Annotated in this window: 103 protein-coding genes and 1 riboswitch (2 of these 104 cut by a window edge); of the genes, 64 read left to right on the top strand and 39 right to left on the bottom strand. The window is 72.2% G+C overall.

The window, feature by feature from the left end; genetic code table 11:
* Together BSL84_RS20290 and BSL84_RS20295 are read right to left on the bottom strand one after the other, a co-directional pair.
* Positions 1-17, bottom strand: partial view of a hypothetical protein gene (locus BSL84_RS20290; RefSeq protein WP_030027730.1) — the beginning only. It extends 451 nt beyond the left edge of the window; the window shows 17 of its 468 coding nt (coding positions 1-17); the start codon lies at positions 15-17; its stop codon lies beyond the left edge, outside the window.
* A 132-nt stretch (positions 18-149) separates the two neighbouring features.
* The gene (locus BSL84_RS20295) at positions 150-1379 is read right to left on the bottom strand and encodes a nucleotide sugar dehydrogenase (RefSeq protein ID WP_030027731.1); all 1230 of its coding nucleotides are present in this window, start codon (positions 1377-1379) and stop codon (positions 150-152) included.
* 227 nt (positions 1380-1606) lie between these two features.
* Between BSL84_RS20295 and BSL84_RS20300 the strand changes: the two genes are divergently transcribed.
* The 7 genes from BSL84_RS20300 to BSL84_RS20330 all read left to right on the top strand — a co-directional run bounded on the left by BSL84_RS20300 (position 1607) and on the right by BSL84_RS20330 (position 15842).
* Positions 1607-3313 carry a glycerol-3-phosphate dehydrogenase/oxidase gene (locus BSL84_RS20300; protein WP_045323143.1) on the top strand — a complete coding sequence of 569 codons (1707 nt, stop codon included), beginning with the start codon at positions 1607-1609 and terminating at the stop codon, positions 3311-3313.
* Between the two features lie 806 nt (positions 3314-4119).
* Positions 4120-6084: a serine/threonine-protein kinase gene (locus BSL84_RS20305; protein WP_045323149.1), complete on the top strand. Its 1965-nt coding sequence runs from the start codon at positions 4120-4122 to the stop codon at positions 6082-6084.
* A gap of 78 nt (positions 6085-6162) precedes the next feature.
* On the top strand, positions 6163-8655 hold the full coding sequence (locus BSL84_RS20310) for a protein kinase (protein WP_075970857.1): 2493 nt from the start codon (positions 6163-6165) through the stop codon (positions 8653-8655).
* 125 nt (positions 8656-8780) lie between these two features.
* Complete coding sequence (locus BSL84_RS20315) at positions 8781-10436, top strand: serine/threonine-protein kinase (RefSeq protein WP_075970858.1); 1656 nt, start codon at positions 8781-8783, stop codon at positions 10434-10436.
* Positions 10437-10539: 103 nt separating this feature from the next.
* A complete protein-coding gene (locus BSL84_RS20320; protein WP_075970859.1) occupies positions 10540-12171 on the top strand; it encodes a succinic semialdehyde dehydrogenase in 1632 nt (543 codons plus the stop codon).
* 10 nt (positions 12172-12181) lie between these two features.
* Complete coding sequence (locus BSL84_RS20325; RefSeq protein ID WP_030029573.1) at positions 12182-14023, top strand: GMC oxidoreductase; 1842 nt, start codon at positions 12182-12184, stop codon at positions 14021-14023.
* A 166-nt stretch (positions 14024-14189) separates the two neighbouring features.
* Complete coding sequence (locus BSL84_RS20330; protein WP_045323147.1) at positions 14190-15842, top strand: LPXTG cell wall anchor domain-containing protein; 1653 nt, start codon at positions 14190-14192, stop codon at positions 15840-15842.
* A 372-nt stretch (positions 15843-16214) separates the two neighbouring features.
* On the opposite strand, the gene BSL84_RS20335 is transcribed toward BSL84_RS20330, so the two are convergent.
* Positions 16215-16475 carry a chorismate mutase gene (locus BSL84_RS20335; RefSeq protein WP_030029430.1) on the bottom strand — a complete coding sequence of 87 codons (261 nt, stop codon included), beginning with the start codon at positions 16473-16475 and terminating at the stop codon, positions 16215-16217.
* A 292-nt stretch (positions 16476-16767) separates the two neighbouring features.
* Here BSL84_RS20335 and guaA point away from each other — a divergent pair, with 292 nt between their 5' ends.
* The 4 genes from guaA (at position 16768) to BSL84_RS20355 (ending at position 21164) form a co-directional block, all read left to right on the top strand.
* A complete protein-coding gene (gene guaA / locus BSL84_RS20340) occupies positions 16768-18354 on the top strand; it encodes a glutamine-hydrolyzing GMP synthase (RefSeq protein WP_075970860.1) in 1587 nt (528 codons plus the stop codon).
* Positions 18355-18485: 131 nt separating this feature from the next.
* Positions 18486-19277 (top strand): class II aldolase/adducin family protein, encoded by a 792-nt coding sequence (locus tag BSL84_RS20345; protein ID WP_075970861.1) that lies wholly within the window; start codon positions 18486-18488, stop codon positions 19275-19277.
* A gap of 102 nt (positions 19278-19379) precedes the next feature.
* Complete coding sequence (locus BSL84_RS20350) at positions 19380-20636, top strand: hypothetical protein (protein ID WP_075970862.1); 1257 nt, start codon at positions 19380-19382, stop codon at positions 20634-20636.
* Positions 20637-20654: 18 nt separating this feature from the next.
* Positions 20655-21164, top strand: coding sequence for a DoxX family membrane protein (locus BSL84_RS20355; protein ID WP_030029422.1), 510 nt, complete (start codon positions 20655-20657; stop codon positions 21162-21164).
* Here BSL84_RS20355 and BSL84_RS20360 read toward each other — a convergent pair.
* Entirely contained in the window at positions 21110-21334 is a 225-nt protein-coding gene (locus tag BSL84_RS20360; protein ID WP_030029420.1) for a hypothetical protein, read from the bottom strand. The genes BSL84_RS20355 and BSL84_RS20360 overlap by 55 nt on opposite strands.
* Positions 21321-22670, bottom strand: coding sequence for a PspC domain-containing protein (locus tag BSL84_RS20365; RefSeq protein WP_045323151.1), 1350 nt, complete (start codon positions 22668-22670; stop codon positions 21321-21323). The genes BSL84_RS20360 and BSL84_RS20365 overlap by 14 nt, the downstream gene beginning before the upstream one ends.
* Positions 22671-22801: 131 nt before the next feature.
* Between BSL84_RS20365 and BSL84_RS20370 the strand changes: the two genes are divergently transcribed.
* From BSL84_RS20370 to BSL84_RS20380, 3 genes are all read left to right on the top strand, one after another.
* Entirely contained in the window at positions 22802-24097 is a 1296-nt protein-coding gene (locus tag BSL84_RS20370) for an ATP-binding protein (RefSeq protein ID WP_030026674.1), read from the top strand.
* Entirely contained in the window at positions 24094-24792 is a 699-nt protein-coding gene (locus BSL84_RS20375; protein ID WP_030026673.1) for a LuxR C-terminal-related transcriptional regulator, read from the top strand. The genes BSL84_RS20370 and BSL84_RS20375 overlap by 4 nt, the downstream gene beginning before the upstream one ends.
* A gap of 138 nt (positions 24793-24930) precedes the next feature.
* Entirely contained in the window at positions 24931-26034 is a 1104-nt protein-coding gene (locus tag BSL84_RS20380) for an alpha/beta hydrolase (protein ID WP_045323152.1), read from the top strand.
* Between the two features lie 48 nt (positions 26035-26082).
* Here BSL84_RS20380 and BSL84_RS20385 read toward each other — a convergent pair whose 3' ends face one another.
* Together BSL84_RS20385 and BSL84_RS20390 are read right to left on the bottom strand one after the other, a co-directional pair.
* Positions 26083-27132, bottom strand: a complete 1050-nt coding sequence (locus BSL84_RS20385) for an NlpC/P60 family protein (RefSeq protein WP_045323153.1) — start codon at positions 27130-27132, stop codon at positions 26083-26085.
* Positions 27133-27278: 146 nt separating this feature from the next.
* Positions 27279-27632 (bottom strand): hypothetical protein, encoded by a 354-nt coding sequence (locus BSL84_RS20390; RefSeq protein WP_075970863.1) that lies wholly within the window; start codon positions 27630-27632, stop codon positions 27279-27281.
* 78 nt (positions 27633-27710) lie between these two features.
* Between BSL84_RS20390 and BSL84_RS20395 the strand changes: the two genes are divergently transcribed.
* Both BSL84_RS20395 and pcrA read left to right on the top strand, forming a co-directional pair.
* Positions 27711-28061 carry an ArsR/SmtB family transcription factor gene (locus BSL84_RS20395; RefSeq protein ID WP_037662107.1) on the top strand — a complete coding sequence of 117 codons (351 nt, stop codon included), beginning with the start codon at positions 27711-27713 and terminating at the stop codon, positions 28059-28061.
* A complete protein-coding gene (gene pcrA, locus BSL84_RS20400) occupies positions 28045-30561 on the top strand; it encodes a DNA helicase PcrA (protein WP_030028771.1) in 2517 nt (838 codons plus the stop codon). The genes BSL84_RS20395 and pcrA overlap by 17 nt, the downstream gene beginning before the upstream one ends.
* A 98-nt stretch (positions 30562-30659) precedes the next feature.
* Here the strand turns inward: pcrA and BSL84_RS20405 are convergent, their stop codons facing one another.
* Positions 30660-32294, bottom strand: coding sequence for a M23 family metallopeptidase (locus BSL84_RS20405; protein ID WP_420718786.1), 1635 nt, complete (start codon positions 32292-32294; stop codon positions 30660-30662).
* A 164-nt stretch (positions 32295-32458) separates the two neighbouring features.
* Positions 32459-33241: an esterase/lipase family protein gene (locus tag BSL84_RS20410; RefSeq protein ID WP_075970864.1), complete on the bottom strand. Its 783-nt coding sequence runs from the start codon at positions 33239-33241 to the stop codon at positions 32459-32461.
* A 173-nt stretch (positions 33242-33414) separates the two neighbouring features.
* On the opposite strand from BSL84_RS20410, the gene BSL84_RS20415 reads away from it, so the two are divergent.
* The gene (locus BSL84_RS20415; protein ID WP_030764263.1) at positions 33415-33816 is read left to right on the top strand and encodes a cobalamin B12-binding domain-containing protein; all 402 of its coding nucleotides are present in this window, start codon (positions 33415-33417) and stop codon (positions 33814-33816) included.
* 139 nt (positions 33817-33955) lie between these two features.
* On the opposite strand, the gene BSL84_RS20420 is transcribed toward BSL84_RS20415, so the two are convergent.
* Positions 33956-35536, bottom strand: a complete 1581-nt coding sequence (locus BSL84_RS20420; protein ID WP_107069677.1) for a DUF5691 domain-containing protein — start codon at positions 35534-35536, stop codon at positions 33956-33958.
* A 240-nt stretch (positions 35537-35776) separates the two neighbouring features.
* Positions 35777-37120, bottom strand: coding sequence for an SWIM zinc finger family protein (locus BSL84_RS20425; protein ID WP_075970865.1), 1344 nt, complete (start codon positions 37118-37120; stop codon positions 35777-35779).
* 134 nt (positions 37121-37254) lie between these two features.
* Between BSL84_RS20425 and BSL84_RS20430 the strand changes: the two genes are divergently transcribed.
* From BSL84_RS20430 to sucD, 5 genes are all read left to right on the top strand, one after another.
* Positions 37255-38361 carry an ATP-binding protein gene (locus tag BSL84_RS20430; protein ID WP_030031274.1) on the top strand — a complete coding sequence of 369 codons (1107 nt, stop codon included), beginning with the start codon at positions 37255-37257 and terminating at the stop codon, positions 38359-38361.
* Positions 38358-40643 carry a DUF5682 family protein gene (locus tag BSL84_RS20435; protein ID WP_075970866.1) on the top strand — a complete coding sequence of 762 codons (2286 nt, stop codon included), beginning with the start codon at positions 38358-38360 and terminating at the stop codon, positions 40641-40643. Before BSL84_RS20430 ends, BSL84_RS20435 begins: the two co-directional genes overlap by 4 nt.
* A gap of 76 nt (positions 40644-40719) precedes the next feature.
* Positions 40720-41925 carry a VWA domain-containing protein gene (locus BSL84_RS20440; protein ID WP_075970867.1) on the top strand — a complete coding sequence of 402 codons (1206 nt, stop codon included), beginning with the start codon at positions 40720-40722 and terminating at the stop codon, positions 41923-41925.
* A 293-nt stretch (positions 41926-42218) separates the two neighbouring features.
* On the top strand, positions 42219-43397 hold the full coding sequence (gene sucC, locus BSL84_RS20445) for an ADP-forming succinate--CoA ligase subunit beta (RefSeq protein ID WP_030031033.1): 1179 nt from the start codon (positions 42219-42221) through the stop codon (positions 43395-43397).
* A 21-nt stretch (positions 43398-43418) separates the two neighbouring features.
* Positions 43419-44303, top strand: a complete 885-nt coding sequence (sucD, locus tag BSL84_RS20450; RefSeq protein ID WP_030031032.1) for a succinate--CoA ligase subunit alpha — start codon at positions 43419-43421, stop codon at positions 44301-44303.
* Between the two features lie 81 nt (positions 44304-44384).
* Here sucD and BSL84_RS20455 read toward each other — a convergent pair whose 3' ends face one another.
* The gene (locus BSL84_RS20455; RefSeq protein ID WP_075970868.1) at positions 44385-45608 is read right to left on the bottom strand and encodes a helix-turn-helix domain-containing protein; all 1224 of its coding nucleotides are present in this window, start codon (positions 45606-45608) and stop codon (positions 44385-44387) included.
* 119 nt (positions 45609-45727) lie between these two features.
* On the opposite strand from BSL84_RS20455, the gene BSL84_RS20460 reads away from it, so the two are divergent.
* Positions 45728-47323, top strand: a complete 1596-nt coding sequence (locus tag BSL84_RS20460; protein WP_159393535.1) for a DUF6350 family protein — start codon at positions 45728-45730, stop codon at positions 47321-47323.
* A 103-nt stretch (positions 47324-47426) separates the two neighbouring features.
* Here the strand turns inward: BSL84_RS20460 and BSL84_RS20465 are convergent, their stop codons facing one another.
* Positions 47427-48011: a hypothetical protein gene (locus tag BSL84_RS20465; protein ID WP_045323162.1), complete on the bottom strand. Its 585-nt coding sequence runs from the start codon at positions 48009-48011 to the stop codon at positions 47427-47429.
* Positions 48012-48253: 242 nt separating this feature from the next.
* Here BSL84_RS20465 and purN point away from each other — a divergent pair, with 242 nt between their 5' ends.
* Both purN and purH read left to right on the top strand, forming a co-directional pair.
* Complete coding sequence (purN, locus tag BSL84_RS20470) at positions 48254-48877, top strand: phosphoribosylglycinamide formyltransferase (RefSeq protein WP_030030336.1); 624 nt, start codon at positions 48254-48256, stop codon at positions 48875-48877.
* Complete coding sequence (purH, locus tag BSL84_RS20475; protein WP_030030338.1) at positions 48874-50469, top strand: bifunctional phosphoribosylaminoimidazolecarboxamide formyltransferase/IMP cyclohydrolase; 1596 nt, start codon at positions 48874-48876, stop codon at positions 50467-50469. Before purN ends, purH begins: the two co-directional genes overlap by 4 nt.
* Positions 50470-50546: 77 nt before the next feature.
* On the opposite strand, the gene BSL84_RS20480 is transcribed toward purH, so the two are convergent.
* Positions 50547-51218, bottom strand: coding sequence for a hypothetical protein (locus BSL84_RS20480; RefSeq protein ID WP_030030340.1), 672 nt, complete (start codon positions 51216-51218; stop codon positions 50547-50549).
* Between the two features lie 245 nt (positions 51219-51463).
* On the opposite strand from BSL84_RS20480, the gene BSL84_RS20485 reads away from it, so the two are divergent.
* The 6 genes from BSL84_RS20485 to BSL84_RS20510 all read left to right on the top strand — a co-directional run bounded on the left by BSL84_RS20485 (position 51464) and on the right by BSL84_RS20510 (position 57157).
* Positions 51464-52324 carry a bifunctional methylenetetrahydrofolate dehydrogenase/methenyltetrahydrofolate cyclohydrolase gene (locus BSL84_RS20485; RefSeq protein WP_030030342.1) on the top strand — a complete coding sequence of 287 codons (861 nt, stop codon included), beginning with the start codon at positions 51464-51466 and terminating at the stop codon, positions 52322-52324.
* Positions 52314-52745, top strand: a complete 432-nt coding sequence (locus BSL84_RS20490) for a DUF3017 domain-containing protein (RefSeq protein ID WP_045323164.1) — start codon at positions 52314-52316, stop codon at positions 52743-52745. Before BSL84_RS20485 ends, BSL84_RS20490 begins: the two co-directional genes overlap by 11 nt.
* A 233-nt stretch (positions 52746-52978) precedes the next feature.
* Entirely contained in the window at positions 52979-53968 is a 990-nt protein-coding gene (locus tag BSL84_RS20495; protein ID WP_030031011.1) for a malate dehydrogenase, read from the top strand.
* Between the two features lie 143 nt (positions 53969-54111).
* Positions 54112-55824 (top strand): hypothetical protein, encoded by a 1713-nt coding sequence (locus BSL84_RS20500; RefSeq protein WP_030031010.1) that lies wholly within the window; start codon positions 54112-54114, stop codon positions 55822-55824.
* A complete protein-coding gene (locus tag BSL84_RS20505; protein ID WP_159393536.1) occupies positions 55811-56194 on the top strand; it encodes a hypothetical protein in 384 nt (127 codons plus the stop codon). Before BSL84_RS20500 ends, BSL84_RS20505 begins: the two co-directional genes overlap by 14 nt.
* Before the next feature lie 195 nt (positions 56195-56389).
* Positions 56390-57157, top strand: coding sequence for a serine/arginine repetitive matrix protein 2 (locus BSL84_RS20510; RefSeq protein WP_159393537.1), 768 nt, complete (start codon positions 56390-56392; stop codon positions 57155-57157).
* A 66-nt stretch (positions 57158-57223) separates the two neighbouring features.
* On the opposite strand, the gene BSL84_RS20515 is transcribed toward BSL84_RS20510, so the two are convergent.
* The gene (locus BSL84_RS20515; RefSeq protein WP_030034642.1) at positions 57224-57748 is read right to left on the bottom strand and encodes a carboxymuconolactone decarboxylase family protein; all 525 of its coding nucleotides are present in this window, start codon (positions 57746-57748) and stop codon (positions 57224-57226) included.
* A 47-nt stretch (positions 57749-57795) separates the two neighbouring features.
* Here BSL84_RS20515 and BSL84_RS20520 point away from each other — a divergent pair, with 47 nt between their 5' ends.
* Positions 57796-59193 (top strand): PLP-dependent aminotransferase family protein, encoded by a 1398-nt coding sequence (locus tag BSL84_RS20520; RefSeq protein ID WP_045323167.1) that lies wholly within the window; start codon positions 57796-57798, stop codon positions 59191-59193.
* Positions 59194-59528: 335 nt separating this feature from the next.
* Here BSL84_RS20520 and BSL84_RS20525 read toward each other — a convergent pair whose 3' ends face one another.
* Positions 59529-60377, bottom strand: a complete 849-nt coding sequence (locus BSL84_RS20525; RefSeq protein WP_234363487.1) for a hypothetical protein — start codon at positions 60375-60377, stop codon at positions 59529-59531.
* Between the two features lie 104 nt (positions 60378-60481).
* Here BSL84_RS20525 and BSL84_RS20530 point away from each other — a divergent pair, with 104 nt between their 5' ends.
* On the top strand, positions 60482-60778 hold the full coding sequence (locus tag BSL84_RS20530; protein ID WP_030028157.1) for a hypothetical protein: 297 nt from the start codon (positions 60482-60484) through the stop codon (positions 60776-60778).
* Between the two features lie 7 nt (positions 60779-60785).
* Positions 60786-61988, top strand: coding sequence for a glutathionylspermidine synthase family protein (locus BSL84_RS20535; RefSeq protein WP_030028155.1), 1203 nt, complete (start codon positions 60786-60788; stop codon positions 61986-61988).
* Between the two features lie 18 nt (positions 61989-62006).
* Here BSL84_RS20535 and rocD read toward each other — a convergent pair whose 3' ends face one another.
* Complete coding sequence (gene rocD, locus BSL84_RS20540; protein ID WP_045321900.1) at positions 62007-63212, bottom strand: ornithine--oxo-acid transaminase; 1206 nt, start codon at positions 63210-63212, stop codon at positions 62007-62009.
* A 171-nt stretch (positions 63213-63383) separates the two neighbouring features.
* Positions 63384-63474, top strand: a riboswitch (ZMP/ZTP riboswitch).
* Between the two features lie 34 nt (positions 63475-63508).
* Here rocD and glyA point away from each other — a divergent pair.
* The 4 genes from glyA (at position 63509) to BSL84_RS20560 (ending at position 67887) form a co-directional block, all read left to right on the top strand.
* Complete coding sequence (glyA, locus tag BSL84_RS20545; RefSeq protein ID WP_045321901.1) at positions 63509-64777, top strand: serine hydroxymethyltransferase; 1269 nt, start codon at positions 63509-63511, stop codon at positions 64775-64777.
* 291 nt (positions 64778-65068) lie between these two features.
* Positions 65069-66082 (top strand): tryptophan--tRNA ligase, encoded by a 1014-nt coding sequence (trpS, locus tag BSL84_RS20550; protein ID WP_030028150.1) that lies wholly within the window; start codon positions 65069-65071, stop codon positions 66080-66082.
* A 97-nt stretch (positions 66083-66179) separates the two neighbouring features.
* Positions 66180-66782 (top strand): 2'-5' RNA ligase family protein, encoded by a 603-nt coding sequence (locus BSL84_RS20555; RefSeq protein ID WP_079273254.1) that lies wholly within the window; start codon positions 66180-66182, stop codon positions 66780-66782.
* Positions 66783-66960: 178 nt separating this feature from the next.
* On the top strand, positions 66961-67887 hold the full coding sequence (locus BSL84_RS20560; RefSeq protein WP_075970873.1) for a YihY/virulence factor BrkB family protein: 927 nt from the start codon (positions 66961-66963) through the stop codon (positions 67885-67887).
* A gap of 13 nt (positions 67888-67900) precedes the next feature.
* On the opposite strand, the gene BSL84_RS20565 is transcribed toward BSL84_RS20560, so the two are convergent.
* Positions 67901-69148 (bottom strand): D-alanyl-D-alanine carboxypeptidase family protein, encoded by a 1248-nt coding sequence (locus tag BSL84_RS20565; protein WP_045321904.1) that lies wholly within the window; start codon positions 69146-69148, stop codon positions 67901-67903.
* A gap of 121 nt (positions 69149-69269) precedes the next feature.
* Here BSL84_RS20565 and BSL84_RS20570 point away from each other — a divergent pair, with 121 nt between their 5' ends.
* The 3 genes from BSL84_RS20570 to BSL84_RS20580 all read left to right on the top strand — a co-directional run bounded on the left by BSL84_RS20570 (position 69270) and on the right by BSL84_RS20580 (position 72553).
* Complete coding sequence (locus tag BSL84_RS20570) at positions 69270-69539, top strand: SCO4848 family membrane protein (protein WP_030032609.1); 270 nt, start codon at positions 69270-69272, stop codon at positions 69537-69539.
* Positions 69536-70870 (top strand): metallophosphoesterase, encoded by a 1335-nt coding sequence (locus BSL84_RS20575; protein ID WP_420718787.1) that lies wholly within the window; start codon positions 69536-69538, stop codon positions 70868-70870. Before BSL84_RS20570 ends, BSL84_RS20575 begins: the two co-directional genes overlap by 4 nt.
* Positions 70871-70996: 126 nt before the next feature.
* Positions 70997-72553: an ABC transporter substrate-binding protein gene (locus BSL84_RS20580; RefSeq protein WP_075970875.1), complete on the top strand. Its 1557-nt coding sequence runs from the start codon at positions 70997-70999 to the stop codon at positions 72551-72553.
* 19 nt (positions 72554-72572) lie between these two features.
* Here BSL84_RS20580 and BSL84_RS20585 read toward each other — a convergent pair whose 3' ends face one another.
* The 9 genes from BSL84_RS20585 to BSL84_RS20625 all read right to left on the bottom strand — a co-directional run bounded on the left by BSL84_RS20585 (position 72573) and on the right by BSL84_RS20625 (position 79250).
* Entirely contained in the window at positions 72573-73307 is a 735-nt protein-coding gene (locus BSL84_RS20585) for a TetR family transcriptional regulator (protein ID WP_030027679.1), read from the bottom strand.
* An 11-nt stretch (positions 73308-73318) separates the two neighbouring features.
* Positions 73319-73765 carry a thiol-disulfide oxidoreductase DCC family protein gene (locus tag BSL84_RS20590; RefSeq protein WP_075970876.1) on the bottom strand — a complete coding sequence of 149 codons (447 nt, stop codon included), beginning with the start codon at positions 73763-73765 and terminating at the stop codon, positions 73319-73321.
* A gap of 3 nt (positions 73766-73768) precedes the next feature.
* Positions 73769-74173 (bottom strand): hypothetical protein, encoded by a 405-nt coding sequence (locus BSL84_RS20595; RefSeq protein ID WP_030027681.1) that lies wholly within the window; start codon positions 74171-74173, stop codon positions 73769-73771.
* Between the two features lie 157 nt (positions 74174-74330).
* Positions 74331-74882 carry a hypothetical protein gene (locus tag BSL84_RS36160; protein ID WP_045323134.1) on the bottom strand — a complete coding sequence of 184 codons (552 nt, stop codon included), beginning with the start codon at positions 74880-74882 and terminating at the stop codon, positions 74331-74333.
* A 244-nt stretch (positions 74883-75126) separates the two neighbouring features.
* Positions 75127-75885: a succinate dehydrogenase iron-sulfur subunit gene (locus BSL84_RS20605; RefSeq protein WP_030027684.1), complete on the bottom strand. Its 759-nt coding sequence runs from the start codon at positions 75883-75885 to the stop codon at positions 75127-75129.
* Positions 75885-77639 (bottom strand): succinate dehydrogenase flavoprotein subunit, encoded by a 1755-nt coding sequence (sdhA, locus tag BSL84_RS20610; protein WP_075970877.1) that lies wholly within the window; start codon positions 77637-77639, stop codon positions 75885-75887. The genes BSL84_RS20605 and sdhA overlap by 1 nt, the downstream gene beginning before the upstream one ends.
* Before the next feature lie 23 nt (positions 77640-77662).
* Positions 77663-78145: a succinate dehydrogenase hydrophobic membrane anchor subunit gene (locus tag BSL84_RS20615; protein ID WP_030027687.1), complete on the bottom strand. Its 483-nt coding sequence runs from the start codon at positions 78143-78145 to the stop codon at positions 77663-77665.
* 5 nt (positions 78146-78150) lie between these two features.
* Positions 78151-78531, bottom strand: a complete 381-nt coding sequence (gene sdhC, locus BSL84_RS20620; RefSeq protein ID WP_075970878.1) for a succinate dehydrogenase, cytochrome b556 subunit — start codon at positions 78529-78531, stop codon at positions 78151-78153.
* Between the two features lie 152 nt (positions 78532-78683).
* Entirely contained in the window at positions 78684-79250 is a 567-nt protein-coding gene (locus BSL84_RS20625; RefSeq protein ID WP_420711206.1) for a 2-oxo-4-hydroxy-4-carboxy-5-ureidoimidazoline decarboxylase, read from the bottom strand.
* A gap of 371 nt (positions 79251-79621) precedes the next feature.
* Between BSL84_RS20625 and BSL84_RS20630 the strand changes: the two genes are divergently transcribed.
* Both BSL84_RS20630 and BSL84_RS20635 read left to right on the top strand, forming a co-directional pair.
* Positions 79622-80374, top strand: coding sequence for an RNA polymerase sigma factor (locus BSL84_RS20630; RefSeq protein WP_030027690.1), 753 nt, complete (start codon positions 79622-79624; stop codon positions 80372-80374).
* Positions 80374-81396 (top strand): hypothetical protein, encoded by a 1023-nt coding sequence (locus BSL84_RS20635; protein WP_052680652.1) that lies wholly within the window; start codon positions 80374-80376, stop codon positions 81394-81396. The genes BSL84_RS20630 and BSL84_RS20635 overlap by 1 nt, the downstream gene beginning before the upstream one ends.
* 418 nt (positions 81397-81814) lie before the next feature.
* On the opposite strand, the gene BSL84_RS20640 is transcribed toward BSL84_RS20635, so the two are convergent.
* Positions 81815-82693, bottom strand: coding sequence for a L,D-transpeptidase family protein (locus BSL84_RS20640; protein WP_075970879.1), 879 nt, complete (start codon positions 82691-82693; stop codon positions 81815-81817).
* Positions 82694-82872: 179 nt separating this feature from the next.
* On the opposite strand from BSL84_RS20640, the gene BSL84_RS20645 reads away from it, so the two are divergent.
* The 3 genes from BSL84_RS20645 (at position 82873) to BSL84_RS20655 (ending at position 86531) form a co-directional block, all read left to right on the top strand.
* Entirely contained in the window at positions 82873-84453 is a 1581-nt protein-coding gene (locus tag BSL84_RS20645; protein WP_075970880.1) for an acyl-CoA mutase large subunit family protein, read from the top strand.
* 45 nt (positions 84454-84498) lie between these two features.
* Positions 84499-85149, top strand: coding sequence for a leucine efflux protein LeuE (gene leuE, locus BSL84_RS20650; RefSeq protein WP_030027193.1), 651 nt, complete (start codon positions 84499-84501; stop codon positions 85147-85149).
* Positions 85150-85289: 140 nt separating this feature from the next.
* Positions 85290-86531: an amidohydrolase gene (locus tag BSL84_RS20655; RefSeq protein ID WP_075970881.1), complete on the top strand. Its 1242-nt coding sequence runs from the start codon at positions 85290-85292 to the stop codon at positions 86529-86531.
* A 122-nt stretch (positions 86532-86653) separates the two neighbouring features.
* Here the strand turns inward: BSL84_RS20655 and BSL84_RS20660 are convergent, their stop codons facing one another.
* Together BSL84_RS20660 and BSL84_RS36165 are read right to left on the bottom strand one after the other, a co-directional pair.
* Positions 86654-86983, bottom strand: coding sequence for a hypothetical protein (locus BSL84_RS20660; RefSeq protein ID WP_075970882.1), 330 nt, complete (start codon positions 86981-86983; stop codon positions 86654-86656).
* A gap of 33 nt (positions 86984-87016) precedes the next feature.
* A complete protein-coding gene (locus BSL84_RS36165) occupies positions 87017-87388 on the bottom strand; it encodes a hypothetical protein (RefSeq protein ID WP_159393538.1) in 372 nt (123 codons plus the stop codon).
* A 556-nt stretch (positions 87389-87944) separates the two neighbouring features.
* On the opposite strand from BSL84_RS36165, the gene BSL84_RS20665 reads away from it, so the two are divergent.
* From BSL84_RS20665 to BSL84_RS20700, 8 genes are all read left to right on the top strand, one after another.
* The gene (locus tag BSL84_RS20665; RefSeq protein WP_075970883.1) at positions 87945-89003 is read left to right on the top strand and encodes a BMP family lipoprotein; all 1059 of its coding nucleotides are present in this window, start codon (positions 87945-87947) and stop codon (positions 89001-89003) included.
* Positions 89004-89236: 233 nt separating this feature from the next.
* Entirely contained in the window at positions 89237-90895 is a 1659-nt protein-coding gene (locus BSL84_RS20670; RefSeq protein WP_075972165.1) for an ABC transporter ATP-binding protein, read from the top strand.
* The gene (locus BSL84_RS20675) at positions 90892-92007 is read left to right on the top strand and encodes an ABC transporter permease (protein ID WP_030027198.1); all 1116 of its coding nucleotides are present in this window, start codon (positions 90892-90894) and stop codon (positions 92005-92007) included. The genes BSL84_RS20670 and BSL84_RS20675 overlap by 4 nt, the downstream gene beginning before the upstream one ends.
* Positions 92004-93266: an ABC transporter permease gene (locus BSL84_RS20680; RefSeq protein WP_075970884.1), complete on the top strand. Its 1263-nt coding sequence runs from the start codon at positions 92004-92006 to the stop codon at positions 93264-93266. The genes BSL84_RS20675 and BSL84_RS20680 overlap by 4 nt, the downstream gene beginning before the upstream one ends.
* Positions 93263-93661, top strand: coding sequence for a cytidine deaminase (locus tag BSL84_RS20685; protein WP_075970885.1), 399 nt, complete (start codon positions 93263-93265; stop codon positions 93659-93661). Before BSL84_RS20680 ends, BSL84_RS20685 begins: the two co-directional genes overlap by 4 nt.
* Positions 93662-93773: 112 nt before the next feature.
* Positions 93774-95051 (top strand): thymidine phosphorylase, encoded by a 1278-nt coding sequence (locus BSL84_RS20690; protein WP_030027201.1) that lies wholly within the window; start codon positions 93774-93776, stop codon positions 95049-95051.
* A gap of 96 nt (positions 95052-95147) precedes the next feature.
* Positions 95148-95738, top strand: a complete 591-nt coding sequence (locus tag BSL84_RS20695) for a Uma2 family endonuclease (RefSeq protein WP_030027202.1) — start codon at positions 95148-95150, stop codon at positions 95736-95738.
* 76 nt (positions 95739-95814) lie between these two features.
* The gene (locus BSL84_RS20700) at positions 95815-96150 is read left to right on the top strand and encodes an STAS domain-containing protein (RefSeq protein WP_075970886.1); all 336 of its coding nucleotides are present in this window, start codon (positions 95815-95817) and stop codon (positions 96148-96150) included.
* Here BSL84_RS20700 and BSL84_RS20705 read toward each other — a convergent pair.
* Positions 96037-97047, bottom strand: a complete 1011-nt coding sequence (locus tag BSL84_RS20705; RefSeq protein WP_030027203.1) for a sigma-70 family RNA polymerase sigma factor — start codon at positions 97045-97047, stop codon at positions 96037-96039. The two genes, BSL84_RS20700 and BSL84_RS20705, sit on opposite strands and share 114 nt — an antisense overlap.
* A gap of 189 nt (positions 97048-97236) precedes the next feature.
* Here BSL84_RS20705 and BSL84_RS20710 point away from each other — a divergent pair, with 189 nt between their 5' ends.
* Entirely contained in the window at positions 97237-98604 is a 1368-nt protein-coding gene (locus tag BSL84_RS20710) for an MFS transporter (protein ID WP_234363488.1), read from the top strand.
* A gap of 76 nt (positions 98605-98680) precedes the next feature.
* Here BSL84_RS20710 and BSL84_RS20715 read toward each other — a convergent pair whose 3' ends face one another.
* Together BSL84_RS20715 and BSL84_RS20720 are read right to left on the bottom strand one after the other, a co-directional pair.
* Entirely contained in the window at positions 98681-99394 is a 714-nt protein-coding gene (locus BSL84_RS20715) for a L,D-transpeptidase family protein (protein WP_045323125.1), read from the bottom strand.
* An 89-nt stretch (positions 99395-99483) separates the two neighbouring features.
* Entirely contained in the window at positions 99484-100779 is a 1296-nt protein-coding gene (locus BSL84_RS20720; RefSeq protein ID WP_075970887.1) for an MFS transporter, read from the bottom strand.
* Between the two features lie 120 nt (positions 100780-100899).
* Here BSL84_RS20720 and BSL84_RS20725 point away from each other — a divergent pair, with 120 nt between their 5' ends.
* Positions 100900-101844 carry a LysR family transcriptional regulator gene (locus tag BSL84_RS20725; protein WP_030030888.1) on the top strand — a complete coding sequence of 315 codons (945 nt, stop codon included), beginning with the start codon at positions 100900-100902 and terminating at the stop codon, positions 101842-101844.
* Positions 101845-102797: 953 nt separating this feature from the next.
* The gene (locus BSL84_RS37650; RefSeq protein ID WP_324616542.1) at positions 102798-103031 is read left to right on the top strand and encodes a hypothetical protein; all 234 of its coding nucleotides are present in this window, start codon (positions 102798-102800) and stop codon (positions 103029-103031) included.
* A gap of 104 nt (positions 103032-103135) precedes the next feature.
* On the opposite strand, the gene BSL84_RS20735 is transcribed toward BSL84_RS37650, so the two are convergent.
* Both BSL84_RS20735 and BSL84_RS20740 read right to left on the bottom strand, forming a co-directional pair.
* Positions 103136-103504, bottom strand: a complete 369-nt coding sequence (locus BSL84_RS20735; RefSeq protein WP_030027606.1) for a cupin domain-containing protein — start codon at positions 103502-103504, stop codon at positions 103136-103138.
* A 94-nt stretch (positions 103505-103598) separates the two neighbouring features.
* Positions 103599-104333 (bottom strand): hypothetical protein, encoded by a 735-nt coding sequence (locus BSL84_RS20740; protein ID WP_030027607.1) that lies wholly within the window; start codon positions 104331-104333, stop codon positions 103599-103601.
* A 113-nt stretch (positions 104334-104446) separates the two neighbouring features.
* On the opposite strand from BSL84_RS20740, the gene BSL84_RS20745 reads away from it, so the two are divergent.
* The 3 genes from BSL84_RS20745 to BSL84_RS20755 all read left to right on the top strand — a co-directional run bounded on the left by BSL84_RS20745 (position 104447) and on the right by BSL84_RS20755 (position 106879).
* Complete coding sequence (locus tag BSL84_RS20745) at positions 104447-105595, top strand: adenosine deaminase (protein WP_030027608.1); 1149 nt, start codon at positions 104447-104449, stop codon at positions 105593-105595.
* A gap of 139 nt (positions 105596-105734) precedes the next feature.
* Positions 105735-105983: a hypothetical protein gene (locus BSL84_RS20750; RefSeq protein ID WP_030027609.1), complete on the top strand. Its 249-nt coding sequence runs from the start codon at positions 105735-105737 to the stop codon at positions 105981-105983.
* Positions 105984-106114: 131 nt separating this feature from the next.
* Positions 106115-106879 (top strand): hypothetical protein, encoded by a 765-nt coding sequence (locus BSL84_RS20755; protein WP_234363489.1) that lies wholly within the window; start codon positions 106115-106117, stop codon positions 106877-106879.
* Between the two features lie 5 nt (positions 106880-106884).
* Here the strand turns inward: BSL84_RS20755 and BSL84_RS20760 are convergent, their stop codons facing one another.
* The 3 genes from BSL84_RS20760 to BSL84_RS20770 form a co-directional block, all read right to left on the bottom strand.
* Entirely contained in the window at positions 106885-107085 is a 201-nt protein-coding gene (locus tag BSL84_RS20760; RefSeq protein WP_030027611.1) for a PspC domain-containing protein, read from the bottom strand.
* 38 nt (positions 107086-107123) lie between these two features.
* Positions 107124-107693, bottom strand: coding sequence for a VanZ family protein (locus BSL84_RS20765; RefSeq protein WP_037661345.1), 570 nt, complete (start codon positions 107691-107693; stop codon positions 107124-107126).
* Between the two features lie 85 nt (positions 107694-107778).
* Complete coding sequence (locus BSL84_RS20770; protein WP_075970888.1) at positions 107779-108438, bottom strand: PH domain-containing protein; 660 nt, start codon at positions 108436-108438, stop codon at positions 107779-107781.
* 258 nt (positions 108439-108696) lie between these two features.
* On the opposite strand from BSL84_RS20770, the gene deoC reads away from it, so the two are divergent.
* Genes deoC through BSL84_RS20790 form a run of 3 tightly spaced genes read left to right on the top strand, consistent with a single transcriptional unit; the run spans position 108697 to position 111990 of the window.
* Positions 108697-109659, top strand: coding sequence for a deoxyribose-phosphate aldolase (gene deoC, locus BSL84_RS20780; protein ID WP_030027615.1), 963 nt, complete (start codon positions 108697-108699; stop codon positions 109657-109659).
* 5 nt (positions 109660-109664) lie between these two features.
* Positions 109665-111101, top strand: coding sequence for an aldehyde dehydrogenase family protein (locus tag BSL84_RS20785; RefSeq protein ID WP_030027616.1), 1437 nt, complete (start codon positions 109665-109667; stop codon positions 111099-111101).
* Positions 111094-111990 carry an aldehyde dehydrogenase family protein gene (locus BSL84_RS20790; RefSeq protein WP_045323118.1) on the top strand — a complete coding sequence of 299 codons (897 nt, stop codon included), beginning with the start codon at positions 111094-111096 and terminating at the stop codon, positions 111988-111990. Before BSL84_RS20785 ends, BSL84_RS20790 begins: the two co-directional genes overlap by 8 nt.
* Before the next feature lie 305 nt (positions 111991-112295).
* On the opposite strand, the gene BSL84_RS20795 is transcribed toward BSL84_RS20790, so the two are convergent.
* Entirely contained in the window at positions 112296-112643 is a 348-nt protein-coding gene (locus tag BSL84_RS20795; RefSeq protein WP_030027620.1) for a hypothetical protein, read from the bottom strand.
* Positions 112644-112693: 50 nt separating this feature from the next.
* On the opposite strand from BSL84_RS20795, the gene BSL84_RS20800 reads away from it, so the two are divergent.
* Positions 112694-112696, top strand: partial view of a uridine kinase family protein gene (locus BSL84_RS20800; protein WP_075970889.1) — the 5' portion only. 699 nt of this gene lie beyond the right edge of the window; only the first 3 of its 702 coding nucleotides appear in the window; it begins with the start codon at positions 112694-112696; its stop codon lies beyond the right edge, outside the window.

Consider the following 112696-nt stretch of genomic DNA (forward strand, 5'->3'; position numbering starts at 1 on the left):
GTGAAGTTCTGGCTCATCGGACGGGATCCCCCCAGGGATGTGGACGCACGTGCGGCCCTAGGGCGTAAGTGCGAGATAAGTGATGCCGCAGGCTAGCAGGCCGGTCGGACACCGGCGGGGGGATGTCCCGGTGCTTCGGAGGCGGTGCTTCAGAGGCGGTGGGCCGCGCCCACCGGGCCGGCGCCGCGGGTGTCCAGGAGCAGCTGGGCCTTCACGGCCAGGGCCTGCATGTCGTAGGTGCGGTGGTGCTGGAGCAGGATCGTCAGGTCGGCGTTGGCCGCGGCCTCGTACAGCGACTCGGCGCGGGGGACCGGCCGGTCCCGTACGCGCCAGCCCGTGATGTACGGGTCGTGGTAGCTGATCAGCGCCCCGAGGTCGATGAGGCGGCTGGCGATCTCGCCGGCCGGGGAGCCCTCCTGGTCGGCGAGGTCGGGCTTGTAGGTGACCCCGAGCAGCAGGACGCGGGCGCCGCGGGCGGACTTGCCGTGCTCGTTCAGCAGGGTGGCGGAGCGCTGGATGACGTACTGCGGCATCCGGTCGTTGATCTCCTGCGCCAGGCCGACCATGCGCAGCGGGTGGCCGGGGGTGCGGGTGGTGTGGGGGAGGTAGTTCGGGTCGAGGGGGACGCCGTGGCCGCCGACGCCGGGGCCGGGGCGGAAGGCCTGGAACCCGTACGGCTTGGTCTCGGCGCAGCGGATGACGTCCCACAGGTCGACGCCGAGGTCGTGGCAGAGCACGGCCATCTCGTTCATCAGGGCGATGTTGACGTGGCGGTAGTTGGTTTCGAGGAGTTGCACGGTCTCGGCCTCGCGCAGGCCGCGGGCGCGGACGACCTTCTCGGTGAGGCGGGCGTAGAAGGCGTGCGCGGACTCGGTGCACGCGGGGGTGAGGCCGCCGATCACCTTGGGGGTGTTGGAGACGCCGTGCGTGCGGTTGCCGGGGTCGAGGCGGGTGGGGGAGTAGGCCAGGTGGAAGTCCCGGCCGGCGCGCAGGCCGGATCCCTCCTCCAGGATCGGCCGCAGGTAGTCCTCGGTGACGCCGGGGTGGACGGCGGATTCGAGGATCACCGTGGTGTGCGGGCGCAGCCGTGCGGCGAGCGCGCGTCCCGCCCCGCCCACGGCGGAGAGGTCCAGCGCGCGGTCGGCTCCGAGCCGGGTGGGGGCGCAGATGACGGCCGTGCGGACCCGGCCGAGCTCGGCGGGGTCGGTGGCGACCCGGAAGCCGGCCGCCGACATGCGGCGGATCTCGGCAGCGGAGAGAGTGGAGTCCGTGACGGGACCGCTGTCGTAGCCGACCGTCTCGATTCCGGCGGCGACGGCCGCCTGTGCGAGCGGGAGGCCGAGGTGGCCCAGTCCGATGACGGCGAGGTCTGCGGGCATGGGGATGCCGTCCCTTCCCTGGCGTGAGGTGGTGCCGCGCGAGCCCTCCGAGGACAGCGGAGCTGGCGCAATGTCAGACTAGGCTTATATATGACAGATATGTCGCATTCCGGGGTGAATGCACCGTTGTGTTGTCCACAGGCGGTGGCTGATGTGGATGCGGGACGTCAGAATCGGGAAACGGGGGCATGTGAGCGGGATCTCACCCGCACCAACGGGAGGCAGCCGTGAGGACAGCGACACTGGGGCCGGCGCAGCGGGCCGTGGCCTTCACCCGGATGGCCGAGCGGGAACTGGACGTGCTGGTCGTCGGCGCGGGCGTGGTCGGCGCCGGTACCGCGCTCGACGCCGTGACCCGAGGCCTGTCGACGGGGCTGGTGGAGGCGCGCGACTGGGCCTCGGGCACCTCCAGCCGCTCCAGCAAGCTCGTCCACGGCGGCCTGCGGTACCTGGAGATGCTCGACTTCGCCCTCGTGCGGGAGGCGCTGAAGGAGCGCGGCCTGCTGCTGGAGCGCCTCGCCCCGCACCTGGTCAAGCCCGTGCCCTTCCTTTACCCCTTGCAGCACAAGGGCTGGGAGCGGATCTACGCCGGAGCGGGCGTCGCGATGTACGACGCCATGTCGGTCTCCAGCGGCCACGGACGGGGACTGCCGGTGCATCGGCACCTGTCGCGCTCGCGGGCCCTGCGGGTGGCTCCGGCGCTGCGCAAGGACGCCCTGGTGGGCGCCCTGCAGTACTACGACGCCCAGATGGACGACGCGCGGTACGTCACCACACTCGTGCGGACGGCCGCGGCGTACGGGGCGCACTGCGCCAACCGCGCGAGGGTCGTCGGCTTCCTGCGTGAGGGTGAGCGGGTGGTCGGCGCGCGCGTGCGGGACGTCGAGGGCGGCGTCGAGTACGAGATCCGCGCGAAGCAGGTCGTCAACGCGACGGGGGTCTGGACGGACGACACCCAGGCCCTGATCGGGGAGCGCGGGCAGTTCCACGTACGGGCCTCCAAGGGCATCCACCTGGTCGTGCCGAAGGACCGCATCCACTCGACGACCGGGCTGATCCTGCGGACCGAGAAGTCCGTGCTGTTCGTCATCCCCTGGGGCCGGCACTGGATCGTGGGGACCACCGACACCGACTGGGACCTGGACAAGGCGCACCCGGCGGCCTCCAGCGCGGACATCGACTACCTGCTGGAACACGTGAACTCGGTGCTGTCGGTGCCGCTCACCCGGGACGACGTCCAGGGCGTGTACGCGGGCCTGCGGCCGCTGCTGGCCGGCGAGTCGGACGCGACGAGCAAGCTGTCCCGCGAGCACACGGTGGCGCATCCGGTGCCGGGCCTGGTGGTGGTCGCGGGCGGCAAGTACACGACGTACCGGGTCATGGCGAAGGACGCCGTCGACGAGGCGGTGCACGGTCTGGACCAGCGGGTGGCGCCGTGCGTGACGGAGGACGTGCCGCTGGTGGGCGCCGAGGGGTACCGGGCCCTGTGGAACGCGCGGGCGAGGATCGCGGCCCGGACGGGGCTTCACGTGGTGCGGGTGGAGCACCTGTTGAACCGGTACGGGACGCTGACCGAGGAACTGCTTGAGCTGGTCGCCGCCGATGCCGAACTGGGCAAGGCGCTGACCGGAGCGGACGACTACCTGCGGGCGGAGGTGGTGTACGCCGCCTCCCACGAGGGGGCGCGGCACCTGGACGACGTGCTGACGCGGCGGACGCGCATCTCGATCGAGACCTTTGACCGCGGGACGCGGTCGGCGCGGGAGTGCGCGGAGTTGATGGCACCGGTGCTGGGGTGGGACAAGCAGCAGATCGAGAAGGAAGTGGAGCACTACGAGAAGCGGGTCCAGGCGGAACGGGAATCGCAGCGGCAGCCTGACGACCAGACGGCGGACGCGGCACGGCTGGGGGCGCCCGACATCGTTCCGTTGTAAGTCCGGGATGCGGAAGGCGGAACCGCAGACCCGGGGGGTCCGTCCGTTGCGGAGTGAGGAACAATGATGGCTCTGCCGGGGCGGGTTACCGTGGGCTCCGGCCGCCGGGTCGCTCAGCCGCTGGGGCGGGCGGAGCAGCGGCACGATCGCAGAGGGGACGCATGTCGAAGCCGGAGCACACCGAGTCACCTGCCGGGGCGCCTGCGGCGAAGCTTGACGATGGCGCCCCCGCCGGAGCGCCCGCGGCGAAGCCCGCCGATGTTTCCGTGCCCGCGGCAAGGGCCGCCGCCGACACGGAGCCTGACGGTGACGCGAAGCCCGCGGCTTCGAAGCCGCGCTTGAGCAAGGGCGCGGCCGCGGCAAAGCCGTCCGCGGACACCGAGCCTGACGGGCCGAAGGCCGCTGCGGCGGCGTCGCCCGCGGCGGAGCCTGACGCAGACGCGAAGCCCGCGGCCGCCAAGCCGAGCGAGGGCAAGGGCGCGGCAGCGGCGGACGACGACGCGAAGTCCGAAGACGCTCCGGTTTCCGCCGAGGCGGAGTCCGACGAGCCGAAGCCCGCCCCCGCGGCTGCGAAGGCGCGCCTGGGCAAGACCGCGCCGGAGAAGGCCTCCGCGCCCGCCGCGGAGCCTGCGGACACCAAGCCCGCGGACACTGCGGTGGCGAAGCCCGCCGCCGCGAAGCCTGAGGACGCCAAGCCTGAGGACGCCAAGCCCGCCGATGCCAAGCCCGCGGCGGCGAAGCCGGCTGCTTCCAAGGCGGCCCTGGGAGCGACCGGCGGGAATCCCGTCGTCGAGAAGGCCGACGCCATGGCCGCCGCCGTGAAGGCCGCCGCCGCCAAGGCGGCCGGGGGTGCGCAGGACGAAGGCCGGCTGCTGGCCGGCCGGTACCGGCTGAACTCGGTGCTCGGCAAGGGCGGTATGGGCACCGTCTGGCGGGCCCAGGACGAGACCCTGGGCCGCACCGTCGCCGTCAAGGAACTCCGCTTCAGCAGCGGCGTCGACGAGGACGAGAAGCGCCGCCTCATCACCCGCACCCTCCGCGAGGCGAAGGCCATCGCCCGGATCCGCAGCGGCGGCGCCGTCACCGTCTACGACGTCGTCGACGAGGACGCCCGCCCGTGGATCGTCATGGAGCTCATCGAGGGACCCTCGCTCGCCGAGTTCATCCGGGAGAACGGCCCCCTCACCCCGCACCGCGCCGCCGAGGTCGGCCTCGCCGTGCTCGACGTCCTGCGCGCCGCGCACGGCCAGGGCATCCTGCACCGCGACGTCAAGCCCTCCAACGTGCTCATCGCCGGCAGCGGCCGTGTCGTCCTCACCGACTTCGGCATCGCACAGGTCGAGGGAGACCCCTCCGTCACCTCCACCGGCATGCTCGTCGGCGCCCCCTCCTACATCTCGCCCGAGCGGGCCCGCGGCCAGAAGCCCGGCCCGCCCGCCGACATGTGGTCCCTCGGCGGCCTCCTGTACGCCTCCGTCGAGGGCGTCCCCCCGTACGACAAGGGATCCGCGCTCGCCACGCTCACCGCGGTGATGACCGAGCCGGTGGACCCGCCGAAGAACGCCGGCCCGCTCACCGAGGTCATCTACGGCCTGCTCGCCAAGGATCCGGCCCGACGCCTCGACGAGGAGCGCGCCCGGGCGATGCTCACCGCCGTCCTCGCCGCGCCCGAACCGCCGCCGGCCCCGGTGCCCGCCGTCGCCGAGGAGACCCGGCAGATCTCGCTGGCGGACGCCCGGCAGGCCGCGGAGAAGGCCACCGCGGAGAAGGCCGCCGAGAAGGCGGCCAAGAAGGAACGGGAGCGCCAGGAGCGGGAGCAGCGCGAGCGCGCCCGCGCCGCGCTGAAGGCCGCACGCAAGGCACAGGCGGCCGCTGCGGCCACGACGGCGGCCTCGGCCGCGGAAGCCCCCAAGGGCCGCCCCGCGTCCGTCGTCGCGCCGCTCACGGACGTCATGCCGCGTCGCACCATCGCGCTGGCCCTCGTCGCCGTGGTCGCCGTGCTGGCGGTGGTCGGCTCGCTGATCGCCTGGGCGGTCAGCGGCGACGACAAGGACAAGCAGGACCAGGGCAAGGGCGGGACGCCCACCCCGGCCGCGTCCGCCCCGCAGACCGCCGGCGGCGGCACCGACCAGGGCTCCCCGAAGCCGTCGGGGAACACCGGCGAGACGGGCGGTACGGGTGACACGGGCGGCAACGCCGGTGCCGGCACCGGTACCGACGCGGGCGCCGGCGGCCAGGGCCAGGGCCAGCAGACCGCCGGCCAGGGGCAGGGGCAGGGACAGGGCGCCACGACCGGCGGGGCGGGCGGCGCGCTGCCCGCCGGATTCGCGCTGGTGACGGAGCCCGGCTTCCACTTCTCGATGGCGATGCCCGACGGCTTCAAGCGGACGGGCACCGCAGGCGACAACTCCGGCGGGATATTCAGCCGCGACGGCGGATTCCCGCGGATCCAGGTCGACTTCACCGACACGCCCGGCGACGACGCCGCCCTCGCCTGGGTCAAGCTGGCCCCCGCCGTGGGCGGCAGCAGCAAGGGCTACCGGCAGATCCGCATAGACAAGACGGAGTACCGGGGCTACCCGACCGTCGCGGACTGGGAGTTCGAGCGGGAGCAGAACGGCATGAAGGTCCGGGTCCTCAACCGCGGCTTCAAGATCGACGCCACCCACGGCTACGCCATCATGATCAGCTGCGCCGCCGACCAGTGGGACGGCCCCGAGTGCACCCAGATGCGCAACGTCGCCTTCGAGACCTTCCGGCCTCTCGTCTGACCCCGGGACGCAGGCGCCCCCGTCGACGTATCGTGTCAACGGGGCCCTGGGGGGCCTGCCGCACTCGGGGGAGGCGATGTGGAGGAGTACGCGGGCCGGATCCTGGCCGGCCGCTACCGCCTGCCGCTGCCGCCGTCCGACGAGTACGAACTGGTCGAGACCCGGGCGTTCGACACACGCAGCGGACAGGAAGTCCTCGTACGGCAGGTCCCGTTGCCGGAGGTCGTGGACGCCGAGCTGGTGGACGGGCCCCTGGCCGTCCCGGCGGCACGCCGCGCTCCCGCCGACCTGCCGGCCGTGCGGCGCGCGATCGAGGCGGCACAGGCCGCCGCGTCGATTCCCGACCACCCCCGGCTCGACCAGGTCTTCGACGTGTTCGCCGAGGGCGAGTCCCTCTGGATAGTGAGCGAACTCGTCCCGGCCCGACCGCTGGCCGCACTGATCGCCGACGAACCCCTCAGCGCCTACCGGGCGGCTGAGGTCGCGTCGGACGTCCTCACCGCGCTGCGGGTGCTGCACGCGCACGGCTGGACCCACCGGAACATCACCGTCCGTACGGTGCTGGTGTGCGAGGACGGCCGGGTCGTGCTGACGGGCCTGGCGGCCGGCGCCGCGGAGGAGGCCCTCTGCGGGTACGACCCCGTCCCCCGTACCGACGACTCCGCTCCCGACGAGCGCTGGGACACGGCCCCCGCCCCGGCCCCGTTACCGGCTCCTGTCGCGGCCCCTCCGTCTCCGGCCTTCCCGACCCCCGCGGTTCCCCCGGACGGCGGGTACGCGCCGCTGGTGGCCCCCGGGTACGACACCGGGCCGCGGTACACCGACCACATCACCCCCGGCCGGCCGCCGGACGGGCCCGACACCCAGGCCGCCGCACGCGCCGGGGTCGTCGCCGCGTACCGGGCGGGGGCGCGGGCGGCGGCCGCCCGGGTCACCGAGCAGCGCAAGGCGGAAGCCGTCGGCGGGAGCGGTGCCGTTGCCGCGATCGAGGCGGGCCCGGGGTCCGACTCCGCGCCCGCGCGCGGGTCCGGGGGACCGGCCCTGCCGCAGGGCTACGCGTATCCGTACGGCGGCGGACCGGAGACCCGGTCGGGCGGCGGTGCCTGGCACGGCGCGACCCCGCGCACGCAGGCCCTGCCGGAGCCGGAGCGGGCGCCGGAGCGCGCGTCCGAGCCCGAGCCGCCGTACGAGTACGAGCCGCGGCCTGAGCCCGCACCCGGACCGCGGCCCGGGCCCGTACCCCCGCCGAGGCCCGAGCCGGCCCCGCTCGCGCTGCCGCAGGGCTACCGCCAGGCCGAGCCTTCGGGAGGCCCGCGGCCTGGCGGTCCCGTCCCGTCCCCGACCCCCGAACCGGCCCCGCGGCGCCCCGCGCGGGCGTCGGCCGCCTGGACCGGGCTGGATGCCGAGCGGGCCCGGCACACGCGTATGGCCGTCGTCGGCGCGGTCACCGAGCGGTGGGCCCCCGAACAGGCCGGACCCGTGCACGGACACTGGCAGCTGGCGGCTCCCGTCGGGCCCGCCACCGACCTCTGGGCGCTCGGCGCGCTGCTCTACCGCGCCGTGCAGGGGCACGCCCCGTACCCGGAGGACAGTGTCGCCGAACTCGTCGAGATGGTCTGCGCCGAGCCCCCCGCCTTCGCCGAGGAATGCGGCGCGCTCCGCCCCGTCGTGGAGTCCCTGCTGCGCCAGGACCCCACCGAGCGGCCCGACTTCGAGGAGCTGCGCGGCTGGCTCCGCTCGCTCGTCCGGTCCGCTCCCGAGCCGGACGCCGGACTCGGCGTGCTCCCGATGCCGGACGCGGACCCCGGACGGCTGCCGGTGGTACGCCGCCGCGGCGAGGTCCACGGGCGCCACCGCAACCCCGCGGCCGCCCGCGGGCCGCGGACCCTCGGCCGGACCCTGCTCGCCGGCATCCTGGTCCTCCTCGCCGGGGCCGTCGCGTACGCGATGCTCTTCATGCCCCGGGCCGGCGCACCGCAGGAGCAGGACGGCCTCGGGGAGGCCACCGCGCACACCTCGGCGCAGCCGAACCCCTCCCGGGTTCCCTCCACGACGCCCGAGTCCAGGTCGGCGCCGCAGACGACCGGGCCCGCGGCCTCCCCGGCCGCGCCCGCTCCCGCGCCGCCCGGCTACACCACCCAGCAGGACCCGGAGCACTTCGAGATCGCCGTCCCCGAGGGCTGGGAGCGCCGCGGGATCAACGAGGCGGGCCAGGTGCGGTACACCGACGGCGCGTTCGTGCTGACCGTGGTCCCGGGACGGGACAAGGTCGAGGGCAACCCCGACCCGGCGGCGTACCAGAAGGACAAGGAGCCGGAGCTGACGCCGTACCGGGCCTCCACGTGGGCGACCGTGGGGGACGTGAAGACCACGAGGGTGGGGCAGCAACTGCGGGCCACGGGACGGTACACGTGGATCGACGGCACCGGCCGCAACGTCTTCGCCCGCAACTTCGTCGTCGCGCTGGGCGGCAGCTACCACGTCGTGCTGGTGACCGGTCCCGAGGACGAGCAGACCAAGGTCACCGAAGTCTTCGAGAAGGCCACGGCGAGTTACAAGGCGGGCGGATGAGCGGATACTGACGACCGATCAGTACGGCGATTGCGTCACAGTGCCGTCTTTCGGCGCCCGGGCGGTTCCGACAGCCCCCGTGGGCTCCGTAATCTGGCCTGAAGTGCAGAGAGCGGCGGGAATTCGTGGAACAGCAGACTGGTGGGGGCGCCGTGCTGGCGGGCCGGTACAGGCTCGTCGAGCCGATCGGCCGTGGCGGTATGGGAAAGGTGTGGCGCGCGCATGACGAGCTGCTCCACAGGACCGTCGCGGTCAAGGAACTGACGGCGGGTCTGTACGTCGCCCAGGCCGACCGGGACGTCATGCACGCCCGGACGCAGAAGGAGGCGCGGGCCGCCGCCCGGATCCAGCACCCGGCGGTGGTCACCGTCCACGACGTACTGGAGCACGACGACCGGCCGTGGATCGTCATGGAGTACATCGACGGCCCCTCCCTGGCGGACGCCGCCAAGGCGGCCGGACGGATCGAGCCGCGCGAGGCGGCCCGGATCGGGCTGCACGTGCTGGGCGCCCTGCGCGCCGCGCACGCGGTCGGCGTGCTGCACCGGGACGTGAAGCCGGGCAACGTGCTGCTCGCCAAGGACGGCCGGGTGCTGCTCACGGACTTCGGGATCGCCGCGATCGAGGGCGACTCGTCCATCACGCGCACCGGCGAGATCGTGGGCTCGATCGACTACCTGGCGCCCGAGCGGGTCACCGGCGGCATCCCCGACCCGTCCTCGGACCTGTGGTCGCTGGGAGCCACCCTCTACACCGCGGTGGAGGCGCGCTCCCCGTTCCGCCGTACCTCGCCCATCTCCAGCCTGCAGGCCGTGGTGAACGACGAGCCGCCGGCGCCGCGGCAGGCCGGGGCGCTGGGCCCGGTGATCACGTCCCTGCTGCGCAAGAACCCGAAGGAGCGGCCCTCGGCGGAGGAGGCCGAGCGGATGCTGCTGGAGGCGATGGAGGGCCGCGAGCCCAAGGCGGCGCACGCCTACGTCCCCACGCGGGCGGTCACCTCCGAGGAGCTCGCACCGGCGCAGCAGGACGGGCCCGGGGAGCCGGCGCCGCATGAGGATGTCGCGCGGACGGCACCGCTGCCGGAGCCGGCGGCGTCGGGGGCGGCGTCGGGGGCGGGGTCCGCGCCGGTGCCCGCCGACCGGGACGGCGGCTGGGTCAGGCGCGCCGCGGTGGTGGCCCTGGTGGCGGCGCTGCTCGGCGGTGGCGGGGTGTTCGGAATCCTCAAGTACACCGGGGACGGCGGCAAGGACGGCGGCTCGGACAAGGTGGCGAGCGCCCCGGACGGCCAGAGCGGGGACGACGCCAAGCCGCGGCCGGCGCCGCCGGCCGGCTACACCAGGGTCACCGATCCGCTCGCCGGGTTCACGCTCTTCGTCCCGGAGGGCTGGACGCGCAAGGCGAACGGCGACCAGATCGACTACACCCCGGACGACGGCAGGCACTTCATCCGTATCGCCGCCGACCCCACCCCGGACTACCGGGATCCCTACGCGCACCTGCTGGACCTGGAGAAGCAGGTGGCCAAGCGCACCGACTACAAGAAGGTGTGGCTGAACCAGAACACCTTCCGGGACAGCACGCGGGCCGCGCTCTGGGAGTTCACGTGGACGGAGAAGCAGAACCACCCGGGCCCGCGCCGGGCCAAGGAGCAGATGTACATCGCCCCGGACGGCACGGAGTACGCGATCTACATGTCGGGCCCGGTCGCCGACTGGGCGACGACGGAGCAGCAGTTCGACATCGTGCTCAGCGGCTGGGAGCCGCCCGCGCAGAAGTCCTGACCGGCACCGACCGGGGCATCCTGCCAGTGATCGCTGGCGGAAAAGCCAAATTTCGGTTACCGGCGGGTACCCAAAGGCTGCCCGGCGCAATACGCTCACCGGCATGACGGACTCGCAGGCCTCCGACGCCCCCCTCCGCACCGCACCGCGGCCCACCAACCCGGTCGCCCCGGCCCCGGCCGGCGCCCGCACCGCCGCCGACGTGGTGACCCCCGACCTGGTCGCCCGGCTGACCCGCGGAGTGATCGGCTCCGGCCGCACCGCCAACCACACCCCCTTCACCGGGGACCGGCTGGCGGAGCTCCCGGAGGCCACCCCCGAGGACGTCGCCGAGGCCTTCGACCGGGCCCGCGCCGCGCAGCCCGCCTGGGCCGCCGTCCCCGTACGCAAGCGGGCCGCCGTCCTGCTCCGCTTCCACGACCTGGTCCTGGCCCGGCAGGCCGAGGTCCTGGACCTGATCCAGCTGGAGACCGGCAAGGCCCGCCTGCACGCCCACGAGGAGGTCCAGGCCGTCGCCGTCTCGGCCCGCCACTACGGCCGCAGGGCGCCCTGGTACCTGCGCCCCAAGGGCCACACGGGTGCCATGCCCACCCTCACCAAGGTGACCGAGCTGCGCCAGCCGCGCGGGGTCGTCGGCCAGATCGCCCCCTGGAACTACCCCCTCGAACTGTCCGTCGGCGACGCCCTCCCGGCCTTCGCCGCCGGCAACGCCCTCGTGATGAAGCCCGACACCGAGACCGCGCTGACCGCCCTGTGGGCCCGCGACCTGCTGATCGAGGCCGGGCTGCCCGCCGAGGTCTTCCAGATCGTCCTCGGCGAGGGCCCCGTCGTCGGCCCCGAGGTGGTCCGCCACGCCGACTACGTCTCCTTCACCGGCTCCACCCGCACCGGCCGCGAGGTGGCCCGCGGCGCGGCCGACCGCCTCGTCGGGGTCTCCCTCGAACTCGGCGGCAAGAACGCCATGCTCGTCCTGCACGACGCCGACATCGAGAAGGCCGCCGCGGGAGCCGTCCGCGCCTGCTTCTCCTCCGCCGGGCAGCTGTGCATCTCCATAGAGCGGCTCTACGTCCACGCCTCGATCGCCGACGCGTTCGTCGAGCGCTTCGCCGCCCGCACGAAGGCCATGCGGCTCGGCGCTTCCCTCGCCTACGGGGCCGACATGGGATCGCTGGTCGGCGAACGCCAGCTGGAGACCGTCACCCGGCACGTGGACGAGGCCGTCGCCAAGGGCGCCACCCTCGTCGCCGGCGGCACCGCCCGCCCCGACATCGGCCCGCTGTTCTACGAGCCCACCATCCTCGACGGCGTCGAGGCGCCGATGGCGGTCTGCGGGGAGGAGACCTTCGGCCCGGTCGTCTCGATCTACCGCTTCACCGACGAGGAGCAGGCGATCGCGGAGGCCAACGCCACCGCCTACGGCCTCAACTCCAGCGTGTGGACCAAGGACGCCCGCCGCGGCCACCGGGTCGCCGCCCGCCTGCGCACCGGCACCGTCAACATCAACGAGGGCTACGCCCCCGCCTACGGCAGCGCCCAGGCGCCCATGGGCGGCATGAAGGACTCCGGCCTCGGCCGCCGCCACGGCTCCGAGGGCATCCTCAAGTACACCGAGGCCCAGACCGTCGCCCACCAGCGGCTGGTCCCGATGGCGCCCTCGCTGGGCATGGACGACGAGACGTACGCGGCGTTCATGACCCGCAGCCTGAAGATCATGAAGGCTCTCCGACTGCGCTGAGGAGGTACCCGTGTCGCACGACGACGCAACCGGCGCCGACGCGCCCGCCGTTGAGGCCGACGACGCCGACGGCGCCTACGACTACGACGTCATCGTCATCGGATCGGGCTTCGGAGGATCGGTCTCGGCCCTGCGGCTCACCGAGAAGGGGTATCGGGTCGGCGTCCTGGAAGCGGGGCGCCGCTTCACCCGCGAGAGCCTTCCGAAGAACAGCTGGGACCTGCGCAACTACCTGTGGGCGCCCGCGCTCGGGCTGTACGGGATCCAGCGGATCCACCTGCTCGGCAACGTCATGGTGCTCGCGGGCGCCGGCGTCGGCGGCGGCTCGCTGAACTACGCCAACACCCTGTACGTACCGCCGGACGCCTTCTTCCAGGACCGGCAGTGGGCGTCCATCACCGACTGGCGCGAGGAACTCGCCCCGTACTACGACCAGGCCAAGCGCATGCTCGGGGTGCGCCTCAACCCGACCATGACGCCCTCCGACGTCCACCTGAAGGCGGCCGCCGCCAGGATGGGCGTGGCGGACTCCTTCCACATGGCCCCGGTCGGCGTGTTCTTCGGCGACGGCGAGGACGCCGCGGGCGCAGCCCGGGTCCGGCCCGGCGAGGAGGCCGCCGACCCGTACTTCGGCGGCGCCGGCCCCGCCCGCAGGGCCTGCACCGAGTGCGGCGAGTGCATGACCGGCTGCCGGCACGGCGCGAAGAACACCCTCAACGAGAACTACCTGCACCTCGCCGAGCGGGCCGGAGCCGTCATCCACCCCATGACGACCGTCACCGCCCTGTCCGAGCACCCGGACGGCGGCCACCGCGTCCGCACCGTCCCCACCGACGGCCGCCGCCGCGGCAAGGCCAAGGTGCTGCGCTGCCGGTACGTGGTCGTCGCGGCGGGCACGTACGGCACCCAGACCCTGCTGCACACCATGAGGGACCGCGGCGAGCTGCCCCGCCTGTCGCGGAGGCTCGGAGAGCTGACCCGGACCAACTCCGAGGGCCTGGTCGGCGCCCAGACCGACGACCGCCGCTACCGCCGCCGGCACGGCGAGGACCGCCGGGCCGACTTCACCCGCGGCGTGGCGATCACCTCCTCGGTGCACCCCAACGCCGACACCCACATCGAGCCCGTCCGCTACGGCAAGGGCTCCAACGCCATGGGCTTCATGACCGTCCTCCAGGTCCCCTACAGCGCCCACCGGGTCCGCGGCTGGCTCGCCAGAACCGTGCGGCACCCCGTGCAGCTGGCCCGGTCCCTGTCGAACCGGCGCTGGTCGGAGCGGACCATCATCGGCCTGGTCATGCAGTCCCTGGACAACTCGCTGACCACCTACCGCAAGCCGGGCGGGATCGGCAAGGGCCTGCTGACCGCCCGCCAGGGGCACGGCGCCCCGAACCCGGTGCAGATCGCCGAGGCCACGCAGGCCGCGACCCTGCTGGCCGAGGAGATCAACGGCTTCCCGGGCAGCAACATCGGCGAGCTCATGGGCACCCCGCTGACCGCGCACTTCCTCGGCGGCTGCCCCATCGGGGCGTCTCCCGAGGACGGCGTGGTGGACCCCTACCACCGGCTGTACGGACACCCGGGTATCTCGGTGGTCGACGGCGCCGCCGTCTCCGCGAACCTCGGGGTCAACCCGTCGCTGACGATCACCGCACAGGCGGAGCGGGCGATGTCGTACTGGCCGAACAAGGGAGAGCGGGACCCGCGGCCCGAACAGGGCGCGGTCTACACCCGCCTGGACGCGGTGGAACCGGTCCGTCCGGCCGTCCCCAAGGACGCGTTCGGCGCGCTGCGGCTGCCGTTCCTGGCCGTCCCCGAAATTCCCCCACGGGATCCGGAACCTGCCGGATGACGGCGGTGGGTACCGCGCTCCCCCTCCGAGCGCGGTACCCACCGCGGTACATACGTGACAGATGTTCAGCCTTGATGGTTGTACCGGAATCCGCCGTGCCGGGCTGTGGCGTCGATCACAGGGCCGCCGAGGCAACTGCGCGCCGCGTTCGGCCGTCAACGGCAGCATGAGAAAGCGCATCTCCCTGCTGGCTGCCTGCGGCGTCGCCGCCCTCGGGCTCGCCGCCACTCCCGCACACGCCGCGGACCCCGTCTTCGCCCTGGCCGGACCGGCCGAAGTCGGCCTGCGCCCGCACCCCGGGCAGAACATCGCGCCGCAGAAGACCTCGGTCGAGTTCCGGCTCGTCAACGACACCGCCTCGGCGTTCGACCGGCAGAGCACCTTCACGATCGACCTGACCGGACTCAAGGGCATCGCCGACGTCGCGCTCGCCGAGCAGCAGGGCTCGGACTGCACGCTCACCGAGGCCGCCGTCACCTGCAAGCGCGCCGGGCTGTGGAAGGGCGAGACCACCGTCGTGGACCTCGACCTCAGGGCCGCCAAGGGCAGCAAGGCCGGCGCCACCGCCGACCTCACCGTCACCGGCAAGGCCGAAGGCGCCACCTTCCAGGCCGCCACCACCAAGGTCCGGGTCGGCGGCCCCGACCTCGTACTGGAGCGGGCCGACCTCAAGGCGGAGCAGAAGCCGGGCGACAAGCAGAACCTGTCGATCGTCTTCGCCAACGAGGGCACGGAGTCCGTCCGGGGCGTCGTCCTGGAGATGCGCACCACGCACGGCATCGACCTGGTCGAGCAGTACGACAACTGCTCCTACTCGCAGGACCGGAGCGAGGGGCAGCCCTGGAACACGGGCTGGAGCACCGTGCAGTGCCTGCTCGAAGGCGAGTACAAGCCGGGCGCCGTCTACGGCGTCGACGGCCCGCTGACCCTCAAGGCGGCCCCGCACGCCTTCGCCGACGGCCTCACCTACGCCGTGTACGCCGCCGGCACCCAGCCGAAGGCCGACAAGACCTCCAAGAAGCCGGCCGGCGGCAAGACGCTGGCCGTACGGGAACGCGCCGCCAAGGCCTCCGCGCAGTCCGCGGACCTCGACCCCTGGAACAACCTCCAGGAGTTCGACTTCCGGACGAAGAACAGCGCCGACCTCGTGGCCTGGCCCGTCGCCGTCGCCGGAGCGGCGGGCGAGACGGTCAGGGCCGAATTCGGCTTCCGCAACAACGGCCCCGCCTGGGTGGCGCACCTGCGCTCCGGTGAGAGCGTCGCCCGTACGGACATCGTGATCCCCGCCGGCGTGAAGGCCACCAAGGTCCCGGCCGGCTGCCAGGCGGCCAACGCCGACGGCACCGGCCGGGAGCAGACGCTGGGCGCGCCCCGCTACTTCTGCTCCACCGGGCACGTCGTGGGGGAGCGGGAGAAGTTCAGCTACCCGTTCGAGCTGAAGATCGAGCAGGTCGTGACGAACGCGGCCGGCTCCGTCTCGGTCGGCCAGTGGACGCCCGAGGGCACCAAGGGCCAGCCGTGGGACCCCAACCACGCCAACGACAAGGCGTCCGTCGTGATCAGCGCGAAGGACGGCGGCGCGACGCCGAGCCCGACCGCCACGGCCACCGCCTCTCCGACGGCCACGGCGACCACCTCGGCCTCGGCTTCGGCCTCCGCCTCGGCCACGCCCGCAGGCGCCGCGGGCACGAAGGCGAACGGCGGCCTCGCCGCCACCGGCAGCTCGGCCGGGGCCCTCGCGCTCGGCGGTGCGGTGCTCGTCGCCGCGGGCGGCGGTCTCGTCCTGGCCTTCCGCCGCAAGGCGGGCGCTCACGCCTGAGGCGTGTTGCGAAAGGGGCGGCGTCCCCGCAGGGCGGTGCGCGCGGTGTCTGGTGCGGTGCAGCGCAAGGCGGAGGGTCGTCCGCGTACCGGTCGTACGCGGGCGATCCCGCGCGGCTGCGCGGACACGGAACGGCCGGCCCGGGGCGTCCCCCGGGCCGGCCGTTCCTTACGGGGTGACCGGGCTGCTGTCCCCTGCCGTCCGGTCACGCGAAGGAGCGAGGTCCCACGACGCACGCACCACGAGGCGTACGTCTCATCGCTCCTGCGGAGCCACGCGTGGTGTAGCGGTTCCGCGGCTGGCTGCCGCGGACACCCTCACCAACGAAGCGCGCCCGGGCCGGTCACGCTCCGGACGAGTGACGAACAGCCGTCACACCCGGCCCCGGCACAGCTCCAGCAGGGTCATCGCGAGGGCGGTGCCGGGCCGGCCGAGGGCGTCGCTCCAATGGGACAGCACCTCCATCTCGCGGGACAGGTGCACCCGGCGGCCGCCGGAGGCGATCCGGGCGTCCTGGATGACCGTCGAGACGGCCATCCGCTCCTGGATCAGTCCGATGATCCGGTCGTCGATCGCGTCGATACGGGTCCGGGACTCGGCGATCAGCTGCTCGGGGGTGGTGGTGACGCTCATGGGGTTCTCCTGTGGGTCGTGCCGGCAGGAGCGGAAACGCGGAGCGCCCCGGTCCTGTCGGACCGGGGCGCTCTGGGAAGTCAGCGGCTCAAGCGAGCATCACGATGACCCATGGCGACCGGACCGGCCGGTGCCATAGGTAAAGAGGAAGCTCAGCTGCTTGCGCACGGAAGGGATTATTGCCTCCCGGCCCCCCGCACGCCAAGCACATTCGGATGGTGAGACGAAGGGGCCCCGGCGTCCCCCGTTAGAATCGACAAAACAGCCACCTCTTCCGCCGGAAGGCCGCCCCGTGCCAGAAGCACCCTCCGCCGCCCACGACAGCGCCCCGGACACGGTTCTCGTCGTCGACTTCGGCGCCCAGTACGCCCAGCTCATCGCCCGCCGCGTCCGCGAGGCCCGGGTCTACAGCGAGATCGTGCCGAGCTCGATGCCCGTCGACGAGATGCTGGCCAAGAGCCCCAAGGCGATCATCCTCTCCGGCGGCCCGTCCTCCGTCTACGAGGAGGGCGCCCCGCAGCTGGACCGCGCGATCTTCGAGGCCGGGGTCCCCGTCTTCGGCATGTGCTACGGCTTCCAGCTGATGGCGACCAGCCTCGGCGGCACGGTCGACAACACCGGCGCCCGCGAGTACGGCCGCACCCCGCTGGCCGTCTCCAAGGCCGGCTCCACCCTCTTCGAGGGCACCCCGGAGAACCAGTCCGTGTGGATGTCGCACGGCGACGCCTGCTCCGCCGCCCCCGAGGGCTTCACCGTCACCGCGTCGACGAACGTCGTACCCGTGGCGGCCTTCGAGAACGACGAGAAGAAGCTGTACGGCGTGCAGTACCACCCCGAGGTGATGCACTCCACGCACGGCCAGCAGATCCTGGAGCACTTCCTCTACCGCGGCGCCGGCCTCGCCCCCACCTGGACCACCGGCAACATCGTCGAGGAACAGATCGCGGCCATCAAGGCGCAGGTCGGCGACAAGCGCGCCATCTGCGGCCTGTCCGGCGGCGTGGACTCCGCGGTCGCCGCGGCCCTCGTGCAGAAGGCCATCGGCTCCCAGCTGACCTGCGTCTACGTCGACCACGGCCTGATGCGCAAGGGTGAGACCGAGCAGGTCGAGAAGGACTTCGTCGCCGCCACCGGCGTGCAGCTGAAGGTCGTCGACGCGCAGGAGCGCTTCCTGACCGCCCTCGCCGGCGTCTCCGACCCCGAGACCAAGCGGAAGATCATCGGCCGCGAGTTCATCCGCGTCTTCGAGCAGGCCCAGCTGGAGATCCTCCAGGAGGACGGCCCCGCGGTCGCCTTCCTCGTGCAGGGCACCCTGTACCCGGACGTCGTCGAGTCCGGCGGCGGCACCGGCACCGCGAACATCAAGTCGCACCACAACGTCGGCGGCCTCCCCGACGACATCGAGTTCGAGCTCGTCGAGCCGCTGCGCCAGCTGTTCAAGGACGAGGTCCGCATGGTCGGCCAGGAGCTCGGCCTGCCCGACGAGATCGTCCAGCGCCAGCCCTTCCCCGGCCCCGGCCTCGGCATCCGCATCGTCGGCGAGGTCACCAAGGAGCGCCTGGACCTGCTGCGCGAGGCCGACGCCATCGCCCGCCACGAGCTGACCGCGGCCGGCCTGGACCGCGAGATCTGGCAGTGCCCGGTCGTCCTGCTCGCGGACGTCCGCAGCGTCGGCGTCCAGGGCGACGGCCGCACCTACGGCCACCCGATCGTGCTGCGCCCCGTCTCCTCCGAGGACGCCATGACCGCGGACTGGACCCGCATGCCCTACGAGGTGCTGGCCCGGATCTCCACCCGCATCACCAACGAGGTGCCGGAGGTGAACCGGGTGGTCCTCGACTGCACGAGCAAGCCCCCGGGCACCATCGAGTGGGAGTAGCCCCCACCCGCCGCGCGTGACGAGCCGCCGCTCCCTTTGGAGCGGCGGCTCCGCCGTTTCTCTGGCCACTTGGCAGGGGCGCGGGTACCTTGCGCCGACGACGCCGGAGACGGACCGACGGAGGGCGGGCGATGTCCGAGGAGACGGGGACGCCGGGCACACGGCCCGGCCCGGTGCCGGTGGACCGGCTGGCGTTCGAGATGCCGCCCGCGCACACGGACCCGGCCCAGGAGCGGGCGTACCGCAAGGAGCGGCTGGCGGGCGCGCTGCGGCTGTTCGCCCGCCTCGGGTACGAGGACGGCGTCGCCGGGCACGCCACCGCCCGGGACCCCGAGTACGACGACTGCTACTGGGTGAACCCCTTCGGCCGCGCGTTCGCCGCCCTCCGGCCCGAGGACCTGCTGCTCGTCGACGGGGACGGGCGGGTGGTCCAGGGGGAGCGGCGCGTCAACCAGCTGGCCTTCGCCGTGCACGCCGCCGTGCACCGGGCCCGCCCCGACGCGGTCGCCGTCATCCGCGCGCAGGCCCCGTACGGCAGGGCGCTGGCCGCCCTCGGCGAACTGATCGCCCCGATCACCCACGAGGCCTGCGCCTTCTACGAGGACCACGCGCTGCTCGACGAGTACGCCGGCGCGGAGGACGGCGCGCGCATCGCCCGCGCGCTCGGCCCGTACAAGGCGCTCGTCCTGCGCAACCACGGGCTGCTGACGGTCGGCGGATCGGTGGACGCGGCCGCGTGGTGGTTCGTCTCCGCGGAACGGGCCGCGCAGGTGCAGCTGATCGCGCGGGCCGCCGGGAAACCGGTCCTCATCGACCACCGCAGCGCCGTGGCCACCCGCGAGCGGTTCGGCGGGGACCTCGCCGGCTGGGTGAGCTACCAGCCGCTGTGGCAGACCGTCGCGGACCTGGCGTCAACATCATGAACCGTTAATCACCTGCTCTGACATCGTGCGCAATCCGGAGCACTGCCCCAGTGGTGCACAATTCGCTGGCATTGCCCCGTAGTTCAGAGAGGCGGCACGTACGTGGCTGTCCAAGAGATGTCCCGCGGCACCCATACCACTGCCTGCGCCTGCGAAGAGTGCGCACGGGAAGGGCACCGCCGAGCGGTCGCCGCGTTCCTGGAGAAGCGCGACGAGTTCGCCGCCGGGCAGGGCGTGCCGGCCGCCGTCGCCCACTCCCTCGGCGCCTCCCGCCAGTGGGTCTCCGACGAACTGGCCCTGTCCGCCCGTACCGTCGCCGAACGGGGCCGGGAGGCCGGGAACTCCTGGCTGTACGTCTTCTCCCGGCGGGCCGTCCTCGCCGTGTGGATCGCCGCCGGCGTCCTGCTCCTGGTCCAGGTCGCCGCCGCGCTCGGCACCGGCTGGTCCACGGCGCGCACCGCCGGACTGCTCGCGGCGCTGCTGCTCGCCGGACTGCTGACGCTCGCCGCCCGCGCCCAGTCGGTGCGCGGCGGGCTGCTCGCCCCGCTCGTCGGCGAGGACAACCGGCTGTCCACCTCCAAGGCGGTGCCCACCGCCTGGGTGGTGCTGACGGCCTTCGCCACGCTGCTCCTGGCGCTGCGGCTCGCCGCCTCGGCCCCCGGTCCGGAGCGGCAGGCGCTGTACGCGGGCCTCGCCCTGGACCGGGCGCTGCCGCTGCTGTCGGTGGTCGTGCTGACCTCCGCGGTCGCGGTGCTGGTGCGCCGGGTGGTCTCCGTACGGATCATGGGCCAGCGGCTGCAGAAGCTGCCCGCCGACCGGCCGCGCGGAGCGGACCTGCTGACGGACGACGCCGGCCGCGGCAGCTTCCCCGACGCGCAGTACGTGCTCGTCTCCACGGTCGTACTGGCCTACGGGGCGGCCTCACTCACCCGCTTCCCGGACCGGCTGCCGCAGCTGCCCTGGGCGCTGGCCCTGCTGATGGCCCTGTCGGCCGCGGTCTACCTGGCGGCGAAGTACGCGGAGGGCAGCCGCCCGCTGGTGCTGTCGGTGGTGCGCAGACGCGAGCCCGGGGACCTGGACGCCGCCGTCCGCCCCGGGGACGACATCGAGATCCGGGGCGTGGGCTTCGTGCCGCCCGGTGCGCAGACCCCGGAGATGCTCGCCCGACTGGTGGTGCGGATCGGGGCGGTGCACGTGCACGTGCCGCTGATCCCGGTGCCCGGCGGCTTCACCAACCCCTCCGACGCGGTGCTGACCGTACCGGTCCCCGCGGAAGTGGAACCGGGGCGCACCGAGATCCAGGTGGTCACGGCTGCCGGAGTGGAATCCAACCGCTGCACCATCGACGTGGCCGAATGATCGGGGTAGACATGTCGCGTGACCAGAACCGAAGCACCTCCCCGGACCGACGTACCGCGCGGGCTGCGTGACCAGGCTGCCCGGTACCACCTGCTGCCCCTGCGCCTCTTCCTCGGCGTGACCTTCGTCTACGCGGGCCTGGACAAGCTGTTCGACCCCGCGTTCCTGTCGGCCTCCGGCGACGGCTCCATCGGCGACCTGATGCGAGGGGTGCGCGACACCTCGGCGATCCCCGCCCTCGTGGACCTGTCCCTGCGAGCGCCCGTCGGCTTCGCCGTGTTCCTCGCCGTCTCCGAGATCCTGGTGGGCCTGGGCACCCTGGCCGGCCTGCTGTCCCGGACCGCGGCCGCCGGCGGGGCGCTGATCTCGCTGAGCCTGTGGCTCACGGTGTCGTGGGCGGTGTCCCCGTACTACTACGGCAACGACCTGATCTACCTGGTGGCCTGGACCCCCCTGATCCTCGCCGGAGCGCCCTACCTGTCGCTGGACTCGGAGATCCGGTCGCGCCGGTCCCGGCGGACCGCGTAGGTGACCAGGCCCACCAGTGCGGCCAGCGTCAGACCGCCCGCGGTCAGCGGGATCACCGCGTACCACGGCAGATCGGCCTCGCCGGTGGTCTCGACCAGGTAGAGCGCGCCCGCCAGCAGCAGGACCAGCCCCGCGATCAGCCGTCCCGGCTGGAACTCATGACGCCGCACGGGCCACCTCCACCTGTCCGATTCCCGCACTCAGGTCCAGCTCGATCGTCCCGCCGGCATCGGTGCCGGCGGGCGGCGCGAGGGTCGCCGTCCGGCTCTGCCGCCCGGGGCTGACCCGCTCGATGCGGCCCTCGTAGTCGTCCGGGAACTGGATGTCGCCGAGGCGCCGGACGGTGACGTCCGCCCGGACGGTGGCCTCCCGCGGAAGCACCACCTGGAGCCGGCCCACGTCGATGGAAGCCCTGACGGCCACGGTGGTGCCCTTCGGCACGTCCAGGCGGCTCAGATCCAGAACGGCCAGTCCCGTGCCCGCCTCGTACTCGGGCCGTACGTCGGACACCGCGACCGGCCGCCACTCGAACGTCCCCCAGTCGGTGCCGATGTCCCGCGGCAGCGCCGCGGCCCCGGCCAGCAGGGCGGAGGTGAGAAGGGCCAGCACGACCGTGCCGAAGCCGGTGCGCCCCAGCAGGGAGCTGACCGCGAGCCCGAGGCCGAAGACGATCAGAGCGGCGGCGAGCCCGGTCTGCAGGGCCTCGCCCAGCGGGCTGCCCTCCCAGTTCGCCGCGGTACCGGCGGCCCCGGCCAGCATCGCCAGCACGAAGACCCGGCCGCCGATGCCGCCGCGCCCGCGGACCGGGGCGGCGGGCCGCCGTACGGCCGCGTCCGCGGCGCCCCGCTCGTCGGGCTGCGCCGGGTCGGCGGCCTCGGCGGCGTCGGCGGGCCCCCACAGGTACCCGGTCGCGCCGACCGGACCGGTGGTGCCGTCCTTGACCAGCGGGTCCCGCCACCAGGAAGGGGCGCCGGGGGCCGGGGGAGCCTTCGTCTCCGGCGGGGCCGCCGGCGCGTGCGCGGCGCGGGGCGCGGCCCCTCCCGGCGCCGGTGCCTCCGTCTCGGGCGGGGCGGCCTGGCGCCGCCGCTGCGACCAGTACGAGGCTCCGCCGAGCGCCAGGACCACCAGCACCGAGAAGACCGCGAGGCCGCCGTTGTCCAGCATCGACAGGAACAGCGCACAGCCCACCAGGGCGGCGAACACCGCCGCGAGGGTGGCCCCTTCGACCCGGCCCGTCAGCAGCTTCTTCGCCTCGCTGTCCTCCTCGCCCTCCTGCGGGAGCAGCAGCCACGCGAAGCCGTAGAAGATCAGGCCGACGCCGCCGGTGACCGCGAGGACGCCCAGGACGATCCGGAAGACCACCGGGTCCAGGTCGAAGTACCGGCCCAGCCCCCCGCACACGCCCGCGAGGACCTTGTCGCGCTTGCTGCGGCGCAGGGGCGGCCGGGGTTCGGCGGCCCGGGCCGCCCCGGGTGTCCCCGGCGGGGCGTCGTGTACTTCGGTCATGCGTCCATGGTGACGGGCCGCGCGGTCGCCCGGAATCCGGCCCTACCCTGGCGCAACCCTGATATCCCCCGGGCAGAAGTGGGGGGATGCCCTGATGCCGGGCCCCAGCCGGCCGTGTGACCCTTGGTGACATGCCCGTAGCCGCCGCCTCCCGCCCCCCGCACGCCCCGGACGCCGACGACCTGCCGCAGCGCAAGCTCTACCGCAGCGCCGACGGCCGGATGCTGGGCGGTGTCGCGCGGGGACTGGCCGGGCACCTCGGGCTGCCCGTGGGATGGGTCCGGCTCGCGTTCCTCCTCCTCTTCATGTGGGGCGACGGGCTCGGCGTGCTGCTCTACGCCGCGTTCTGGGTGTTCGTGCCGCTCGGCGTCGGCGGCCGCGCCGGGCACCGCTCCTTCTTCGAGGTCCTCCCCGACGGCACCCGCAGGCTGCGCAAGCCCGACAGCGGACAGATCACGGCACTGATCGCCCTGTTCATCGGCGCGGGCATCTTCATCTCCAAGGTGCAGGTGGGCGGCGAGTCCGGGCGCCACGTGTGGCCGACACTGCTGGTCGGGGCCGGCGTGGTCCTCGTCTGGCGGCAGGCCGACAACGCCCGGCGCGCCCACTGGACCACCGCCGCCGGCCGGCACGGCCGGCTCTTCCAGGCCGCCCGCGCGCTCGCCGGCGTCGCCCTGGTCGGTGTGGGCCTCACGGTCTTCATCGTCGTACGGGGCTCCGCCGCGCAGCTCGGCAACGTCCTCACCGCCACCCTCGCCGTCCTCGTCGGCGTGGCCCTGCTCGCCGGACCCTGGCTGATCCGGATGACCCAGGACCTCTCCGAGGAACGGCTGATGCGCATCCGCGCCCAGGAACGCGCCGAGGTCGCCGCCCACGTGCACGACTCGGTGCTGCACACCCTCACCCTGATCCAGCGCAACGCCGAGGACGTGGGCGAGGTGCGCCGCCTCGCCCGGGCCCAGGAGCGCGAGCTGCGCAACTGGCTCTACAAGCCCGAGGGCACCGGCAAGGACGAGGCCGACGAGCCCGCCACGCTGGCGGAGGCCGTGAAGAAGACCGCCGCCGAGGTGGAGGACCACCACGGCGTGCCCATCGAGGTCGTCGTCGTCGGCGACTGCCCGCTCGACGAGAAGCTGGGCGCACAGCTCCAGGCCGCGCGCGAGGCGATGGTCAACGCGGCCAAGTACGGTGGCGAGGGCGGGCCGGTGCAGGTGTACGCCGAGGTGGAGGGGCAGACGGTGTTCGTGTCCGTACGCGACCGCGGTCCCGGCTTCGACATCGACGCGGTACCCGAGGACCGCATGGGCGTACGAGAATCGATCATCGGCCGGATGCAGCGCAACGGCGGGACCGCACGACTGCGGTCCGCGCCCGACGGCGGCACGGAAGTCGAGCTGGAGATGGAGAGGGCGGCGAACGCGGCATGACCGAGGACGGCAAGAACGCAGGCACGGGGGAGACCAGGCGCGTCCGGGTGGTGCTCGTCGACGACCACAGGATGTTCCGCACCGGGGTGCAGGCCGAGATCGGCGAGACCGCACGGACCGGCGTCGAGGTCGTCGGCGAGGCCGCCGACGTCGACCAGGCCGTCACCGTCATCACCGCCACCCGGCCCGAGGTGGTCCTCCTGGACGTGCACCTGCCCGGCGGCGGCGGCGTCGAGGTGCTGCGCCGCTGCGCCCCGCTGATGGCGGCCGCGGAGAATCCGGTGCGGTTCCTCGCCCTGTCGGTGTCGGACGCCGCCGAGGACGTCATCGGCGTGATCCGGGGCGGCGCGCGCGGGTACGTCACCAAGACCATCACCGGCACCGACCTGGTGGACTCCGTCTTCCGTGTGCAGGACGGCGACGCGGTGTTCTCGCCGCGCCTGGCCGGCTTCGTCCTCGACGCGTTCGCCTCGACGGACGCCCCGCCGGTGGACGAGGACCTGGACCGGCTCACGCAGCGCGAGCGGGAGGTGCTGCGGCTGATCGCCCGCGGATACGCGTACAAGGAGATCGCCAAGCAGCTCTTCATCTCCGTCAAGACGGTGGAGTCGCACGTCTCGGCGGTGCTGCGCAAGCTCCAGCTCTCCAACCGGCACGAGCTGACCCGCTGGGCGACGGCCCGACGCCTGGTGTGACGCATGAGGCGCGCGTGATGTCGGACACCTGACGGGTGACGGCTGCCGCGCGCCGTGCGCCGTTGACCTGCGGTGTGACCGAAACCGCAGGTCGACCCGGCAACCGGGGCCCGGCCGGCCGCCCTCTACGGTGGCGTGATGAGCCTGACCGGGACCCCCTTCTTCGCCACGGTGATCGCACTGACCGCGCTCGCCGTCATCCTGCCCCTGGCCGTGTGGAGCAAGGTGCGCGGCCCCGCCGTCGTACGGGTCGCCCTGCGCTTCCTGATGGTGGTGTTCGCACAGGTCACCGCGATCGCCGTGGTGTTCGTCGCGGTCAACAGGGCCGAGCACTTCTACAACTCGTGGGACGACCTGCTCGGCACCGGCACGTACGTCACCGCGGCCCCCGACCTCGGCCCTGACGGCCTCGGCGGCAAGAAGGTCGAAGAGGCTCCGAAGGTCAAGCAGGTCTTCCAGCCGGTCGAGGGGCTGGGCGGCCGGGTCAGGAAGACCGAGCTCGACGGCAAGATCTCCGGGGTCAAGGGCGACGTCCTGGTGTGGCTGCCCCCGCAGTACGACGACCCGGCCTTCAAAGACAGGAAGTTTCCGGTCGTGGAGCTGATCCCGGGCATTCCCGGGACGGGCAAGTCCTGGTTCCAGGGGCTCAAGGCACACGAGGTGCTGGAGCCGCTGATGAAGAGCGGCAAGGTGCAGCCGTTCATCCTCGTCTCGCCGCGCGCCATGCTCCTGGGCAACGGCGACACCGGCTGCGCCAACCTCCCCGGCAAGGTCAACGCGGACAGCTGGTTCAGCGTCGACGTCCGCAAGATGGTCGTCGACAACTTCCGGGCCTCGGACGAGGCCCGTACCTGGGGCGTGGCCGGGTACTCCGCCGGCGCCTACTGCGCCGCCAAGCTGGCCATCTCCCACCCCGACCGCTACAGCGCGGCCGTCTCCCTGTCCGGCTACAACGACCCCGGCCAGGAGCCCACCTCACTCGTCGCGCAGGATCCGCAGACGCGCACCGCCCACAACCTGAAGAACATCCTCAAGGCGCAGCCGGCCCCGCCGGCCGTCTCGCTGTGGCTCTCGGGCGCGGAGCACGACGGCTACCTGTCCGGCATGGACCTCAAGGGTCTCGCGCAGAACCCGACCGTCGTCCACGCCGAGAAGGTCGTCGGCGGCCACAACCTCGAATCGTGGTCCAAGCAGCTGCCGCAGACCTTCGGCTGGCTGAGCGGCGTGGTCAAGGCCCCGTAGGGGGCCGCCGGGTCTGCCGCCCGGCGTACGCGTGTCCGCCGGTCGGGCTCACGCCGGGCGGGAGGCGCCGGCCCAGGGCATCGAGTCGATCGGCGCCAGCCGGACCGTCGATCCCGGGCGGGGGGCGTGGATCATCTGGCCGTTGCCGACGTAGAGGCCGACGTGGGTGACCCCGGAGTAGAAGAACACCAGGTCGCCGGGGGCCAGCTGGTCGCGGGAGACGCGTCGGCCCGCGTTGATCTGCGTGTAGGTGGTACGGGGCAGGGACACCCCGGCCGAGCGCCACGCCGCCTGGGTGAGCCCCGAGCAGTCGAAGGAGCCGGGACCGGTCGCCCCCCACACGTAGGGCTTGCCGATCGCGCCGTACGCGAAGGCCACGGCGCGGGCCGCGCGGGAGCCGTCGGCGGGCGGCGGGGGCGCGGGGGCGGCCTGGCCGGCGGTGGCCGCGGACGCGGCGCCGGGCGCCTGGGCCTCGTAGGCGGCCCGCTCCTCGGCGGTGAGCTTTGCCAGCAGCTGCTTGGCGGCGGCCAGCTTCTTCTCGGCCTCGGCCTTGTGGGAGGCGAGCTCGTCCCGCCGGGTGCGCAGGTCGGCGAGCCGCCCCGACGCCTGCTCGCGCAGCTTGGCGACCTCGTCGAGCTTGCGCCGCACGGTGGTGATCCCGGCGGCGTTGCGCTCCCCGGCGCGGGAGATGAAGGAGGCCTGGGAGAGGTACTCCTGCGGGTCCTGCGCCAGCGCGAGCTGTACGGCGGGGCCAAGGGAGCCGCTGCGGTACTGGGAGGCGGCGAGCGTTCCCAGCGCGCTGCGGGCGGTGTTGAGCTGGTCGGCCTTGCGGGCGGCCTCGTCGCGCAGGCCGGTCAGGGCACGTTCGGCCTCGTCGGCCTTCTCCTTCGCCCCGTTGTACCGCTCGGTCGCCGCCTCGGCCTCCTCGTAGAGCCGGTCCACCTCGGTTTTGATCTGGGCGGGGGTGGGCCGGGGGTCGGCCTGGGAGGTGCCTTCGAAGGCGGTGGCGGTGGCAGCGCCCGCGAGGGCGATGGTGGCGGCGGTCCGTACCGAGCCGCCGGAGAGCGGGCGCTGCCTGGGCTTTCGATGACTGGCCACGAGGGCCTCACGTCCTTCCTCTGCCGGTGCTGCTAGGAGGAGGACGCTAGACCCGGAGGTAACGGGCGGATGACGGGATGATCGCAAGTGGCCTGATGCGACCGGAGGTGGCCGCGCCGGACCGGAGTGGATCGTTCCGGGGTGGGTCAGTGCCAGAGAAGGGCGACGAAGATGTTGATCACGGTCAGGCCGCCGACGGCGCCGAACGCCGCCTTGTCGACGCGCTCCTCGTCGCGCTTGACGTAGACCAGGGCGAGGATCACGAAGAGGAGGGCGAGCTTCACGCCGATCTTGACGTGGTTGACGGGGCTGCCGTCCATCTCGTTGAAGCCGACGAGGAGCACGCCGGTGACGAGCATGGTGAGCGCGCCGTGCAGCATGGCGGGCGTGAAGCGGGCGGTGCCGGCGCTCATCGCCTTCATCTGGGTCAGGAAGCCGCCGAGCAGGGCCGCGATCCCGATGATGTGCAGGCCGACGAAGACACTGATGAGTACGTCCATGGCAGCGAGCGTACGGGGGCGTACGGGCGGCCCCGGAGGCGGGTCGGCGTCCGTACGAGATCTGCGTACAGTGGGGGCATGCATGCCGCCGCCGACGACCTGTCCCACCCCGCCGCCGACCGCATCGAACTCGTCGACGTCCTGGCGGCGCTCGGACACCCCGTGCGGCTGGAGATCGTCCGCAAGCTCGCCTCCGGCGCGGAGGCCTGCTGCGGCGACGTCGTGCCCGACCTGCCCCGGTCGAGTGTCACGCACCACCTCAGGACGCTGCGCGAGAGCGGGGTCATCCGCCGGCGCCCCCAGGGCCGCAGGCTCTACCTCGCGCTGCGCCGCGACGACCTGGAGCTCCGTTTCCCCGGTCTGCTGGAACTCGTGCTGGCCTGTCGGTCCCGCCCCCTAGACTCGGAATGCGATGAGCAGCCTCTTTGACGACAGCTTCCTGGCGGACCTCACCCCCTCCGACGAGGTCCCGCCGCCGCCCGAGGAGTACCCCGCCCCGGAGGCGGGTGCCGACGACCTCTTCGGGGGGCACTTCGACGTGCCCATGACCGGGGACGCGTACTACCGGGACGGCTCTCCCAAGCCCGTCATCGACCCGGCGGCACTCCTCGACGGCCTGAACGAGCAGCAGGCCGCCGCCGTCGTGCACGCGGGCTCCCCGCTGCTCATCGTGGCCGGCGCCGGCTCCGGCAAGACCCGCGTGCTGACGCACCGCATCGGCCACCTGCTGGCCGCCCGCGGCGTCCACCCCGGCCAGATCCTGGCGATCACCTTCACCAACAAGGCCGCCGGCGAGATGAAGGAGCGCGTCGAGGGCCTGGTCGGCCCGCGCGCGGGCGCCATGTGGGTCTCCACCTTCCACAGCGCGTGCGTGCGCATACTGCGCCGCGAGTCCAAGCGGCTCGGCTTCACCTCGTCGTTCTCGATCTACGACGCGGCCGACTCCAAGCGCCTGATGGCCCTCGTCTGCCGCGACCTGGACCTGGACCCGAAGAAGTTCCCGCCGAAGTCCTTCAACGCCAAGATCTCCAACCTCAAGAACGAGCTCATCGACGAAGAGGCCTTCGCCGACCAGGCCGCCGACGGCTTCGAGAAGACCCTGGCGCAGGCGTACGCGATGTACCAGGCGCGGCTGCGCGAGGCCAACGCCCTCGACTTCGACGACATCATCATGACCACGGTCCACCTCCTCCAGGCCTTCCCGGACGTCGCCGAGCACTACCGGCGCCGCTTCCGGCACGTCCTGGTCGACGAGTACCAGGACACCAACCACGCGCAGTACACGCTGGTGCGCGAGCTGGTCGGCACCGGCTACCCGGACCTGCCGCCTGCCGAACTGTGCGTGGTGGGCGACGCCGACCAGTCCATCTACGCCTTCCGCGGGGCGACGATCCGCAACATCCTCCAGTTCGAGGAGGACTACAAGGACGCGACGACGATCCTGCTGGAGCAGAACTACCGCTCCACGCAGACGATCCTCTCCGCCGCCAACGCCGTCATCGAGCGCAACGAGAACCGGCGCGCCAAGAACCTGTGGACCGAGGCCGGCTCCGGCGCGGTCATCACCGGCTACGTCGCGGACACCGAGCACGACGAGGCCCAGTTCGTCGCCGACGAGATCGACCGACTCACCGACGCCGGAGACGCCAAGGCCGGCGACGTCGCGATCTTCTACCGGACCAACGCCCAGTCGCGCGTGTTCGAGGAGATCTTCATCCGGGTCGGCCTGCCCTACAAGGTCGTCGGCGGCGTCCGCTTCTACGAGCGCAAGGAGGTCCGCGACGTCCTCGCGTACCTGCGCGTCCTCGCGAACCCGGAGGACAACGTCCCGCTGCGGCGCATCCTGAACGTGCCCAAGCGCGGCATCGGCGAGCGCGCCGAGGCGATGATCGACGCGCTCGCGCTGCGCGAGAAGATCACCTTCCCGCAGGCGCTGCGGCGCGTCGACGAGGCCTTCGGCATGGCGGCCCGCTCCACCAACGCGGTGAAGCGGTTCAACACGCTGATGGAGGAGCTGCGCACGATCGTCGACTCGGGCGCCGGCCCGGCCGTGGTGCTGGAGGCGGTCCTGGAGCGCACCGGCTACCTCGCCGAACTCCAGGCGTCGACCGACCCGCAGGACGAGACGCGGATCGAGAACCTCCAGGAGCTGGCCGCGGTGGCGCTGGAGTTCGAGCAGGGGCGCGAGGCCGCGGCCGCCGAGGCACCGGAGGGCGCGGCGCCGGTCGGCCCCGGGACGCTCGCCGAGTTCCTGGAGCAGGTCGCCCTCGTCGCCGACTCCGACCAGATCCCCGACGAGGACGAGGACGGCTCAGGGGTCATCACCCTCATGACCCTGCACACCGCCAAGGGCCTCGAATTCCCGGTGGTGTTCCTGACCGGCATGGAGGACGGCGTCTTCCCGCACATGCGCGCGCTGGGCCAGACCAAGGAACTGGAGGAGGAGCGCCGCCTCGCCTACGTCGGCATCACGCGGGCGCGAGAGCGGCTGTACCTGACCCGCTCCGGCATGCGCAGCGCGTGGGGCACGCCCTCCTACAACCCGCCGTCGCGGTTCCTGGAGGAGATCCCGGACCAGTACCTGCAGTGGAAGCGCACAGGAGCAGCGCAGAAGCCGGCCGGTCCGATGCGCAGTTCTGGCTACGGCTCGGGCGCCGGTGGCGGACGGACGTCGTTCGGCACCTCGCCCGAGGCCTTCCTGTCCTCGGCGCGTACGAAGTCGGGCCCGTCCGGCTTCGCGACGCGCCGGGCCTCCGACAAGCCGGTCATCGCCCTGACGGTCGGGGACCGGGTGACGCACGACCAGTTCGGGCTCGGCACCGTCATGGAGGTCAAGGGAGCGGGCGCCGACGCGCAGGCCACCATCGACTTCGGTGACGACAAGCCCAAGCGGCTGCTGCTGCGCTACGCGCCGGTGCAGAAGCTCTGACGGCCGGGCCGTGCGCGAATGCCCGGCAGCGCGAACGCTGCCGGGCACGCGTGGGGCCGGTGGGGCTGGCCGGGCGGTGGGCGCCGAGGTGGCGGTGGCTACCTCGGGTCGAGGCCGTGGCTGCGGAGCCAGGCCAGGGGGTCGATCGCGGAGCCGCCGCCGGGACGGACCTCGAAGTGGAGGTGCGGACCGGTGGAGTTGCCGGAGTTGCCCGAGTAGGCGATGACGTCGCCCGCCTTGACCTTGCCGCCGCGGATCTTGGTGGAGCTGAGGTGGCAGTACCAGGTCTCGGTGCCGTCGGGCGCGGTTACGATGGCCATGTTGCCGTAAGCGCTGTTGTACTGGGTGCGCACGGTGCCGTCGGTGGCCGCCATGACCGGCGTCCCGTAGGACACCGGGAAGTCGATGCCGGTGTGCACCGACATCCACATGCCGCCGGCCTGGCCGAAGCTGGCGCTGAGGCCGTGCTGGTTCACCGGGACGGCGAACTTGGGGCGGGCGGCCTCCTTGGCCGCGGCCTCCTCGGCCTTCTTCTTCTTTTCCTCTTCCTGGCGCTCGCGCAGGTCGATGCGCTCCTGCGTGCGGCTCGCGCGGTCCGCGAAGTCGCCCGCGTCGGCGCTGAGCGCGACCAGTTGGGTGTCGAGCTTGGTGTTCGCGGCGACCGGCTTCACCGAGGCCGGGTCGGGCGCGGCCACCGTGGTGGTGTCCTCGCCGGACTTGTCCGTGCCGGTCAGGCCGCCGACGGAGGCGGCCGCGACGCCCGCGACACCCATCACGCAGGCGGAGGGAACGGCGACGGTCAGCAGGGCGGAACGCTTCGCCGGGGTGCGCCGGCGGCTGCCCGCCGACTTGGCGCCGGCCGTCTTCGTACCGGCCGACTTGGCGTTGCCCTTGGCGCCGCCCTTGGCTGCGTTGCGGCGCGCGGCGCGCGGCGCGGAGGTCACCGGCATGGCCTGGGTAGGCATGTCGTGGACGCCGTGCAGCTCGTGGACCTCGGGCAGCTCGTACGCCTCGTGGCCTTCGGAGCCCTCGGACGACACCTCGGCGGTCTCGTCGGCGAGCACCTCGAAGACGGCGGTCTCGCTGTAGTGGTGGTCGGCGGCCCCGGTCCCCGGGGCTTCCTGGACCTCGTGGACCTCGTGGACCTCGTGGGCATAGCCGGCGGTGCCGAGGGTGGTCGTGCCGTACGCGTAGTCCTGCTGCGCGGGCTGGTAGTCGTACGCGTAGTCGGCCTCGGGCTGCGCCGAGGCCTGCGGGACGGTGTTCCAGGCGGTCGCGTCGTAGGCGCCGGTCTCGGTGCCGGTCGTGCCGAAGCCCGGCATCGCCCAGTGGCCGGTCTGCTCGGCGGAGGTGTCGTAGCCGAAGGAGGCCGACGGGTAGGCGGTGTAGCCGGAGTGGTCCGTGCCTGCCCCCGCCGCGTTCCAGGCGCTCGCGTCCCAGCTCCCGGTGGTGTCCTCGGGGGCTGACTGCGAGGGGATCGTGGACAGGTAGGGGTCCTGCGAGGTCCACGCCGTGGTGTCGTACGCGCCGGTCTCATAGGAGCCGTAGGCGGCGTAGTTGACCCCCTGGCCCTGCGTTTCATAGGAAACGTAGGTCGAGTCACCAGCGAAAGCGGTGGTGGAAAGGCCGTCATACCCGGCATCCGGGTACTGGCCCGACGAGGGGCGGTCGTTCACCAACTTCTCTTTCGCCTCGGCAGTGGGGGCCTGGGTGGCCGGGAACTCGAAGTTCACCGGAGGAGAGCAGTGGCGTGACTGTACCCGTCGGTTACTCGCAACGACAATCTTCGCCGGGTCCTCAGTTCAGCGGAACCGGGCATTCGGCCGCCTTTCGGTCGCCGGAAGACGCAGCCTTGGCCTTGAGTTCGAAATGTGTTCGAGTGGCGGCCGCTGGGCTGTCAGGCGACGGAGGCCGCGTCCGGGCCGGTCACGGCCGTGGGCGCGGGGCCGTCGAGGGCGCGGGCGACTGCCGCGATGACCGCGGGGTGTGCCGGAAGAGCCAGATGGCCGATGCCCATGACCTGCACGTTTTCCACACACAGGTCGGGGTGTTCGATACGCGCGCTGCCGACCGGCGCCATCAGCGTGTCGAACTCGCTCCAGAAGGCCACGCAACGGGTGGCGCAGCCGGGCGACGGCGCCGCCAGCTCGGCGAGCACCTCGGAGTCGGGGCGCATCTGCCGCACGAGGGGGTGCGCGTCCATGAAGGGGGCCACCCGCGTCCCGGCGTGCGGAGTGCCGAGCGTGACGAGGGTGCGGACGCGGCTGTCGCCGCCGAGGCGCTGGACGTAGTACCGGCCGACCAGGCCGCCCAGGCTGTGCCCCACCAGGTCCACCTGCTCGTGTCCGGTGCGTTCGCACAGCTGCTCGACCCGCCGGGCGAGGTGGCGGGCGATCACGCGCAGGTCGAGCGCGAGGGGCGAGTAGTTGTACGCCTCCACGTGCCGCAGGCCGCCGGCCGCGAGGGCGCGGCGCAGCAGGACGAAGACCGAGCGGTTGTCGGTGAAGCCGTGGAGGAGGAGAACGGGCGGGCGTGTCGTGGCCGCGGCGGGGGCCGTCCTCTCCTGGCACACCCCGGTGGGGTACAGCAGGAGGTGCCCGCCGAGCACGACGACCTCCAGCGCGCCGGCCCGCAGGGCGGCGCCGGACAAGGGCACGGGAACCGGTAAGGACAGACCCATCGACGGCCTCCTGTGATCCTCCGGGGGCGGCGGCCGCCGCGCCACCGTGCCGTGCGGCTGTCGGCACGGTGGCGCAATGCCGTCCCACGTGTGATTTCCCCCTCGTGCCCGCCCGCGAAACGGCAGCGTGCGCGATGCTGTACTTAACGTTCGTTCACTCGGGAGGCAGTGCGATGGGTGTGACCGGTCCGATCCGTGTGGTGGTGGCCAAGCCGGGTCTCGACGGCCACGACCGCGGGGCCAAGGTGATCGCGCGGGCGCTGCGGGACGCGGGTATGGAAGTCATCTACACCGGCCTCCACCAGACCCCCGAGCAGATCGTGGACACCGCGATCCAGGAGGATGCCGACGCGATCGGCCTCTCGATCCTCTCGGGCGCCCACAACACGCTCTTCGTGCGGGTGCTGGAGCTCCTCAAGGAGCGCGACGCGGAGGACATCAAGGTCTTCGGCGGCGGCATCATCCCGGAGGACGACATCGCCCCCCTCAAGGAGAAGGGCGTGGCCGAGATCTTCACCCCGGGCGCGACGACGACCTCCATCGTGGACTGGGTCAACGCGCACGTGCGGCAGTAGCCACCGCCGGCCGGAAGCGGGCCGTCCACCCGGTCGGCCCGGCGCTGCCGGACGGGAACGCGGCCTGCCCGGACCGCGCCGGGCCGGCGTCCGGGCCGGGCAGCCCGGCCGCGGACGCCGGCCGGGCGTCCCGCAGGGATCAGGCCGGGGCCAGTTCCGACAGCATCGCCGCGCGCAGCCGGAGGGTGGCCACCAGCCGCTGGAAGGCCTCCGCCCAGTACGCCGCCGCGCCCGGGGACGCGTCCGGCGGTTCCTCCGCGGCAGCGGTCAGGGCCTCCAGACGGCCGGCCTCGGCAGGGTCGAGGCAGCGCTCGGCCAGCCCCATCACCCCGCTGAAGCTCCACGGGTAGCTGCCCGCCTCGCGGGCGATGTCCAGCGCGTCCACCACCGCCCGGCCCAGCGCGCCGGCCCACGGCACCACGCACACCCCGAGCAGCTGGAACGCCTCGGAGAGCCCGTGGGCCCGTATGAACTCCGCGACCCATGCGGCCCGTTCCGCGTCGGACAGGGTCTCCAGCAGTTTCGCCCGCTCGGCGAGGGAGGCCGTGCCGGGGCCGGCGGCGGGAGGCGCCGACGCCGGGCCGAGCAGGGCCCGCGACCACTCCGGGTCGCGCTGGCGCACCGCCGCCCGGCACCACGCGGCGTGCAGTTCCTCCGTCCAGCCCTCCGCCGCGGCCACCGGCAGGGCGACGATCTCCGCCGGCCCGAGGCCGCCGAACCGCTCCCGCCAGCACGACAGCGGCGCCGCCTCGACGAGTTGGCCGAGCCACCAGGCACGCTCGCCGCGTCCGGCGGGCGGCCGCTTGACCACCCCGTCGCGGAGCATGCCCGCATCGCATTCGGCCGGCGGCGCCACCCCCTCCGGGCCCACGCAGGCCAGGGCGCGCTCGGCCATGCGTCCCGCAAGCGCCGACTTCGGGAGCGCGGACAGCAGTTCGGCTGCCGTCGCACGAACATTGCGGCTGCGGTCGCCCAGAGCCGCCTCAAGGAACGGCTCGTCCCCCAGGGAGAGTCCCGACCTCAGCGAATCGAGGAACATCAGCCGGTCCTCGGCCCGTTCGCTCGCCCAGGTCGTCGCCAGCAGCCGCGTCGCGGCCGCCGGCTCGTGGGCCCGTACGGCGCCGAGCAGCGCGACCCGCTCGGCGAACAGCCCCTCCTCCCACAGCCGTTCCACCGCGGCGCCGTCGGTCACGTCCGGCAGGTCCCCGCCGGCCGCCCCGCCGCGCAGCGCGAACCGCCAGTCGGGATTCATCCGCGCCAGCCACAGCCCCCGCGTCCCGGCCAGGGCCAGGGCGTGCGGGCGCAGGTCGGTGCGGGCCCGGGCGGCGTCCAGCAGCGCCGGTACGAGCGCGTCGGGCGCGCGGTAGCCGTGCCGTCCGGCCGCGGCCAGCCACTGCGGGAGCAGCTCCGTCAGATCGGGGGCGGATCCGCGCCGCCCGCCGCCGTTCACCGGACCGCTGCGGCCCGCCAGCAGCTGCGCGAGCCGCCGGCCGGCCGCCTCCGGAGGCGCCGGCCGGGCATCGCGGGGTGCCGGCTCCGGGCGGGGGCCCGCCACCGCCGGCCGCAAACCGGCCCGGCGGCGGACGGCGTGCACGGCCGCCGCGTCCAGCAGCGCCTCCGGCGAGCCGGCCGGGCCCCCGCCCCGGCGCCGGTCGGTGCCCAGCAGCGCGGCACCGACCAGTTCCTGCCACTCCCCGTACCCCTCGTCACCCTCGCCCATCGGTGCCCCTCCCTCGCTGCTCGTCATCGTCGGTGTGCGTCGCCCCGGTCCCGCCCCCTCCACGGGACCGGGGCTGTCTGTGCCGTGTGCGGCTTCGTTCAACTGGCGTGGTTGTCGTTCATGAAAGCCCCCCGGCTTCTCGTCGTTGCCTCTACGGCGCCCCCCGGCGCCGCACCTCTTCCGGCCGTCCTCGCGGAACGGCACAGGACCCCCCAGGCCCCCTGCGATGTCGTCGTCAGGTCAGGACAGGGCGACCGGCTCGGACGAGCCGGGCTGCCATGCCGTCAGCGGGGTGAACCCGCGGTGGCCGCACTCGCCGAAGACCGTCACCGGGCCCCCGCCCGACAACGCGGCCAGCTGCCACAGCCCTCCGCGGGAGCGGCTGCCCGCCCCGGTGAGGGGCACCGGCAGGGCGGAGGTGCCCTCCGCGTCCGCCACCTGCCAGCCGAGCTCTCCCGGTATCGGAACCACCGGACCGAGCACCACCGGCCAGGACTCCAGCCACGGGTCCTCCCGCAGCGCTGCCCCGTAGGCCTCCAGGGCCGCCCCCGTACTCACCCCGGCCGGGACCTCCCGGCACGGCACGGCCGCGGCCGACCTCTCCCCGAGGTCCGCCCGCAGCCCCGCCGAGCCGGGCCGGAAGCGCATCTCCGCCTCCAGCACCAGCCCCACCGGCAGCGCCAGCCCCGGCGGCCGCCCGGGCGGGCCGAAGTCCAGCACCAGCGCGGGCCGTCCCCCCGCCAGCCCGCGCAGCCATATCCGGCGGGTGGTGAGCCGGCCGTCCGGCGACACCGAGTCGTACTGCGCGAGCACCAGCCAGCGGTCCCGTACGGCCTCCCCCTCCCCGGAGGCCGGCAGTCCCACCCGGCTGCGCACGGTCGCCGCCAACTGGTCCGGAAGCCCCGTCACCCCCATCCAGGCCCGGTCCAGCAGGTGCAGCAGCGCCGCCTCCTCCAGCATCCTGGCGGGCCAGCCGGGGCCGCAACTGGGTATCGTCCCCAACTCCCGCACCCGTCCGGCCAGTCCGGGCGCCTGTGCGTCCACCATCCGGGCGGCGGTCTCCTCCCATGCCGCGTACCCCGTGTGCTCCTGGCCCGCGAGCCCGCCGCGCAGCAGGTCGGCCAGGCGCTGTTCCAGCTCGGTCACACCCGCCCCGACGCGGGCCGCCCGGCGTTCGGCCCGGCGCCGGGCCGCCTCCTGGTCCACCGGCCCGGTCGTCCCGGACGCGGTCCGCGCGGCCTTCGCCGCACGGTCCGCCAGCCACTGCGCGGCCCAGTCCGGTGCCTCCCCGGGCTCGCCGACCCCCTCGGCGGACCAGAGCAGGAGCAGCCCCAGCGCGTGCTTGCACGGGAACTTCCGGCTCGGGCAGGAGCACTTGTAGGCCGGCCCGGTCAGGTCGACGACCGTCCGGTACGGATTGCTCCCGCTGCCCTTGCACAACCCCCATACAGAACCGGAAGCGGAACCTCCGATCTGTGACCACGGCCCCGCCCCGCCGAGTCTGCCGCCCGCCTTGCGTGAGGCATCGTCAGGAGCCAGAGCCAGTACCTGTTCCGCCGTCCAGCGGACCCCCTGCTCAGTCATGTGAACCACCGTAGAGACCCCCTCTGACAATCGCTCTGACCTGCAACGACGCGTTCGGAGGCGGGCGTTGTCAGTGGCGTGGTGCACCGTGGGAACAGCAGTCGGGAGCGGCTGCGGAGCATTGGAGGGGGACCATGAGCAAGCCCGAGAACGGCATCGGCGCCGAGGCGCTGCGACCGCACGCCGAAGACGCCTTCGCGCACGAACTGAAAGCCCTGGCGGCCGCCGACGACCGGCCCCGTCCGACCCGCTGGAAACTCTCCCCGTGGGCCGTCGCCACCTACCTGCTCGGCGGCACGCTCGACGACGGCACCGTGATCACACCCAAGTACGTGGGCCCGCGCCGGATCGTCGAGGTGGCGGTCACCACGCTGGCCACCGACCGCGCCCTGCTCCTGCTCGGCGTCCCCGGCACCGCCAAGACCTGGGTGTCCGAACACCTCGCGGCCGCCGTCAGCGGCGACTCCACCCTCCTCGTCCAGGGCACCGCCGGCACCCCGGAGGAAGCCATCCGCTACGGCTGGAACTACGCCCGGCTCCTCGCCCACGGCCCCAGCCGCGAAGCCCTCGTCCCCAGCCCCGTCATGCGGGCCATGGCCGAGGGCATGACCGCTCGCGTCGAGGAACTCACCCGCATCCCCGCCGACGTCCAGGACACCCTCATCACCGTCCTGTCCGAGAAGACCCTGCCGATACCGGAGCTCGGCGAAGAGGTCCAGGCCGTACGCGGCTTCAACCTCATCGCCACCGCCAACGACCGCGACCGCGGGGTCAACGAGCTCTCCAGCGCGCTCCGCCGCCGCTTCAACACCGTCGTCCTGCCGCTGCCCGCCACCGCGGACGCCGAGGTCGACATCGTGGCCCGCCGCGTCGACCAGATGGGCCGCGCCCTCGACCTGCCGGCCGTGCCCGAGGGTCTGGAGGAGATCCGCCGCGTCGTCACCGTCTTCCGCGAGCTGCGCGACGGCGTCACCGACGACGGCCGCACGAAGGTGAAGTCGCCCAGCGGCACCCTCTCCACCGCCGAGGCCATCTCCGTCGTCACCAACGGCCTGGCCCTGGCGGCCCACTTCGGGGACGGCGTCCTGCGCCCCTCCGACGTGGCCGCGGGAATCCTCGGCGCCGTCGTCCGCGACCCGGCGGCCGACAAGGTCGTCTGGCAGGAGTACCTGGAGGCCGTGGTCCGCGAGCGCGACGGCTGGAAGGACTTCTACCGGGCCTGCCGGGAGGTGACCGTATGAGCACCGCCCGCCAGGGCCCGCTGCTCCTCGGCGTACGCCACCACGGCCCAGGATCGGCCCGCGCGGTCCGGGCCGCCCTGGACGCGGCCCGCCCCGCGGCCGTGCTCGTCGAGGGCCCGCCCGAGGGCGACGCCCTGCTCGAACTGGCCGCCGACCCCGGGATGCGGCCGCCCGTGGCGCTGCTCGCGCACGCCGCGGACGACCCGGGCCGGGCCGCGTTCTGGCCGCTCGCCGACTTCTCCCCGGAGTGGGTCGCGGTCCGCTGGGCACAGCGGGCGGGCGTGCCGGTCCGGTTCATGGACCTGCCCGCCGCCCACTCGCTGGCCGGCGCCGGGGAGGCGGACCCCGACCGGGCCGAGCCGGACGCGGTCAGGCTGGACCCGCTCGCGGTCCTCGCCGAGACCGCCGGGTACGACGACCCCGAGCGCTGGTGGGAGGACGTCGTCGAGCACCGGGGGACCGGCGGCGCAGGCGAGGAGGCCCTCGCCGCGTTCGAAGCGCTCGGCGAGGCCATGGGCGCCCTGCGCGAGGCCTGCGGCGACGGCGGCCACCGCCGCGACCTGGTCCGCGAGGCGTACATGCGCGGGCGGATGCGGGCCGCCCGCCGCGAGTTCGGCGACGGGTACGCCGTGGTGTGCGGCGCATGGCACGTCCCCGCGCTGCGGGCGAAGACCACCGTCGCCGCCGACAAGGCGCTGCTGACCGGGCTGCCCAAGGTCAAGGTCGAGACCACCTGGGTGCCGTGGACCCACCGCCGGCTCGCCCGGGCCGGCGGATACGGCGCGGGCATCACCTCACCCGGCTGGTACGCCCACCTCTTCTCCGCGCCGGACCGGCCCGTCGAGCGGTGGCTCACCAAGGTCGCCGGCCTGCTGCGCGAGGAGGACCGGCAGGTGTCCTCGGCGCACGTCATCGAAGCGGTCCGGCTCGCCGAGACCCTGGCCGCGATGCGGGGACGGCCCCTGCCCGGCCTGACGGAGACGCTGGAATCGGTCCGGGCGGTGATGTGTGACGGCTCCGACATACCGCTCGCGCTCATCGAGGACCGCCTCGTCGTCGGCGACGTGCTCGGCGAGGTCCCGGACGCGGCGCCCGTCGTCCCGCTCCAGCGGGACCTGACCCGGCAGCAGCGCTCCCTGCGGCTCAAGGCGGAGGCGCAGGAACGCGAACTGGAACTGGACCTGCGCAAGGACACCGACGCGGCGAAGTCCCTGCTGCTGCACCGGCTGCGCCTGCTCGGCATCGGCTGGGGCACCCCGACGGCCTCCCGCAGCAGCACCGGAACCTTCCGGGAGACCTGGCGGCTGCGCTGGGACCCGGAGCTGTCCGTACGGGTGGCCGAGGCCGGCATCTGGGGCACCACCGTCCTGGCCGCGGCCACGGCCAAGGCAGAGGCCGACGCCGCCTGCGCCGAGGAACTGGGCGAGGTGACGGCGCTGGCCGAGAAGTGCCTCCTCGCCGGACTGTCCGAGGCGCTGCCGGCCGTACTGCGGGCCCTCGCGGACCGCGCCGCGCTGGACACCGACGTCGCACGGCTCGCCAAGGCCCTGCCGGCACTGGCCCGTTCGCTGCGGTACGGGGACGTCCGGGGCACCGACGCGACGGCGCTCGGCGCGGTCGCGGCCGGGCTCGCGGAGCGGATATGCGTCGCGCTGCCCCCGGCCTGCGCGGCCGGCCTGGACGCCGACGCGGCGGCCGAACTGCGCGGCCACGTCGACGGGGTGCACACGGCGGTCGGCCTGCTGGCGGACGCCGACGACGGGCTGCGTGAGCGCTGGTCCGCGGTCCTGGGCACGCTGGCGGACCGCGACACCGTGCCGGGCGCCATCCGCGGCAGGGCGGTCCGGCTCCTGCTCGACGACGGGCGGCTGGAGGCCGGGGAGACGGCACGGCTGATGGGGCTCGCGCTGTCCCCGGCGGCCCCGCCCGCCGACGCGGCCGGCTGGATCGAGGGCTTCGCGGGCGGGAGTTCGGGCGGCGGCACCCTGCTGGTCCACGACGACCGGCTGCTGGGCCTGATCGACACCTGGCTGGCGGGGGTGCCGGAGCGGGCCTTCACCGACGTGCTGCCGCTGCTGAGGCGGACGTTCGGGGCGTACGAGCCCGGGGTCAGACGGAGCCTGGGCGAGCTGGTCCGGCGCGGCCCCGGGCGCCCGGCGGCGCGGTCGGCGGGCGACGCCCCCGACGGCTTCGCCCCCGAGCTGGACGCGGAGCGGGCGGACGCGGTGACGGAGCTGGTGCGGATGCTGCTCGCGTCCGCCGACACGGTCGCGGCGGCCTGAGGGCGGCTGCCGTGCCGAGAGGGCGGCGCCGTCGCGACGAGTACGACGAGTACGACGAGTGCAGGGGGACGGACGGATGAGCGGTACGGAGACGAGTGTGGCGGCGAACCAGGACACCGCAGGCCCCGCGGACCTGGCGGGAGGCGAGCGGCTGCGGCGGTGGCGGATGGTGCTCGGCGGCGGAGACGCCGACGGGACCGGGCACGCGCTGACCGGGCGGGACGCGGCGATGGACGCCGCGCTCGGCGCGCTCTACGGCGGAGGCGGCGAACCGGGCGCGCGCAGGGCCTCGGGGGCGGCGCGCTCGGCCGGCCTCGGCGGCTCCGCGCCGAACGTGGCCCGCTGGCTCGGGGACATCCGCACGTACTTCCCCAGCTCGGTGGTCCAGGTGATGCAGCGCGACGCGATCGAGCGTCTCGGGCTGTCCGCCCTGCTGCTGGAGCCGGAGATGCTGGAGGCCGTCGAACCGGACGTCCACCTCGTCGGCACCCTGCTCTCCCTGAACAAGGCGATGCCCGAGACGACGAAGGAGACGGCGCGGGCCGTGGTCCGCAAGGTGGTCGAGCAGCTGGAGAAGCGGCTCGCGACCCGCACCCGGGCCACCCTCACCGGAGCGCTCGACCGCTCCGCCCGCATCAGCCGCCCCCGCCACCGCGACATCGACTGGGACCGCACGATCCGGGCCAACTTGAAGAACTACCTGCCCGAACACGGCACCGTCGTCCCCGAACGGCTGATCGGATACGGCCGGGCGGCGCAGTCGGTGAAGAAGGAGGTGATCCTCTGCATCGACCAGTCGGGTTCGATGGCGGCCTCCGTCGTCTACGCCTCCGTCTTCGGTGCCGTCCTCGCCTCCATGCGCTCCATCGCCACCCGCCTGATCGTGTTCGACACCGCCGTCGTCGACCTGACCGACCAGCTCGACGACCCGGTCGACGTCCTCTTCGGCACCCAGCTGGGCGGCGGCACGGACATCAACCGCGCCCTCGCCTACTGCCAGTCGAAGATCACCCGACCCGCCGACACGGTCGTCGTCCTCATCAGCGACCTGTACGAGGGCGGCATACGCAACGAGATGCTGAAGCGCGTCGCCGCCATGAAGGGGGCGGGCGTCCAGTTCGTGACCCTGCTGGCGCTGTCCGACGAAGGGGCCCCGGCCTATGACCGCGAGCACGCCGCTGCCCTCGCCGCGCTCGGCGCGCCGGCCTTCGCCTGCACCCCCGACCTGTTTCCGGAGGTGATGGCCGCGGCGCTGGAGAAGAGGCCTCTGCCGACCCCCTGACCATCCTCCGACACGCCCGGCGCGGCGCCCCGTGTGAATCGGCCGATCGCACGAATTTCCAGTTCAACCGTGAGGTGTTCTGTGACAGGTATCACCGCTCAGGTGTGATCTGCGATTTAGGGCCGCACGCCCCACGGGGATAACCTGCCGGACGGACATGCCGCGTCCACGGTCACCGTGTGCGCCTTCCTTGTGACAGCGCCGTCACACGTTGCCCTCCGCGGCACGCCCACGCAGATAGCAGACAACCGCGAATCACTGCGAATCTTTGAAAAGACAAGGGACGGACGCGCGTGGACCTGTTCGAGTACCAGGCGAGGGACCTCTTCGCCAAGCACGGTGTACCGGTGCTGGCCGGTGAAGTCATCGACACGCCTGAGGCGGCTCGCGAGGCCACCGAGCGGCTGGGCGGCAAGTCGGTCGTCAAGGCGCAGGTGAAGGTCGGCGGCCGCGGCAAGGCCGGCGGCGTGAAGCTGGCCGCCACCCCGGACGAGGCCGTCGCCCGCGCGACGGACATCCTGGGCATGGACATCAAGGGCCACACGGTCCACAAGGTGATGATCGCGGAGACCGCTCCCGAGATCGTCGAGGAGTACTACGTCTCGTACCTCCTCGACCGCACCAACCGCACCTTCCTGGCCATGGCCTCGGTCGCGGGCGGCATGGACATCGAGCAGGTCGCCGAGGAGACCCCGGAGAAGCTCGCCAAGGTCCCGGTGAACGCCAACGAGGGCGTGACCATCGAGAAGGCCCGCGAGATCGTCGAGCTGGCGCAGTTCCCGGCCGAGGTCGCCGAGAAGGTCGCCGAGGTCCTCGTCACCCTGTGGGACACCTTCATCGCCGAGGACGCGCTCCTCGTCGAGGTCAACCCGCTCGCGAAGGTCGCCTCCGGCGAGGTCATCGCCCTCGACGGCAAGGTCTCGCTCGACGAGAACGCCGAATTCCGCCAGCCGGGCCACGAGGAGTTCGTGGACCACGCGGCCGCGAACCCGCTTGAGGCCGCCGCCAAGGAGAAGAACCTCAACTACGTCAAGCTCGACGGTGAGGTCGGCATCATCGGCAACGGCGCGGGTCTCGTCATGAGCACCCTGGACGTCGTCGCCTACGCCGGTGAGAACCACGGTGGCGTCAAGCCCGCCAACTTCCTGGACATCGGCGGTGGCGCCTCCGCCGCCGTCATGGCCAACGGCCTCGAAATCATCCTCGGGGACCCGGACGTCAAGTCCGTCTTCGTCAACGTCTTCGGTGGCATCACCGCCTGCGACGAGGTCGCCAACGGCATCGTCCAGGCGCTGGCCCTGCTGGAGGAGAAGGGCGAGGCGGTCACCAAGCCGCTCGTCGTCCGTCTCGACGGCAACAACGCCGAGCTGGGTCGCAAGATCCTCTCGGACGCCAACCACCCGCTGGTGCAGCGCGTGGACACCATGGACGGCGCGGCCGACAAGGCCGCCGAGCTCGCGGCTGCGAAGTAAGGGCAGAGGTCACAGACTCACATGGCTATCTTCCTCAACAAGGACAGCAAGGTCATCGTCCAGGGCATGACCGGTGCCACGGGCATGAAGCACACCAAGCTGATGCTGGCTGACGGCACCAACATCGTCGGCGGCGTGAACCCGCGCAAGGCCGGCACCACCGTCGACTTCGACGGCACCGAGGTCCCGGTCTTCGGTTCCGTCGCCGAGGCGATGGAGAAGACGGGCGCCAACGTCTCCGTCCTCTTCGTCCCGCCGGCCTTCGCCAAGGCCGCCGTCGTCGAGGCCATCGACGCCGAGATCCCGCTGGCCGTCGTCATCACCGAGGGCATCGCGGTGCACGACTCCGCCGCCTTCTGGGCGTACGCGACCGCCAAGGGCAACAAGACCCGCATCATCGGCCCGAACTGCCCGGGTCTGATCACCCCCGGCCAGTCCAACGCCGGCATCATCCCGGGCGACATCACCAAGCCCGGCAAGATCGGTCTGGTGTCGAAGTCCGGCACGCTGACCTACCAGATGATGTACGAGCTGCGCGACATCGGCTTCACCTCCGCCGTCGGCATCGGTGGCGACCCGGTCATCGGCACCACGCACATCGACGCCCTGGAGGCCTTCGAGGCCGACCCGGAGACCGAGCTGATCGTCATGATCGGCGAGATCGGCGGCGACGCCGAGGAGCGTGCGGCGGACTTCATCGCGAAGAACGTCACCAAGCCGGTCGTCGGCTACGTCGCGGGCTTCACCGCCCCCGAGGGCAAGACCATGGGCCACGCCGGCGCCATCGTCTCCGGCTCCTCCGGTACCGCGCAGGCCAAGAAGGAGGCCCTTGAGGCCGCCGGCGTCAAGGTCGGCAAGACGCCGACCGAGACCGCGAAGCTGGCCCGCGAGATCCTGAACGGCTGATCTCCGGCTTCTCGCGCACAGACGGGCGTGGCCCGCACCTCCTTCCCGGGGTGCGGGCCACGCCCGTTCGCGTACGCCGCCTCAGTCGAGCCGCGGGGCGACGCGCGCCGGACCCGCCTCCGGGTCCGCGCGGAGCTTGTCGTGGAGTTGCCTGCTCCGTTCGGTGAGCTGCTGCGGACCGCTGAGCGGCGGCACACCCGACACGCTCTCGCCGGGCGCGAGCGGGGGGTCGTACCGGGTGGGGGCCGTCGCCGCCGTGTAGGCGGTCGCGGCCGTGATCACCGCGGTCAGCCCGAGCGTGGCCCGGGTCCACTGCCGGGTGCGCCGCTCACCGCCGCCGCGGACCGCCGCCGCCGGCCGCGGGTCGAGGGGGAACGGCGGCCGCAGCGCGGCGAGTCGCTCCCGCAGCGCCGCGGACTGCCTCTCGACCGGTACGTCGGCCAGCTCGGGCACCCGGGCGGCGAGATCGGCGTGCGCGTTGAGGATGCGGTTGCCGGCGGCGGGGGTGGTGGCCTCCGTCTCGGCGGCGGTGTCCGGCAGGTCGAGGCCGACGCCGTCGTAGAGCAGGACGGTGCGGCGGTGGACCTTGGGCAGGGCGAGCAGCGCGTCGAGCAGGATCCGGTCGGCGGGATCGGCCGGGGGCCGGTCGTTCCGGCGGTGGGAGCGCCGGAACCGGTGCCAGGGGGAGAGCGCGTACTCGTACACGATCGTGCGTACCCAGCCCACCGGATCCGGGTCGGTGGCCACCTCGGGCCACTGGTCCCAGGCGCGGGTGAAGGCCCGGTCCACGGCCTCCAGGGCGAGCGCGCGGCGGCCGGTGAGCAGGTAGGCCTGCCGGGCGAGGGCGGGCGCGGCCAGCTCGTGGAGCGTGTCGAAGGCCTCGGCCGGATCGACGACGGGACGTACGACGGGCCGGGCGGCCGGCACGGCGGGCACGACCGGCGTGGCAGGCGCGGCGGCGGCGCTGTCGGCGCTCCCGTCGGAGCCGGCGGGCCCGTCGGGAGCAGCCTGTGCGACGCCCTCCTCCGCCCCGGTTCCGGGCGCGACCGCCACCAGGACCGGATCGGTGCGCCCCGGCGGCCCGGTCGCGTCCGCCGCCCCGGCCCGTTCGGGGAGGCCGGCCAGGAAGCGCGCGTACGCGTCGCGCTTGCGGCCGCGCGGGGTGGTGCGCCCGGACTCCCAGGAGCGGACCGTCGCCACGGCGACGCCGACCGCCGTGGCGACCTCATCCAGTGTCAGTTCCGCGGCTTCGCGCAGTCTTCGGCGCTCGTTCGGGGCGGGCAGGCCCTCGACGCTTCGTGTCATGCCGCACTCCCCGCGACCCGGCAGCCCTGAGCGAAAAAGTACATAAACGTATATTGGGCGACACCACGGACATTCGCCTGTTACCCGCCCATAGCGCGTGTCGAAGGCACCATGGCGGGGTGACCCAAGTGACCGAACGCGGGACCCGGTTGCCGGCGGCCCCGCGAGCCGGTGTGCGGCGGCGCTCGCCGGCCGCAGCCGCGTGCGTGGCGGGCGGTGCCGTCGCGGCCGGACTCGGGCTCGGCTTCCTCGCCGTGCTCGTCATCGTCTTGTGGATCAGCTCCCCCTACCCGGACAGCGGCCCCGGCGGAGCCCTGCACCTCGCCGCCGGGCTGTGGCTGCTCGCGCACGGGACCGAACTGGTGAGGTACGAGACGCTTTCCGGCGTCCCGGCACCCGTTGGTGTGACGCCCCTGCTCCTCGTCGCACTGCCCGCCCTGCTCATGCGGCGGGCCGCCCGGCTGGGCAGTGCCGGCGACGGTGACGACGAGGAGGTGCTGCCCGCGACGGCGGTGTTCTCGGCCGTCCTCTGCGGATACCTCGCCGTCGGGGCGCTCGCCACGGTGTACGCCGCCGGGGGCCCGATGCCGGCCGACCCGATCAGTGCCGCCTGGCACGTTCCGCTGGTCGCCGTCCCGGCCGCGGCCGGCGGCGTGTGGGGGGCCAGGGGGCGCCCGCTCGGACCGCTGCCGAACTGGCTGCCGCAGGGCGTACGGAGGGGGTTCGTACGCCCCCGGTACGCGCTGGCACTGCGGGCGGGCGCGGGCGGGGCCCTGGTACTCCTGGGCGGCGGAGCACTGCTCGTCGGCGCCTCGCTCGCCTGGCACGGGGCGCAGGTCCAGGCCTCGTTCCTGTCGCTGACCGGGGTGTGGTCGGGCCGGTTCGCGGTCCTGCTGCTCGCACTCGCGCTGATCCCGAACGCCATGGTCTGGGGAGCCTCCTACGCCCTCGGCCCCGGGTTCGCCCTCGGCGCCGGGGTGACGGCCACCCCGCTCGGCTCGGGGGGCGCACCCGCGCTGCCCCGGTTCCCGCTGCTGGAGGCGCTCCCGGCCGAGGGTCCGGGCACGCCGCTGACCTGGGCGGCCGCCGGGGTGCCGGTGGTCGCCGGGCTGGCGGTGGGCTGGTTCGCGGTACGCCGGGCGCGCGAGGTCTCGTACGGGGAGACCGCGCTGACGGCGGCCCTGGGCGCGGTGGTGTGCGGGCTGGTGATGGCCGGGCTCGCCGCGGCCTCGGCGGGGCCGCTGGGCTCGCGGCGGCTGGCGGAGTTCGGGCCGGTGTGGTGGGCCACGGGTGCGGCGGCCTTCGCGTGGACGCTGGCGCTGGCCGTGCCGGTGGCGGTGGGCGTGCATGCGTGGCGATACCGGCCGGCGGCCGGGCCCCGGCCGCGGGTGGGGGCGGGTGCGGGTGCGGCGAGTGCGGATGCAGACGCCGATGTCCCGGGGGACGGGTGGCACGACAGCGGGGTGCGGGAGCTTCGGTGGGAGCTGATGCGGAGGGCGTCGGGTGGGCTGGTGCCGGAGATCGTGCCGGTGGCTCCGCCGGTTGGGCCGGGGCCTGCGCCTGCGCCCGCGCGGCGGGCGGTGACCGTGGTGGCGGGGCTGGATCTGGGGCCGGCCCCGGTTGCCCCGCCCGTTGTGTCCGTTGAGCCCGTGGCTCCGTCGGTGCCGTCCGTGGTCGGGGTGCGGGTGCTTCCCCGGCGGAAGCCGTCCGGGTGACGGTGCGGCGCCGTTGCGGGGGCGCTGCCCCCGGACCCCCGCGCCTCAAACGCCGGCGGGGCTGAAAGAGCGAACGCCGGCGGGGCTGGATAGGGCGGCGGGGCTACTGGCGGACCTTCAGGACTTCGCCGATGACGTTGTCCGGCAGGAGGGTGTTGCACTGGAGTTCCGCCGACTTGGTGAGGGCGTCGTCGCGGCACACGTAGAAGTCCTTGTAGGCGAGCTGCAAGGCGTACGAGCTCATCGCCAGCAGGATCGCCAGCGAGGCGGTGACCAGGCCGCTCACCGCCGCCGTGCGCTGGGGGCGGGCCGCCGGGCCGAGGGCGTCCAGGCCCGTCGGGGCACCCGGCTCGCCGGTGGCCGCCGCCGGCTTGCCGCGCAGCGCGCTGATCCCCCAGTACAGGGCGAGCGCGCCCAGCAGCAGGCCGACCGAGGGGATCCCGAAGATCCCGAAGAAGAAGCCCCACATGCCCGCCAGCAGCGCGTACCGGGCGCGGCGCTGGATCGGGTCGGTCGGGTCCCAGCGTGCCGGGCCCCGCTGCCCGCCCGATTCCCCGGGGCCGTTCCCGTCACCGTTGCCGCCGTCACCGCCGCCGCGCGGCTGCCACGGCTGGTCGGGCCGGCCTTCCGGCGGGGCCGCGAAGGGGTTGTCGTCGGTGGGGGAGTCGGGCTGACGGCGGTCCGGCATCGGGTGTGTTACTTCCCCTGTGTCGTGGACGTCGCGAGGACATCGAGGCGAGGCAGGCCAGTTTGCGGCTTGTAGGCCAGACGCTACCGCCCGCCCGTCCCCCCGTCCCTCGGGGGCCGTCCGGTGTGCCGGTATCGTTGCAGGCGGTCGGCGGCTTCGTATGGTTCCCCGTATATCGGTACCCCGAAGTTTCGTATGACCACACAAAGACGAACACCGCAATTCGCGAGAAAGGGCCTCCCATGGCCGCCTCCCGCCTGGTCGTGCTGGTCTCAGGGTCCGGCACCAACCTCCAGGCCCTCCTCGACGCCATCGACGCCCACCCCGGCGGATCCGAGGGCTTCGGTGCCGAAGTCGTCGCCGTGGGGGCCGACCGCGCGAACATCGCCGGCCTGGAGCGGGCGGAGAAGGCCGGGATCCCCACCTTCGTCTGCCCGGTGAAGGACTACGCGAGCCGGGTCGAGTGGGACGCCGCCCTCACCGAGGCGACCGACGCGTACGCGCCGGACCTCGTCGTGTCGGCCGGTTTCATGAAGATCGTGGGCAAGGAGTTCATCGACCGCTTCGGCGGCCGCTTCGTCAACACCCACCCCGCCCTCCTCCCCGCCTTCCCCGGCGCGCACGGCGTACGGGACGCGCTCGCGTACGGCGCGAAGGTCACCGGCTGCACGGTCCACTTCGTGGACAGCGGCGTGGACACCGGTCCGATCATCGCCCAGGGTGTGGTCGAGGTCCGGGACGAGGACGACGAAGCCGCTCTGCACGAGCGCATCAAGGAAGTCGAGCGCAAGCTGCTCGTCGATGTCGTGGGGCGCCTGGCCCGGCACGGCTACCGCATTGAGGGACGAAAGGTAACAATCCAGTGACCGCCGCAGAGACCGCAGCGAGCAACGACCCGACCACGACCCGGCGGCCGATCCGGCGCGCGCTGATCAGCGTCTACGACAAGACGGGACTGGAAGAGCTGGCCCGCGGCCTGCACGCGGCGGGCGTCGCGCTCGTCTCCACCGGCTCCACCGCCTCGAAGATCGCCGCCGCCGGTGTGCCCGTCACCAAGGTCGAGGAGCTGACCGGCTTCCCCGAGTGCCTGGACGGCCGCGTCAAGACCCTGCACCCGCGCGTGCACGCCGGCATCCTGGCCGACCTGCGCCTGGAGGACCACCGCAACCAGCTCGCAGAGCTGGGCGTGGAGCCCTTCGACCTCGTCGTCGTCAACCTGTACCCGTTCCAGGCCACCGTCCAGTCGGGTGCCACCGCCGACGAGTGCGTCGAGCAGATCGACATCGGCGGGCCCTCGATGGTCCGCGCCGCGGCCAAGAACCACCCGTCGGTCTCCGTGGTCACCAGCCCCGCGCGCTACGCCGACGTCATCGCCGCGGCCCAGGGCGGCGGCTTCGACCTCACCGCGCGCAAGCGGCTGGCGGCCGAGGCCTTCCAGCACACCGCCGCCTACGACGTGGCCGTCGCCTCCTGGTTCACGAACGCCTACGCCCCGGAGGGCGAGGAGGGCGCGCTGCCCGAGTTCCTCGCCGGCGCCTGGGAGCGCAAGTCCACCCTGCGCTACGGCGAGAACCCGCACCAGGCCGCCGCCCTCTACACGGACGGGCAGCCGGGCGGGATCGCCAACGCCGAGCAGCTGCACGGCAAGGAGATGTCCTTCAACAACTACGTGGACACCGAGGCCGCGCGCCGCGCCGCCTACGACCACGAAGAGCCGTGCGTGGCGATCATCAAGCACGCCAACCCGTGCGGCATCGCCGTCGGCGCGGACGTCGCCGCCGCCCACCGCAAGGCGCACGCCTGCGACCCGCTGTCGGCGTTCGGCGGTGTCATCGCCGTCAACCGTCCGGTGACCGTCGAGCTCGCCGAGCAGGTGGCGGAGATCTTCACCGAGGTCATCGCGGCCCCCGGCTACGAGGACGGCGCGGTGGAGGTCCTGGCGAAGAAGAAGAACATCCGCGTCCTGAAGGTCGACGGCACCCCGCACCAGCCGGGTGACCTGAAGCCCGTCTCGGGCGGCGCGCTCCTCCAGCACTCGGACCTCTTCCAGGCCGAGGGCGACGACCCGGCCAACTGGACCCTGGCGGCCGGCGAGGCCCTGTCCCCGGCCGAGCTCGCGGAGCTGGCCTTCGCGTGGCGGGCCTGCCGGGCCGTCAAGTCGAACGCCATCCTGCTCGCCAAGGACGGCGCCTCGGTCGGCGTCGGCATGGGCCAGGTCAACCGTGTCGACTCGGCGAAGCTGGCCGTCGAGCGGGCCGGCGCCGAGCGCGCGCAGGGCTCGTACGCCGCCTCGGACGCCTTCTTCCCCTTCGCGGACGGGCTGGAGATCCTGACGGCAGCGGGCGTCAAGGCCGTGGTCCAGCCGGGTGGTTCGGTACGTGACGAGCAGGTCGTCGAGGCCGCGCGGAAGGCCGGCGTGACGATGTACTTCACCGGCACGCGGCACTTCTTCCACTGAGCCACGGCTCCCGCACGGCGAAGGCCGCGACCCGCACTGCGGGTCGCGGCCTTCGCCGTGCGCGTACGGCAGCCGGTTCAGTACTGCGGGCGTCGGAAGTAGTCGCCCGCCTTGGCGAGGCCGACGATGACCCAGATGCCCAGTCCGGTCATGAGCCCGTTGAGCAGCGTGGAGAGGATCATGCCGCCGACCGGCGTGCCGCTCCCGCCCATCGCGGCCAGGTTGACGAGCAGGCCCAGGCCGCTGAAGAGGGCGAGCAGCGAGCCGTAGACGATGCCGGAGACGCGGACCCCGCCGCGGCCCTTGCCGAGCTTGGCGGCCGTGAGGATGGCCCACAGGGAGAAGGCCAGGCCCACCGCCACGATGACGAAGATGACGGCCCCGCCGAGGGCGACGGCCTCGTCCGTGCTGCTGCCGTAGGAGTCGCCGGAGTCGGAGAAGGCGGCGGCGAACAGGGCGCCGCCCACGAGGGCGAGCAGCGTGCCGAGCACCTGGAGGCCGCCGAGGATGAAGAGGATGACGCGGGCCGCCTTCACGCCGCCGGGCATCTCCATGTGGGGGCCCGGGTAGCCGCCGGGACCGCCCGGGTAGCCCGCGGGGCCGCCGGGGTAGCCCTGCGGCGCCTGCTGCGGGTAGGCGTAGCCGCCCTGCGGCGGGATGCCCTGCGGTGCCTGCTGCGGGTAGCCGTAACCGGGCTGGCCCTGCGGGGGCTGCTGTCCGTACGGGTTGTGCGGGTCGCCGAAACTCATCTGGGGTGTTCCTCCGTGGAAATGCGGGGACGCACGGCCATGAGCACGGAGGAATCCTGCACGGTGCGGTCCGCCCCCCGGCACTGCCCGCGGCACATCAGTCGTTTCATCGTCGTCGGACCGGTGAGCCATTGTCCAGCCGGTTGGCCTACGGGCGGTCACTTGTTGTGCAAGTGCAATGAACCCTGAGGTCCCGCGAGCGCCTTGACTGGAACCACGGCCACCTCATCCGGGAGGATGGAGGCATGACCGCCCAGATTCTCGATGGCAAGGCCACCGCGGCCGCGATCAAGTCCGAACTGACCGCCCGTGTGGCGGCCCTGAAGGCCCGGGGCACCACCCCCGGCCTCGGCACCCTGCTGGTCGGCGACGACCCGGGCAGCCGCTGGTACGTCAACGGCAAGCACAAGGACTGCGCCGAGGTCGGCATCGCGTCCATCCAGCGCGAACTGCCCGCGACCGCCTCCCAGGAGGACATCGAGGAGGTCGTGCGGGAGCTCAACGCCAACCCGCGGTGCACGGGCTACATCGTCCAACTCCCGCTCCCCAAGGGCATCGACACCAACCGGGTCCTGGAGCTGATGGACCCGCTGAAGGACGCCGACGGCCTGCATCCCACCTCCCTGGGCCGCCTCGTGCTGAACGAGCCGGGCCCGCTGCCCTGCACCCCGTACGGGATCGTCGAACTGCTGCGCCACCACGGCGTCGAGATCAACGGGGCGCACGTCGTCGTGCTCGGCCGCGGAATCACCGTCGGGCGGTCCATCGGCCTGCTGCTGACCCGCAAGTCCGAGAACGCCACCGTGACGCTGTGCCACACCGGTACGCGCGACCTCTCCGGGCTGCTGCGCCAGGCGGACATCATCGTCGCCGCGGCCGGAGTGCCGCACCTGGTCAAGCCCGAGGACGTGAAGCCCGGCGCGGCCGTGCTCGACGTGGGCGTCAGCCGCGACGAGGCCGGGAAGATCGTCGGCGACGTGCACCCGGGCGTCGCCGAGGTCGCGGCGTGGATCTCGCCGAACCCGGGCGGTGTCGGCCCCATGACCCGTGCCCAGCTGCTCGTCAACGTCGTAGAGGCGGCGGAGCGGACCGGCCGTGCGGGCTGAACCGGGCGCCGGGCACGTGAACGGGAGCGGCGCCGCCAAGTCCCGCCGCTTCCCGTCCGTCACGCGCGACACGGCCCGCCCCGAGGGCAGCGGCCGCGCCGTTCCGGGCGCCGTGTCCACGCCCGCCCGCCAGTGGCCGATGCTCAGCGTGCTCGCCGCGACCGCGGTGGGCCTGCTCACCACGGCGCTGGGGCAGGCCCGGGTCGGATGCCTGGTGATCGGCGTGGCCCTGATCGCGGCGTCGGTGCTGCGGCGCGTGCTGCCCTCCGTGGGGATGCTCGCGGTCCGCTCCCGCTTCACCGACATGATCACCTACGGGGTGCTGGGCGTGGCGATCACGCTGCTCGCGCTGGTGATGGAGCCCAAGCCGTGGCTGGAGATCCCGTTCCTGGAGAGCGCGGTCCGCTTCACCGTGCGCTGAACGCGCCGGTCGGGGCGGATTCCAGCCGGTCGAACGGAGGTCCGGGAAGCGGCTGCGCCTTCGAAACGCCGGGGTGCGTGTGCCACGCACCACAGGGACCCGGGGGTTGGGCCGCGCCCGGGTCGGATAGCCTGATCGCGGATGTCTCTTCACGTCAAGATTTACAGGGGAGCGGCGTCCTCCAGCACATGGGGCAGGGACGCCCCACCGCCAGCTGTCTAACGGAGAAGGCCATGACCCGCACTCCTGTGAATGTCACCGTCACCGGCGCCGCCGGCCAGATCGGCTACGCGCTGCTCTTCCGTATCGCGTCCGGTCACCTGCTCGGCGCCGACGTGCCGGTCAAGCTGCGCCTCCTGGAGATCCCCCAGGGCATGAAGGCCGCCGAGGGCACCGCCATGGAGCTCGACGACTGCGCCTTCCCGCTGCTCGCCGGCATCGACATCTTCGACGACCCGAACAAGGGCTTCGAGGGCGCCAACGTCGCGCTGCTCGTGGGCGCGCGCCCGCGCACCAAGGGCATGGAGCGCGGCGACCTGCTCGCCGCCAACGGCGGCATCTTCAAGCCGCAGGGCCAGGCCATCAACGCCCACGCCGCGGACGACATCAAGGTCCTGGTCGTGGGCAACCCGGCCAACACCAACGCGCTCATCGCGCAGGCCGCCGCCCCGGACGTACCGGCCGAGCGCTTCACCGCGATGACCCGCCTGGACCACAACCGCGCGATCTCGCAGCTGGCCGCCAAGACCGGTGCCGCCGTCTCCGACATCAAGCGCCTGACGATCTGGGGCAACCACTCGGCGACCCAGTACCCGGACATCTTCCACGCGGAGATCGGTGGCAAGAACGCCGCCGAGGTCGTGAACGACCAGGCGTGGCTCGCCGACACCTTCATCCCGACCGTCGCCAAGCGCGGCGCCGCGATCATCGACGCCCGTGGCGCGTCCTCCGCCGCCTCGGCCGCCAACGCCGCCATCGACCACGTGCACACCTGGGTCAACGGCACCGCCGAGGGCGACTGGACCTCGATGGGCATCCCGTCGGACGGCTCCTACGGCGTCCCGGAGGGCCTGATCTCCTCCTTCCCCGTCACCTGCAAGGACGGCAAGTACGAGATCGTCCAGGGCCTGGACGTCAACGAGTTCTCCCGTGCCCGCATCGACGCCTCCGTCCAGGAGCTGTCGGAGGAGCGCGACGCCGTCCGCGAGCTCGGCCTGATCTGACCCGTCGCTCCTCCCCGAGGAGCGCGGACACCCCCGCCACCTCGGCGGACCGCACCAACCGAAGCGCCCCGGTCCTCACAGGCCGGGGCGCTTTGGCGTGATTGCGCCTGTCGCAAGGTGTAAGGGAAATCTAAGGTCGGTCGGTGACCGAGAGCCCGATTCCCCGTCAGCCCGCAGGCGACCCGCAGCACGACCCCCCGGGTGGCCGTCCGCCTGTCGACCCGGCGGTCAGCGAGGCCGGCCGCTTCCTGTGCGCCGGCACCTACCTCGACGCCGGGTACCGCGACCGCGTCATCGAGGAGCTGTACGTCCACGAGGAGCGCATCGTCGCGCCCTCCTACGGCTTCGACGCCTCGCGCGTCCTCGCCCACGCCCTGCGCGCCCGCCGCGCCGAACTCGGCTGGGCGCTCGGCATACTCGGCGCCTGGTTCGCGGGGTCGCTTCTGACCGGGGGCGCCCTCGCCGTGGTGCTCCTGCCGTTCCTGCTGCTGAGCCTCGCCGGCTGGCTCAGGGCCCGCTCCGGACTGCTGCCGCGCCTGCTGGCCCTCGTGGTGCGGATCTACGCCTGGTGGAACCTGGCCGTCATCGTGGTCCTCGTCCTCGGGATCTGGCTGGCCCTTCTCGGCGCCTTCGGCGACGAGGACGCAGGTCCCGTCGGACTCGGCGCGCTGCTCTTCTCCCAGGGCCTCGGCGGCCCGGCGGCCGGCTTCGTCATCGGATGGATCCCGGCGGTCTTCGCCGGGGTCGTCGCCCTCGTCGGACTCCAGCGCGGCCAGGTCGCCCGCACCATCGCCACCGACCTCAACCGGGAGCGGTACGCCCACCGGTCCGCCGACCCGGCGGAAGCGGAGCAGGGCGTACGGTTCGCCCGCGTACGGCAGCGCATCCTCCACGAGCAGCACTCGCCGATGGTCCTGTACGACATCAACGACCCGTTCGTCGGGGCCGGCGATCCGTACCGCCCCTGGCAGGTGTCCTTCGAACTGCGCCCCCGCGAGGACCTCGAACCGGGCCGCCGACCGCAGCCGCTCACCAACGCCCGCATCATCGAGGGCATCGTGCCCCTGCTGGACCGGCTGCGGGTGCCCTCGCCGCACGGCTCGCCGCAGGCCGAGGCCGCCGTACTGGACCGCCTGCGCGAGCTGGTCGTCGACAGCTGCGTGTTCCTGCCGGGCGGCGGCCTGGACCACCGCGACGAAGGCCCGCAGCTGCGGGCCGACTTCGAGGCGCACCGGGCGGCCGCCGTCGAGGAGGGCGGCGAACGCCGCCGGTACTTCCTGCGCGTCCGCGTCGGCGGCTGGGACGAGAACCTGGTCGTCACCGTGTTCGTACGGGTCCACACGCAGGGCGGGATGATGATGGTGGAGGTGGCTCCGCACGTGCTGCTGCCCGTCCACGTCGCCTTCCACAACGCGGACGCGGACGCCCACCGCTACCTCAACAACAGCCGCTTCGGGAAGGCGGTCTGGGCCCTGCGGGACACGCCCGGCTCGTTCACGGCGTCCCTGGTCACCCTGGGCCGTGGCGTCGCGAGCTGGTGGCGGATCGCCTCCGGCGGCCACGGCGGCGCCCGCCCCGAGGGGCCGCGCGCCTCGGTGCGCGAACTCGCCGCGCAGGACAACGGCTCGCTGTTCCACCTCATGGACCTCGACCGGTATCTGAAAACCGTTCAGGACCGGATCGTCGCCGGCATCACCGTCGTCCTCGACGAGAACGGCTGGTACACCGAGGCCTTCGCACGCCAGGCCGACGTCCACATCAACGCGCACTTCGGGGACGTGAGCAACAGCTCGATCAGCGTCGGCGGCACCGGCAACCACAACAGCACACACAGGGGGAGTCATGGCCACAGGTGACGGGGGAGCGCAGGAGCCCACCGTGCGGTTCGGCAACATCCACGGCAGCGCGGTCAGCGTCGGCGGTTCGCACAACACGAACACCGTCCAGCAGGGTGGTACGGGAGCGGCCGCACCCGGCGCGGCGGAGCTGCTGGAGGCGGTGCTCTCGCTGCGCGAGGCGCTCGTACGGGAGGCGCCCCGGGGCGCCGACCGGACCGCGCTCGACGCCGAACTGGACGGGGTGGCCGAGCAACTGGAGGGCGCGGAGACGATCAGGCCCGGCCTGGTGGGCCGGCTCCGCGCGGCGCTGGAGCGGTGGGCCCCGCTGGTGGAGACGGTGAGCGCGGCCGCTGCCCTGGGCAGCCTGCTCGGCGCGCTGGGAGGCTGATCAGTGGCTCCGGCACAGCCGCCGACCGGCCCGCGCCGCTGGGACGCGCAGGCACAGCGCTGGGTGGTCGACAAGGGCCCGGCCGGGCCTGCGGCGGTGCCCCCGGCCGGGCCTCAGGCAGGGCCTCCGCCTGGCACCGTCCCCGGCCTGCCGCCGCGTCCGCCGCAGCCGCCGAACGCGCCCACGGCGCCGACCGTGCCCACGGCGCCGTACGGGCCGCCAGCCGTGCCCCCGCCGCCCGGCCCCGGGCCCGCCGACAGGCCGCGCGGCCGGTGGGTGACCCCGGCGACGGCGGGCATCGCGGTCGCGTCCGTGGCGATCGGCGCGGCCGCCGTGTGGTTCGTGGCCCGGGACACCGGCGACGCCGACCACGCGGGGGAGAAGAACGGGACGGTGACCTCGGGGGCTCCCACGGAGTCCGGCGACGGCACAGCCACAGCCACGGGCACGCCCACCGCCGGCCAGTCCACCGGCGCAGGACCGTCCCGGACGCCCACCCCGAGCCCCACGGGCACCGGGCCCGGCGCCGGAGCCCACGAGACCAAGCAGGACCCGGCGGGCTTCACCATCGCCGTTCCGGCGGGCTGGGTGCGCGAGGAGATCAAGGAGGGGGTCTTCTACCGCTCGGCGGACCGGAGCGCGCTGATCCAGGTGTTCCGGGTGTCGGAGCCGGAGCTCACCCCGCTCAAGGCGGTCCAGCAGGCCTCCACCTACCTGCGGGGCGGCACCCGCGGGTACGAGGAGATCAGCGTCGGCCCGGTGCCGGGAAGCTCCGACGCGGCGGAGCTCGTCTACCAGTACGACAGCGAGGAGTCGCGCGGGGTGCGGCGCGGGGTCGAACGGGTCTTCGTCGCCGCGGACGGCGGCAAGTGGGCGGTGCTGACGGCGGGCCCGGTCGCCGACTGGCAGGCCACCCAGGACCACCACGCGGCGGCGCTGGCGGCGTTCCGGCCGACCGGCTGACGGGCTGACCGGCTGAGGGGCCGGCTGCCGGCCCGGCCCGGCCTCCCGGCCGGGCCTCCGGTCCGGTCAGCTCTTGTACATGCCCGGCTTGTAGTGGCCCGGCACCATGCGCGTGGTGACACCGATGCGGTTCCACACGTTGATCGTCGCGATGACGGCGATCAGCTGGGCCAGCTCGCGCTCCTCGAAGTGCGCCGCGGCCTTCGCGTACACCTCGTCGGGCACGAAGCCGTCGGTCAGGACGGTGACGGCCTCGGTGAACTCGATCGCGGCGAGCTCCTTCTCGGTGTAGAAGTGCCGCGACTCCTCCCAGGCAGCCAGCTGCACGATCCGCTCGACGCTCTCGCCCGCGGCGATCGCGTCCTTGGTGTGCATGTCCAGGCAGAAGGCGCAGTGGTTGACCTGGGAGGCCCGGATCTTGACGAGCTCGACCAGGGACGGCTCCAGGCCCTTCTTGGAGGCGATCTCCAGGGCCAGGACGGCCTTGTAGACCTCGGGCGCGAGCTTCGCCATGTGCATGCGCGGGGTGTGCTCGGGGGCGTGGTCGTGGCTGTGGGAGTGGGTCTGCCGGTTCTCGGCGGTGGTTGTCATGTGATCCACACTAGGAGTGGGGCGGCCCGCCGGTATGGTCCAAATCCATGAAGGATCCTTGGGCCACTTTCGGAGCCGACCTGCATCTGGACCTCTCCGCCGGGCGCGGTCTGCGGGCCGGGCTCACCGAGGCGCTGCGGGAGGCCGCGCGCAGCGGGCGGCTGGCGGCCGGCACCCGGCTGCCGTCCTCCCGGACCCTCGCGGCCGACCTGGGCATCGCGCGGAACACCGTCGCCGAGGCGTACGCCGAACTCGTCGCGGAGGGCTGGCTCACGGCCCGCCAGGGCTCCGGGACCCGGGTCGCCGAACGGGCCCGCCCGCGCCGGCCCGCGGCAGCGGCCCCCGTACGGCGCCCCGCCCGCGGCGGGCCCGCGTACAGCCTGGTCCCCGGCACCCCGGACCTGGGCGGCTTCCCGCGTGCGGCCTGGCTGTCGGCGGCCCGGCGGGCGCTGACCGCCGCCCCGAACGAGGCGTTCGGCTACGCGACCGACGGGCGCGGCCGCGTCGAGCTGCGGCGCGCGCTCGCCGGATACCTGGCGCGGGCGCGCGGGGTGTACGCGGACCCGGACCGGATCGTGCTGTGCGCCGGTTTCCTGCACGGGCTGAAGCTGCTCGCGGCGGTGCTGCGGGCGCGGCGGGTGCGGGAGGTCGCCGTGGAGGGGTACGGGCTGGACTTCCACCGGGACGAGCTGGTGCGGGCGGGGCTGCGGACCAGACCGCTCGGGGTGGACAGTGAGGGGGCCCGGACGGGCGAGCTGACGGCGGCGGCGGGTGCGGTCCTGCTGACCCCGGCCCACCAGTTCCCGACCGGCGCCGCCCTGACCCCGGCCCGCCGGGCGGCGGCGGTCGACTGGGCCAGGACCACCGGCGGGCTGATCCTGGAGGACGACTACGACGGCGAGTTCCGCTACGACCGGCAGCCGGTCGGCGCCCTCCAGGGCCTGGACCCGGACCGGGTCGCCTACCTCGGCACGGCCAGCAAGTCCCTCGCCCCGGGGCTGCGGATCGGCTGGATGGTGCTCCCGCCGGGGCTGGTGGAGGAGGTGGTCGCGCAGAAGGGGTACACGGACTGGGCCTCCAGCGCCCTGGACCAGCTGACGCTGGCGGAGTTCATCGAGTCCGGAGCGTACGACCGGCACGTGCGCGGGATGCGGCTGCGCTACCGGCGGCGCCGCGACGAGCTGGTGGCGGCGGTGGCCGGCCGGGTGGCGGGGGTCTCGGGGATCGCGGCGGGCCTGCACGCGGTGCTGGACCTTCCGGCGGGCACGGAGCGGTCGGTCCTGCAGTCGGCGGCCTGGCAGGACCTGGCCCTGCACGGCCTCGGCGCCTTCCGCCACCCGCAGGCGGAGGTCGCGCCGCGGGACGCGCTGGTCGTCGGCTACGGGACGCCGTCGGACAGCGCCTGGTCGCCGACCCTTGCGGCGCTCGCCGCCGCCCTGCCCTGACCCTTCGGGTGCCCCGCCGCACTCCCACGCCTCAAACGCCGGCGGGGCTGGAGAATCCCGGGCTCTGCCCGGACCCGGTGCCGCGCCGCTGCGGGTGCTCCGCCCCCGGAACCCCCGCGCCTCAAACGCCGGCGGGGCTGGAGAATCCCGGGCTCTGCCCGGACCCGGTGCCGCGCCGCTGCGGGTGCTCTGCCCCCGGAACCCCCGCGCCTCAAACGCCGGCGGGGCTGGAAAAATCGCCGGACGGCCGGCGAATCCAGCCTCGCCGGCGTTTGAGGCGCGGGGTTCGGGGCGGAGCCCCGCAGCGGCGCGGCAGGCGGGAAACTCGGCTCCGCTCAGCCAGGTGGTGGCGCTGGGGCCGGTGGCTGTTTCGGTTCGCCGAAGCGGGACAGGGCCAGGGAGCCGGCGACGGCGACGGCGAAGCCCGTCACCGCCAGCCACGTCAGGCCCTCCCGGGTGCGGTCGCCGAGCCAGACCACGCCCACCACCGCCGGACCGACGGTCTCGCCGAGCACCAGGCCGGCCGTCGCCACCGTCACCGAGCCGCGCGCCAGCGCCGAGGTGAGCAGCAGGAACCCCGCCGCGCCGCCCAGCAGGAGCGCGTACAGGGCCGGGTTCGCGAAGTCCCACGGCGAGTCGATCAGCCGCACCGAGACCTCGACCACGCCGAAGCCCGTGCCCGACCCCAGGCCCAGGACCAGGGCTCGCGGCCCGTCCGGCAGCCCGCCCGCGACCGCCCCGGCCAGCAGCACCAGCGCCGCCACCGCCAGCAGCCCCAGTTTCAGCGCGAGAGAGCCGGTGCCGGTGCCCTCCTCCCCCGCGGAGAGCCCCAGCATCAGCAGCCCCGCGCACACCACGCCCACCGCGCACCACTCCGCCGTGGACAGCCGGACCGCCATCAGCCGTGAGGCGACCACCGCCGTCACCGCGAGACTGGCCGCCAGCGCGGCCCCGACCACGTAGATCGGCACGTGCCGCAGCGCGATGATCTGCAGTACGAATCCGGCCGCGTCCAGGCCGAGGCCCAGCACGTAGCGCCACTGCCGTGCCGCCCGCAGGAACAGCGCCGCGTCCACCCCGGACCCGCTGCCCGGCTCCACCGCCCGCGTCGCGACGGCCTGCAGTACGGACGCCGTGCCGAAGCACACCGCCGCGCCCAGGGCGCAAATCATCCCAATCAGCACGAACTGACTCTAGGTCACGGATCTCACGGCGGCCGGATTCCATCGTCGGGGGACCGCGTTCTAGTCTGTCGGGAGCACGCCAGGCCTCAGGGGGAGCAGCAGACATGGACATCAGCAGCACCAACCAGCGCCGAATGCGCTCGGGCGCCGTCGCCCTCGGAGGCATGGGCCTGCTCGCGGCCACCCTCGTGGCCTGCGGGAGCAGCGACGAACCGGACCGCCGGTGCGCGTCGCGCTCCACGCTGGAGCACCTGAACAGCAAGGAGTGCAGGACCGGCGGTACCGGCGCGTACTACTACGGCGGCGTCGTCAGCAACGGCAAGGTCACCGGCGGCAGCTTCGACAAGTCCGCCGTCACCCGCGGCGGCATCGGCGGCCACTCCAGCTCCAGCGGCGGCTGATCGCACGATGCAGCGGCACACCATCGAGCCCCGACCCGGCTGGCAGAAGACGGTCGAGGAGCAGGGGCTGATCTACCCCCTCACCCGCTACCCGGACGACTCGCTGCGCCCCTACTGGGACGAGAGCGCCTACTACTCCTTCTCCCTGCCGGAGGTCGAGGCGCTGGAGAACGTCGTCGAGGAACTGCACGCCATGTGCCTGGCCGCGGCCGCGCACATCGTCGAGCACGACCGCTTCGCCGACCTCGGCATCACCGACCCCAAGCTGGCCGCGCTGATCACCGAGTCGTGGCGCCGCCGCGCCGAACAGCCCTCCCTCTACGGCCGCTTCGACCTGCGCTACGACGGCAGCGGCAGCCCGGCCAAGATGCTGGAGTACAACGCGGACACCCCGACCTCCCTGGTGGAGGCGGCCAGCCCGCAGTGGTTCTGGATGGAGGAGCGGTTCCCCGGCGCCGACCAGTGGAACTCCCTTCACGAGCGCCTCGTCGACGCCTGGCGCCGCCAGGCGGAGCTGCTGGCGCCCGGCCCGCTGCACTTCGCGCACTCCGAGACCGACGAGCTCGGCGAGGACCTGATGACGGTCGCCTACCTCCAGGAGACCGCCGACCAGGCCGGCCTGGAGACCCACGCCCTGTCCGTCGAGCAGATCGGCTGGGACAGCCTGTCCGGCCGGTTCGTCGACGACAAGCTCCGCTTCATCCGCAGCTGCTTCAAGCTCTACCCGTGGGAGTGGCTGGCCACGGACGAGTTCGGCCCGCAGGTCCTCGGCACCTACGACCACGGCGGCGGTTCCGGCACCACCTGCTGGATCGAGCCGATGTGGAAGATGCTGCTCTCCAACAAGGCGCTGCTCGCGATCCTGTGGGAGCTCTTCCCGGAACACCCGAACCTGCTGCCCGCCTATCTCGACGGGCCGCGCGAGCTCGCGGAGCCCGGTTCGGCCGGCTACGTGGCCAAGCCGCTACTCGGCCGTGAGGGCGCCGGCGTCACCCTGCACGAGCCAGGCCCGGACGGCGTGCCGTTCGTGCCGGAGCCAGGGGAGCGGTACTGCTTCCAGGGGTTGGCCCCGCTGCCCGACTTCGACGGCAACCGGGTGGTGCTCGGCGCGTGGGTCGTCGAGGACGAGGCGGCGGGGCTCGGGATCCGCGAGTCGGCGGGGCCGGTCACGGACGAGTACGCCCGTTTCCTGCCCCACGTCATCCTCTGAGGACCGCCTGACGGACCGCTACGCCGACAGCACCGACCGGAGCTGCTCCAGGCCCCAGTCCAGGTCCTCCTTGGTGATCACCAGCGGCGGGGCGACGCGGATCGTCGACCCGTGGGTGTCCTTCACGAGCACGCCCCGCTCCATCATCTTCTCGGAGATCTCCCGGCCCGTGCCGCGGGAGGGGTCGATGTCGACGCCCGCCCACAGCCCGCGGCCGCGCACGGCGGTCACGGCGCCCCCGCCGACGAGCATGCCCAGCTCACGGTGGAGGTGGTCGCCCAGTTCGGTGGCCCGCTGCTGGAACTCGCCGGTCCGCAGCATCGCGATCACCTCCAGCGCGACGGCGCACGCGAGCGGGTTCCCGCCGAAGGTCGACCCGTGCTGGCCGGGCCCGAACACCCCCAGCACGTCCCGGTCGGCGACCACCGCCGACACCGGCACGACGCCGCCGCCGAGCGCCTTGCCGAGGATGTAGACGTCCGGTACGACCCCCTCGTGCTCGCAGGCGAAGGTTTTCCCGGTCCGGCCGAGCCCCGACTGGATCTCGTCGGCCATGAAGAGCACGTTCCGCTCGCGGGTCAGCTCCCGTACGCCGCGCAGGTACCCGGCGGGCGGGACCAGCACCCCGGCCTCGCCCTGGATCGGCTCCAGCAGCACGGCCACGGTGTTCTCCGTGACGGCGTGGGACAGCGCGGTGAGGTCCCCGTACGGGACGATCTCGAAGCCGGGCGTGTACGGGCCGAAGTGGTCGCGGGCGTCGTGGTCCGTCGAGAAGGAGACGACGGTCGTGGTCCGCCCGTGGAAGTTGTCGGCGGCCACCACGATCTTGGCGTGGCCGTCCGGGACGCCCTTGACCTCGTAGCCCCACTTGCGGGCCGTCTTCACGGCCGTCTCCACCGCCTCCGCGCCCGTGTTCATGGGCAGCACCATCTCCTTGCCGCACAGTGCCGCGAGTTCGGCGCAGAAGTCGGCGAAGCGGTCGTGGTGGAAGGCGCGCGAGGTGAGGGTCACCCGCTCCAGCTGGGCGCGCGCGGCGTCGATCAGACGGCGGTTGCCGTGCCCGAAGTTGAGCGCGGAGTAACCGGCGAGCATGTCGAGGTATCTGCGGCCCTCCACATCGGTCATCCACGCGCCTTCCGCGGACGCGACGACCACCGGCAGCGGGTGGTAGTTGTGCGCGCTGTGCGCGTCGGCGGAGCGGATGGCATCAGCTGTTGTCGACACGGGGTCTCCGATCGTCCGTCTGGCCGGTGAAGCGGTGAAGCGGTGAAGCGGTGCAGCGGTGAAGCGGTGCAGCGGTGACGAGGGTGGCGTCACCCTCTTATCGTCGCTCGTATCCCGGGCGAGGAAACCTCCCCGCGGGCCACATCGCGGACTCGCTCATCTAGGGTGTTCGATACGCACGGCGACTGGCGTACGGAGAACCAACTCCGGGGGAGTCGTGCGCGCTCGACCGCATACAGGGCCGCTCGCCTGGGCCTCGCGGGGTACCGATCACATCGACCCCGGAGGAGCCCGCCATGTCCGCGAGCCGCCATCCCGCCCTGTCCGCGACCGACCCCGAACTGGCTTCCCACATCGCCGCGGAGGAAGTCCTCCAGGCGGAGACCCTGCGCCTGATCCCCAGTGAGAACTACGTCTCCGCCGCCGTCCTCGAAGCCTCCGGCACCGTGCTGCAGAACAAGTACAGCGAGGGCTACCCCGGCCGCCGCTACTACGAGGGCCAGCAGAACATCGACCGGGTGGAGGCCCTGGCGATCGAGCGGGCCAAGGGCCTGTTCGGCGTGGACCACGCCAACGTGCAGCCGTACTCGGGCTCCCCGGCCAACCTGGCCGTGTACCTGGCCTTCGCGAAGCCCGGCGACACCGTCATGGGCATGGCGCTGCCGATGGGCGGCCACCTGACGCACGGCTGGGGCGTCTCGGCGACGGGCTCGTGGTTCCGCGGCGTGCAGTACGGCGTCCGCGCCGACACCGGGCTGATCGACTACGACGCCGTGCGCGAGCTGGCCCTCGCCGAGCGGCCCAAGGTGATCTTCTGCGGCGGCACGGCCCTGCCCAGGACCATCGACTTCGCCGCCTTCGCGGAGATCGCTCGCGAGGCGGGCTCGGTCCTGGTCGCGGACGTCGCCCACATCGCCGGCCTGATCGCGGGCGGCGCGCACCCGTCCCCGGCAGACCACGTGGACGTCGTCTCCACCACGACCCACAAGACCCTGCGCGGTCCGCGCGGCGCGATGCTGATGTGCCGCGAGGAGCACGCGAAGGCGATCGACAAGGCGGTCTTCCCCGGCCTGCAGGGCGGTCCGCACAACCAGACGACGGCCGGCATCGCGGTCGCGCTGCACGAGGCGGCGCAGCCGTCCTTCGTCCGCTACGCGCACGCGGTCGTGGCCAACGCCAAGGCGCTGGCCGCGGCCCTGCTGGAGCGCGGCTTCGACCTGGTGTCGGGCGGTACGGACAACCACCTGATCCTGATCGACCTGACGGGCAAGGAGGTGCCGGGCAAGGTCGCGGCCAAGGCGATGGACCGGGCGGGGATCGTCGTGAACTACAACACGGTGCCGTTCGACCCGCGCAAGCCGTTCGATCCCTCGGGGGTGCGGATCGGTACGCCGTCGCTGACGTCGCGGGGGCTGTCGGTGGAGCACATGCCGGTGGTCGCGGACTGGATCGCGCGCGCGGTCGAGGCCGCCGCGAAGCAGGACGAAACCCCGCTGAAGCTGATCCGTGCGGAGGTGCGGGACCTGATGGCAGCCTTCCCGGCCCCGGGCCTGCCGCTGTCGTAACCCCGCGGCGCCGCTGCCGGGGGCTCTGCCCCCGGACCCCCGCGCCTCAAACGCCGGCGAGGCTGAGTTGCGGGGGCTCTGCCCCCGGACCCCCGCGCCTCGAACGCCGGCGAGGCTGAGTTGCGGGGGCTCTGCCCCCGGACCCCCGCGCCTCAAACGCCGGCGAGGCTGAGTTGCGGGGGCTCTGCCCCCGGGCCCCCGCGCCTCGAACGCCGGCGGGGCTGAGATGCGGGGGAGGGATCCGGGCGAGGACGGGCACGAGCCCGCCCCCGTACCTGAGAGAATGGGACCATGGCTTCTGATCGTCCTCGCGCGCTCTCCGGCATCCAGCCCACCTCCGGTTCGTTCCACCTCGGGAACTACCTCGGAGCCATTCGCCAGTACGTCGCCCTGCAGGAGACGCACGACGCCTTCTACATGGTCGTCGACCTGCACGCGATCACCATGCCCCAGGATCCGAAGGACCTGCGCGCGAACACCCGCCTCTCCGCCGCGCAGCTGCTGGCCGCCGGCCTGGACCCGGAGCGCTGCACGCTCTTCATCCAGAGCCACGTCCCCGAGCACGCGCAGCTCGGCTGGGTGATGAACTGCATCACCGGTTTCGGCGAGGCCAGCCGGATGACGCAGTTCAAGGACAAGTCCGCCAAGGGAGGCGTCAACAGCGCCAGCGTCGGCCTCTTCACGTACCCGATCCTCCAGGTCGCCGACATCCTCCTCTACCAGGCGGACGCCGTCCCCGTGGGCGAGGACCAGCGCCAGCACATCGAGCTGACCCGCGACCTGGCCGAGCGCTTCAACAGCCGCTTCGGCCAGACCTTCACCCTCCCGGCGGCGCACATCGTCAAGGAGGTCGCGAAGATCTACGACCTCCAGGACCCGGCGATCAAGATGTCGAAGTCGGCGTCGTCCCCCAAGGGCCTGATCAACCTCCTCGACGAGGCCAAGGTCACCGAGAAGAAGATCAAGAGCGCGGTCACCGACACCGAGGCCGAGATCCGCTTCGACACGGAGAAGAAGCCCGGCGTCAGCAACCTGCTCACGATCTACTCCACCCTCACGGGCGAGTCGATCCCCGCCCTGGAGGAGAAGTACGCGGGCAAGGGCTACGGCGCGCTGAAGACGGACCTGGCGGCCGTGATGGTCGATTTCGTCACACCCTTCAAGCAGCGCACCCAGGAGTACCTGGACGACCCGGAGACGCTGGACTCCATCCTGGCCAAGGGCGCGGAGAAGGCCCGCGCGGTGGCCGCGGAGACCCTCGCGCAGGCGTACGACCGGCTGGGTCTGCTGCCCGCCAAGCACTGACGAACGCACCTGCGGAAAGACGGCTCTGGCACGAAGAGGGGTCCTGGCCGCACACTGGGGCGGCAGGAGTCCACAGGGACAGACGGAGGAGAGACACGTGGGGACCGTAACGCTCGGCGTTTCGATCGCGGTCCCGGAGCCGTACGGCAGCCAGCTCCAGGAGCTGCGCGCGGGCTTCGGGGACGCCGCCGCGCACGGCATCCCCACGCACGTCACCCTCGTACCGCCGACGGAGGTGGAGGCCGACCGGCTCCCGGCGATCCGGGCCCACCTGACCGAGGTGGCGGCCGCCTTCCGCGCGTTCCCGATGCGACTGGAGGGGACGGGGACCTTCCGGCCCGTCTCGCCGGTCGTCTTCGTCCAGATCGCCGAGGGCGTCGCGGGCTGCACCCGGCTCCAGGGCGAGGTCCGCGACCCGTCCGGGCCGCTCAGCCGCGAGCTCGCCTTCCCCTACCACCCGCACGTCACCGTCGCCCACGGGATCTCCGAAGAGGCGATGGACGTGGCGTTCACGACGCTGGCCGACTACGCCGCCGAGTGGGTCTGCTCCGGGTTCGCCCTCTACGAGCAGGGCTCCGACGGGGTCTGGCGCAAGCTGCGCGAATACCCCTTCGGGAGTGGGCCCATAGGCGTTCCCGCGCAGCCGGGTTCCCCCGTCGACCAGGCCGCCGGGGCAGCCGGGGCGGTACGGCCTTCCTGACGGAGCGGGCGCAGGGTCAGCCGGGCGGTCCGCCGGGCGCGGAACCTCAGCCTCCGCAGGACCAGGGTGTGGAACGGACGCCCCGTCGAGGGCGCTGGGCGAAAAGTCACAATCGACGACCGTAGTCCCTGAAAGCGGCAATACCGGCTATTTCCGGCGCCTCATTTACGGTGACCCCATGGACTGGCTGACGAAACTCCCGGTGGTCGGGCCGCTGGCGGGCCGTCTGATGAAGACGCACGCGTGGCGTTCCTACGAACGCCTCGACCGCGTGCACTGGACCCGCCTCGCCGCCGCGATCACCTTCATCAGCTTCCTCGCACTCTTCCCCCTGATCGCCGTGGCCGCGGCGGTCGGCGCGGCGCTGCTCAGCGACCAGCAGCTCGACAAGCTGGAGCAGAGCTTCGCCGAACAGGTCCCCGGCATCTCCGACCAGCTCGACATCGGGGGGCTCGTCGCGAACGCCGCCACGATCGGCCTCGTCGCCGGCGCCCTCCTGCTCTTCACCGGCATCGGCTGGGTGGGCTCCATGCGCGACTGCCTGCGCGCGGTGTGGGAGAAGGACGACGAGGACGAGGGCAACCCCGTCGTCCGCAAGGGCAAGGACGGGCTGGTCCTGCTCGGCCTCGGCGCCGTGGGCCTGGTCTCCGCGGCCGCCTCCATCCTCGGGTCCAGCGCGGTCGGCAAGTCCGCCGACTGGCTGGGCATTCCGCGCGAGGGCCCCGGCGGCGTCCTGCTGCGCGTCTTCGCCTTCCTGGTCGGCGTGGTGGCCGCCTTCCTGGTCCTGCTCTACCTGCTGACCCTGCTCCCCGGCGTCGAACCGCCCAGGCGCCGCCTGATCGAGGCGGCGCTGATCGGAGCGGCCGGCTTCGAGCTGCTGAAACTGCTCCTCAGCGGCTATATGCGCGAGGTCGCCGCGAAGAGCGTCTACGGAGCCTTCGGCGTGCCGATCGCCCTGCTGCTCTGGATCAACTTCATGGCGAAGCTGCTGCTGTACGTCTCCGCCTGGACGGCCACCCGCGACGACGGCGACAGCGCCGAAACCGCCGGAACCGTCGCCGAAGACCCGCCGGCGGCGGAACAGGAGCCTGCCACCGGCCGTTGAGCGGCCCCGCCCCTCAGACCAGCTCCTCGTCGGCACCCCGGCTGCGCCGGCCGCGGGGCCAGCGGCGGTTGACCGCGTACGCGCCGCCCGCCAGGACGGCGAGCGCGCCCCCCGCGACGCCCAGGGCGGTGCCCACACCGCCGGCCGGGCCGCCGCCGGCAGCCGCGTTGTTCTCGTGCGACTGGGCCGGCGAGCCGTGGGGGGAGGTGTCCGCGCTCTTCGGCGGCACCAGCTCACCCACCGGCTTGACCTTCCCGGCCGCGGCGAAACCCCAGTCGAAGAGCGCGGCGGTCTCCTCGTAGACCGAGTTCGCACCGCCCGCGCCCGGGTTCATCACGGTGACCAGCAGCTTCCTGTCGCCCTGCTGCGCCGCGCCGGTGAAGGTGGAGCCGGCCATGGTCGTGTTGCCGTTCTTCACCCCCGCGATGCCCTTGTACGGGGGGAGCCCGCCCGCGCCCGTCATCAGCCGGTTGGTGTTCGCGATCTCGAAGTAGTCCCGCGGCTTCCCCGGCTCCTGCAGGCCGGGGAACTTCGCGCTCGCCGTGCCGCAGTACTCCCGGAAGTCCTTCTTCTGCAGTCCGGAGCGGGCGATCAGGGTGAGGTCGTACGCGCTCGACACCTGCTCAGGGGCGTCGTAGCCGTCGGGCGACACCACATGGGTGTCCAGCGCCTGCAGCTCCTCCGCGTGCGCCTGCATGTCCCTGACGGTCTTCTCGACACCGCCGTTCATGGCCGAAAGCACATGCACGGCGTCGTTCCCCGACCGCAGGAACACCCCCAGCCACAGGTCGTGGACGGAGTACTCGTGATCCTCCTTGACCCCGACCAGGCTGCTGCCCGGGCCCACACCCTCCATGTCCTCGTCGGTGACCTTGTGCACCTGGTCCTTGGGCAGGCCCGGCAGCAGGGTGTCCGCGAAGAGCATCTTCATCGTGGAGGCGGGGGGCAGCCGCCAGTGCGCGTTGTACGCCGCCAGGACCTCGCCGGACTCGGCGTCCGCCACGATCCAGGACCGGCCGGTGAGGTTCGCCGGCAGGGCGGGCGCGCCGGGCAGCAGATTCACCTGCGTACCGGGCTGGCCCAGCAGGGAGCCGCCGACCGTGGACATCGACGCGGGCGGCGCGGCCGCCGCCGGAGCCTTGGCGGGACCACCCTTCCCGTCGGCCGGCGGGGTCGGCGCGGCGTGTGCGGAGCCCACCAGCACGGTGGGCGCGAGCAACGCGGCGGTGAGGACCGTCAGAGCGGTCGTCTTTGCAGACACGCAGGTGAAAGTACATCCCGATGAACTGGATGGCGTCGCGGACCGGCCATTTCGCGGCAACCAACCCCGGGACAGCCCACCCCGGCGCGTCCGTCCCGGGGACGAAACCGATACTGAGGACATGAAACTCAGCCGTGCCGCTTCCTGGTTCCTGCTCGCCTTCGGAGTGTGGACCTGGTTCATCTGGGTGTCTTTCGTCCGGAACCTGTGGAAGAACGGCAGTGGCCTGGCCTTCGACACGGCGGGCGACCCCACTGCCTACTTCTGGGTCCACCTGACGCTCGCGGTGACGTCCTTTCTCCTGGGGACGGCAGTCGGTGTGATCGGGTTGCGCGGGGTCCTGGCCCTGCGACGTGCGTCACGCTCCGGCGACAGCGGCGGTGCGGCATGACGGCCCTGGTCTTCGCCCTGGTCGCCCTGGCGGTCTGCGCCCTGCTCGCCGGGGTGCACCGCTGGCTGTGGATCCGGCTGGTCCGTGACACCACCACCCCCAGCGGCGTGCCCCGCCGCGTCGGCACCGCGTTGGCCATCGCCCTGCCGCTCCTCTCCGTGGCCGCCCTCACCGCGGGCCGCGCCGGGGCCCCCTTCTGGCTCCAGCAGACGGTGTCCTGGCCGGGGTACCTGTGGCTCGCGGTGCTCCTGTACCTGACCCTGACGATGCTGGTCGCGGAGCCGATCCGCGCGCTGTTGCTCCGCCGTCTGGCCCACCGCGACCCCTCCGGGGCGGTAGCGGAACCTCCGGCGGCGCCTTACGCCCCGTCGGCGGGCACCCCCGGATCCGGCACCTCCGCGTCCACGGCCCCGTCCCCGGCCGTGTCCACGGCTACGGCCACCGAGCCGTCGCCTTCCACCGGCACCGGCACCGGCTCCGAGACCGGCGCGGCGTCGGGCGGCGGGCTCAGCCGCCGCACCTTCGTCGCGCGGACGGTGGGCGGGGCGGCCGCCGCCGTAGCCCTCGGCACGGTCGGCAACGGCACGTACGGAGTGCTGCGCGGGCCGGGCGTGCGGCGCGTCCAGGTCCCGCTGGCCAAACTCCCGCGCGCGGCGCACGGCTTCCGGATCGCCGTCGTCAGCGACGTCCACCTCGGCCCGGTGCTCGGCCGCGCCCACGCCCAGCGCATCGTCGACACCGTCAACCGCACCCAGCCCGACCTCATCGCCATCGTCGGCGACCTCGTCGACGGCAGCGTCCCCGACCTCGGACCTGCGGCGGAGCCGCTGCGCGGGCTGACCGCCCGCCACGGCTCCTTCTTCGTCACCGGCAACCACGAGTACTTCTCCGGCGCCGAGCAGTGGGTCGAGCACGTCCGCGAGCTCGGCCTCACCCCGCTGGAGAACGCCCGGCGCGCCCTGCCGCACTTCGACCTCGCCGGCGTCAACGACGTCCAGGGGGAGCGGGAGGGCAGCGGCCCCGACTTCGGGGCCGCCCTCGGCGACCGTGACCGGACCCGGGCCGCCGTGCTCCTGGCACACCAGCCGGTGGTCATCCACGACGCCGTCCGGCACGGCGTCGACCTCCAGCTCTCCGGCCACACCCATGGCGGCCAGCTCTGGCCGGGGGAGTACCTCGCCGATCTCGCCAACCCCACCGTCGCGGGCCTGGAGCGCTACGGCGACACCCAGCTGTACGTCTCCCGCGGGGCGGGGGCCTGGGGTCCGCCGGTCCGCGTCGGCGCACCGTCCGACATCACCGTCGTCGAACTCGCCTCATACCAGGCCTGATCCGTCCCGATACCCGCCAACTGGGCGCCCCAGAACGGACCTTCCGGTGGCTGATATTCCGTGATGGGATATCCGTTAATCGGACAGCGGGTCGCTGTCTCCGGGACAAGGGGTGGGGTTCACGGGATGCGGTCTGTCCGCTGGAAGATCATCGCGGCCGCGCTGGTGCTCGGCGCGGCCGGCGTCGGCACCTGGCAGCTGCTGCCGGAGGACGGCGGCGACCGCGGCGCCATCCGCGTCGGCACCAGCGACGTCGTGTCCTCCCTCGACCCCGCCGGGGCCTATGACGCGGGCTCCTGGGCCCTGTTCAGCAACGTCTACCAGTCGCTGCTGACCATCAGGCCCGGCTCCGACGCGCCCGTGCCGGACGCCGCCTCCTCCTGCGGCTTCGTCGGTCGGGAACTCACCGCCTACCGGTGCGAGCTGCGCCCCGACGTGAGGTTCGCCGGAGGGCGCGCGATCACCGCGGAGGACGTCAAGCACTCCTTCGACCGCATCAAGGCGATCAACTCCGAGCAGGGTCCGGCCCCGCTCTTCAACACCCTGGAGTCGGTCGTCGCCGAGGGCCGTACGGTCACCTTCAACCTGTCCGCCGGCGACGCCACCTTCCCCTTCAAGATCGCAACGGGTGCCGCCTCGATCGTCGACAAGGACACGTACCCGGCGAAGTCCCTGCGCGAGGACGGCAAGGTCGACGGCTCCGGACCGTACACGCTCGGCGCCTACCAGGCCGGTGTGAGCGCCGAACTCAAGCCCAACGCCTCGTACAAGGGCCAGGGCAAGCCCGCCCGCGCGTCCGTCACGGTCAGGTACTTCAAGGACTCCGAGCAGCTCGACCAGGCCTGGAACAGCCGCCGGATCGAGGTCGCCCACCGGGAGATGCCGCCCGCGGTGCTCGCCGGCCTCAACCCGGGCATGAAGGACACCCGGTACCAGACCTCCGGCGGCAGCGAGATCCGCTCGATCGTCTTCAACGTCCGCCCCGGCTCGGCCGCCGCCCCGCTCGCCGTCCGCCAGGCCGTCGCCGCCGTCCTGGACCGGGCCAAGGTCGCCGGCGACGTCTACCGGGGTACGGTCACCCCGCTGTACTCCCTGGTCCCGGCGGGCATCGCCGGCCACAGCACCCCGTTCTTCGACGCCTACCCGGCGCCCAGCGCGGCCACCGCCAAAAAGCTGTTGAAGGACGCCGGGATCAACGGCCCCGTGCACCTCCGGCTCGGCGTGAACGTACGGGGCGCGAACACGGCCGAGGCGGAGGAGATCAAGCGGCAGCTGGAGGCCACCGGCCTCTTCCAGGTGACCCTCAAGCCGGTGCAGGAGTGGAAGGACTTCCAGAAGGGTTACGCGGCGGGCGAGTTCGACGCCTACACGATCGGCTGGATCGCGGACTTCCCCGACGCCGACAACTTCCTCGCCCCGCTCGTCGGCGCGGGCTCCTCCATGAACAACGGCTTCTCGGACAAGCGCATCGACGAGCTGATCACCCGTACCCAGTCCCACTCGGAGCGCGCCGACGCGGCCGCCGAGTTCCGGGACCTGCAGAAGGCCGTGGCCCAGCAGGCCCCGATGGTGCCGATCTGGCAGAAGAAGGACTACGTGATGTCCCGTGAGTCCGTCACCGGTGCCCAGAACCTCTCCGACGGCACCGGTGTGTGGCGACTTCGGGAACTCGGCTGGCTCTAGGCCTCCAGGCAGCGCCGATTCAAGACGTCTCCTCGGACGGGTGGGGGTCCGACGCCTTGCGCCGGCCCGCCGCCGTCTGGGCCATGCCCGGCAGGAAGTCCGCGAACAGCTCGTGGACCTCGCGCACCAGCGGCCGCAGCACACGGAAGCGGGCCAGCACGATGCCCCGCGTCGTGAGCTGCGCGCCGCGCTCGGCGAGCCGCCGCGACTTCTCGCTGTCCGGGGAGCGGTCGAAGACCCAGTACAGGACCAGGCCCATCTGCGAGAGCCACATCAGCTCGGGCAGTACGTCGGCCAGTTCGGCCGGCACCTTGGTCTTCGCCCCCGCCAGCACCTCGCGGTGGATGTCGATCGCCGCCTGGCGCGCCGGCTCCGACTCCGGCGAGAAGGGGCTGAGGGGGCTTTCGGGGTCGGCCGCGTTCTTGAAGAACTGCGAGGCGAACTCGTGGTACGGAGCGCCGATGTCCAGCCAGCTGGTCAGCACGCCCGCGAGCCGCTTCTGCAGATCGGTCTCGTTGTCCAGGATGGGCCGGACAGCCGCCTGGTGGGCGGCGCTGATCCGATCGTAGAACCCCTGGACCAGGTGTTCCTTCGACTCGAAGTAGTAGTAGGCGTTGCCGACCGAGACACCCGCCTCCTTCGCGATGCCCCGCATGGTCGTCTTGTCGAAGCCGCGCTCCTGGAAGAGCCGGAGGGCGGTTTCGAGGATGAGCGTGCGGGTCTGCTCGCTCTTGGGAGCCTTCTGATCAGTCACGGTGTATGAGCCTATCGGGGGACGGCGCACTGGTCGTCACAGCCCGGTCCCTCGACGGCCCCGGGCTGCTCCTCGACGGCCCCCGGCTGCCCCTCGGAGCGCACGGCCTGCCGCCAGGCGGAGGCCGTGAACATGGCGGCCCGGGCGAACGGGCGGCCGGCGGGGGTCGCCAGCCAGTCGGCCTTCGTCCGGTGTTCGGCCAGTGCCCACAGGCACACGATGAAGGCGTCGGTCCCCGTCCACACCTGCCCGGAGTTCCCCACGACGGTGATCTCCCGGAGCGTCGCGGCGTGGTCGAGGCGGGGGAACCGCCGCCGCGCCTCCCAGGACGCGGCGGGGACCAGGGTGATCGGGAGGAGCAGCGGCTGCGCCAGCAGCCAGTGCCGGATGTGCACGCAGAGCGGGCAGTCGGCGTCGTAGAGGACGGTCAGGTGGCGTACGGCTCCGGTGGCTGCCATGGCTCAGGCTCCGAGCGGCGCGGTCCACCCCTGCGGGGGGACGGGCGGGGTCTGGCGGCGCTCCGCGATCCCGCGGCGGCGCATCCTGTTCAGCGCCCACACGTTGCCGAGGTGCATGACGCCCAGGACCAGCAGGACGACGCCGAGCTTGACCGAGAGCGCCTCGAAGAGGGCGCGGGCGGTGGTGATCTCATCGGTCGAGCGGAGGTAGAGGGCCACGAAGCCGATGTTGACGAGGTAGAAGCCGACCACGAGGAGTTGGTTGACGGCGTCGGCGAGCTTCTCGTTGCCCTGGAGGACGTCCCCTATGAAGACGCGGCCGTTGCGGCTGAGCGTGCGGGCCACCCAGACGGTGAGGCCGATGCTGATGAGCAGGTAGATGACGTACGTGACCACGGTGAGGTCCATAGCCCCAGCCCCCTTGAACGTGTTCAAATGCTCTGACGTCCATGACTGTAGAGGCTTTTTTGAACAAGTTCAAGCTAACGCCGGCGGGCATCCGGAGGCCCGGAAACGCGCGCGGGCCCCGGCCGTACGGCCGGGGCCCGAAGCGTCGCTGTGAGACTCACATGCTGAGCGCACGCGCGTGGTTGAGCTGCGACATCACCCAGTGGTAGGTGTTCGCGTCCGCCGCCGGGATCATCGTGGCGTGGTGGCGGCCGCCGCTGGTCACCGTGACCTGGATGTAGCCGGTGGTCGTCTTCTCCTTCATCAGGAGGAAGAGCAGGCCGAGCAGGCAGAACAGGAAGAAGACGATCGCCAGCACGATCGCGTGGGGCGGGATCTTCTCCTCGGTCCGCGAGAAGTCCGTCGCGTTCCACATCGCGCCCCGCAGCGGCATCGCGCCCGACGGGGTGATGATCTGGTCGCCGGCGATCGTGATGTCGCCGAGCGCGAATCCCGCGCCGCCGACCGGGGCCGCGGGGTGGCCGACGGGCGCGGGGATGCCCGCGCCGCCGATGGTCGGCTGGTAGGCCGGTGCCGCCGGGTACGGCTGGGGGTATCCGTAACTGGCCTCACCCGGGCCCCACTTGTAGTCACCCTGGCCTGGGGTGCCGCCCTGGCCGCCCAGGCCGGCGGGATCGCTCGTGTACGGATTCGGCTGCTGCTCGCTCATACGGCCGATCCTTCCACAGGCGGCCCGGCCCCGTACCCCCGGTCCCGCAGCTCGCCCCCGCCCAAGAGGGGCCGCCCCGGCCGCCGTTGACGCGGCCCACACGGCGCCGGCTCCCGGCGTCGGCCCCGACGTACGCCCGGCCCCGACGTACGCCCGGCCCCGACGTACGCCGGGCCCGACGCACGAGGGCCCCGCCGCCGGACGAACCGGGGACGGGGCCCTCGTACGGGCAGGGACCGGGAGGTCAGAAGCGGCGCGTGATCAGCGCACGCTTGACTTCCTGGATCGCCTTGGTGACCTCGATGCCGCGCGGGCACGCGTCGGTGCAGTTGAAGGTCGTGCGGCAGCGCCACACGCCGTCCTTGTCGTTCAGGATCTCCAGCCGCTGCTCGCCGGCCTCGTCACGCGAGTCGAAGATGAAGCGGTGCGCGTTGACGATCGCCGCCGGGCCGAAGTACTGGCCGTCGTTCCAGAACACCGGGCACGAGGACGTGCACGCGGCGCACAGGATGCACTTGGTGGTGTCGTCGAAGCGCTCGCGGTCCTCGGCGGACTGCAGGCGCTCGCGCGTCGGCTCGTTGCCCGTGGTGACCAGGAACGGCATGACGTCCCGGTACGCCTGGAAGAAGGGCTCCATGTCGACCACGAGGTCCTTCATCACCGTCAGGCCCTTGATGGCCTCCACGGTGATCGGCTTCTCGGGGTTGATGTCCTTGATCAGCGTCTTGCAGGCGAGCCTGTTCTTGCCGTTGATCCGCATCGCGTCCGAGCCGCAGATGCCGTGCGCGCACGAGCGGCGGAAGGTCAGTGTGCCGTCCAGGTCCCACTTGATCTTGTGGAGACCGTCGAGCACGCGCTCCTTCGGGTCGATCTCGATCTGGAAGTCCTGCCACTGCGCCTCGTCCGAGATCTCGGGGTTGAAGCGGCGGATCCGGAAGGTGACCGTGATGTACGGGGAGGCCGCGGCCGCCTCTTCCATCTTGTCCAGGGTGGGGGTAGCCATCAGTACTTACGCTCCATCGGCTGGTAGCGGGTCGTGACGACCGGCTTGTAGTCGAGCCGGACCGAGTCCGAGCCGTCGGCTCCGACCTCGCGGTACGCCATGGTGTGGCGCATGAAGTTGACGTCGTCGCGGTTGGGGTAGTCCTCGCGGTAGTGGCCGCCGCGGGACTCCTTGCGCGCCAGGGCGGACACGGCCATGACCTCGGCCAGGTCGAGCAGGTTGCCCAGCTCGATGGCCTCCAGCAGGTCCGTGTTGAAGCGCTTGCCCTTGTCCTGGACGGACACGTTCTTGTAGCGCTCGCGCAGCTCCGCGATCTTCTCGACCGCGGTCTTGATGGTCTGCTCCGTGCGGAACACCATCACGTTCGCGTCCATCGTCTCCTGGAGCTCCAGGCGCAGGTCGGCGACCCGCTCCTTGCCCGTGGAGTTGCGCAGGTGCTCGACGAGGTCGGCCACCTGCTGCGCCGGGTTCTCGGGGAGCTCGACGAAGTCGTTCTCCTGCGAGTACTTCGCCGCGGCGATGCCGGAGCGCTTGCCGAAGACGTTGATGTCCAGCAGCGAGTTGGTGCCCAGGCGGTTCGCGCCGTGCACCGACACGCAGGCGACCTCGCCGGCCGCGTACAGGCCCGGGACGACGGTGGTGTTGTCCGCCAGGACCTCACCCTCGACGTTGGTCGGGATGCCGCCCATGGCGTAGTGCGCGGTGGGCTGGATCGGGATCGGGTCCGTGTACGGCTCGATGCCCAGGTAGGTGCGCGCGAACTCGGTGATGTCCGGGAGCTTCGCGTCGAGCTGCTCCGGCGGCAGGTGCGTGAGGTCCAGGTACACGTGGTCACCGGCGGGACCGCAGCCGCGGCCCTCACGGATCTCCGTGTAGATGGAGCGCGAGACGACGTCACGGGACGCGAGGTCCTTCATGACCGGCGCGTACTTCTCCATGAAGCGCTCGCCGTCCTTGTTGCGCAGGATGCCGCCCTCACCGCGGGCGCCCTCCGTCAGCAGGATGCCCATGCGCCAGATGCCCGTCGGGTGGAACTGGAAGAACTCCATGTCCTCCAGCGGCAGGCCGCGGCGGTAGCAGGCCGCCTGGCCGTCACCCGTGAGGGTGTGCGCGTTGGAGGTCACCTTGAAGAACTTGCCGGTGCCGCCGGAGGCGTAGATGACGGCCTTGGCCTGGAACACGTGGATCTCGCCGGTGGCGAGTTCGTACGCGACCACACCGGCCGACTTCTTGACGCCGTCCTCCTCGACCAGGAGCTGGTCCAGGACGTAGAACTCGTTGAAGAACTCCACGCCCTCCTTGACGCAGTTCTGGTACAGCGTCTGGAGGATCATGTGACCGGTGCGGTCCGCGGCGTAGCAGGACCGGCGGACCGGCGCCTCGCCGTGGTTGCGGGAGTGGCCGCCGAAGCGGCGCTGGTCGATGGTGCCGTCCGGGGTGCGGTTGAACGGCAGGCCCATCTTCTCCAGGTCGAGGACCGCGTCGATGGCCTCCTTCGCCAGGATCTCGGCGGCGTCCTGGTCGACCAGGTAGTCACCGCCCTTGACCGTGTCGAAGGTGTGCCACTCCCAGTTGTCCTCCTCCACGTTCGCCAGCGCGGCGGCCATGCCGCCCTGCGCGGCGCCCGTGTGGGAGCGGGTGGGGTAGAGCTTCGTCAGCACCGCGGTGCGGCTGCGCTTCGTCGACTCGATGGCGGCGCGCATGCCGGCGCCACCTGCGCCGACGATGACGGTGTCGTACTTGTGGATCTTCATTGGTTTCGCCTCAGCCCCGTTGCCTAGCGGATGTTCGGGTCGAAGGTGAAGATCACCAGCGTGCCCAGAAGGATGGTGAACACCGTGGCGGTGTAGAGCAGGCCCTTCAGCCACAGCCGCGTGTTGGCACGCTCCGCGTAGTCGTTGATGACGGTACGCAGGCCGTTGGCGCCGTGCAGCATCGCCAGCCACAGCATCAGCAGGTCCCAGACCTGCCAGAACGGGGACGCCCAGCGGCCGGCCACGAAGGCGAAGCCGATCTTGGAGACGCCGCCGTCGAGCACCAGCTGGATCAGCAGGTGGCCGATGACGAGGACGACGAGCACGATGCCCGAGAGGCGCATGAAGAGCCACGCGGCCATCTCGAAGTTGCCGCGGGTCGAGCGGGGCGTCTTGCCCGTGCGCTTGCGCGGCGCCTCGATGTAGGGCGCGGGGTTGTCGACGTCGTAGAGGGAAACGCCCTCCACGTCGCCGATGGCCTTGGCGGAAGAAGTGTCAGAAGACATGCGTGTCACTTCCCGAACAGTTCGAGGTAGGCGTGGCCCAGTACGGGGTACAGGGCCCCGACCATCAGCACGACCCAGATGCCCACGACCCACCAGAGCATCGTCTTCTGGTGGCGCGGGCCCTTGGACCAGAAGTCCACGGCGATGACACGGAGACCGTTGAGCGCGTGGAACAGGATGGCGGCGACGAGGCCGTACTCCAGCAGCGCGACGATCGGAGTCTTGTAGGTAGCCACGACATCGTCGTACGCCTCGGGGGAGACGCGGACGAGAGCGGTGTCGAGGACGTGTACGAACAGGAAGAAGAAGATGAGGACGCCGGTGACTCGATGAGCCACCCAGGACCACATTCCTTCCCGGCCGCGGTACAACGTTCCAGCCGGCACGGAAAACCCTCCGGAAGCGGGGCGGGGGCCAGCCGGCTTCTTTGTCGGTCGGGCCCGGCCGGGTACGGTCCACCGGCCCCGGACATCGTAGCGACGAGTTGTCGGTTCCCTCGCGCGGGGTCCGGCTGTGTGATCAAACAGGCACGGACGGGCTATCCCACAGGGGCGAATAGCCCGATTTCAGCCACAGATGCCCCGTCGGGGCAGGTCAGCCGACGCGTCAGTTCCAGCAGCCGGGACTGCGCGACACGCCGCAGCTCGTCCGCGGAGAGCGCCCGCTCCTCGTCCACCTCGTGTCCCATCCGCCGGCGGATCGCCCCGAGCAGCTGGTCGGCCTGCTCCTCCGGCGGGTGCCCGTCCAGGCAGATCACGAAAGCGTGCCCGAACTTCCGTTCGTACTCCGCGTGGGCGGCGTCGAGGGCCAGCAGCGCGGCGTAGGGCGCCCCGTGGTCCAGCTCGGCCGAGTGCTCCGCGGCCAGCGCCTCGCTCAGATCGGCCTGCGAGAGGTCGTACGAGGCCTCGTCCGCGGCGGCGAGCAGGGCGCCCGCGTCCGGGTAGGGGCGGTGCGCCGCCATCCGGTGCGCCCAGCGGCGGCTGCCGCAGCAGTGCAGCAGCACCGCCCGGGCGGCCTCGGCGGACAGGGTGTTGAACCGCGTCAGCCCGGGCTCTGGTCCGGAGTCGGAGCCGCCGCGGGCCTGTGCCGGAAGGTGGCTGGACAGCAGGGGGCTCCTCGGGGCGCGGCGCGGATGTGCCGCAACGCTATCGACGCAGGGCAGGGTGTGTCGTAGCCGGGCGGTGATTTCACGCGGAAGTGAGCCGAAAGGATGACGTGCGCGCCGCGGGCAGGCATGGTGGGATGCCCGAAAGGGGAGGGCGACCGAGGCCGCCACCCCCCACAGGAGAGGCCCCGGCCGCCATCCGTCACGGGCTCGTGCGACAAGCCCGTACCCCTGTCAGCGTCTCGGGTGCGGTTTGTGTCACACCTCGCTCCGCGCAGGATTGGTTGCACGTTGTATCACTCGTGGACGAGCGGTGCTTGAAGGCCGTAACGTGCTGATTTGCGCCACACGTACAGGACAGGTTGGGGACTTTGCTGGGGGACGACGCGGAGCTGACCGCCGCCGTGCTCGCGGCACAGGGCGGCGACGAGAACGCGTTCCGTGCTGTGTACCGCGCCGTGCATCCACGCCTGCTCGGTTACGTACGCACGCTCGTCGGAGACGGCGACGCCGAGGACGTGACCTCCGAGGCCTGGCTGCAGATAGCCCGCGACCTCGACTCCTTCACCGGCGACGCCGACCGCTTCCGCGGCTGGGCCGCCCGGATCGCCCGCAACCGGGCACTGGACCACATACGCATGCGCGGCCGCCGGCCCGCCATCGGCGGCGACGACACCGAGCTGACGGGCTGGGCCGCCGAGTGCGACACCGCCGGCGCGGCGATGGAGTCCCTCGACACCGGGCGCACCATGGCGCTCATCGCCCAGCTGCCCCAGGACCAGGCCGAGGCGGTCGTCCTGAGGGTGGTGGTCGGCCTCGACGCCAAGAGCGCGGCCGAGACCCTGGGCAAGCGGCCCGGCGCCGTACGCACCGCCGCGCACCGCGGGCTGAAGAAGCTCGCGGAACTGCTCGCCGCGCAGGGCGCGGACAGCGGATTCGAGGCCGGACCGGGCACCGGCGCCAAGGCCGGCGTCACGGTCGGCCATAATGCCGATGGCCATGCGTGGGACGGCGGGGGCGGGAGGGATCTCGACGCCGTACCCGCCCAGCGTGGCCGGGGCGGCAGCTACGCGGAACAAACCGGTGTGACGCATTCACGTTGGCGGACGCAGAAGGACATGTGATGGCCGACGAGCGCGACAGGTGGCTGGACGAGGCCGCGGCGGAAGCATTCCTGCGCGGCGGACCGACGGAACCTGTGGGGCCCGCCGCCGACACGCGTGCCGCGATGGAGGCCGCCCGGCTGCGGGCCGCCCTGGACGCCCTGGGCGCGATGGCGGCGCCGGCGCCCCCGGGCGGAGAGCTGCCCGGCGAGAGCGCGGCGTTGGACGCCTACCGCGCGGCGCGCGGCACGGCGCGTCCCGCCGCCGTGCCGTCCCGGCCCGACGGAGCCGACGAACCCGTGGTCGACCTCGGCCGCGTCCTCCCCGTGCCCGGGACCGCACCGGCCCGACGGCGCGCCCGGACCGTGAGCTTCGGCCTGGCCGCCGCCCTCGCCAGTGTCGCCGCCGGCGGACTGGCCGCCGCGGCCGGCGCCGGACTGCTGGACCGGGCCCGGCACGACACCGCGGCGCCCGGACCGGCGACGTCCGTCAGCGCAGGCGAGAGCCCGGTCCCCGGCGTCGGCACCGGCGCCCCGACCCTCACGCCGAAGCTGCTGCCCACCCCGCTGCCGGGCGGCTCGAACCCGCCGTACGCCCCCGCGACCCCGTCGCCGGGCCCGGACGGGCATACGACACCCGGCGCCACGGCGGGCCCCGACGCCTCCACGGGCACCACCACGATCGGCGGCGGCTGGGGCGGGGACGTCCAGGACGACCGCAGCGGTCCCGGCGACCGCGAAGGCGGCCGCGACACCCTGGGCACCGGCGAACTCGGCAAGGACCGCCAGCGCGAGCAGGACAGCCGGCTCAAGGCGGACCTCTGCCAGGAGTACCGCAAGGGCCGGCTCGACGACGCCCGGCGTGAGCGGCTCTCGCGCCTGGCCGACGGACTCCTGCGGATCCCCACCTACTGCGCCTCGGTGCTGGACGGGGAGCGCGACGGCACCAGGCGCCGCGACGCCCCGCAGGGGGGCACGACGCTCCGGGCGCCGTCGATGTCACCGGCCGTCCCGCAGGACTCCGCAGGCCTGGGCACGCGCTGACCCGTACCCGGCCGGCCCGCGCCGAAGACCGGCGCCGAGGACAGCCGCCGAGGACAGCCGCCGAAGACAGCCGCCGAAGACATGTGCCGAAGACATGCGCTGAAACATGTGCTGACCTGCCTGTAACACTTTTCGAACCGGTGGCGCAGTACTAGACGAGCCGACTGGTCATCGGCCGCGCATGAGCCGGGGTTCCCCCCGTACCCCTGGGCTCTGCGCAACCGGCGCGGGCGGGGCACGTTCCCCCGGCCCTGCCCGCGCCCATTACCTCGACCCGGTCAACGGGACAGGCCGTCCCCTTCGTGACACGCCGGCAGGGCGGGTCACGGAAGGGACGGCCTGAGGTGTTTCACCGGCCCGTGGCGGCAGGTGCGGTCGGGGCCCGGATCCCGGGCCCCCGGCATCACGCCCTGCGGGCTCACCAGTAGACGACGACCTTGTCGCCGACCTTCACTTCGTCGAAGAGCTTCGACAGCTTGCCCTTGTCGCGGACGTTCACGCAGCCGTGCGAGGCGCCGTTGTAGCCGCGGGCGGCGAAGTCCGCGGAGTAGTGCACGGCCTGGCCGCCGCTGAAGAACATCGCGTACGGCATCGGCGTGTGGTAGATCGTCGACGTCCAGTCCTTGGCCTTCCAGCCCACGTTGAACACGCCCTCGCGGGTCGGGGTGTTCTCCGAGCCGAAGCGCACGTCCATCGTCGAGACGACCTTGCCGTCGATCATCCAGGCGAGGGTGCGGCTCTCCTTGCTGATGCACATGACGCGGCCCGTCATACAGCGCGGGTCCGGCGCGGCGACCTCGATGGTGGTCGGCGGGCGCAGCTCGTCGGCGGTGGGCTTCTTGCTGGCGCTCTGGATCTTCTTCCAGGTCTTCTCGTCGACGCCGCCGGTCGCGTCCAGGCCGTTCTTCGACTGGAAGGACTTCACCGCGGCCGTGGTCTTCGAGCCGTAGAAGCCGGTCGGTGCCACGGTCATCAGCTTGAGCTGCTTCAGACGGGCCTGGAGCTCGCGGACCTGCTCGCTCTCGTCGCCGTTGGCCATGATCTGCTTCACCGAGGGCGAAGGCGAGGCCGACGGGGAGGCGGAGGCGGAGGCGGAGGCCGAGGCGGAGGCCGACGGGGAGGCGGCCTTGTCGTCGGTGCTCGGGGAGGCTTCGGGGGTGGCGCCCGCCGTGGGCGATGACGGTGCCGCGGAGGAGGAGCCGGCCGACTCCGTCTTCTGCGGACCGCAGGCGGTCGCGGCGAGCGCGACGGCGGTGGCGACCCCGATCGTGCGGATTATGACTCTCTGGCGCTGCATTGCAGTCCCCCGGTTTCTACGTCGTGTATCTAGGTGATGCCTGGCGCGCGCGGAGAGTTGCACAGGGTCCCGGGATGTTGCGCCATTGTGACCAGCAACCGTCCGCGGCCTCACGAGGCGGCGCGCGGGCACGGTTGTACCAGCCCCGCGCCCGGTTGCTCTACGGAGGACTTCGTCACATGGCCAGCACGGAGAGCGGAATCCCGGTCGAACCGGTCTACGGACCGGGCGATCTGACGGAATGGGACCCCGAGGTCCAATTGGGTGCACCTGGGGACTTCCCCTACACCCGAGGGATTTATCCGAACATGTACACCGGCCGGCCGTGGACGATGCGGCAGTACGCCGGCTTCGGCACGGCCACCGAGTCCAACGCCCGCTACCGGCAGCTGATCGCGGGCGGCGGCACCGGGCTGTCCGTCGCCTTCGACCTGCCGACCCAGATGGGCCACGACTCCGACGCACCCCTCGCCCACGGCGAGGTCGGCAAGGTCGGCGTCGCCGTCGACTCGCTCGACGACATGCGCACGCTCCTCGACTCGATCCCCCTCGACCGCGTCTCCACCTCCATGACCATCAACGCGCCCGCCGCGCTGCTCCTGCTGCTCTACCAGCTGGTCGCCGAGGAACAGGGCATCCCGGGCGCGCAGCTGACGGGCACGATCCAGAACGACGTGCTGAAGGAGTACATCGCCCGGGGGACGTACATCTTCCCGCCCGGCCCCTCGCTGCGGCTGACGGCCGACACCTTCCGCTACTGCCGGGCCGAGATCCCCCGCTGGAACACCATCTCCATCTCCGGCTACCACATGGCCGAAGCCGGCGCCTCGCCCGCGCAGGAGGTGGCCTTCACCCTCGCCGACGGCATCGCGTACGTCCGTACGGCCCTCGCGGCCGGCATGGCGGTCGACGAGTTCGCACCCCGGCTCTCCTTCTTCTTCGTCGCCCGCACCACCCTGCTGGAGGAGGTCGCGAAGTTCCGCGCGGCCCGGCGGATCTGGGCCCGCGTCATGCGGGAGGAGTTCGGGGCGCGGGACCCGAAGTCCATGATGCTGCGCTTCCACACCCAGACCGCCGGCGTCCAGCTCACCGCGCAGCAGCCCGAGCTGAACCTCGTACGCGTCGCCGTGCAGGCACTCGCCGCCGTGCTGGGCGGCACCCAGTCGCTGCACACCAACTCCTTCGACGAGGCGATCGCCCTGCCCACGGAGAAGTCGGCCCGCCTCGCACTGCGCACCCAGCAGGTCCTCGCGTACGAAACGGACGTACCGCACACCGTGGACCCCTTCGCCGGGTCGTACGCGGTGGAGCGGATGACGGACGAACTGGAGGCGGCGGCACTGGACCTGATGCGGCGGGTCGAGGAGCACGGGGGAGCCGTTGCCGCGATCGAGGCCGGCTTCCAGAAGGCGGAGATCGAGCGGAACGCCTACCGCATCGCGCGGGAGACCGACAGCGGGGAGCGCGTGGTGGTCGGGGTCAACCGCTTCGCCCTGGAGCGCGAGGAGCCGTACGAGCCGCTGCGCGTGGACCCGGCGATCGAGGAGCGCCAGTGCGCGGCGCTGGCGCGGCTGCGGGCGGAACGCGACGGGGCGGCGGTGGCGGCGGCACTCGGGGCGCTGCGGGAGGCGGCCGCGGGCACGGAGAACGTGCTGTACCCGATGAAGGAGGCCCTGCGCGCGCGGGCGACGGTCGGCGAGGTGTGCGGGGCGCTGCGGGAGGTCTGGGGGACGTACGAGCCCACCGGTTCCACATGGTGAAACAGGGTGGACTGTCAGGTGCGTCCCCATGGGACACTCCTGCCCATGCTGGGTGTCACCGATCTGCCGACGTACCTCGCCGGCCTCGTCCTGATCATTCTGTTGCCGGGACCGAACTCGCTCTACGTGCTGTCCGTCGCCGCCCGCCGCGGTGTGCGCACGGGCTACAAGGCCGCCGCCGGGGTGTTCACCGGCGACGCCGTGCTGATGGCGCTGACCGCCGTGGGCGCCGGGGCCCTGCTCCGGACGAGCCCGCTGGTCTTCACCGTGGTGAAGTTCCTCGGCGCGGGGTACCTGGCCTGGCTGGCCGTCGGGATGATGCGGGGCGCCTGGGCGCTGTGGCGCACGCGCCGGGAGCGGGACGACGCGCGGGCCGCGGGCGCCGCCGACCCGGCCGGCAACGAGCGGCCCTACCGCCGCGCCCTGCTGATCAGCCTCCTCAACCCGAAGGCCATCCTCTTCCTGATGTCCTTCTTCGTGCAGTTCGTGGACCCGTCCTACGCCTACCCGGCGCTGTCCTTCCTGGTCCTCGGCGGGCTGCTGCAGGCCGGCAGCTTCCTCTACCTGACGCTGCTGATATTCGGCGGCACCCGCCTGTCGGAGTCCTTCCGCCGCCGCAAGCGGCTGTCGGCCGGGGCGACGTCGGCGGCAGGCGTGCTGTTCCTGGGCTTCGCGGCCAAGCTCGCCACCGGCTGATGGGCGCGCGAGTTTACCCTCGCGTCAACCCGGTCATGCGTCCAGAGGCGGTGTTTCTTTCCCCTAACGGCATGAACTTTTCGTGATCCCCGGTCAGTTGACCCATCCGTGGGCCTACCCTTCAACGGGTGAACCAGTTGATGTCCCGCGAGTCCCAGACCCTCCAGCCCGTCGTGTCCGACCGGCCCGAGCTGCCCGGCAAACTTCCGGACCACCTGCGCACCGAACTGATCGCCTTCCGCCGGGACTTGCACATGCACCCGGAGCTCGGACACCAGGAATTCCGCACCACCGCGGCGATCAAGGCCAGGCTTGAGAAGGCCGGTCTGCGACCACGGGTCCTGAAGTCCGGCACCGGCCTGATCTGTGACGTGGGCACCTGGGACGGGGGCCGGCCGATGCTGGCCCTGCGCGCGGACATCGACGCCCTGCCCATCCCGGACACCAAGACGCACGTCGCGTACCGCTCGACCGCCCCGGACCGCGCCCACGCCTGCGGGCACGACGTGCACACCGCCGTCGTGCTCGGCGCCGGACTCGTCCTCGCCGAGCTCGACCGGCAGGGGCTCCTGCCCCGGCCCGTACGGCTGCTCTTCCAGCCCGCCGAGGAGGTGCTGCCCGGCGGCGCCACGGACGCCATCGAGTCCGGGGTGCTGGACGGAGTGGGCCGGATCGTCGCCGTCCACTGCGACCCCCGGGTCGACGCCGGCCGGATCGGGCTGCGGCCCGGTCCGATCACCTCCGCCTGCGACCGGCTGGAGGTCACCCTCACCGGATCCGGCGGGCACACCGCCCGACCGCACCTGACCACCGACCTGGTGACGGCCGCCGCCCGCGTGGCCGTCGACGCGCCGGCCCTGCTCGCCCGCCGGATGGACGCCCGCTCGGGCATGTCGGTCACCTGGGGCCGGATCGAGTCCGGACACGCCTGCAACGTGATCCCGATGCACGCCGAGCTGTCCGGAACCGTACGGTGCCTGGACCTCGCCGCCTGGCACGAGGCGCCGGACATGATCCACGCGGCGATCGACGAGATCGCGACCATGCACGGGGCCAAGTTCGAGATCAACCACGTGCGCGGCGTGCCGCCGGTGGTCAACGACCCGGTGATCACGGAACTGCTGCGCGAGGCGATGGGGGCCCGCCGGGGAGCGGAGTCGGTCGAGGACACCGAGCAGAGCCTGGGCGGGGAGGACTTCTCCTGGTACCTGGAGCACGTGCCGGGCGCCATGGCCCGTCTCGGGGTCCGTACGCCGGGCGACACGGCCAAGCGCGATCTGCACCGCGGGGACTTCGACGTGGACGAGGACGCCATCGCCGTGGGGGTCGAGTTCTTCACGGCCGCGGCACTTCTCGACGGCCACCGCACGGGGCGGGGATGAGATCACTGACGGAAGAGGGGCCGGACCGGCGTCCGGCCCCTCCGAGAGGGGGTGGCGCCGTTCCTCCCTACTGCTCGCAGCCCTTCAGAGCCGCGGTGGGGAGGTCATAGGCCCCTCGACGGTCAGATCATCCACTGCTCGTATCCGAGCTTGTAGATGCCTGCGTTCGGGGCACCGGGGCATGTGGCGGACGACGTCTGCCCGTTCTGCTTGCTGTCGCCCCTGATGACGGACTGGGTGCCGTGGGAGTCGATACAGGTCACCTTGACGCGAAAGCGCTGAATAAAGGGAAGCAAGCCCGAACAGCGAGCGTATCCCGTCGCGCCGGACTGCCATGTCGTGCAGTCGATTGCAGCGGCACCCGTGGTGGCCGCTGCTGCGGAAGGCGCGGTAATGAGAGACGCTGCCGCCATTCCGAATCCGATGAGGGTGGCTATCTTCGCCTTGTGCATGTCTTTTCTCCCCGATTTTTGTTGCACGAAGGTTTAGGCGGACTGCACGGTGCCCACGGTCAGGACGCCGACATTGGGGTCGCTCGAGCACGTTGCGCTGGAGGTCTCATTCGTGTGTCTCTTCGGTCCGAGCACGGTGAACGTCTGGCCGCGGTGGTTGATGCAGGTGAGCTTCACCTGGAACGTGTCGGCCCAGGCCATTCCGCTGCAATAAGCAGCTCCGCCCCACGGCGGCCCACCCGTCTTCCACATGTTGCAGCTTGCGTCCTGCGGACCGGGCTTCGCGCCGGAAGCGACGGCTGGAGCTGTTCCAGTGGGGCTTGCGGCGACAGCCGGCGTTCCCACACCCACGGATAAGACGGTCAGCGCCACGGCGCCCAGCTGAACGATCGACTTCTTCTTCATGTCTCCGCTTCTCGTTTGGATTCTTTTCACTCGCCTTGAGGCCGGTCGGCGCAGCAATATTCACGCAGGGTCGATTGCACCCGGAAGGCAGCGCCTCGAGTGAATATCTGACCAACCGAACCCCTTGGCTTGGTCATCAGACATGGAGGAGCGGGGGCAGGTCAATCTCTTTAGCGCGGTGTGGCGTGCCTCACGCCGTGTGCGGGGAGTGGCGATCAAGACAAGCTGACGGAATGACGTCTATTGGCTGAATTTACCTATTGCCAATAAGGCTCATTTGATATACGGAGGGGCGGCTGCGCTTTTCTGGAATTCTGAATTCCAGCCCGAATGATCCCTATTCGAGGTGGGGAGAGGTCGCGTGGGGGTCGATGAGGGAGCAGTCGCCCCCTCGGATGCGTGACGGAAAGTAGCCAAGCGTGCGGTAGCGGTTGCGATGCGCGTCGATCCGATAACGACTCATGAACGGGCCTTTAACTGACATCTACGCGCGTTACGATCGCCGCGACACCAGCGCCGGTCGTGGCGCTTCGGTCAGGTTTTGAAGGAGCCTCCCTTGCGCCGGATCACCAGGATCGCCACCGTGGGCATCGCGTCCGCGGCGCTGGCCCTCTCGGCCACCGCCTGTGGCGGTAAGAAGTCCTCTGACGCCTCCTCCTCCCCCTCGGAGTCGGGTCAGAAGTCCGCAGCCATCGCGTACGACGTTGGTGGCCGCGGCGACCAGTCGTTCAACGACGCCGCCTACGCCGGTCTGAAGAAGGCCGAATCGGACCTGAAGATCAAGAGTGCCGAGGCGGAGCCCACCGACGGCGAGGGCGAGGCCGACAAGGTCCAGCGCCTCACCGAGCTCGCCCGCAAGGGCAACAACCCGGTCATCGGCGTCGGATTCGCCTACGCCCCGGCCATCAAGAAGGTCGCGCCGAAGTTCCCGAACACCACGTTCGGCATCATCGACGACACCCAGGTGACCGGCCCGAACGTCGCCAACATGGTCTTCAACGAGGAGCAGGGCTCCTACCTGGCCGGCGTCGCCGCCGCCAAGGCGTCCAAGACCGGCACGGTCGGCTTCATCGGCGGTGTCGAGGTTCCGCTGATCAAGAAGTTCGAGGCGGGCTTCGTCCAGGGCGTGAAGGACACCAACCCGAACGCCAAGGTGCTCACCCAGTACCTCACCCAGCCGCCGAACATGGAGGGCTTCTCCAAGCCCGACCTGGGCAAGGCCGCCGCGCAGGGCCAGCTCGACGCGGGCGCCGACGTGATCTACGCCGCCGCCGGCCTCGCCGGCTCCGGTGCCATCGAGGCCGCTTCCGCCAAGGGCAAGTGGGCCATCGGCGTCGACTCCGACCAGTACAACCAGGCCGGTCTGGCGAAGTACAAGGACTCCATCCTGACCTCGGTCACCAAGGACGTCTCGGACTCCGTCTTCAACCTGATCAAGTCGGTCGACGACGGCAAGCCCACCACCGGTGAGATCCGCTACGGCCTGGACAAGGACGGCGTCGGCCTGGCCGACTCCAACCCGAAGTACAAGGAGATGACCGACCTCATCGCCGCGGTGGAGAAGGCCAAGGCCGACATCATCGCCAAGAAGATCACGGTCAAGACCGCCCCGTAAGGCAGTCTCTGACCTGTAGTCCTGGTCTGCCGGGGTCCGGGAAGCGGTCGACATCGCTCCCCGGGCCCCGAGGCTCGTTCTGTGATCACTAGTCTGTGACCAAGCAGCCTTCGTGGCCGCGAGTTTTCACTTCCGACAGTGCTACGCGCGTAGAAGCATCGTGGACGCGATACTTTCACTCCCCGCCCTGTCCCCCCTGCCTTCCGCTCCTTTCGCGCCAAGGAGAGTGCGTCATCAACGCGTCCAGCCCGCCCCCCGCCGTAGAACTGCACGGCATCACAAAGCGCTTCCCCGGCGTCGTCGCCAACAAGGACATCGCGATCACCGTCCGTAAGGGCACGGTCCACGCCCTCATCGGTGAGAACGGCGCCGGCAAGTCGACCCTGATGAAGATCCTCTACGGCATGCAGAAGCCGGACGAGGGCACCATCGCCATCGACGGGGAACAGGTCGCCTTCAACACGCCCGGCGACGCCATCGCCCGCGGCATCGGCATGGTGCACCAGCACTTCATGCTCGCCGACAACCTCACCGTCCTGGAGAACGTCGTTCTCGGCGGCGAGAAGCTGTACGGCATCGGCGCCAAGGCGCGTAAGAAGATCATGGAGATCTCGGACGCGTACGGTCTCGGCGTGCGGCCCGACGCCCTCGTCGAGGACCTCGGCGTCGCCGACCGCCAGCGCGTGGAGATCCTCAAGGTCCTCTACCGCGGCGCGAAGATCCTCATCCTCGACGAGCCGACCGCCGTGCTCGTGCCGCAGGAGGTGGACGCGCTCTTCGACAACCTGCGCGAGCTCAAGTCCGAGGGCCTGACCGTCATCTTCATCTCGCACAAGCTGGGCGAGGTGCTGAAGGTCGCCGACGACATCACCGTCATCCGGCGCGGCACCACGGTCGGCACCGCCGACCCGAAGACCGCCACCCCCAAGCAGCTCGCCGAGCTGATGGTCGGTGCGGAGCTGCCCTCGCCCGAGACCCGCGAGTCGACCGTCACGGACGTCCCGATGCTCCAGGTGAGCGGACTGACCGTCGCCGCCGGCGACGCCGTCGTCGCCGAGCCGGAGGTCCTGGCCCCCGCGGGCGTCCCGGACTCCGCGACCGTCGAGAAGGCCGAGGCCGGCCGCCTCCTCCTGGACGACGTCAGCCTCACCATCCACAAGGGCGAGATCCTCGGTATCGCGGGCGTCGAGGGCAACGGCCAGACGGAGCTGATCGAGGCCCTGATGGGCATGATGACCCCCGACGCGGGCGTGATCACCCTCGACGGCGCGGACATCACCAAGACCTCGGTGCGCAAGCGCCGCGAGGGCGGCATCGGCTACATCCCCGAGGACCGCCACCGCCACGGCCTGCTGCTGGAGTCACCGCTCTGGGAGAACCGCATCCTCGGCCACGTCACCGAGGCGCCCAACTCCAAGAAGGGCATCCTCGACCCGAAGGCGGCCCGCAAGGACACCGAGCGGATCGTGCGCGAGTACGACGTGCGCACGCCCGGCATCGACGTCACCGCGGCCTCGCTCTCCGGAGGCAACCAGCAGAAGCTGATCGTCGGCCGCGAGATGAGCCACAACCCGAAGTTCCTCATCGCCGCCCACCCCACCCGCGGTGTGGACGTCGGCGCGCAGGCGCAGATCTGGGACGCCATCCGGGAAGCCCGCCGCGAGGGCCTGGCCGTGCTGCTGATCTCCGCCGACCTGGACGAGCTCATCGGCCTGTCCGACACCCTGCGCGTGATCTACCGCGGCCGCCTGGTCGCGGACGCCGACCCGGCGACCGTCACCCCCGAGGAGCTGGGCACCGCGATGACGGGCGCCGCCACGGGGCACCTGGAAGCAACCGACAACCACTCCGCCGCTGCCGACGGTGACACGACGGAGGACGAGGCCCGATGAAGACATTCGACAAGGACCGGCTGATGCTCGCCATCGCCGGGCCCCTGCTCGCGCTGGTCAGCGCCTTCGTGCTGACCATGATCGTGCTGGCGGCGACGGGCATCAACCCGATCGAGCCGCTGCGCATCATGGTCGAGAACGGCGGCTACGAGGACGTCCAGATCCTCATCGTCAACCAGACCGGCACGTACTACCTGGCAGCCCTGGCCGTCGCCATCGGCTTCCGGATGAACCTCTTCAACATCGGCGTCGACGGCCAGTACCGCCTCGCCGCGATGATCTCCGCGCTGGTCGGCACGGCCGTAACGCTGCCCGGCCCGCTGCACATCCTGGTGATCGTCGTCGTCGCGATGCTGACCGGTGCCTTCTGGTCCGGTATCGCGGGTGTCCTGAAGGCCAAGCGAGGCGTCAGCGAGGTCGTCTCGACGATCATGCTCAACGCCATCGCCACCAGCCTCATCGCCTGGCTGATCCTTCCGAAGAACCTCGGCGTGCAGGTGGAGGGCTCCAACGACCTCACCACCGGTGAGATCGCCGAGTCCGGCTGGTTCCCGGCCGTCTCCATGGGCGACTCGGGGGAGATCTACGGCTTCACCTTCATCGCCTTCGCCCTCGGCGTCGTCTACTGGTTCGTGCTCAACCGCACCCGCTTCGGCTTCGACCTGCGCGCCAGCGGCGCCAGCGAGTCCGCCGCGGCGGCCTCCGGCGTCGACTCCAAGAAGATGATCATCACCGCGATGCTCATCTCCGGTGCCGTCGCCGGCCTGTCCGGCATGCCGGTGCTGCTGGGCGAGACCCACACGTACAACCTCGGCTTCCCCGTGGGCGTCGGCTTCACCGGCATCACCATCGCCCTGCTCGGCCGCAACAGCCCCGTCGGCATGCTCTTCGCCGCCCTCCTGATGGCCTTCATCGACAAGGCGTCCGCCGGCCTCGACACGGAGGGTTACGCCAGGGAGATCGGCACGATCATGAAGGGCCTGATCGTGATCGCCGTCGTCGTCTCCTACGAGCTGATCCGCCGCTACGGCATCCGCCGTCAGCAGCAGAAGGTCGGCGAGGAGCTGGCCGCGGGCCACGCCATGAAGACCGAGAAGGAGGCCGCGGCGTGAGCGCCAGCACCGTTTCCACGAAGAAGGCGGCGCCCGCCCCGGGCGGCCGCAAGAAGCTCACCCTGCCCTGGATCCTGCTGATCATCGCGGGCGGCCTCGCGCTCGTCTCGCTGGTCCGTGTGATCTCCGGGGCCAACGACCTCACCTCCGTCGGCCAGGTCTCCGGCGCCCTCTCCCTCGCCGTGCCGATCGGCCTGGCCGGTCTCGGCGGCCTGTGGGCCGAGCGCGCGGGCGTCGTCAACATCGGTCTCGAAGGCATGATGATCCTCGGCACCTGGTTCGGTGCCTGGGCCGGCTACCAGTGGGGCCCCTGGACCGGTGTGCTCGTCGGCATCGTCGGCGGCGCCGTCGGCGGCCTGCTGCACGCGATCATCACGGTCACGTTCAACGTCAACCACATCGTCTCGGGTGTGGCCATCAACATCCTGGCGCTGGGCTTCACCCAGTACCTGTCGAACTTCACGTTCGCCGAGGCCCCGGGCGGCTCCTCCAAGCAGTCCCCGCAGGTCGAGCCGATCACCAAGATCACCATTCCGGGCCTCTCGGACTGGATGGCCGACCTCCAGGCCCAGCACTGGTTCTTCGTCTCGGACCTCGCCGGCGTCATCGGCGGCCTGATCACCGAGATCTCGCTGCTGACCATCGTGGCCCTGCTGCTGATCCCCGCCACCTGGTGGGTGCTGTGGCGGACGTCCTTCGGTCTGCGCCTGCGCTCCTGCGGTGAGAACCCGATCGCCGCCGAGTCCCTCGGCGTCAACGTCTACAAGTACAAGTACATCGCCGTGGTCGTCTCCGGCGCCCTCGCCGGCCTCGGCGGCGTGTACCTGTGCGAGGTCGCCAGCCCCATCTACCAGGAGGGCCAGACCGGCGGCCGCGGCTACATCGGCCTCGCCGCGATGATCTTCGGCAACTGGATGCCGGGCGGCATGGCGCTGGGCGCGGGCCTGTTCGGCTTCATCGACAGCCTCAAGCTGCGCGGTGGCGCCGAGAACGTCCACGCGATGCTGCTGCTGATCGCGATCCTGCTGGTCATCGTCTGCGTCTGGCAGCTCTACAAGAAGAAGTACATCCAGGCCGGCATCTCGGCGGCCTTCGCCGCGCTGCTGTTCGTCTGGTACGCGACGACGGACCAGGTGCCGAGCCAGTTCGTCGACGCGGCCCCGTACCTGACCACGCTGCTCGTGCTCGCCCTGTCGGCGCAGCGCCTGCGGATGCCCAAGGCGGACGGCATGCCGTACCGCAAGGGCCAGGGCAAGTGACCGCGGAGCACGCGGTGGACTGGGAAGCCCTGCGGACGTACGCCCGGGAAGCGATGACCCGGGCGTACGCTCCCTACTCGGGCTTCCCGGTCGGGGTCGCGGCCCTCGTGGACGACGGCCGCATCGTGACCGGCTGCAACGTCGAGAACGCCAGCTACGGGCTGGGCCTGTGCGCCGAGTGCGGACTGGTCTCCTCCCTCCAGGCCACGGGCGGCGGCCGCCTCACGCACTTCACCTGCGTGGACGGCAAGGGCGAGATCCTCGTCCCGTGCGGGCGCTGCCGCCAGCTGCTCTACGAGTTCGGCGGCGACGAGCTGCTGGTGGAGACCCCGGACGGGATCCTGCCGCTCGCGGCGATGCTGCCGCAGGCCTTCGGACCCGACCACCTGAGATAGCCGTGCCGACGGCCCTTCGCCCCTGCCGGGCGGAGGGCCGTCGTACTTCCGTTCGCACTTCCCCTTCCCGAACCCCTCTCCCTCTCTCTATGCGCGTAGAAAGAAGCACCACATGGACGTCATCTCCGTCATCCGGACCAAGCGGGACCGCGGTGAGCTGAGCCCCGAGCAGATCGACTGGGTCATCGACGCCTACACCCGCGGCGTCGTGGCCGACGAGCAGATGTCCGCGCTGGCGATGGCCATCCTGCTCAACGGCATGAACCGCACCGAGATCGCCCGCTGGACGGCGGCGATGATCGCCTCCGGCGAGCGCATGAACTTCGACGCGCTGTCCCGTCCCACCGCCGACAAGCACTCCACGGGCGGCGTCGGCGACAAGATCACCCTCCCGCTGGCCCCGCTCGTCGCCGCGTGCGGCGCCGCCGTGCCGCAGCTGTCGGGCCGCGGCCTCGGCCACACCGGCGGCACCCTCGACAAGCTGGAGTCCATCCCCGGCTGGCGCGCACTGCTTTCCAACGAGGAGATGATGCACGTCCTCGACACCACCGGCGCGGTCATCTGCGCGGCGGGCGACGGCCTGGCCCCGGCCGACAAGAAGCTGTACGCGCTGCGCGACGTCACCGGCACGGTCGAGGCGATCCCGCTGATCGCCTCCTCGATCATGTCGAAGAAGATCGCCGAGGGCACGGGCTCGCTCGTCCTGGACGTCAAGGTCGGCTCCGGCGCCTTCATGAAGAACATCGAGGACGCTCGCGAGCTGGCCCGCACCATGGTCGGCCTCGGCACCGACTCGGGCGTCAAGACCGTCGCGCTCCTCACGGACATGTCCACCCCGCTCGGCCTGACCGCCGGCAACGCCCTCGAAGTCCGCGAGTCGGTCGAGGTCCTGGCGGGCGGCGGCCCCGCCGACGTCGTCGAGCTGACCATCGCGCTGGCCAAGGAGATGCTGGACGCGGCGGGCATCAAGGACGCCGACCCGGCGAAGGCCCTGGCCGACGGCTCCGCGATGGACCACTGGCGCCGGATGATCGCGGCCCAGGGCGGCGACCCGGACGCGGCCCTCCCGGTCGCACGCGAGCAGCACGTCGTCACCGCCCCCGAGTCGGGCGTCCTGACCCGCCTGGACGCGTACGGCGTGGGTGTCGGCGCCTGGCGCCTCGGTGCGGGCCGCGCCCGCAAGGAGGACCCGGTGCAGGCGGGCGCCGGCATCGAGCTGCACGCGAAGCCGGGCGACACCGTCACGGCCGGCCAGCCGCTGATGACCCTGCACACGGACACCCCGGAGAAGTTCGACTACGCCCTGGCGGCGCTGGACGGCTCCTTCGACATCGCCGCGGCCGGTACGGCCTTCGCCGCCACGCCGATCGTCCTGGACCGCATCGCCTGACCTGCGGCTTCCCTTTCGGGTGAACGGGACCGGTGGACCCCCGCCGGTCCCGTTCGGCATGCTGGGATCGGTGACGAACCGATTGAGGAGCACACCATGAGCGCACTCACCGTCCAGCAGGAGCCGCAGGGCGGCGACAGCTGGGAGGGCCTCGTCCGCCTCTGGGAGGAGACGGACTGGCCCGAGGGCTGCAGGGTGGAGATCATCGAGGGGATCATCACCGTGGCACCACCGCCCGTCAACCACCACAACTACATTGCCGTCAAAGTGCAGCGGGCTCTGATGTCCGTGCTGCCGGAGGACTGCGAGATCTACCAGACCCTCAATGTGGCCGTACCCTCCCGCAGCGGGCTGTTCATCCCGGACCTGGTCGTGGCCCCCGACGATGTGGTTCTGGAGGACGCCAATTACGTTGCGGGAACCGCTGCCGAACTAGTCGTCGAGATCACCTCGAAGTCGAACGCGGCCAACGACCGCGTCGCCAAGCTCCACGGTTACGCTGCCGCAGGCATTCCGTTCTACCTGCTCATCGACCCGCACGCGACTGGAGAACCTGCCATCCACCTGTACGGCGAGCCTGCGAACGGCACCTACCGCCTGTTGTGGTCGGGCAAGTTCGGCGAGACCGTCAAGCTTCCGGAGCCCTTCGGCGTGGCGATCGACACCTCCGCCTTCCCCCGCCCCTGACCTCGCAGCCGCAGCCGCAGCCACCGCAGGGTCCGGTCCGCCGATGAGTTCCGGCGGGGCCGGGAGTCATCACCTCGTGAAGACCACCCGACTCGCGCTGCCCGGACCCGCCCCGACCGCACGCGACGCCGCAGCGCTGTGCGCGCACCTGGCCCGTCTGTACGAGGACGGGGCGCGCGCGGTCGAGTGCGACGCCCGCGCCGTCACCGCTCCGGGGCTCGCCCACGTGGACGCCCTGGCACGGCTGCGGCTGACCGCGCGGGGGCGGCCGCTGCGGGTGACCGGTGCCGGCCCGGCCCTACGCGCCCTGCTGGACCTCGTAGGACTCGTCGAGCTGCTCGGGGAGGCCGAAGAGCGGGAACCACCGGGCCGTGTCGAGGAAGGCGTTGAGGCCGACGATCCGGCCCTCTGAGACCTCCAGCACCTGAAGCGCCCACGGGGTGTGCCCGGGCCCCCCGTCCTCGCGCGGCCGGTACTGGCCGAAGGCCGGCATGCCGTTCGCCGTCGTCGGGATCAGGCGGGAGCCCTTGCAGCCGATGCCCTGGTTGAGGTGCCAGGCCGCGATGTCCTCCTTGCCCTGCAGCCACAGGTCGAACGGCGGCATGGACAGGACGGCGTCCTCGTGCAGGAGCGTCGTCAGGCGCGAGATGTCGTAGGACTCGAAGGCGGCGAGGTACTGCTCAAGCAGCTTCGCCTGCTCCGCGTCGAGCGGGTCGGCCGGCTCGCTCTCGCGCAGCCGCTGCCCGGCGAGCGTGGCCCGCGCCCGCTGGAGCGCGCTGTTCACCGACGCCACCGTGGTGTCCAGCAGTTGTGCGACCTCGTCCGCCTTCCAGGCCAGTACCTCGCGCAGGATCAGCACCGCGCGCTGCTTGGGCGGCAGGTGCTGGAGCGCCGCGACGAATGCGAGCCGTACGGACTCCTTCGCGAGCGCCGTCTCGGCCGGGTCCGCGGTCTGCGGCAGCACCCGGCCGTCCGGGACGGGCTCCAGCCAGGTCACCTCGGGCCGCTGGTTGAGCACGGCGGACGACTGGTGCTGCGGGGCGGTCAGGTCCATCGGGCGGGCCCGCTTGTTCCCGGCGTTCAGCAGGTCCAGGCAGACGTTGGTGGCGATCCGGTACAGCCACGAGCGCAGCGAGGAGCGGCCCTCGAACTTCTCGTGGCTGCGCCAGGCGCGGATGTAGGTGTCCTGTACCGCGTCCTCGGCGTCGAAGGCGGAGCCGAGCATCCGGTAGCAGTAGCCGGTGAGCTCGACCCGGTACCGGTCCATCGCCGCATCGAGGTCGGTGCTGGTGGTGGCGAGGTCACTCATGTCGGTCCATCCCCCTGACGTACGTGGCTACTTCGGAACCTACCGGAGGGGTGTGACAACGGCAGCCCGAAGCCAGGAGCGCCCCAGGTCTATCGACATCAAGTATCTTGACGTCAAGATTGATGTGCGGCAGGCTTCCTCCTGTATCTCGATGTCGAGATACTTCGGCGACGGGCGGGGAGGCCACGAATGCGGCGCGGCGGGGAGATGGGGAAGAAGCGGCGGCAGGGCGAACGGGAACCCGGCCTGCTCGCCCAGCTGCGCCGGCCGCCCGGCGGCCGCGACGCGCGGATCATGCTCCTCGCCCAGCTCCTGGACCGTGCCGGCACCGGCGTCTGGGCCGCCGCCTGCGTCCTCTACTTCACCTTCGTGGTCGGCCTCGACGCCGGGCAGGTCGGCATCCTGCTCGGAGCCTCCGGGGTGGCCGGCATCGCCGGGTCACCCCTGGCCGGCCACCTGGCCGACCGCTTCCCCGTACGCTCCCTGCTGATCGGCGCCCACCTGCTGCGCCTGGTCACCCTCTGCCTGCTGCTCGTCGTCACCGACTTCGCGCTGCTGCTCCCGGTGGTGGCCGTCACCCATCTGGGAGACCGCGCGGCCAAGACGCTGGAGATGCTGTTCGCCACCCGGGTCGCCGGCGAGCGGCGCGCCACCTACCAGGCGCTGTCGCGCAGTTCGGCGAACGCCGGCTACGCGCTCGGCGCGGGCCTGGCCGCCATCGGCCTCGCCGTCGGCACCCGCGGCGCCTACCACGTGCTCATCCTGGCCAACGCGCTGTCGTTCCTGGTGGCCGCCGCCCTGGTCTGGCGCACCCGGGAGCCGCGCGGCCGCGGACTCCTCACCGCCCCCTCACCCGCACCCGCACCGTCACCCGCACCCGCACCCGCCGCCACCACCGAGGACCCGGCCCCGTCGGCGGGGCGGAGCCCCTGGCGGGACCGCGGCTACCTCCGCTTCGTCCTGCTGGACATCCCGATGAACCTCGACGACTCGATCCTCGGCATCGGCATCCCGCTGTGGCTGGTCAGCCACACCACCGCGCCGCACGAGCTCATCCCGGCCTTCCTGGTCGTCAACACCGTGCTCGTCGTCGTCCTCCAGCTGCGGGTGTCGGCGAAGGTCCAGGGCCCCCGCCAGGCGGCGGGCGCCGTCGCCCTCTACGGGATCACCATCCTCCTGTGCTGCGTCCTGCTGGCCGCCTCCACCGGCGGCGGTGTCTGGACCGCGTCGGCCGCCCTGCTCGCCGCGTCGGTGCTGGTCACCGCGGCCGAGCTGATGCGCTCGGTGAGCTCCTGGGAGCTCGCCGTCTCCCTCGCGCCCCGCGAGGCGCGCGCCTCCTACCTCGGCGTCGCCGGCATGGCCCAGTCCGTGCAGAAGTCCGCCGGGCCGCTGCTGCTCACCGGTGCGGTGATGGCCGCGGGCCCGGCGGGCTGGCTGGCCCTCGGGGCGGCCGTGGCGGGCCTGTCCCTCGTACAACGCCGGGCCAGCCTGAGGCGGTTGGACAGCCTGGCCGCATCCCCCGCGCCGGCCGCGGCCCCCGCCGGCGCGCCCGCCTGATCGACGACGCACCAGGGCGTGTTGCGAAAGTCCCGCACCGCCCTGCGGGCGGACGGCGCCACTTTCGCAACACGCCCTACGTCCCCGGCTTGCGCCCGTACACGTAGACGTCCTCGCCCCTCGCCAGCAGCTGCCAGTAGGCCTTCGCGTCGGCGGGCCGCATGTTCACGCAGCCGCCCGAACCGGGCGGGTTCCACATGCTCTTGGCCGTCGAGTGGAAGGCGATGCCGCCGTCGAAGAACTGCGCGTACGGCATCGACACGTCGTAGAGCGTCGACCAGTGGTCGACGCTGCGGTGGTAGATCCTCTTCGACCCGGTCCGCGTCTCCGTACCGTCCTTGCCCGTGCGGACCGGGACGGGGCCGTACCGCAGGACAGGGCCGTCCTGGATCCAGCTCAGCTGCCGCGTCAGGTCCACGCAGGCGATCCGCCCCCGGTCCACCGGGCAGTCACCGGTCCTGTTCGGTGTGCCGCCCGCGGCCCGCTGGGCCAGCATCGTGCTCATCACGCGCCACGTCAGCGGCCCCGCATAGCCCTGGGCCGGGCTGATCCCGTGATCCGACTGGAACGCCCGGACGGCCGTGCAGTCGGCCGCCGACTGCCTCCCGTCCACGGGCCGCCCCAGGAACTTCTCCACCTGGCGCTGGTAGGGCCCGGTGGACGGGGTGCAGGAGGCGGCCTCTGCCGTACCGCCCCCCGCGACCGCCACCAGCGGCAGCGCCAGCGCCACCGCCCCGCCCCACACCGCCGCGCGCCGGCCCGCCCGCCCGCGCGCACTTCGCGTCCCCATCCGGTCCTCCCCTGCTCACCGCACTTCGTTCTCCGTGATCAATGCCCGGAAAACGAGCAGGGGTTGCCTCCGGCGGAAGCGAAGTCCCGTCAGCGCGCGCCCGCCGCGGAAGCCGGTATGCGCCGTTGCGCGCGGGCGGCGTGCGTCCCGTACAGGGTGATCGACACGACGCCGAGCACCGCGAGCAGCGCGACACCGACCGTCGCCGCCCAGCCGGCCTGGTGGTAGGCGAGGGCGCCGAGGGTGCCGCCCGCGCTCGAACCGAGGTAGTACGCCGACTGGTACAGCGCGGAAGCCTGCGCGCGCCCCGTCTTCGCGGTCCGGCTCACCGCGGCCGAGGCCACCGCGTGCCCCGCGAAGAAGCCCGCCGTGATCAGGACCAGCCCGAGCACCACCGCCACCAGGGAGTCCGAAAGCGACAGCAGCAGCCCCAGCGCCGTGGTGGTCACGGCCAGGTACAGCGCGCCGCGCCGCCCGGCACGGCCCACCAGCCGGCCCGCGGCCGCGGAGGAGACCGTGCCGACCAGGTAGATCAGGAAGATCGACCCGATCACGCCCTGTCCGAGCGAGAACGGCTCGTCCACCAGCCGGTAGCCGATCACCGTGTAGACCGCGCCGAACACCGTCATGAACAGCGCGCCGATCCCGTACAGCCGCAGCAGCAGCGGGTCGCGCAGGTGGCCGGCGACGGTACGGCCCACCGCGCGCGGGTTCAGCGACGCCGGGCGGAAGAACCGCGCCCGCGGCAGCAGCACCAGGAAGGCCGCCGCACAGACCAGCGCCATCACGGCGACGGCCGCCAGACCGGCCCGCCAGCCGCCCAGCTGCGCCGCCCAGCCGGTGACGAGGCGGCCGCTCATGCCGCCGACGGAGTTCCCCGCCACGAACAGGCCGATCGCGGCCACCAGCGCCCGGCGCTCGACCTCCTCCGCCAGGTACGCCATCGCGGAGGCCGGGATGCCGGCGATGGCCGCACCCTGCACGGCGCGCAGCACCACCAGCCACTCCAGGTTCGGCGCGAGCGGGACGAGGAGCGCCACGCCGACGGCGACCGCCATCGACCAGGTCATCATCCGGGTACGGCCGAACCGCTCGGACAGGGCGCTCAGCGGGAGCACGAACAGCGCGAGCGCGCCGGTCGCCGCGGACACCGTCCAGCTGGCCTGGCCCGCCGTCACGCCGAGGTCGGCGGAGATCGCGGGCAGCAGCGCCTGGGTGGCGTAGAGGAGGGTGAAGGCCGCCAGTCCGGCGGCGAAGAGCGCCAGGCTCATCCGGCGGTAGCCGGGCCGGCCGGGGGAGAGGGGCTCCGGTGCGGTGGCCGGTGCGGGGGACGACGCGGTGGAGGCACCCGGGATGGCGGGTGCCCCGGTATGAACGGGAGGCATGCCTTCGACGGTAGGCCGATGCTTTTCATGCGTCCAATGCACAGAATCGCGATAATCGATCCACCACAGCATCAGTCCAGGTCAGGATCGCGGATGTCGACGAACCGTTACGTAGAAGACATGGCAGTGACACGTCTGCTGGCTCCCCGGCTGGCGCATTTCGTCGCCGTCGCCCGGCACGAGCACGTCACCCGCGCCGCCCAGGAACTCGGCGTACCGCAGTCCACCCTGTCCCGGGCCATGGTCCGCCTCGAACAGGACCTGGGCGTCACGCTGTTCGCCCGCAAGGGCCGCACCGTCGCCCTCACCACGGCGGGCCGTACCTTCCTGGCCTCCGCCGAGCAGGCCCTCGAAGGCATCGCCCACGCCGCCGAGTCCGTCCAGCAGGACGCCGACCCGGCCTACGGCAAGGTCGCCTTCGGCTTCCTGCACACCCTCGGCTCCGAGACCGTGCCCGGCCTCATCCGCGCCTTCCGCGCCGACCACCCGCGCGTGCGCTTCTCCCTCGTCCAGAACTACGGCGAGGCCATGCTGGAGAAGCTGCGCGCCGGCGAACTCGACCTCTGCCTCACCTCACCGGTCCCCGACGCCCCGGACCTCGTGGCCCGCCGCCTCGACGAGCAGCGGCTGCGGCTGGTCGTCCCCGACGACCACCGCCTCGCGGGCCGCAAACGCATCCGCCTCGCCGAGGCCGCGGAGGAAACCTTCGTCACCCTGGAGGCCGGCTACGGCCTGCGCCGCATCACCGACGACCTGTGCGCGGAAGCCGGCTTCACCCCGCGCGTCGCCTTCGAGGGCGAGGAGGCCGAGACGCTGCGCGGCCTCGTCGCCGCCGGCCTCGGCGTGGCCCTGCTGCCCCCGCCGGCCGTGCCCCGCCCCGGGGTCGTCGAGCTGAACGTCACCGCTCCGCGCGCCGTCCGCGAGATCGGCGTCGCCTGGCTCGACGGCCACCCCGACACCCCGCCGGTCGCCGAGTTCAAACGCTTCCTGATCTCCCGCCGCGGCCGCCTCATCCCGGAACTGGAACACCCCACGGCGCAGGAGGAGCGCCACGCCGAAAACTAGTGGCCGGCCAGGCACTGGAACACCCCGCGGCGCAGGAGGAGCGCCGCCCCGAAATGCAGTGGCCGACCACGTGCTCCTACCAGCAGGATCAGAGGGTTGGCGGGAGTCAGGGGGAAGCTGTTTGGACGTGTTCGTGTGCGCCGGGTGCGGTACGGAGCTGACGGCCCCGGTCTCCCGGGTCGCCCTCCCCGACCACACCCACCACGGGGCGTGGGAGCGACTGCACCCGCCGCTGATGGAGCCGGCGACGTACGCCGTCGAAACCCGGCCCACCGGCCCGCCCTGGCGACTGTGGGACGACGTCGGGGAGGACCTGGCGGCCCGACAGGGGGTGTACCTGCCGCAGTACGCGGTGTCCTTCGGTTCGCGGGGCCGGGTCGTCATCGCGCCCGGCGACTCCCGGGGCATGGCCCTGATCCCCGACAGGTGCGAGGGCTACTGCATGGGCATCGACGGCCGTGACGGGCCCAATCTGGCGTGCCGGGGCTGCGGACGGGCGGTGGCGACGCGCATGGACGACTGCGGGCTGTGGCAGACGGTGTGGCTGGAGCCCGAGGAGGTCCGGTGCGTGCCCTCGGGCGCGCCGGCCGTCCCGGTCCCCGGCTGGGACGAGCTGGACCTGGGGGCCTGCGCCGTGGCGCCCGTCGAACTCGACGGCTCCTGGAGCTTCCGCTGGGAGGCGGCCGTCATGGTGGCCCTCGCCCGCCTGCTGGTCGCCTGCGAGGGCCGCCCCGTGACCCTGCCCGGTCCCCTCGCCGACCTGGTCGGCGACGCCGTCGCCGGCTTCCTGCCCGCAGGCGGTCCGGCCCTCGCCGCGCGCCTCGCCGGTCCGGGGACGCCCGTGCTCGGGCCCGGCGGCGACGTCCTCCTGGTACCGCGCCACCCGGTCACCGGGGAGTCGTGGCGGCCCCCGGACGGCACGGCCCCCGGACGGCACGGCCCCCGTGGTACCGATGGACATCGGCGTCTGGGCCCACCTCACGCTCCCGGGCGAAGCCTCGCCGCTGCCCGCGACGGGCACGCTGCCGGACGGCGTGCTGCGCGACGACTACCCCCGGCCGCTGCGCCCGGGGGACGGTTTCTGGCCGCACCAGGAGGCGTTCAGGGGCACTCTGACGCACCTCCCCGGCATCCGCCACCCGCAACTGCGCGCCTACCGCGAGCGGTACGGCGCCCGGCCGCGCTAGGGCGTTTTGCGAAAGTCCCGTCCGGCTCGCGGCGCCTGGCGCCGCCCTGCGGGCGCACGACGCCACCTTCGCAACACGCCCTGCCCCAACGGCGGGCCGGGGGATCACCCGGAGGGCTTCGCGTAGTCGGAGAAGCCGGTCCAGTCCAGCGTCACGCAGGGCTCGTCGCCCACCACCCAGGCGTTGTGCCCCGGGTGCACCCGCATGTAGTCGCCGGGCCCGAACTCCGTGCTCTCCCCGTCGTCCGTGACGACCTTCATCCGGCCGCTGACCACGTACCCGGTGTGGTCGGCCTGGCAGCTGTCCGTCCCGGCCAGCGGCTTGATGTGCTCCGACCACTTCCAGCCCGGCTCGAAGACGGCCCGTCCGACGGCGCCGTCCCCCGTGTCCACCAGGTCCAGCCGGCCCATGCCGCCGACGAACGGCCTGGTCTCGTCCGGCTCGTCGAAGTTCCTGCGGTCCATCGCTGCCATGGCGGATCGCCTCCGGGGGAGGAGCGGGCACCCCGAGTCCACTTCTCACGGTACGCCGCGAGTGCGCGTCGCGAAACGCGTTCCGCCCGTGCCGTCACCGCCGTAGCGACCTCCCGAAACCCGAGGCCAGCGGCATCCGCAGGCCAAGCGGCGGCGGCGCGGCCAGGGCGTCCGTGACGGGCCGCGAGTACCGGCCCGAGAAGACCGCCCCCAGGACGAAGTCCACGCCCAGCGCCACCACTTCCGCCTGGTGCTCCCGCAGACCGTGCCCGTCCGAGTGCACCTCGAAGCGGCACGTCGAGCGGTTCGACTTCTTCGCCCGCTCCGCCAGCCGGAAGGAGGCCTCCGGGTCGCTGCGCGCGTCGTTGGTGCCGTGCACGATCAGCACCTGCCGCCCCGACAGCTGTCTCACCGGTTCCAGGGACGCGGAATCCGCCCCGTCCGCTAAGCAGGGGGCGAGCGCCAGAACCGCGTTGACGGCTCCGTGCCCCGCCGCCCGCAGCGCGGCCTGCCCTCCCTCGGCGTAGCCGGCCAGGCACACCGGCACGTCCCCGTACCGCCGCACCGCCTCGTCGGCCGCCCACCGGGCCTGCTCCTCCCGGGAGGACTCCCCGCCGTGGACGACGGCGTGCGCGACCAGCCCGTGCCCGCCGCCCGCCCGGGCCAGCGCCCGCCCGAGCCGACGCATGGGGCCGGGGGAGAGTCTGGACGCCCCGGGAAGCAGGAGCACCACCCCGTTGACCGGGCTTTCCGTCGGACCCGAGCCGGTTCTCGCGCCGGCCGCCCGCCCCAGGCGGGCCCCGCGCGCCGGCGGCGCATGCTGTGCCATGGCGGAACAGTCTCAGACCTTCGGGTGTACGCCATCCGTCCGCGCGGTCTCTGTTACATATCGACGCCCGCCGGGGACACGACACTCTACGCGCGTAGGAGTAGAGTGCGCAGATGACGAGCGAGACCCCCAACCTGCCGACCCCGGATCAGATCCGTCGTTCCCCGAAGGTGCTCCTGCACGATCACCTCGACGGTGGACTGCGTCCCGGGACCATCATCGAGCTGGCCCGCGAGGTCGGTTACGAGAACCTCCCCGAGACCGAGGCCGACAAGCTCGGCATCTGGTTCCGCGAGGCGGCCGACTCCGGCTCCCTCCCGCGCTACCTGGAGACGTTCGCCCACACCTGCGCGGTCATGCAGACGAAGGCGGCCCTCTTCCGCGTCGCCGCCGAGTGCGCCGAGGACCTGGCCGAGGACGGCGTCGTGTACGCCGAGATCCGCTACGCCCCCGAGCAGCACCTCGAAGCCGGCCTGACCCTCGAAGAGGTCGTCGAGGCCGTCAACGACGGCTTCCGCGAGGGCGAGCGCCGCGCCAAGGCCAACGGCCACCGCATCCGCGTCGGCGCCCTGCTGACCGCGATGCGCCACGCGGCCCGCGCGCTGGAGATCGCCGAGCTGGCCAACCGCTACCGCGACAACGGCGTGGTCGGCTTCGACATCGCCGGCGCCGAGGCCGGGTTCCCTCCCACCCGCCACCTCGACGCCTTCGAGTACCTCAAGCGCGAGAACAACCACTTCACGATCCACGCCGGTGAGGCCTTCGGCCTGCCGTCGATTTGGCAGGCCCTGCAGTGGTGCGGCGCCGACCGCCTCGGTCACGGCGTGAAGATCATCGACGACATCGAGGTCGCCGAGGACGGCACGGTCACGCTCGGCCGCCTGGCCAGCTACGTCCGGGACAAGCGCATCCCCCTGGAGATGTGCCCGACCTCGAACCTGCAGACGGCCGCGGCCGCCTCGTACGCCGAGCACCCGATCGGCCTGCTGCGGAAGCTGCACTTCAGGCTCACGGTCAACACCGACAACCGCCTGATGAGCGGCACCAGCATGAGCCGCGAGTTCGAGCACCTGGTGGACACCTTCGGCTACACCCTCGACGACATGCAGTGGTTCACCGTCAATGCGATGAAGTCCGCGTTCATTCCTTTCGATGAACGACTGGCCATGATCAATGAGGTCATCAAGCCCGGCTATGCGGAGCTGAAGTCGGAATGGCTGTTCCGCCAGACCGCTTCCACCAGCGGTTCCGTCTCGGCGTAGGCCATGGCGTGACGTACTGAAAGCGCCCGGGAGAGGCAATTTCCGGGCGCTTTCTCGTATTAAAGGATGTTTGCGGGCGAGGGTTTCACGTGACTAGTTTGCGGAGCCGCTCAATTCCCCGTCGCAAGGAATACCTTTCATGAAGCAGTCAGCTGCCAAGTTCCTCGGTGCCGCCGCCGTCGGTGCCGCCCTCGCGGCCGTCGCCGCCGGCACCGCCTCCGCCGCCGTCCCCGCCATCGGCATCACCGACGCGCTGGGCACCGCCACCGGTGCGCTGGAAGGCGTCACCAGCCAGCAGCAGATGCAGTCCGAAGAGGGGCAGCCGAGCGACCCCACCGCCGCGGTCACGGGCCTGCTGGGTCCGGTCACCGGCGCCCTCAACGGCTGACGCCGACGCGAGACGAACGAACGCACGCACGGCGGTCGCACGCCCCTTCGACGAGGTGTGTGTGCCGCCGTGCGGTGTGCCACGATCACCACCAACTGCCCGCCGACGCACTGGGTATGAGGTTCTCGGTCATGCGCATGAAGGCACGAGCGACGCTGGTCGCACTGGTCCCCGCCCTGCTGTCCGCCGCCGTGGGGTGCGGCAGTACGGACGCCCCCGCGACGGGCAGGTCCCCCGACCCCAAGGGCTCCGCGAGCGCCGACGGCGCGCCCGGCGCCGCCGCGGCACCCACCGACCCGGTCGGCTCGGCGCAGCCGAAGGCCGGCGCCACCAGGCTGGAGCGCTCCGCGCTCGCCCAAGGCGACCTGCCCGGCTATCAGATCTCCGCCCAGGGGAAGAACCCCAACGCCCCGGACGGTCAGCCGCAAGCCGACAAGAAGGCCTGCCAGCCGCTGGCCGACATCATGGGCGACAAGCCGGACCCCGCCGCGCGCGAGACCGTCAACCGGGGCATCGGGTCCCAGAAGCAGACAGGGCTCGCCGTCTCCGCGTCCGTCAGCTCCTACTCCGAGAGCGACGCCAAGGCACTGATCTCCCGGCTCAGGGCCGCCGTCGCCGCCTGCGGAAGCGGCTTCAGCGCCACGGTCGACAAGCAGACCGGCAGCTACCGCGAGATCCGCGCCGCCGACTACCGCACGAGCGGCGACGAGAGCGTCAGCTGGACCACGACCGCGGCGGGCCAGGGCGTCTCCGCGCAGGTCCACCTGGTGGTCGTACGCGAGGGGGACACCGTCGTACGGCTGATGGCCCTCAACGTGGCGGCGGCCCAGCAGAAGGTCCAGGTACCGCAGGAAGTGACCGACAAGCAGCTGGAGAAGGTCCGCAAGGCCGGCTGAGCGCCCTACCAGGCGGTCGAGGCGGACTTCTCGTTCGGCAGCAGCACCCACAGCGCGATGTAGACGAGGAACTGCGGGCCGGGCAGCAGGCACGAGACGGCGAATATGGCGCGCATCGTGTTGGCGGAAATTCCGAAACGCCGTGCGAGTCCGGCGCAGACTCCGCCGATCCAACGGCCGTCACGGGGGCGGACCAAGGCGCTCATGAGGTACTCCTTCGTCGGGATCGCTTTCTTGCGATGACTCAATACTCCCGCTGGACCGCGGACAGAACGTCGGTCCAGGGGCCGAGCCCGACCCTGGAAATCCTCGGGGTGTCCCCCTGATAAACGGCATGTGAGCGGCGCAGCCGGGCCCGCAGCGCCGGTACGACGGCCGCGTGCGCGATCAGAACGCCGAGGGTGTTCAGCAGCACCGAGTCCACGTCGACGACCCGGCCCGGGACCCCGCTCTGGAGCATCTCGATGCTCAGCGAGACCAGCGCGCCGGCCGCGGCGGTCCGCACCAGGGAAGACCAGGCGGCCAGCCGCGACAGCCGGAGCCGCCCGCTGACCAGCGGCACCAGCACTCCCAGCGGGGCCAGCAGCGCCAGCCCCTCCCCGATCCGACGCGTGGCCTCCAGCGGCCCGAGGGCGAGGTCCGCCCGGATCCCCTCCAGCGGGGTCAGATTGCCGGCGGCCGCCCACGGGACGTCAAGGGGCAGCAGGGTCAGCCAGCCGACGGCCACGAGATGGGCGGCGAGCAGGACCCCGGCGAGGAGTCGGAGGCGGAGGGGGATCGCGGTGGCGCCGGCGGGACTGCCGTCGGCCTCAATACGCTGCACACCTGCGAGGACGCACCACCTGGCAGTCCTGGTTCCGCCCCGACGGTGTGGCGGCGGGCACGGCCGCACGACCCGCTCAGCGAGTGGCGAACAGGACGATCAGCACCAGCGCGCCGGCCACGGCGGGCGCGATGATCTCGTACGACCACTGCACCCGCACGCTGCCCTGGGCGCCGGGCCGCTCGGCCCCGCGCTCGGCCATCCGCTGGAGCTCGTCGACGATCCGGTCCGCACTGGCCCGCATCGGCTCGGCCTGGAGCCGGGCCCTCTCACCGGGCGAGCGCCCCGGGGACCGGTCCGGGGACCGCTCCGCACGATCGCGCAGCCCCTCGTACCGCAGACGCTGGCGGTTGGCCTTCTTCCGCTCGCGCAGCGAGACGGGCACGGACCACAGCTGGTACTTCGACCCCTCGGCCAGCACCTCCGCCGAGTAGCCGGAGCGTACGGCGTCCACGGCGGCCCACGGCAGCTCGATGATCCGGAAGGGGTTCCGCACCCGCATCCGGTCGTCGTTGGCGAAGACGGCCGGGCGGATCGTGAACGCCACGATCAGCGGTACGACGCACAGCGCCACCGCCAGGGCGATCCAGGGGGTGTTCCCCGAGCCGCGCACCACGGCGTCCCCGCAGAGCCATGCCGTCAGCGCGAGCAGCAGTACCCCCGATACGACGCCCATGGAGGAGCGGTAGACCCGGTCGTCGTAGACCGGCTCATCGGTCGGCTGCTGGCTGCTCATGGGGTCGATTCTGCCCCACGGCGCCGCGTGGGCATATCGGCCCCATGAGATCCGCGTACAGGATGATGTCGTCGGGGCGCCGGCCGACCGTGAGGCTCGCCCCCGCAGGTGATCACACGCAGCTCCGGGCGGGCGGTGTCGCCGTACACCTTGGCGGTCGGGAAGCGGTCCTCGGTGTCGATTCCATAGCGGATCGGCCAGAACCGGGCGAGGGGGGTGACAGGTCGCTACGCGCGTAGATATGCTCATGTGGTGACCATGCCCACCACCCTCACCGCATTCGCTGACGTGACGACGTCCGACAGTGCGCTGCGCCGCTTCCTGCACGGGCTGCCCGGCGTCGACGCTGTCGGTCTGGAGGCCCGCGCGGCCTCCCTCGGCACCCGCTCGATCAAGACGACGGCCAAGGCGTACGCCATCGACCTGGCCATCTCGATGATCGACCTGACGACGCTGGAAGGCGCGGACACCCCGGGCAAGGTCCGGGCGCTCTCCGCCAAGGCCGTCAATCCCGATCCGACCGACCGCACGACCCCCATGACGGCTGCCGTCTGCGTCTACCCCGACATGGTGGCCACCGCCAAGGCCGCGCTGAACGGAGCCGACGTCAAGGTCGCCTCCGTCGCCACCGCCTTCCCGGCCGGCCGCGCCGCCCTGCCCGTCAAGCTCGCCGACACCCGCGACGCCGTCGCCGCCGGCGCCGACGAGATCGACATGGTCATCGACCGTGGCGCCTTCCTCGCCGGCCGCTACCTGGAGACGTACGAGCTGATCAAGGCCGTCAAGGAGGCCTGCGTCCGCGAGGACGGGAGCGCCGCCCGCCTGAAGGTCATCTTCGAGACCGGCGAGCTGTCGACCTACGACAACATCCGCCGCGCCTCCTGGATCGGCATGCTCGCGGGCGCCGACTTCATCAAGACGTCGACCGGCAAGGTGGGCGTCAACGCCACCCCCGCGAACACCCTGCTCATGCTCGAAGCCGTCCGCGACTTCAAGGCGCAGACTGGAATCCAGATCGGCGTGAAGCCGGCCGGCGGCATCCGCACCACCAAGGACGCGATCAAGTTCCTGGTCCTGGTCAACGAGACCGCGGGCGAGGACTGGCTGAGCAACACCTGGTTCCGCTTCGGCGCCTCCAGCCTGCTCAACGACCTGCTGATGCAGCGCCAGAAGCTGAGCACCGGCCGTTACTCCGGTCCCGACTACGTGACGGTGGACTGATCACCATGGCATCCCTCTTCGAGTACGCACCGGCCCCCGAGTCCCGCTCGGTCGTCGACATCGCCCCCTCCTACGGGCTCTTCATCGACGGCGAGTTCACCGACGCCGCCGACGGCAAGGTATTCAAGACCGTCTCGCCCAGCAGCGAGGAAGTCCTCTCCGAGGTCGCCCAGGCCGGCGCCGCCGACGTCGACCGCGCCGTCAAGGCCGCCCGCAAGGCCTTCGAGAAGTGGTCCGCGCTGCCCGGCTCCGAGCGCGCCAAGTACCTCTTCCGCATCGCCCGGATCATCCAGGAACGCAGCCGCGAGCTCGCCGTCCTGGAAACCCTCGACAACGGCAAGCCGATCAAGGAGACCCGCGACGCGGACCTCCCCCTGGTCGCCGCGCACTTCTTCTACTACGCCGGCTGGGCCGACAAGCTCGACCACGCCGGCTACGGCCCCAACCCGCGCCCGCTCGGCGTCGCCGGCCAGGTCATCCCCTGGAACTTCCCGCTGCTGATGCTCGCCTGGAAGATCGCCCCGGCGCTCGCCACCGGCAACACGGTCGTGCTGAAGCCGGCCGAGACGACCCCGCTGTCCGCCCTGTTCTTCGCGGACATCTGCCGCCAGGCCGGCCTGCCCAAGGGCGTCGTCAACATCCTCACCGGCTACGGCGACGCCGGCGCCGCCCTCGTCGAGCACCCCGACGTCAACAAGGTCGCCTTCACCGGCTCGACCGCCGTCGGCAAGGCCATCGCCCGCCAGATCGCCGGCACCGACAAGAAGGTCACCCTGGAACTGGGCGGCAAGGGCGCCAACATCGTCTTCGACGACGCCCCCGTCGACCAGGCCGTCGAAGGCATCGTCAACGGCATCTTCTTCAACCAGGGCCAGGTCTGCTGCGCGGGCTCCCGCCTCCTGGTCCAGGAGTCGATCCACGACGAACTGCTCGACTCCCTCAAGCGCCGCCTCTCCACGCTGCGCCTCGGCGACCCGCTCGACAAGAACACCGACATCGGCGCCATCAACTCCGCCGAACAGCTCGCCCGGATCACCGCCCTCGCCGACACCGGCGAAGCCGAAGGCGCCGAACGCTGGTCCCCGGCCTGCGAGCTGCCTTCCGCCGGCTACTGGTTCGCCCCGACGCTCTTCACCAACGTCACCCAGGCACACACCGTCGCCCGCGACGAGATCTTCGGGCCGGTGCTGTCCGTCCTCACCTTCCGCACCCCCGACGAGGCCGTCGCCAAGGCCAACAACAGCCAGTACGGCCTCTCCGCCGGCATCTGGACCGAGAAGGGCTCCCGCATCCTCGCCGTCGCGAACAAGCTCCGCGCCGGCGTGGTGTGGGCCAACACGTTCAACAAGTTCGACCCGACCTCGCCCTTCGGCGGCTACAAGGAATCGGGCTTCGGCCGCGAAGGCGGCCGCCACGGTCTGGAGGCCTACCTCGATGTCTGAGTCCTCTGTGCGTCTGAACGTCTTCAAGACCTACAAGCTGTACGTCGGGGGCAAGTTCCCCCGCTCCGAGAGCGGCCGGGTGTACGAGGTGAGCGACACGAAGGGCAAGTGGCTGGCCAACGCCCCCCTGTCCTCCCGCAAGGACGCCCGTGACGCGGTCGTCGCGGCCCGCAAGGCCTTCGGCGGCTGGTCCGGGGCAACCGCCTACAACCGCGGCCAGATCCTCTACCGCATCGCCGAGATGCTGGAGGGCCGCCGCGAACAGTTCGTCCGCGAGGTCGGCGAAGCCGAAGGCCTGTCCAAGTCCAAGGCCGCCGCCGTCGTCGACGCGGCCATCGACCGCTGGGTCTGGTACGCGGGCTGGACCGACAAGATCGGCCAGATCGTCGGCGGGGCCAACCCCGTCGCCGGTCCGTTCTTCAACCTGTCGACCCCCGAGCCGACCGGTGTCGTCACCGTCATCGCGCCCCAGGAATCCTCCTTCCTGGGCCTGGTCTCGGTGATCGCCCCCGTGATCGCCACCGGCAACACGGCAGTCGTCATCGCCTCGGAGAAGGCGCCGCTCCCCGCCCTCTCCCTGGGCGAAGTGCTCGCCACCTCCGACCTGCCCGGCGGCGTCGTCAACATCCTCTCCGGCAAGGCCGACGAGATGGGCCCCCACCTGGCCTCCCACCAGGACGTCAACGCCATCGACCTCGCCGGAGCGGACGCGGCACTCGCCAAGGAGCTGGAGATCGCGGCAGCCGACAACCTCAAGCGCGTCCTGCGTCCACAGCCTGTGGACGACTGGAACGCCGACCCGGGCACGTCGCGCATGACGGCGTTCCTGGAAACCAAGACCGTCTGGCACCCCACGGGATCGCTGGGCGCAAGCGGTTCGTCTTACTAGGGGGCTCGGTTCGCCTCCGGCGGCGCTTTTGTCGGCTCCAGGCGGCCGTGCGTCCTCGAAACCGCTCGTATCCCCCCTTTTTCGGGCTCGGCTCGCCTCCGGCGGCGCTGATGTCGGCTCCAGGCGGCCGTGCGTCCTCGAAACCGCTCGTACTCCCCCTTTTTCGGGCTCGGCTCGCCTCCGGCGGCGCTTTTGTCGGCTCCAGGCGGCCGTGCGTCCTCGAAACCGCTCGTTCCTCGCGGTTTCTCCGGGCGCTCGGCCGCCTTCGCCGACGCGCCGCCTTCGGCTCACTCGCCCGGGCTGCGTCAGTGGGGGGTCAGGGGGCCCAGGAGGGACGAGACGGCCGCGGTGGGGAGTTCGCCCACCGACGGGCCCTGGGTGAGGATCCCCGTGACCGCCGTCGTGCCCACCGACGGGAAGTCGGCGATCTTCGTGGCGACGCCGTTGTCCAGCGGGTCCACACCGGTGTGGGCCAGGGGGTTCACCTTCAGGTTCGCGATCGGGTCCGTGACGCCGGCCACGGCGGCCGGAACGTCGAGCTCACCGGCCTGCGCACCGCCCGCGGCCATCGCCAGCGCGGCGCCGGCCATCGAGAGGGTGAGCCCCGCGCTGCGGAGCCGGTTCGGTGCCGAAGGGCCTGCGTGCCGTGCCATGGGATCCCACCTGTGGTCGTAGTCGCGTGCGCACGCAGCGTAGTGGAGGTGTG

The organism is Streptomyces sp. TN58 (genome assembly GCF_001941845.1).
GTDB lineage: Bacteria > Actinomycetota > Actinomycetes > Streptomycetales > Streptomycetaceae > Streptomyces.

What these genes read in the sequence shown, in the direction of transcription:
- BSL84_RS20420 (WP_107069677.1), bottom strand. Translation starts at nt 35,536, where the DNA reads ATGGGCGAGGGTGACGAGGGGTACGGGGAGTGGCAGGAACTGGTCGGT.
- BSL84_RS20690 (WP_030027201.1), top strand. Translation starts at nt 93,774, where the DNA reads ATGGACGTCATCTCCGTCATCCGGACCAAGCGGGACCGCGGTGAGCTG.
- BSL84_RS20675 (WP_030027198.1), top strand. Translation starts at nt 90,892, where the DNA reads ATGAAGACATTCGACAAGGACCGGCTGATGCTCGCCATCGCCGGGCCC.
- BSL84_RS20735 (WP_030027606.1), bottom strand. Translation starts at nt 103,504, where the DNA reads ATGGCAGCGATGGACCGCAGGAACTTCGACGAGCCGGACGAGACCAGG.
- BSL84_RS20465 (WP_045323162.1), bottom strand. Translation starts at nt 48,011, where the DNA reads ATGCCGGACCGCCGTCAGCCCGACTCCCCCACCGACGACAACCCCTTC.
- BSL84_RS36160 (WP_045323134.1), bottom strand. Translation starts at nt 74,882, where the DNA reads ATGAGCGAGCAGCAGCCGAATCCGTACACGAGCGATCCCGCCGGCCTG.
- BSL84_RS20635 (WP_052680652.1), top strand. Translation starts at nt 80,374, where the DNA reads ATGGCCGACGAGCGCGACAGGTGGCTGGACGAGGCCGCGGCGGAAGCA.
- BSL84_RS20375 (WP_030026673.1), top strand. Translation starts at nt 24,094, where the DNA reads ATGACCGAGGACGGCAAGAACGCAGGCACGGGGGAGACCAGGCGCGTC.
- BSL84_RS20440 (WP_075970867.1), top strand. Translation starts at nt 40,720, where the DNA reads ATGAGCGGTACGGAGACGAGTGTGGCGGCGAACCAGGACACCGCAGGC.
- BSL84_RS20485 (WP_030030342.1), top strand. Translation starts at nt 51,464, where the DNA reads ATGACCGCCCAGATTCTCGATGGCAAGGCCACCGCGGCCGCGATCAAG.
- BSL84_RS20795 (WP_030027620.1), bottom strand. Translation starts at nt 112,643, where the DNA reads ATGGCACGGCACGCAGGCCCTTCGGCACCGAACCGGCTCCGCAGCGCG.
- BSL84_RS20720 (WP_075970887.1), bottom strand. Translation starts at nt 100,779, where the DNA reads ATGCCTCCCGTTCATACCGGGGCACCCGCCATCCCGGGTGCCTCCACC.
- glyA (WP_045321901.1), top strand. Translation starts at nt 63,509, where the DNA reads ATGTCCGCGAGCCGCCATCCCGCCCTGTCCGCGACCGACCCCGAACTG.
- BSL84_RS20345 (WP_075970861.1), top strand. Translation starts at nt 18,486, where the DNA reads ATGTCCGAGGAGACGGGGACGCCGGGCACACGGCCCGGCCCGGTGCCG.
- BSL84_RS20505 (WP_159393536.1), top strand. Translation starts at nt 55,811, where the DNA reads ATGGCCACAGGTGACGGGGGAGCGCAGGAGCCCACCGTGCGGTTCGGC.
- BSL84_RS20335 (WP_030029430.1), bottom strand. Translation starts at nt 16,475, where the DNA reads ATGAGCGTCACCACCACCCCCGAGCAGCTGATCGCCGAGTCCCGGACC.
- BSL84_RS20295 (WP_030027731.1), bottom strand. Translation starts at nt 1,379, where the DNA reads ATGCCCGCAGACCTCGCCGTCATCGGACTGGGCCACCTCGGCCTCCCG.
- BSL84_RS20725 (WP_030030888.1), top strand. Translation starts at nt 100,900, where the DNA reads ATGGCAGTGACACGTCTGCTGGCTCCCCGGCTGGCGCATTTCGTCGCC.
- BSL84_RS36165 (WP_159393538.1), bottom strand. Translation starts at nt 87,388, where the DNA reads ATGAAGAAGAAGTCGATCGTTCAGCTGGGCGCCGTGGCGCTGACCGTC.
- BSL84_RS20580 (WP_075970875.1), top strand. Translation starts at nt 70,997, where the DNA reads ATGCGGTCTGTCCGCTGGAAGATCATCGCGGCCGCGCTGGTGCTCGGC.
- BSL84_RS20480 (WP_030030340.1), bottom strand. Translation starts at nt 51,218, where the DNA reads ATGAGTTTCGGCGACCCGCACAACCCGTACGGACAGCAGCCCCCGCAG.
- BSL84_RS20410 (WP_075970864.1), bottom strand. Translation starts at nt 33,241, where the DNA reads ATGGGTCTGTCCTTACCGGTTCCCGTGCCCTTGTCCGGCGCCGCCCTG.
- BSL84_RS20560 (WP_075970873.1), top strand. Translation starts at nt 66,961, where the DNA reads ATGGACTGGCTGACGAAACTCCCGGTGGTCGGGCCGCTGGCGGGCCGT.
- BSL84_RS20515 (WP_030034642.1), bottom strand. Translation starts at nt 57,748, where the DNA reads ATGACAACCACCGCCGAGAACCGGCAGACCCACTCCCACAGCCACGAC.
- BSL84_RS20760 (WP_030027611.1), bottom strand. Translation starts at nt 107,085, where the DNA reads ATGAGCGCCTTGGTCCGCCCCCGTGACGGCCGTTGGATCGGCGGAGTC.
- BSL84_RS20570 (WP_030032609.1), top strand. Translation starts at nt 69,270, where the DNA reads ATGAAACTCAGCCGTGCCGCTTCCTGGTTCCTGCTCGCCTTCGGAGTG.
- BSL84_RS20740 (WP_030027607.1), bottom strand. Translation starts at nt 104,333, where the DNA reads ATGGCACAGCATGCGCCGCCGGCGCGCGGGGCCCGCCTGGGGCGGGCG.
- BSL84_RS20530 (WP_030028157.1), top strand. Translation starts at nt 60,482, where the DNA reads ATGGACATCAGCAGCACCAACCAGCGCCGAATGCGCTCGGGCGCCGTC.
- BSL84_RS20535 (WP_030028155.1), top strand. Translation starts at nt 60,786, where the DNA reads ATGCAGCGGCACACCATCGAGCCCCGACCCGGCTGGCAGAAGACGGTC.
- BSL84_RS20705 (WP_030027203.1), bottom strand. Translation starts at nt 97,047, where the DNA reads ATGAGTGACCTCGCCACCACCAGCACCGACCTCGATGCGGCGATGGAC.
- BSL84_RS20660 (WP_075970882.1), bottom strand. Translation starts at nt 86,983, where the DNA reads ATGCACAAGGCGAAGATAGCCACCCTCATCGGATTCGGAATGGCGGCA.
- BSL84_RS20520 (WP_045323167.1), top strand. Translation starts at nt 57,796, where the DNA reads ATGAAGGATCCTTGGGCCACTTTCGGAGCCGACCTGCATCTGGACCTC.
- BSL84_RS20390 (WP_075970863.1), bottom strand. Translation starts at nt 27,632, where the DNA reads ATGGACGTACTCATCAGTGTCTTCGTCGGCCTGCACATCATCGGGATC.
- BSL84_RS20785 (WP_030027616.1), top strand. Translation starts at nt 109,665, where the DNA reads ATGGCATCCCTCTTCGAGTACGCACCGGCCCCCGAGTCCCGCTCGGTC.
- BSL84_RS20595 (WP_030027681.1), bottom strand. Translation starts at nt 74,173, where the DNA reads ATGGACCTCACCGTGGTCACGTACGTCATCTACCTGCTCATCAGCATC.
- BSL84_RS20370 (WP_030026674.1), top strand. Translation starts at nt 22,802, where the DNA reads ATGCCCGTAGCCGCCGCCTCCCGCCCCCCGCACGCCCCGGACGCCGAC.
- BSL84_RS20395 (WP_037662107.1), top strand. Translation starts at nt 27,711, where the DNA reads ATGCATGCCGCCGCCGACGACCTGTCCCACCCCGCCGCCGACCGCATC.
- BSL84_RS20430 (WP_030031274.1), top strand. Translation starts at nt 37,255, where the DNA reads ATGAGCAAGCCCGAGAACGGCATCGGCGCCGAGGCGCTGCGACCGCAC.
- BSL84_RS20745 (WP_030027608.1), top strand. Translation starts at nt 104,447, where the DNA reads ATGACGAGCGAGACCCCCAACCTGCCGACCCCGGATCAGATCCGTCGT.
- BSL84_RS20715 (WP_045323125.1), bottom strand. Translation starts at nt 99,394, where the DNA reads ATGGGGACGCGAAGTGCGCGCGGGCGGGCGGGCCGGCGCGCGGCGGTG.
- sucD (WP_030031032.1), top strand. Translation starts at nt 43,419, where the DNA reads ATGGCTATCTTCCTCAACAAGGACAGCAAGGTCATCGTCCAGGGCATG.
- BSL84_RS20435 (WP_075970866.1), top strand. Translation starts at nt 38,358, where the DNA reads ATGAGCACCGCCCGCCAGGGCCCGCTGCTCCTCGGCGTACGCCACCAC.
- BSL84_RS20770 (WP_075970888.1), bottom strand. Translation starts at nt 108,438, where the DNA reads ATGAGCAGCCAGCAGCCGACCGATGAGCCGGTCTACGACGACCGGGTC.
- BSL84_RS20750 (WP_030027609.1), top strand. Translation starts at nt 105,735, where the DNA reads ATGAAGCAGTCAGCTGCCAAGTTCCTCGGTGCCGCCGCCGTCGGTGCC.
- BSL84_RS20645 (WP_075970880.1), top strand. Translation starts at nt 82,873, where the DNA reads ATGGCCAGCACGGAGAGCGGAATCCCGGTCGAACCGGTCTACGGACCG.
- BSL84_RS37650 (WP_324616542.1), top strand. Translation starts at nt 102,798, where the DNA reads ATGGACATCGGCGTCTGGGCCCACCTCACGCTCCCGGGCGAAGCCTCG.
- BSL84_RS20590 (WP_075970876.1), bottom strand. Translation starts at nt 73,765, where the DNA reads ATGGCAGCCACCGGAGCCGTACGCCACCTGACCGTCCTCTACGACGCC.
- BSL84_RS20640 (WP_075970879.1), bottom strand. Translation starts at nt 82,693, where the DNA reads ATGCAGCGCCAGAGAGTCATAATCCGCACGATCGGGGTCGCCACCGCC.
- BSL84_RS20615 (WP_030027687.1), bottom strand. Translation starts at nt 78,145, where the DNA reads ATGTCTTCTGACACTTCTTCCGCCAAGGCCATCGGCGACGTGGAGGGC.
- BSL84_RS20605 (WP_030027684.1), bottom strand. Translation starts at nt 75,885, where the DNA reads ATGGCTACCCCCACCCTGGACAAGATGGAAGAGGCGGCCGCGGCCTCC.
- BSL84_RS20695 (WP_030027202.1), top strand. Translation starts at nt 95,148, where the DNA reads ATGAGCGCACTCACCGTCCAGCAGGAGCCGCAGGGCGGCGACAGCTGG.
- BSL84_RS20790 (WP_045323118.1), top strand. Translation starts at nt 111,094, where the DNA reads ATGTCTGAGTCCTCTGTGCGTCTGAACGTCTTCAAGACCTACAAGCTG.
- BSL84_RS20415 (WP_030764263.1), top strand. Translation starts at nt 33,415, where the DNA reads ATGGGTGTGACCGGTCCGATCCGTGTGGTGGTGGCCAAGCCGGGTCTC.
- BSL84_RS20755 (WP_234363489.1), top strand. Translation starts at nt 106,115, where the DNA reads ATGCGCATGAAGGCACGAGCGACGCTGGTCGCACTGGTCCCCGCCCTG.
- BSL84_RS20710 (WP_234363488.1), top strand. Translation starts at nt 97,237, where the DNA reads ATGCGGCGCGGCGGGGAGATGGGGAAGAAGCGGCGGCAGGGCGAACGG.
- BSL84_RS20330 (WP_045323147.1), top strand. Translation starts at nt 14,190, where the DNA reads ATGAGAAAGCGCATCTCCCTGCTGGCTGCCTGCGGCGTCGCCGCCCTC.
- deoC (WP_030027615.1), top strand. Translation starts at nt 108,697, where the DNA reads ATGCCCACCACCCTCACCGCATTCGCTGACGTGACGACGTCCGACAGT.
- BSL84_RS20380 (WP_045323152.1), top strand. Translation starts at nt 24,931, where the DNA reads ATGAGCCTGACCGGGACCCCCTTCTTCGCCACGGTGATCGCACTGACC.
- BSL84_RS20320 (WP_075970859.1), top strand. Translation starts at nt 10,540, where the DNA reads ATGACGGACTCGCAGGCCTCCGACGCCCCCCTCCGCACCGCACCGCGG.
- BSL84_RS20425 (WP_075970865.1), bottom strand. Translation starts at nt 37,120, where the DNA reads ATGACTGAGCAGGGGGTCCGCTGGACGGCGGAACAGGTACTGGCTCTG.
- BSL84_RS20495 (WP_030031011.1), top strand. Translation starts at nt 52,979, where the DNA reads ATGACCCGCACTCCTGTGAATGTCACCGTCACCGGCGCCGCCGGCCAG.
- pcrA (WP_030028771.1), top strand. Translation starts at nt 28,045, where the DNA reads ATGAGCAGCCTCTTTGACGACAGCTTCCTGGCGGACCTCACCCCCTCC.
- BSL84_RS20305 (WP_045323149.1), top strand. Translation starts at nt 4,120, where the DNA reads ATGGCCGCCGCCGTGAAGGCCGCCGCCGCCAAGGCGGCCGGGGGTGCG.
- sdhA (WP_075970877.1), bottom strand. Translation starts at nt 77,639, where the DNA reads ATGAAGATCCACAAGTACGACACCGTCATCGTCGGCGCAGGTGGCGCC.
- BSL84_RS20655 (WP_075970881.1), top strand. Translation starts at nt 85,290, where the DNA reads ATGTCCCGCGAGTCCCAGACCCTCCAGCCCGTCGTGTCCGACCGGCCC.
- purN (WP_030030336.1), top strand. Translation starts at nt 48,254, where the DNA reads ATGGCCGCCTCCCGCCTGGTCGTGCTGGTCTCAGGGTCCGGCACCAAC.
- BSL84_RS20575 (WP_420718787.1), top strand. Translation starts at nt 69,536, where the DNA reads ATGACGGCCCTGGTCTTCGCCCTGGTCGCCCTGGCGGTCTGCGCCCTG.
- leuE (WP_030027193.1), top strand. Translation starts at nt 84,499, where the DNA reads ATGCTGGGTGTCACCGATCTGCCGACGTACCTCGCCGGCCTCGTCCTG.
- trpS (WP_030028150.1), top strand. Translation starts at nt 65,069, where the DNA reads ATGGCTTCTGATCGTCCTCGCGCGCTCTCCGGCATCCAGCCCACCTCC.
- BSL84_RS20365 (WP_045323151.1), bottom strand. Translation starts at nt 22,670, where the DNA reads ATGACCGAAGTACACGACGCCCCGCCGGGGACACCCGGGGCGGCCCGG.
- BSL84_RS20455 (WP_075970868.1), bottom strand. Translation starts at nt 45,608, where the DNA reads ATGACACGAAGCGTCGAGGGCCTGCCCGCCCCGAACGAGCGCCGAAGA.